The 115064-nt window shown below is 71.7% G+C and carries 99 protein-coding genes, 1 rRNA gene, 1 pseudogene and 1 riboswitch; of the genes and pseudogenes, 66 read left to right on the top strand and 35 right to left on the bottom strand.

Annotated features, from left to right (window positions below; translation table 11 throughout):
• Positions 1-34: 34 nt before the first annotated feature.
• The 6 genes and pseudogenes from ABKA17_RS30220 (at position 35) to ABKA17_RS30195 (ending at position 6331) form a co-directional block, all read left to right on the top strand.
• The gene (locus ABKA17_RS30220) at positions 35-358 is read left to right on the top strand and encodes an integration host factor (RefSeq protein ID WP_003977346.1); all 324 of its coding nucleotides are present in this window, start codon (positions 35-37) and stop codon (positions 356-358) included.
• 27 nt (positions 359-385) lie between these two features.
• A pseudogene (gmk, locus tag ABKA17_RS30215) lies at positions 386-976 on the top strand (guanylate kinase); the annotation flags it as partial.
• 65 nt (positions 977-1041) lie between these two features.
• Positions 1042-1314, top strand: a complete 273-nt coding sequence (gene rpoZ / locus ABKA17_RS30210) for a DNA-directed RNA polymerase subunit omega (RefSeq protein WP_003982715.1) — start codon at positions 1042-1044, stop codon at positions 1312-1314.
• A gap of 102 nt (positions 1315-1416) precedes the next feature.
• Complete coding sequence (gene coaBC, locus ABKA17_RS30205; RefSeq protein ID WP_353695462.1) at positions 1417-2619, top strand: bifunctional phosphopantothenoylcysteine decarboxylase/phosphopantothenate--cysteine ligase CoaBC; 1203 nt, start codon at positions 1417-1419, stop codon at positions 2617-2619.
• A gap of 240 nt (positions 2620-2859) precedes the next feature.
• Positions 2860-4068, top strand: coding sequence for a methionine adenosyltransferase (metK, locus tag ABKA17_RS30200; protein WP_353695461.1), 1209 nt, complete (start codon positions 2860-2862; stop codon positions 4066-4068).
• A gap of 109 nt (positions 4069-4177) precedes the next feature.
• Positions 4178-6331, top strand: a complete 2154-nt coding sequence (locus ABKA17_RS30195) for a primosomal protein N' (protein WP_353695460.1) — start codon at positions 4178-4180, stop codon at positions 6329-6331.
• A gap of 282 nt (positions 6332-6613) precedes the next feature.
• On the opposite strand, the gene ABKA17_RS30190 is transcribed toward ABKA17_RS30195, so the two are convergent.
• A complete protein-coding gene (locus tag ABKA17_RS30190) occupies positions 6614-7153 on the bottom strand; it encodes a hypothetical protein (protein ID WP_353695459.1) in 540 nt (179 codons plus the stop codon).
• Between the two features lie 298 nt (positions 7154-7451).
• On the opposite strand from ABKA17_RS30190, the gene fmt reads away from it, so the two are divergent.
• Both fmt and ABKA17_RS30180 read left to right on the top strand, forming a co-directional pair.
• Positions 7452-8384 carry a methionyl-tRNA formyltransferase gene (gene fmt / locus ABKA17_RS30185; protein ID WP_353695458.1) on the top strand — a complete coding sequence of 311 codons (933 nt, stop codon included), beginning with the start codon at positions 7452-7454 and terminating at the stop codon, positions 8382-8384.
• Between the two features lie 140 nt (positions 8385-8524).
• The gene (locus tag ABKA17_RS30180) at positions 8525-9940 is read left to right on the top strand and encodes an RsmB/NOP family class I SAM-dependent RNA methyltransferase (RefSeq protein WP_353695457.1); all 1416 of its coding nucleotides are present in this window, start codon (positions 8525-8527) and stop codon (positions 9938-9940) included.
• Between the two features lie 88 nt (positions 9941-10028).
• On the opposite strand, the gene ABKA17_RS30175 is transcribed toward ABKA17_RS30180, so the two are convergent.
• Positions 10029-12170, bottom strand: coding sequence for an MMPL family transporter (locus ABKA17_RS30175; protein ID WP_353695456.1), 2142 nt, complete (start codon positions 12168-12170; stop codon positions 10029-10031).
• Between the two features lie 133 nt (positions 12171-12303).
• Here ABKA17_RS30175 and rpe point away from each other — a divergent pair, with 133 nt between their 5' ends.
• The 8 genes from rpe (at position 12304) to ABKA17_RS30135 (ending at position 19094) form a co-directional block, all read left to right on the top strand.
• Entirely contained in the window at positions 12304-12990 is a 687-nt protein-coding gene (gene rpe, locus ABKA17_RS30170; protein ID WP_353695455.1) for a ribulose-phosphate 3-epimerase, read from the top strand.
• 78 nt (positions 12991-13068) lie between these two features.
• On the top strand, positions 13069-14112 hold the full coding sequence (locus ABKA17_RS30165) for a sugar-binding transcriptional regulator (RefSeq protein ID WP_353695454.1): 1044 nt from the start codon (positions 13069-13071) through the stop codon (positions 14110-14112).
• 40 nt (positions 14113-14152) lie between these two features.
• Positions 14153-14527 (top strand): guanyl-specific ribonuclease, encoded by a 375-nt coding sequence (locus tag ABKA17_RS30160; protein ID WP_353695453.1) that lies wholly within the window; start codon positions 14153-14155, stop codon positions 14525-14527.
• Positions 14524-14850 carry a barstar family protein gene (locus tag ABKA17_RS30155; RefSeq protein WP_353695452.1) on the top strand — a complete coding sequence of 109 codons (327 nt, stop codon included), beginning with the start codon at positions 14524-14526 and terminating at the stop codon, positions 14848-14850. Before ABKA17_RS30160 ends, ABKA17_RS30155 begins: the two co-directional genes overlap by 4 nt.
• A gap of 107 nt (positions 14851-14957) precedes the next feature.
• A complete protein-coding gene (locus ABKA17_RS30150; RefSeq protein ID WP_353695838.1) occupies positions 14958-16400 on the top strand; it encodes a GuaB1 family IMP dehydrogenase-related protein in 1443 nt (480 codons plus the stop codon).
• 75 nt (positions 16401-16475) lie between these two features.
• Positions 16476-16973 carry a GNAT family N-acetyltransferase gene (locus tag ABKA17_RS30145; protein WP_353695451.1) on the top strand — a complete coding sequence of 166 codons (498 nt, stop codon included), beginning with the start codon at positions 16476-16478 and terminating at the stop codon, positions 16971-16973.
• Positions 16974-17139: 166 nt separating this feature from the next.
• Positions 17140-18624, top strand: coding sequence for an amino acid permease (locus ABKA17_RS30140; RefSeq protein ID WP_353695450.1), 1485 nt, complete (start codon positions 17140-17142; stop codon positions 18622-18624).
• 17 nt (positions 18625-18641) lie between these two features.
• A complete protein-coding gene (locus ABKA17_RS30135; RefSeq protein WP_353695449.1) occupies positions 18642-19094 on the top strand; it encodes an Lrp/AsnC family transcriptional regulator in 453 nt (150 codons plus the stop codon).
• A 2-nt stretch (positions 19095-19096) separates the two neighbouring features.
• Here ABKA17_RS30135 and ABKA17_RS30130 read toward each other — a convergent pair whose 3' ends face one another.
• Both ABKA17_RS30130 and ABKA17_RS30125 read right to left on the bottom strand, forming a co-directional pair.
• On the bottom strand, positions 19097-19549 hold the full coding sequence (locus tag ABKA17_RS30130; RefSeq protein WP_353695448.1) for a GNAT family N-acetyltransferase: 453 nt from the start codon (positions 19547-19549) through the stop codon (positions 19097-19099).
• Positions 19550-19559: 10 nt separating this feature from the next.
• Positions 19560-20300: a GntR family transcriptional regulator gene (locus ABKA17_RS30125; protein WP_353695447.1), complete on the bottom strand. Its 741-nt coding sequence runs from the start codon at positions 20298-20300 to the stop codon at positions 19560-19562.
• A gap of 213 nt (positions 20301-20513) precedes the next feature.
• Between ABKA17_RS30125 and ABKA17_RS30120 the strand changes: the two genes are divergently transcribed.
• From ABKA17_RS30120 to ABKA17_RS30095, 6 genes are all read left to right on the top strand, one after another.
• Positions 20514-21659 (top strand): ABC transporter substrate-binding protein, encoded by a 1146-nt coding sequence (locus ABKA17_RS30120; protein ID WP_353695446.1) that lies wholly within the window; start codon positions 20514-20516, stop codon positions 21657-21659.
• Positions 21656-22543, top strand: coding sequence for an ABC transporter permease (locus tag ABKA17_RS30115; RefSeq protein ID WP_353695445.1), 888 nt, complete (start codon positions 21656-21658; stop codon positions 22541-22543). Before ABKA17_RS30120 ends, ABKA17_RS30115 begins: the two co-directional genes overlap by 4 nt.
• Positions 22531-23343, top strand: coding sequence for an ABC transporter permease (locus tag ABKA17_RS30110; RefSeq protein WP_353695444.1), 813 nt, complete (start codon positions 22531-22533; stop codon positions 23341-23343). Before ABKA17_RS30115 ends, ABKA17_RS30110 begins: the two co-directional genes overlap by 13 nt.
• Before the next feature lie 3 nt (positions 23344-23346).
• A complete protein-coding gene (locus tag ABKA17_RS30105; protein WP_353695443.1) occupies positions 23347-24396 on the top strand; it encodes an ABC transporter ATP-binding protein in 1050 nt (349 codons plus the stop codon).
• 43 nt (positions 24397-24439) lie between these two features.
• Positions 24440-25840, top strand: a complete 1401-nt coding sequence (locus ABKA17_RS30100; protein WP_353695442.1) for an HAD-IA family hydrolase — start codon at positions 24440-24442, stop codon at positions 25838-25840.
• Positions 25841-25945: 105 nt separating this feature from the next.
• Complete coding sequence (locus tag ABKA17_RS30095; RefSeq protein ID WP_353695441.1) at positions 25946-27130, top strand: MFS transporter; 1185 nt, start codon at positions 25946-25948, stop codon at positions 27128-27130.
• A gap of 13 nt (positions 27131-27143) precedes the next feature.
• On the opposite strand, the gene ABKA17_RS30090 is transcribed toward ABKA17_RS30095, so the two are convergent.
• The gene (locus ABKA17_RS30090; protein WP_353695440.1) at positions 27144-27713 is read right to left on the bottom strand and encodes a Repetin; all 570 of its coding nucleotides are present in this window, start codon (positions 27711-27713) and stop codon (positions 27144-27146) included.
• A 287-nt stretch (positions 27714-28000) separates the two neighbouring features.
• On the opposite strand from ABKA17_RS30090, the gene ABKA17_RS30085 reads away from it, so the two are divergent.
• Both ABKA17_RS30085 and ABKA17_RS30080 read left to right on the top strand, forming a co-directional pair.
• Positions 28001-28789, top strand: coding sequence for a carbon-nitrogen hydrolase family protein (locus tag ABKA17_RS30085; protein WP_353695439.1), 789 nt, complete (start codon positions 28001-28003; stop codon positions 28787-28789).
• A gap of 49 nt (positions 28790-28838) precedes the next feature.
• Positions 28839-30539, top strand: coding sequence for a flavin monoamine oxidase family protein (locus ABKA17_RS30080; RefSeq protein ID WP_353695438.1), 1701 nt, complete (start codon positions 28839-28841; stop codon positions 30537-30539).
• Positions 30540-30545: 6 nt separating this feature from the next.
• On the opposite strand, the gene ABKA17_RS30075 is transcribed toward ABKA17_RS30080, so the two are convergent.
• Positions 30546-31487, bottom strand: coding sequence for an alpha/beta hydrolase family protein (locus ABKA17_RS30075; protein ID WP_353695437.1), 942 nt, complete (start codon positions 31485-31487; stop codon positions 30546-30548).
• A 132-nt stretch (positions 31488-31619) separates the two neighbouring features.
• Here ABKA17_RS30075 and ABKA17_RS30070 point away from each other — a divergent pair, with 132 nt between their 5' ends.
• On the top strand, positions 31620-32210 hold the full coding sequence (locus tag ABKA17_RS30070; protein WP_353695436.1) for a TetR/AcrR family transcriptional regulator: 591 nt from the start codon (positions 31620-31622) through the stop codon (positions 32208-32210).
• An 11-nt stretch (positions 32211-32221) separates the two neighbouring features.
• On the opposite strand, the gene ABKA17_RS30065 is transcribed toward ABKA17_RS30070, so the two are convergent.
• The gene (locus tag ABKA17_RS30065; RefSeq protein WP_353695435.1) at positions 32222-32908 is read right to left on the bottom strand and encodes a DUF5995 family protein; all 687 of its coding nucleotides are present in this window, start codon (positions 32906-32908) and stop codon (positions 32222-32224) included.
• Between the two features lie 171 nt (positions 32909-33079).
• On the opposite strand from ABKA17_RS30065, the gene ABKA17_RS30060 reads away from it, so the two are divergent.
• Entirely contained in the window at positions 33080-34204 is a 1125-nt protein-coding gene (locus tag ABKA17_RS30060; protein ID WP_353695837.1) for a glycoside hydrolase family 6 protein, read from the top strand.
• Here ABKA17_RS30060 and ABKA17_RS30055 read toward each other — a convergent pair.
• The gene (locus tag ABKA17_RS30055) at positions 34183-35571 is read right to left on the bottom strand and encodes a uracil-xanthine permease family protein (RefSeq protein WP_353695434.1); all 1389 of its coding nucleotides are present in this window, start codon (positions 35569-35571) and stop codon (positions 34183-34185) included. The two genes, ABKA17_RS30060 and ABKA17_RS30055, sit on opposite strands and share 22 nt — an antisense overlap.
• A gap of 134 nt (positions 35572-35705) precedes the next feature.
• Complete coding sequence (locus tag ABKA17_RS30050; protein WP_353695433.1) at positions 35706-36917, bottom strand: MFS transporter; 1212 nt, start codon at positions 36915-36917, stop codon at positions 35706-35708.
• 130 nt (positions 36918-37047) lie between these two features.
• Between ABKA17_RS30050 and ABKA17_RS30045 the strand changes: the two genes are divergently transcribed.
• The gene (locus ABKA17_RS30045; protein ID WP_353695432.1) at positions 37048-38226 is read left to right on the top strand and encodes an ROK family transcriptional regulator; all 1179 of its coding nucleotides are present in this window, start codon (positions 37048-37050) and stop codon (positions 38224-38226) included.
• A 511-nt stretch (positions 38227-38737) separates the two neighbouring features.
• Here ABKA17_RS30045 and ABKA17_RS30040 read toward each other — a convergent pair.
• Entirely contained in the window at positions 38738-39481 is a 744-nt protein-coding gene (locus ABKA17_RS30040; protein WP_353695431.1) for an SDR family oxidoreductase, read from the bottom strand.
• 91 nt (positions 39482-39572) lie between these two features.
• Positions 39573-40460 (bottom strand): RNA polymerase sigma-70 factor, encoded by an 888-nt coding sequence (locus tag ABKA17_RS30035; RefSeq protein ID WP_353695430.1) that lies wholly within the window; start codon positions 40458-40460, stop codon positions 39573-39575.
• 222 nt (positions 40461-40682) lie between these two features.
• Positions 40683-40813: riboswitch (FMN riboswitch) on the top strand.
• Positions 40814-40959: 146 nt separating this feature from the next.
• On the opposite strand from ABKA17_RS30035, the gene ABKA17_RS30030 reads away from it, so the two are divergent.
• The 9 genes from ABKA17_RS30030 (at position 40960) to ABKA17_RS29990 (ending at position 48243) form a co-directional block, all read left to right on the top strand.
• The gene (locus ABKA17_RS30030) at positions 40960-41565 is read left to right on the top strand and encodes a riboflavin synthase (RefSeq protein ID WP_353695429.1); all 606 of its coding nucleotides are present in this window, start codon (positions 40960-40962) and stop codon (positions 41563-41565) included.
• Complete coding sequence (locus tag ABKA17_RS30025) at positions 41562-42203, top strand: nicotinamide mononucleotide transporter family protein (protein WP_353695428.1); 642 nt, start codon at positions 41562-41564, stop codon at positions 42201-42203. Before ABKA17_RS30030 ends, ABKA17_RS30025 begins: the two co-directional genes overlap by 4 nt.
• The gene (locus tag ABKA17_RS30020) at positions 42200-43489 is read left to right on the top strand and encodes a bifunctional 3,4-dihydroxy-2-butanone-4-phosphate synthase/GTP cyclohydrolase II (protein ID WP_353695427.1); all 1290 of its coding nucleotides are present in this window, start codon (positions 42200-42202) and stop codon (positions 43487-43489) included. Before ABKA17_RS30025 ends, ABKA17_RS30020 begins: the two co-directional genes overlap by 4 nt.
• Before the next feature lie 33 nt (positions 43490-43522).
• On the top strand, positions 43523-44008 hold the full coding sequence (gene ribH / locus ABKA17_RS30015) for a 6,7-dimethyl-8-ribityllumazine synthase (RefSeq protein ID WP_086764975.1): 486 nt from the start codon (positions 43523-43525) through the stop codon (positions 44006-44008).
• A gap of 34 nt (positions 44009-44042) precedes the next feature.
• On the top strand, positions 44043-44315 hold the full coding sequence (locus tag ABKA17_RS30010) for a phosphoribosyl-ATP diphosphatase (RefSeq protein ID WP_055533705.1): 273 nt from the start codon (positions 44043-44045) through the stop codon (positions 44313-44315).
• Positions 44316-44361: 46 nt separating this feature from the next.
• Positions 44362-45219, top strand: a complete 858-nt coding sequence (gene hisG, locus ABKA17_RS30005; protein WP_353695426.1) for an ATP phosphoribosyltransferase — start codon at positions 44362-44364, stop codon at positions 45217-45219.
• Between the two features lie 13 nt (positions 45220-45232).
• Positions 45233-45676, top strand: a complete 444-nt coding sequence (locus ABKA17_RS30000) for a PH domain-containing protein (RefSeq protein WP_353695425.1) — start codon at positions 45233-45235, stop codon at positions 45674-45676.
• Positions 45677-45850: 174 nt separating this feature from the next.
• Complete coding sequence (locus ABKA17_RS29995; protein WP_353695424.1) at positions 45851-47176, top strand: hemolysin family protein; 1326 nt, start codon at positions 45851-45853, stop codon at positions 47174-47176.
• Positions 47173-48243 (top strand): hemolysin family protein, encoded by a 1071-nt coding sequence (locus ABKA17_RS29990; protein ID WP_353695423.1) that lies wholly within the window; start codon positions 47173-47175, stop codon positions 48241-48243. Before ABKA17_RS29995 ends, ABKA17_RS29990 begins: the two co-directional genes overlap by 4 nt.
• Before the next feature lie 104 nt (positions 48244-48347).
• Here the strand turns inward: ABKA17_RS29990 and ABKA17_RS29985 are convergent, their stop codons facing one another.
• Positions 48348-50210 carry an AAA family ATPase gene (locus tag ABKA17_RS29985; RefSeq protein WP_353695422.1) on the bottom strand — a complete coding sequence of 621 codons (1863 nt, stop codon included), beginning with the start codon at positions 50208-50210 and terminating at the stop codon, positions 48348-48350.
• Between the two features lie 433 nt (positions 50211-50643).
• Positions 50644-51264 carry a uridine kinase family protein gene (locus tag ABKA17_RS29980; RefSeq protein ID WP_353695421.1) on the bottom strand — a complete coding sequence of 207 codons (621 nt, stop codon included), beginning with the start codon at positions 51262-51264 and terminating at the stop codon, positions 50644-50646.
• 223 nt (positions 51265-51487) lie between these two features.
• On the opposite strand from ABKA17_RS29980, the gene ABKA17_RS29975 reads away from it, so the two are divergent.
• The 3 genes from ABKA17_RS29975 (at position 51488) to ABKA17_RS29965 (ending at position 53820) form a co-directional block, all read left to right on the top strand.
• Positions 51488-52855, top strand: a complete 1368-nt coding sequence (locus tag ABKA17_RS29975) for a C39 family peptidase (protein ID WP_353695420.1) — start codon at positions 51488-51490, stop codon at positions 52853-52855.
• 99 nt (positions 52856-52954) lie between these two features.
• Entirely contained in the window at positions 52955-53095 is a 141-nt protein-coding gene (locus ABKA17_RS29970; protein WP_353695419.1) for an SCO1431 family membrane protein, read from the top strand.
• Between the two features lie 62 nt (positions 53096-53157).
• Positions 53158-53820 (top strand): TetR/AcrR family transcriptional regulator, encoded by a 663-nt coding sequence (locus ABKA17_RS29965; RefSeq protein WP_353695418.1) that lies wholly within the window; start codon positions 53158-53160, stop codon positions 53818-53820.
• A gap of 64 nt (positions 53821-53884) precedes the next feature.
• On the opposite strand, the gene ABKA17_RS29960 is transcribed toward ABKA17_RS29965, so the two are convergent.
• Complete coding sequence (locus tag ABKA17_RS29960; RefSeq protein WP_353695417.1) at positions 53885-55105, bottom strand: glycoside hydrolase family 18 protein; 1221 nt, start codon at positions 55103-55105, stop codon at positions 53885-53887.
• Between the two features lie 336 nt (positions 55106-55441).
• Between ABKA17_RS29960 and ABKA17_RS29955 the strand changes: the two genes are divergently transcribed.
• From ABKA17_RS29955 to ABKA17_RS29945, 3 genes are all read left to right on the top strand, one after another.
• Complete coding sequence (locus ABKA17_RS29955) at positions 55442-56614, top strand: acyl-CoA dehydrogenase family protein (RefSeq protein WP_353695416.1); 1173 nt, start codon at positions 55442-55444, stop codon at positions 56612-56614.
• Positions 56615-56955: 341 nt separating this feature from the next.
• Complete coding sequence (locus ABKA17_RS29950; protein ID WP_353695415.1) at positions 56956-58056, top strand: Rv3169 family protein; 1101 nt, start codon at positions 56956-56958, stop codon at positions 58054-58056.
• 29 nt (positions 58057-58085) lie between these two features.
• Complete coding sequence (locus ABKA17_RS29945) at positions 58086-59180, top strand: phosphotransferase family protein (protein WP_353695414.1); 1095 nt, start codon at positions 58086-58088, stop codon at positions 59178-59180.
• 22 nt (positions 59181-59202) lie between these two features.
• On the opposite strand, the gene ABKA17_RS29940 is transcribed toward ABKA17_RS29945, so the two are convergent.
• A complete protein-coding gene (locus ABKA17_RS29940; protein ID WP_353695413.1) occupies positions 59203-59637 on the bottom strand; it encodes a hypothetical protein in 435 nt (144 codons plus the stop codon).
• 268 nt (positions 59638-59905) lie between these two features.
• Here ABKA17_RS29940 and ABKA17_RS29935 point away from each other — a divergent pair, with 268 nt between their 5' ends.
• The 4 genes from ABKA17_RS29935 to fxsA all read left to right on the top strand — a co-directional run bounded on the left by ABKA17_RS29935 (position 59906) and on the right by fxsA (position 64177).
• Positions 59906-60346, top strand: coding sequence for an Lrp/AsnC family transcriptional regulator (locus ABKA17_RS29935; RefSeq protein ID WP_039932055.1), 441 nt, complete (start codon positions 59906-59908; stop codon positions 60344-60346).
• A gap of 96 nt (positions 60347-60442) precedes the next feature.
• A complete protein-coding gene (locus ABKA17_RS29930; protein ID WP_353695412.1) occupies positions 60443-62050 on the top strand; it encodes an amidohydrolase in 1608 nt (535 codons plus the stop codon).
• Between the two features lie 534 nt (positions 62051-62584).
• On the top strand, positions 62585-63382 hold the full coding sequence (locus ABKA17_RS29925; protein WP_353695411.1) for a polyprenol monophosphomannose synthase: 798 nt from the start codon (positions 62585-62587) through the stop codon (positions 63380-63382).
• A gap of 240 nt (positions 63383-63622) precedes the next feature.
• The gene (gene fxsA, locus ABKA17_RS29920) at positions 63623-64177 is read left to right on the top strand and encodes an FxsA family membrane protein (RefSeq protein WP_353695410.1); all 555 of its coding nucleotides are present in this window, start codon (positions 63623-63625) and stop codon (positions 64175-64177) included.
• Between the two features lie 106 nt (positions 64178-64283).
• On the opposite strand, the gene ABKA17_RS29915 is transcribed toward fxsA, so the two are convergent.
• The 4 genes from ABKA17_RS29915 to yczE all read right to left on the bottom strand — a co-directional run bounded on the left by ABKA17_RS29915 (position 64284) and on the right by yczE (position 67736).
• A complete protein-coding gene (locus ABKA17_RS29915; protein WP_010046329.1) occupies positions 64284-64658 on the bottom strand; it encodes an RNA polymerase-binding protein RbpA in 375 nt (124 codons plus the stop codon).
• A gap of 255 nt (positions 64659-64913) precedes the next feature.
• Positions 64914-66245, bottom strand: a complete 1332-nt coding sequence (locus ABKA17_RS29910) for an MFS transporter (RefSeq protein WP_353695409.1) — start codon at positions 66243-66245, stop codon at positions 64914-64916.
• Between the two features lie 73 nt (positions 66246-66318).
• On the bottom strand, positions 66319-67086 hold the full coding sequence (locus ABKA17_RS29905) for a glycerophosphodiester phosphodiesterase family protein (protein WP_353695408.1): 768 nt from the start codon (positions 67084-67086) through the stop codon (positions 66319-66321).
• Positions 67083-67736: a membrane protein YczE gene (gene yczE, locus ABKA17_RS29900; RefSeq protein WP_353695407.1), complete on the bottom strand. Its 654-nt coding sequence runs from the start codon at positions 67734-67736 to the stop codon at positions 67083-67085. Before yczE ends, ABKA17_RS29905 begins: the two co-directional genes overlap by 4 nt.
• A 99-nt stretch (positions 67737-67835) precedes the next feature.
• Here yczE and ABKA17_RS29895 point away from each other — a divergent pair, with 99 nt between their 5' ends.
• Entirely contained in the window at positions 67836-69335 is a 1500-nt protein-coding gene (locus tag ABKA17_RS29895; protein ID WP_353695406.1) for an SCO1417 family PLP biosynthesis transcription factor, read from the top strand.
• A 96-nt stretch (positions 69336-69431) separates the two neighbouring features.
• Here ABKA17_RS29895 and ABKA17_RS29890 read toward each other — a convergent pair whose 3' ends face one another.
• Both ABKA17_RS29890 and ABKA17_RS29885 read right to left on the bottom strand, forming a co-directional pair.
• A complete protein-coding gene (locus ABKA17_RS29890; RefSeq protein ID WP_353695405.1) occupies positions 69432-71018 on the bottom strand; it encodes a hypothetical protein in 1587 nt (528 codons plus the stop codon).
• Positions 71019-71058: 40 nt separating this feature from the next.
• A complete protein-coding gene (locus ABKA17_RS29885; RefSeq protein ID WP_353695404.1) occupies positions 71059-71253 on the bottom strand; it encodes a hypothetical protein in 195 nt (64 codons plus the stop codon).
• A 262-nt stretch (positions 71254-71515) separates the two neighbouring features.
• On the opposite strand from ABKA17_RS29885, the gene ABKA17_RS29880 reads away from it, so the two are divergent.
• The 5 genes from ABKA17_RS29880 (at position 71516) to ABKA17_RS29860 (ending at position 76915) form a co-directional block, all read left to right on the top strand.
• Entirely contained in the window at positions 71516-71908 is a 393-nt protein-coding gene (locus ABKA17_RS29880; RefSeq protein ID WP_353695403.1) for an ankyrin repeat domain-containing protein, read from the top strand.
• Positions 71909-72208: 300 nt separating this feature from the next.
• The gene (locus tag ABKA17_RS29875; RefSeq protein WP_353695402.1) at positions 72209-73630 is read left to right on the top strand and encodes a HEAT repeat domain-containing protein; all 1422 of its coding nucleotides are present in this window, start codon (positions 72209-72211) and stop codon (positions 73628-73630) included.
• A gap of 158 nt (positions 73631-73788) precedes the next feature.
• Positions 73789-74922 (top strand): glycosyltransferase family 4 protein, encoded by a 1134-nt coding sequence (locus ABKA17_RS29870; RefSeq protein ID WP_353695401.1) that lies wholly within the window; start codon positions 73789-73791, stop codon positions 74920-74922.
• A complete protein-coding gene (locus ABKA17_RS29865) occupies positions 74919-76082 on the top strand; it encodes a glycosyltransferase (RefSeq protein WP_353695400.1) in 1164 nt (387 codons plus the stop codon). Before ABKA17_RS29870 ends, ABKA17_RS29865 begins: the two co-directional genes overlap by 4 nt.
• Entirely contained in the window at positions 76079-76915 is an 837-nt protein-coding gene (locus ABKA17_RS29860; RefSeq protein ID WP_353695399.1) for an SGNH/GDSL hydrolase family protein, read from the top strand. The genes ABKA17_RS29865 and ABKA17_RS29860 overlap by 4 nt, the downstream gene beginning before the upstream one ends.
• 208 nt (positions 76916-77123) lie before the next feature.
• On the opposite strand, the gene ABKA17_RS29855 is transcribed toward ABKA17_RS29860, so the two are convergent.
• Genes ABKA17_RS29855 through ABKA17_RS29835 form a run of 5 tightly spaced genes read right to left on the bottom strand, consistent with a single transcriptional unit; the run spans position 77124 to position 81505 of the window.
• Positions 77124-77993 carry a 5-oxoprolinase subunit C family protein gene (locus ABKA17_RS29855; protein ID WP_353695398.1) on the bottom strand — a complete coding sequence of 290 codons (870 nt, stop codon included), beginning with the start codon at positions 77991-77993 and terminating at the stop codon, positions 77124-77126.
• The gene (locus ABKA17_RS29850) at positions 77990-78604 is read right to left on the bottom strand and encodes a 5-oxoprolinase subunit B family protein (protein ID WP_353695397.1); all 615 of its coding nucleotides are present in this window, start codon (positions 78602-78604) and stop codon (positions 77990-77992) included. Before ABKA17_RS29850 ends, ABKA17_RS29855 begins: the two co-directional genes overlap by 4 nt.
• Positions 78601-79359, bottom strand: coding sequence for a LamB/YcsF family protein (locus ABKA17_RS29845; protein WP_353695396.1), 759 nt, complete (start codon positions 79357-79359; stop codon positions 78601-78603). The genes ABKA17_RS29850 and ABKA17_RS29845 overlap by 4 nt, the downstream gene beginning before the upstream one ends.
• 32 nt (positions 79360-79391) lie before the next feature.
• Positions 79392-80213: a putative hydro-lyase gene (locus tag ABKA17_RS29840; protein ID WP_353695395.1), complete on the bottom strand. Its 822-nt coding sequence runs from the start codon at positions 80211-80213 to the stop codon at positions 79392-79394.
• On the bottom strand, positions 80210-81505 hold the full coding sequence (locus tag ABKA17_RS29835; protein WP_353695394.1) for an MFS transporter: 1296 nt from the start codon (positions 81503-81505) through the stop codon (positions 80210-80212). The genes ABKA17_RS29840 and ABKA17_RS29835 overlap by 4 nt, the downstream gene beginning before the upstream one ends.
• Before the next feature lie 130 nt (positions 81506-81635).
• Here ABKA17_RS29835 and ABKA17_RS29830 point away from each other — a divergent pair, with 130 nt between their 5' ends.
• The 4 genes from ABKA17_RS29830 (at position 81636) to ABKA17_RS29815 (ending at position 89521) form a co-directional block, all read left to right on the top strand.
• The gene (locus ABKA17_RS29830) at positions 81636-82331 is read left to right on the top strand and encodes a GntR family transcriptional regulator (protein ID WP_353695393.1); all 696 of its coding nucleotides are present in this window, start codon (positions 81636-81638) and stop codon (positions 82329-82331) included.
• Between the two features lie 105 nt (positions 82332-82436).
• The gene (locus ABKA17_RS29825; protein ID WP_353695392.1) at positions 82437-83963 is read left to right on the top strand and encodes a hypothetical protein; all 1527 of its coding nucleotides are present in this window, start codon (positions 82437-82439) and stop codon (positions 83961-83963) included.
• A 31-nt stretch (positions 83964-83994) separates the two neighbouring features.
• The gene (locus tag ABKA17_RS29820; protein ID WP_353695391.1) at positions 83995-84867 is read left to right on the top strand and encodes a hypothetical protein; all 873 of its coding nucleotides are present in this window, start codon (positions 83995-83997) and stop codon (positions 84865-84867) included.
• 37 nt (positions 84868-84904) lie between these two features.
• The gene (locus ABKA17_RS29815) at positions 84905-89521 is read left to right on the top strand and encodes a hypothetical protein (RefSeq protein WP_353695390.1); all 4617 of its coding nucleotides are present in this window, start codon (positions 84905-84907) and stop codon (positions 89519-89521) included.
• 98 nt (positions 89522-89619) lie between these two features.
• On the opposite strand, the gene ABKA17_RS29810 is transcribed toward ABKA17_RS29815, so the two are convergent.
• Positions 89620-90168, bottom strand: a complete 549-nt coding sequence (locus tag ABKA17_RS29810) for a hypothetical protein (protein ID WP_353695389.1) — start codon at positions 90166-90168, stop codon at positions 89620-89622.
• 418 nt (positions 90169-90586) lie between these two features.
• On the opposite strand from ABKA17_RS29810, the gene ABKA17_RS29805 reads away from it, so the two are divergent.
• The 5 genes from ABKA17_RS29805 to ABKA17_RS29785 all read left to right on the top strand — a co-directional run bounded on the left by ABKA17_RS29805 (position 90587) and on the right by ABKA17_RS29785 (position 98773).
• Positions 90587-93511, top strand: a complete 2925-nt coding sequence (locus ABKA17_RS29805; protein WP_353695388.1) for a nitrate- and nitrite sensing domain-containing protein — start codon at positions 90587-90589, stop codon at positions 93509-93511.
• Positions 93508-93942: a roadblock/LC7 domain-containing protein gene (locus tag ABKA17_RS29800; protein WP_353695387.1), complete on the top strand. Its 435-nt coding sequence runs from the start codon at positions 93508-93510 to the stop codon at positions 93940-93942. The genes ABKA17_RS29805 and ABKA17_RS29800 overlap by 4 nt, the downstream gene beginning before the upstream one ends.
• 9 nt (positions 93943-93951) lie before the next feature.
• Positions 93952-94347, top strand: coding sequence for a DUF742 domain-containing protein (locus tag ABKA17_RS29795; RefSeq protein WP_353695386.1), 396 nt, complete (start codon positions 93952-93954; stop codon positions 94345-94347).
• 219 nt (positions 94348-94566) lie between these two features.
• Positions 94567-98184 carry a hydantoinase B/oxoprolinase family protein gene (locus ABKA17_RS29790; protein ID WP_353695385.1) on the top strand — a complete coding sequence of 1206 codons (3618 nt, stop codon included), beginning with the start codon at positions 94567-94569 and terminating at the stop codon, positions 98182-98184.
• Positions 98165-98773: a GTP-binding protein gene (locus tag ABKA17_RS29785; protein ID WP_353695384.1), complete on the top strand. Its 609-nt coding sequence runs from the start codon at positions 98165-98167 to the stop codon at positions 98771-98773. Before ABKA17_RS29790 ends, ABKA17_RS29785 begins: the two co-directional genes overlap by 20 nt.
• A gap of 100 nt (positions 98774-98873) precedes the next feature.
• On the opposite strand, the gene glpK is transcribed toward ABKA17_RS29785, so the two are convergent.
• From glpK to ABKA17_RS29760, 5 genes are all read right to left on the bottom strand, one after another.
• On the bottom strand, positions 98874-100385 hold the full coding sequence (gene glpK / locus ABKA17_RS29780) for a glycerol kinase GlpK (protein WP_353695383.1): 1512 nt from the start codon (positions 100383-100385) through the stop codon (positions 98874-98876).
• Between the two features lie 22 nt (positions 100386-100407).
• Positions 100408-101133 (bottom strand): MIP/aquaporin family protein, encoded by a 726-nt coding sequence (locus tag ABKA17_RS29775; protein WP_353695382.1) that lies wholly within the window; start codon positions 101131-101133, stop codon positions 100408-100410.
• Between the two features lie 313 nt (positions 101134-101446).
• Entirely contained in the window at positions 101447-103099 is a 1653-nt protein-coding gene (locus ABKA17_RS29770; protein WP_353695381.1) for an EAL domain-containing protein, read from the bottom strand.
• A 176-nt stretch (positions 103100-103275) separates the two neighbouring features.
• Positions 103276-104466, bottom strand: a complete 1191-nt coding sequence (locus ABKA17_RS29765) for a lipid-transfer protein (RefSeq protein WP_353695836.1) — start codon at positions 104464-104466, stop codon at positions 103276-103278.
• On the bottom strand, positions 104463-104891 hold the full coding sequence (locus ABKA17_RS29760) for a Zn-ribbon domain-containing OB-fold protein (protein WP_353695835.1): 429 nt from the start codon (positions 104889-104891) through the stop codon (positions 104463-104465). The genes ABKA17_RS29765 and ABKA17_RS29760 overlap by 4 nt, the downstream gene beginning before the upstream one ends.
• A 98-nt stretch (positions 104892-104989) precedes the next feature.
• On the opposite strand from ABKA17_RS29760, the gene ABKA17_RS29755 reads away from it, so the two are divergent.
• Both ABKA17_RS29755 and ABKA17_RS29750 read left to right on the top strand, forming a co-directional pair.
• Positions 104990-105799, top strand: coding sequence for a M15 family metallopeptidase (locus tag ABKA17_RS29755; protein WP_353695380.1), 810 nt, complete (start codon positions 104990-104992; stop codon positions 105797-105799).
• 47 nt (positions 105800-105846) lie between these two features.
• Positions 105847-106383, top strand: coding sequence for an NUDIX domain-containing protein (locus ABKA17_RS29750; protein ID WP_353695379.1), 537 nt, complete (start codon positions 105847-105849; stop codon positions 106381-106383).
• A gap of 1 nt (position 106384) precedes the next feature.
• On the opposite strand, the gene ABKA17_RS29745 is transcribed toward ABKA17_RS29750, so the two are convergent.
• Positions 106385-108751, bottom strand: coding sequence for a glycoside hydrolase family 31 protein (locus tag ABKA17_RS29745; RefSeq protein WP_353695378.1), 2367 nt, complete (start codon positions 108749-108751; stop codon positions 106385-106387).
• Positions 108752-109139: 388 nt separating this feature from the next.
• Between ABKA17_RS29745 and ABKA17_RS29740 the strand changes: the two genes are divergently transcribed.
• Entirely contained in the window at positions 109140-111107 is a 1968-nt protein-coding gene (locus ABKA17_RS29740; RefSeq protein WP_353695377.1) for an acetoacetate--CoA ligase, read from the top strand.
• Between the two features lie 132 nt (positions 111108-111239).
• Complete coding sequence (locus tag ABKA17_RS29735) at positions 111240-112133, top strand: DUF8829 domain-containing protein (protein WP_353695376.1); 894 nt, start codon at positions 111240-111242, stop codon at positions 112131-112133.
• A 67-nt stretch (positions 112134-112200) separates the two neighbouring features.
• On the opposite strand, the gene ptsP is transcribed toward ABKA17_RS29735, so the two are convergent.
• Positions 112201-113871, bottom strand: a complete 1671-nt coding sequence (gene ptsP / locus ABKA17_RS29730; protein WP_353695375.1) for a phosphoenolpyruvate--protein phosphotransferase — start codon at positions 113869-113871, stop codon at positions 112201-112203.
• Positions 113872-113950: 79 nt separating this feature from the next.
• Positions 113951-114400, bottom strand: coding sequence for a PTS sugar transporter subunit IIA (locus ABKA17_RS29725; RefSeq protein ID WP_353695374.1), 450 nt, complete (start codon positions 114398-114400; stop codon positions 113951-113953).
• Between the two features lie 560 nt (positions 114401-114960).
• Between ABKA17_RS29725 and ABKA17_RS29720 the strand changes: the two genes are divergently transcribed.
• Positions 114961-115064, top strand: a 16S ribosomal RNA gene (locus ABKA17_RS29720); the annotation flags it as partial.

Raw genomic sequence — 115064 nt, 5'->3', positions numbered from 1 at the left:
TATCCGACAGTTCAACATCCGAGGTGACGTAGGCGTGGCTCTTCCGCCCCTTACCCCTGAACAGCGCGCAGCCGCGCTCGAAAAGGCCGCCGCGGCTCGCCGGGAGCGGGCCGAGGTCAAGAATCGACTCAAGCACTCCGGCGCCTCTCTCCACGAGGTCATCAAGCAGGGCCAGGAGAACGACGTCATCGGCAAGATGAAGGTCTCCGCCCTGCTCGAGTCGCTCCCGGGCGTGGGCAAGGTCCGCGCCAAGCAGATCATGGAGCGTCTGGGCATCTCCGAGAGCCGCCGTGTGCGTGGTCTCGGCTCGAACCAGATCGCTTCTCTGGAGCGTGAGTTCGGCAGCACCGGTTCCTGAGTCCGGCACAGTCCGGACCGGGAGTCCCGGGCACTCCGGGATTGCTGGAATAATCGCTGCATGAGTGAACGTCCGCGGCTGACCGTGCTCTCCGGCCCCTCAGGGGTCGGCAAGAGCACGGTCGTCGCCCATATGCGCAAGGAACACCCCGAGGTCTGGCTCTCGGTGTCGGCGACGACCCGCAAGCCCCGCCCGGGCGAGAAGCACGGTGTCCACTACTTCTTCGTCACCGACGAGGAGATGGACAAGCTGATCGCCAACGGTGAGCTGCTGGAGTGGGCCGAGTTCGCCGGCAACCGCTACGGCACGCCGCGGAACGCGGTGCTGGAGCGGCTGGAGGCGGGTGAGCCGGTCCTGCTGGAGATCGACCTCCAGGGTGCCCGGCAGGTCCGCGAGTCCATGCCGGACGCCCAGCTGGTGTTCCTGGCTCCGCCCTCCTGGGAGGAGCTCGTGCGCAGGCTCACGGGACGTGGCACCGAGCCGCCGGAAGTGATCGAGCGCCGTCTGGAAGCGGCGAAGGTCGAGCTGGCGGCCGAGCCCGAGTTCGATGTGACCTTGGTCAACACCTCCGTCGAGGACGTGGCGCGTGAGCTGCTAGCCTTGATGGACGTTGTGTGATCGATGCTGTTCGGTCAGCGTTGATCATTCAGACTGATTCTTTCCCACCCATCGGAAGGCAGAGCGTGTCCTCTTCCATCACCGCGCCCGAGGGCATCATCAACCCTCCGATCGACGAGCTTCTCGAGGCCACCGACTCGAAGTACAGCCTCGTGATCTACGCGGCCAAGCGTGCCCGTCAGATCAACGCGTACTACTCGCAGCTCGGCGAGGGCCTCCTCGAGTACGTCGGTCCGCTCGTCGACACCCACGTGCACGAGAAGCCGCTCTCGATCGCGCTCCGCGAGATCAACGCGGGTCTGCTGACGTCCGAGGCCGTCGAGGGCCCCGCGCAGTAGTACTTTCACATTGCAGTTGGCTTTTCCACAGGCCCGACAGCGCGACTGTCGGGCCTGTGGTGTGTCATGGGGTTGTACGTTTCCTAGGTCCGGGGAGAGACGGTGGACAAGCCGAAGGTCGTTCTGGGGGTCAGTGGTGGCATCGCCGCGTACAAGGCCTGTGAGCTGCTGCGCAGGCTGACGGAGTCCGGGCACGATGTGCGTGTCGTCCCCACCGCCTCCGCGCTGCACTTCGTCGGCGCCGCCACCTGGTCCGCCCTGTCCGGCAACCCCGTCTCGACCGAGGTGTGGGACGACGTCCACGAGGTGCCGCACGTCCGCATCGGGCAGCACGCGGACCTGGTGATCGTCGCCCCGGCCACCGCGGACATGCTCGCGAAGGCGGCCCACGGCCTCGCGGACGACCTGCTCACCAACACGCTCCTGACCGCGCGCTGTCCGGTCGTCTTCGCACCCGCGATGCATACGGAGATGTGGGAGCACCCCGCCACCCAGGAGAACGTGGCGACCCTGCGCCGCCGCGGCGCCGTCGTCATCGAGCCGGCCGTCGGGCGCCTCACCGGCGTCGACACCGGCAAGGGCCGGCTGCCCGACCCGGCCGAGATCTTCGAGGTCTGCCGCCGCGTCCTGGCCCGGGGCGTCACCGAGCCCGACCTGGTCGGCCGGCACGTGGTCGTCAGCGCCGGTGGCACCCGTGAGCCCCTCGACCCGGTCCGCTTCCTCGGCAACCGCTCCTCCGGCAAGCAGGGCTACGCCCTCGCCCGCACCGCCGCCGCGCGCGGCGCCCGGGTCACGCTCATCGCCGCCAACAGCGCGCTGCCGGACCCGGCGGGCGTGGACGTCGTCCCGGTCGGCACGGCCGTACAGCTTCGGGAAGCCGTCCTGAAGGCCGCCGAGGACGCCGACGCGGTGGTCATGGCCGCCGCGGTCGCGGACTTCCGTCCGGAGACATACGCGTCCGGGAAGATCAAGAAGAAGGACGGCCAGGATCCGGAACCCATCGTCCTGGTGCGGAATCCGGACATCCTCGCGGAGATCTCCGCCGACCGCGCCCACCCCGGACAGGTGGTCGTCGGATTCGCCGCCGAGACCGACGACGTGCTGGCCAACGGCCGTACGAAGCTCGCCCGCAAGGGCTGCGACCTCCTCGTCGTCAACGAGGTGGGGGAGCGCAAGACCTTCGGGGCGGAGGAGAACGAGGCGGTGGTGCTGGGCGCCGACGGCACCGAGACGCCGGTCCCGCACGGCCCGAAGGAAGCATTGGCCGAAATCGTGTGGGACCTGGTGGTCCGGCGCCTGAGCTGAATGTTTCATTCGCTTCACCGCGCTCTCACACCTCGGTAATTGAGGCGTGGCGGGCCTGGCCAAGCCCGCTCGGGATTGGGCAGAATGCCCGTGCCGCAGGTCACAGCGCTTCCGAGAGGCGAGACAGGGAGTCCGATGGCCGAGCGCGACCGATAAACTGTTCTCGGACGGTGCCGGGCGCAGCCCCCGAGCCCGTCCGCCCATGATCAGCCAGCAGCCGCTGCAACCCCAGGGAGCGTTGTGTCCCGTCGTCTGTTCACCTCGGAGTCCGTGACCGAGGGTCACCCCGACAAGATCGCTGACCAGATCAGCGACACCATTCTCGACGCGCTCCTGCGCGAGGACCCGACCTCCCGGGTCGCGGTCGAGACCCTGATCACGACCGGCCTGGTGCACGTGGCCGGTGAGGTCACCACCAAGGCGTACGCCCCGATTCCCCAGCTGGTGCGGGACAAGATCCTCGCGATCGGCTACGACTCCTCGAAGAAGGGCTTCGACGGCGCCTCCTGCGGCGTGTCGGTGTCCATCGGCTCGCAGTCCCCGGACATCGCACAGGGTGTCGACACGGCCTACGAGTCCCGCGTCGAGGGCGACGAGGACGAGCTGGACAAGCAGGGCGCCGGCGACCAGGGCCTGATGTTCGGCTACGCGACGGACGAGACGCCGACGCTGATGCCGCTCCCGATCTTCCTGGCGCACCGTCTGTCGAGCCGTCTGTCCGAGGTCCGCAAGAACGGCACGATCCCCTACCTGCGCCCCGACGGCAAGACGCAGGTCACCATCGAGTACGACGGCGACAAGGCCGTCCGCCTCGACACGGTCGTGGTCTCCTCGCAGCACGCCTCCGACATCGACCTCGAGTCCCTGCTGGCGCCCGACATCCGCGAGTTCGTCGTCGAGCCGGAGCTGAAGGCCCTGCTGGACGAGGGCATCAAGCTCGAGACCGAGGGCTACCGCCTCCTGGTCAACCCGACCGGTCGCTTCGAGATCGGCGGCCCGATGGGCGACGCCGGCCTCACCGGCCGCAAGATCATCATCGACACGTACGGCGGCATGGCCCGCCACGGCGGCGGTGCCTTCTCCGGCAAGGACCCGTCCAAGGTGGACCGTTCGGCCGCGTACGCGATGCGCTGGGTCGCCAAGAACGTCGTCGCCGCGGGTCTCGCCTCCCGCTGCGAGGTCCAGGTCGCCTACGCGATCGGCAAGGCCGAGCCCGTCGGCCTCTTCGTCGAGACCTTCGGCACCGCCAAGATCGACGCCGAGAAGATCGAGAAGGCCATCGACGAGGTCTTCGACCTCCGCCCGGCCGCGATCATCCGCGACCTCGACCTGCTCCGCCCGATCTACGCCCAGACCGCCGCCTACGGCCACTTCGGCCGTGAGCTCCCCGACTTCACCTGGGAGAAGACGGACCGCGTCGACGCGCTGCGCAAGGCGGCGGGGCTGTAAGGCCCGGCTGCACGGTTTTTCACGAGGCCCGGCGTCCCTTGGGGGATGCCGGGCCTCGGCGCGTTCGGGCGGCGTCCGGTTGTCAGTCGGGTTTGGTAAGAATGCAAGGGTGAGCAGCGAGGATGAGCGGGTTGGTGGTGGGGGCGAGGGGGCGCCGCCTGAGCAGCTTGCGTTCATTCGGGAGAGTGTGCGGAAGGCCAAGGTGCCGCGGGCCAAGCCGCGGACGTGGCGGGGGGCCGCGCTGGCCAAGGAGTTGCCTGTCGCGCGGGTGCTCGTGGACAAGGGCGTGCTGCATCTCGATCGGTACTTCGACTACGCCGTGCCGGAGGAGCTCGACGCCGTGGCGCAGCCCGGGGTGCGGGTGCGGGTACGGTTCGGGGCCGGGCGCGGTCGGGTGCGGGACGGGCGGCGTGAGGGTGGCGGGCTGATCGACGGGTTCCTCGTCGAGCGGGTCGCCGAGTCGGACTACGCCGGGCCGCTGGCCGCGCTCGCCCAGGTCGTGTCGCCCGAGCCCGTGCTCGGTGAGGAGCTGTTGGGGCTGGCCCGGGCCGTCGCCGACCGGTACGCCGGGAGTCTCGCCGATGTGCTCCAGCTGGCCGTGCCGCCGCGCAGCGCACGCGCCGAGCAACGGGCCTCTGCCGAGCCGTTGCCACCGCCGGCGGTGCCTGAGGCCGGGTCCTGGAGGCGGTACGAGCAGGGGGCCGGGTTCCTGGAGGCACTCGCCTCCGGCGGGGCGCCGCGGGCCGTCTGGAACGCGTTGCCCGGACCCGAGTGGAGCGAGGAGTTGGCGCGGGCCGTCGCCGCGACGCTGGCCTCCGGGCGCGGGGCGCTGGTCGTGGTGCCCGACGGGCGGGCCGTCGCGCGGGTCGATACCGCGCTGACCGCGTTGCTCGGGGACGGACGGCATGCCGTGCTCACCGCCGATGCCGGGCCCGAGAAGCGGTACCGGGAGTGGCTCGCGGTGCGGCGGGGGACCGTACGGGCCGTGGTCGGGACCCGGGCCGCCATGTTCGCCCCCGTGCGGGATCTCGGGCTCGTCGCCATCTGGGACGACGGGGACGACAGCCACAGCGAGCCGCACGCGCCGCAGCCGCACGCGCGCGAGGTGCTGCTGCTGCGGGCCGCGCAGGACAAGTGCGGGTTCCTGTTGGGCAGCTGGAGCTGCACCGTGGAGGCGGCCCAACTCGTCGAGAGCGGGTGGGCGCGGCCGCTCGTCGCCGCGCGCGAGCAGGTGCGGGGCGCCGCACCGCTCGTACGGACCGTCGGGGACCAGGACCTCGCGCGGGACGAGGCCGCTCGGGCCGCCCGGCTGCCGACGCTCGCCTGGCAGGCCGTCAGGGGCGGGCTGCGGCTGGGGCCGGTCCTGGTGCAGGTGCCGCGGCGCGGGTACGTGCCGCGGATGGCGTGCGCCAACTGCCGGGCACCGGCGCGGTGTCGGCACTGCGCCGGACCCCTGGAGGGGCAGGAGGGGGCGGGCGCCCTGCGGTGCGGGTGGTGCGGGCGGGAGGAAGGCGGCTGGCATTGTCCTGAGTGCGGTGGGTTCCGGCTGCGGGCTCAGGTCGTGGGCGCTCGGCGCACCGCGGAGGAGTTGGGGCGGGCTTTTCCCGCCGTGCCCGTGCGGACGTCGGGGCGGGAGCATGTGCTGGACACCGTGCCGGGGGCGCCCGCGCTGGTGGTGAGTACGCCGGGGGCCGAGCCCGTGGCCGAGGGTGGGTACGCGGCGGCGCTGTTGCTGGACGGCTGGGCCATGCTGGGGCGGCCGGATCTGCGGGCCGGTGAGGACGCGCTCCGGCGGTGGATCGCCGCGGCCGCGTTGGTGCGACCGCAGGAGGCCGGGGGCACCGTGGTGGTCGTCGCCGAGCCCACGCTGCGGCCCGTGCAGGCGTTGGTGCGGTGGGATCCCGTCGGGCATGCGGTGCGGGAGCTGTCCGAGCGGGCCGAGTTGGGGTTTCCGCCGGTGTCCCGGATGGCGGCGGTGTCGGGGGAGGTGGAGGCGGTGGCGGCGTTTCTCGGCGCTGTCGAACTGCCGGGGGAGGCGGAGGTGTTGGGGCCGGTGCCGATGGCGGTGACGTCGGTGAGCGGGCCGCGGCGGGTGGGGGGTGCGCCGCCCGGGGTGCAGTGGGAGCGGGCGTTGATTCGGGTGCCGCCGGGGAAGGGGGCGGTGTTGGCGGCCGCGCTCAAGGCTGCGCAGGCTGCGCGGATGGCTCGGGGGAGTGGGGAGGCGGTGGTTCGGGTGCGGGTTGATCCGCCTGATATCGGGTGACGGGGTTTGTGGGGTGGTCGGTCTCGGTGCGTTGTGGGGCACCGCCCGGCCTGCGGCCGGGTTTGGGTTCCCACCCGCACCGCCCGTGCTGCTTTCGTCGTCGGGTGCGGGTGGCCCCTGTGGGGGTTCAGCGCCGTCGGCGGCTTGCGGCCCGGCGGGGCGGCGGGCTGGCGGCCGCCAGCCGAGCGGCTCGTGGGCCGGGATGTCCTGTGTTGGCTTGCCGGCTCCGGACATGCGGCTGCCCTCCCAGGACGTACCCAGGAGGGCAGGAGGGTGTGGGTGTCAGCCGTTGCGGGGGCCGGGGAAGGCTGTGGGCCTTGCCTCTTCGCGCAGGGAGGAGCTGCCTGCCGTCGGCTGGGTCGGCATGGAGCGGGCGGCGGGGACCGTGGGCACCGAGGGGATGCCGGTGTTGACGACCGTCCGGGTGGCCGACGTCTCGGTGGTGCGCTCGGCGTCGGCGGCCGCCTGGGTCGCGGCGCGGCGCGCGCCGTAACGGCGGTGGACCGCCTGCTTGGTGACCCCGAGCGCGGAGCCCACCGCGTCCCATGAGAAGCCGAGCGAGCGGTCGAAGTCGACCGCGGCCGTCACGAGGGTCTCGACGCTGTCCCGCAGCTCCTGCGCGAGACGGACCGTCGGCGCGGGGGCGCGTCCGTAGACGACGAAGCCCGTGGAGGGGCCGGAGCGGCGCGGGCGGTAGACGTTCCCCAACTGGGCGGTGAGGGTGCGCAGTGCGTCCACCTGCCGGCGGACCCGCTCGATGTCCCGCACCAGCAAGTGCAGGCTGGCCCGAGCCTGGGCGTCGTGGGTTGCATGGTCGGCCATGAACAAGCCTCTCGAACCGGCGTGAAAAGGATCGGGCCGCTCCAGCGGCCCGTTGTGGTCAACTCTTTCTTGACCAACGCGTGGACGCTCCGCTGGTCACGCAGTGGGGGCGTAGCGGCATATGCGTGCGCCCCGGGAGGGGGGTTCGCGCCGACGGGCCTGCGCGACTCTCGACTTCGGCGGCCGCGATCCGTGCCTTCGGCGGTCGTGATCCTCGCCGTCGGCGGTATGTCGTTCCGTGGTCATAGACTTGTGTGTTGCCCCTATCAACCCCCGCCCGAGAGGCCCGAACCCACCCATGAAGCTCGTCTTCGCCGGTACCCCCGAGGTCGCCGTTCCCGCACTGGACGCTCTGATCGCCTCCGGGCGGCACGAGGTGGCCGCCGTCGTCACGCGGCCCGACGCGCCGGCCGGCCGGGGGCGCAGGCTCGTCGCGAGTCCGGTGGCCGAGCGGGCCGAGGAGGCGGGCATCGAGGTGCTGAAGCCCGTGAAGCCGAGGGACCCCGAGTTTCTGGAGCGGCTGCGGCAGATCGCGCCGGACTGCTGTCCCGTCGTCGCCTACGGGGCGCTGCTGCCCCGGGTCGCCCTCGACATCCCGGCCCACGGCTGGGTCAACCTGCACTTCTCGTTGCTGCCCTCCTGGCGCGGGGCCGCGCCCGTGCAGCACGCCATCATGGCGGGCGACGAGATCACCGGGGCCTCCACCTTCCTGATCGAGGAAGGGCTCGACTCCGGCCCGGTCTACGGCACCGTCACCGAGGAGATCCGGCACACCGACACCAGCGGCGACCTGCTGACCCGGCTCGCCTTCGCCGGCTCCGGGCTGCTCGCGGCGACCATGGACGGGATCGAGGACGGCACCCTGAAGGCCGTACCGCAGCCCGCCGAGGGCATCACCCTCGCCCCGAAGATCACCGTCGAGGACGCACAGGTCGACTGGGGCGCCCCGGCTCTGCGGGTCGACCGGGTCGTGCGCGGGTGCACGCCCGCCCCCGGGGCCTGGACCGTGTTCCGCGGTGAGCGGCTCAAGCTCATCCAGGTGCAGCCCGCCCTCGACCGCACCGACCTCGCCCCCGGTCAGATGGCTGTCGGCAAGAACAGCGTCCACGTCGGCACCGGCTCGTACGGTGTCGAGCTGCTGTGGGTGCAGGCCCAGGGGAAGAAGCCGATGCGGGCCGCCGACTGGGCGCGCGGGGTGCGGATCGCCGAGGGCGAGACCCTGGGCGCCTGACGCTCTCCGAGGCTCGGGGCGTCCGGTGCCTCCGTGGCGCTCCGACGGCCCCTTCCCGAGGCCCCTCGGCGGGGCACGCGCGCGTGGGTGGGACGTACGCTTGACGCGTATCCCGTCAACACATCCGGAGCACCTTTTTCGTGAGCGACCAGTCCCGGCCCCGCCCGTCCGGCAAGCCCTACCGCCGGCCCAAGAAGGACCCCGTCCGCTTCCTCGCCTTCGAGGCCCTGCGGGCCGTGGACGAGCGGGACGCGTACGCCAACCTCGTCCTGCCGCCACTGCTGCGCAAGGCGCGGGAGAAAGGCGACTTCGACGGGCGGGACGCGGCGCTGGCCACCGAGCTCGTCTACGGGACGCTGCGGCGGCAGGGGACGTACGACGCCGTCATCTCGGCGTGTGTCGACCGGCCGCTCCGGGAGGTCGACCCGCCGGTCCTCGACGTGCTGAGCCTCGGTGTCCATCAGCTGCTGGGGACGCGGATTCCCACGCACGCCGCCGTGTCCGCCTCCGTGGAGCTCGCGCGGGTCGTGCTCGGTGACGGGCGGGCCAAGTTCGTCAACGCCGTGCTGCGCAAGGTCGCGCAGGACGATCTGGAGGGGTGGATCGCCAAGGTCGCGCCTCCCTACGACGACGATCCCGAGGACCACCTCGCCGTCGTGCACTCCCACCCCCGCTGGGTCGTCTCCGCGCTGTGGGACTCGCTCGGCGGCGGGCGGGCCGGGATCGAGAAGCTCCTCGCGGCCGACAACGAGCGGCCCGAGGTGACCCTGGTGGCCCGCCCCGGGCGGGCGAGCACCGACGAGCTGCTGCGGGAGGAGGCCGCCGTCGCCGGACAGTGGTCGCCCTACGCCGTGCGGCTCGCCGAGGGCGGCGAACCCGGGGCCATCGAGGCCGTACGGGAAGGCCGTGCGGGTGTGCAGGACGAGGGCAGCCAGCTGGTGGCTCTGGCGCTCGCCAACGCGCCCCTGGAGGGGGCGGACGGGAAGTGGCTCGACGGGTGCGCGGGGCCGGGTGGCAAGGCCGCGTTGCTCGCCGCGCTGGCCTCGGAGCGGGGGGCTGTGCTCCTCGCCTCCGAGAAGCAGCCGCATCGGGCCGGGCTGGTCGCCAAGGCGCTGGCCGGGAACCCTGGGCCGTATCAGGTCATCGCCGCGGACGGGATCAAGCCGCCGTGGCGCCCCGGCAGCTTCGACCGGGTGCTGATGGATGTGCCGTGCACCGGGCTCGGGGCGTTGCGGCGGCGGCCCGAGGCGCGATGGCGTCGGCGGCCGGAGGATCTTGAGGGGTTCGCGCCGTTGCAGCGGGGGTTGTTGAAGACCGCGCTGGAGTCCGTGCGGGTGGGTGGGGTCGTGGGGTACGCGACCTGTTCGCCGCACCTTGCCGAGACGCGGGCCGTCGTGGAGGACGTGCTCAAGCAGTGGCCGGACGCCGAGTTGATCGACGCGCGGCCGTTGCTTCCGGGGGTGCCGGAGCTGGGGGAGGGGCCTGATGTGCAGTTGTGGCCGCATGTGCATGGGACCGATGCGATGTATTTGGCGTTGATTCGTCGGACGGGGTGAGTTCGCCTGTTCGCCGTAGGGGTGCGGATCCGATTGCGACTGACGGCCGTGTGGGGCTTGTCGCGCAGTTCCCCGCGCCCCTAAAGACCTAAGGGCGTTGTCCCGCCGCCGATTTCTCAGCCACCTGCGTTGTCTTGGCCTCCTCTTGCGCCAGTTTGTGCGGCCACCACACCTTCGGGCCCACGTCCAGGAACAGGGACGTCACCAGGACCGAGCGGACGATGAACGTGTCCAGGAGGACGCCGAGCGCGACGGCGAAGCCGATTTCCGCGAAGGCGACCATGGGGAGCGTGCCGAGGGCGGCGAAGGTGCCGGCGAGGACCAGGCCCGCGGATGTGATGACCGCGCCTGTCGCCGCCAGGCCCGTGACCACGCCTGGGCGGGTGCCCTGGCGGGCCGCCTCCTCGCGGATGCGGGTGGTCAGGAAGATGTTGTAGTCGATGCCGAGGGCGACCAGGAAGACGAAGACGAAGAGCGGGAAGTCCGTCGTCTCGCCCGCGTAGTCGAACAGGTACCTGAAGGCGAGCGCGCTGAGGCCCAGCGCCGCCGCGAAGGACAGGATCACCGTCCCGATCAGCAGCAGCGGTGCGATCAGGGCGCGCAGCAGTGCGCACAGGATCAGCAGGACGACCGCGAGCACCAGCGGGATGATCAGGATGTTGTCGTGCGTGGTCGCCTCGTCCATGTCGAGCAGGGAGGCCGTACCGCCGCCCACCTGGGCGTCGGCGTCCGGCACCGCGTGGACCGCGTCGCGGACCCGTTCGACGGTCCGCTTGGCCGCCTCGCTGTCGGCCGGGTCGGTCATCGTCGCCTCGAAGAGGACCTTGCCGTCGAAGGACGGTTTCGTGCCCGGTGGCAGGCCCAGCGACTCGGGGACGACACCGTCGGTGGCGGCGACCGCCTCGCCGACCTGTTGGGCCTGTGCCTGGTTGCTGACGACGACCAGCGGGTCGCCGGCGCCCGCCGGGAAGTAGCGTGCGGAGACCTCCTGGCCGACGATCGAGTCGGGCTTGCCGGTGAACGCGTCCGCGTTGCTGATGCCCTCGGCGCGCAGCTGGATCAGGCCCAGCGAGCAGACGGCGAGGATGAGCGCGGTGGCGGCCCAGACCATGCGCGGGCGGCGGGCGATACGGCGGCCCATCCGGGCCCAGATGCCCCGCTCGATGCGGTCGGGGTCGCCGAAGTGCGGGGTGACGGGCCAGAAGATCCAGCGGCCGAAGATCACCAGCAGGGCGGGGAAGAGGGTCATCATGGCGAGCAGGGCGACGGCCACGCCGATCGCGGCCACCGGGCCGAGACCGCTCGTGGAGTTCATCTCCGCCACCACCAGCACCAGCATGCTCAGCACGACGGTCGCGCCGGACGCGATCACCGCCGGGCCCGCGCGGTGCAGGGCCAGGGCCATCGCCTCGTGCCGGTCCTCGTGGCGGTGCAGCTCCTCGCGGTAGCGGGCGACCAGGAGCAGGGCATAGTCCGTCCCCGCGCCGAAGACGAGGACCGTGAGGATGCCAGCGCTCTGCCCGTTGACCGTCAGACCCGCGTGCTCGGCGAGCAGGTAGATCAACGCCTGTGCCGTGAAGAGGGCGGCGATCACCGAGAGCAGCGGGACGATGAGGAGGGTGGGGCTGCGGTAGGTGATGAGCAGCATGACGATGACGACGCCCATCGCGGAGAGCAGCAACGTGGAGTCGATGCCCTCGAACGCCTCGGAGAAGTCCGCCGAGGTGCCGCCCGGGCCCGTGATGTGCACGGCCAGTCCCGCGCCGCCCTCGCCCACCTTGTCCCGGATGGTGTCGACCGCGGGGGCGATCTCCTCCCAGCCCTTCTCGTCCATCGTGATCGGTACGAGGATCTGGGCCGCGCGCGGATCCGTCTTACGGTCGTAGACCGGGCCGCGGGTCTCCGAGCCCCGGATGCCGTGGTCCCGGAGCTCCTTGATCTGCTGTGCGTCCTCCGCGATCCGCGCCCGGTCCTGGGCGGTCAGACCGTCCGCGCGGGCGTAGACGACGACCGCGGGGATCTGCTCGGGCCTGAAGTCCTCGGAGATTTTGAGGACTTGGGTGGACTCGGCCGAGCCGGGCAGCCAGGAGGCGGCGTCGTTGTCCTGGGCGTCGGTGAGTTTCTGGGCGAAGGGCGCCGTCAGGAACAGTGCCACCAGCCACAGTGCCAGGACGACCCATTTGGCACGCCGTCCGCACACCAGATGCCCGACGCCTCGCTTGTCAGTCATGGCGACCCCCGCAACCCGATGCCTCACGGTCGGCCGCCCAATATGGCACGCACCGTCCCGGAACAACATCCGATGAACGGCTTAGGTCTGGACCGGCGCGAACATTCGTGCCCGGACATGGGAGGCTTGGGCCATGGCCGCGCAGATCAACCCCAGCATCCTGTCCGCTGACTTCGCCCGCCTCGCGGACGAGGCGAAGGCGGTGGAGGGAGCCGACTGGCTCCACGTCGACGTCATGGACAACCATTTCGTCCCGAACCTCACGCTCGGTGTGCCGGTCGTAGAGTCTCTGGCCCGTGCGACGGACACTCCGCTGGACTGTCATCTGATGATCGAGGCCCCCGATCGGTGGGCGCCCCAGTACGTCGAGGCGGGGGCCGGTTCCGTCACCTTCCACGTCGAGGCGGCCGCCGCGCCGGTCCGGCTCGCCCGGGAGATCCGGGCCAAGGGCGCCCGCGCCTCCATGGCGCTCAGGCCCGCGACGCCCATCGAGCCGTACGAGGATCTGCTCCCCGAGCTCGACATGCTGCTGATCATGACGGTGGAGCCGGGCTTCGGGGGACAGGCGTTTCTCGACATCATGCTCCCCAAGATTCGCCGGACCCGCGAGTTGATCAGCAAGCACGGCCTCGACCTCTGGCTCCAGGTCGACGGCGGAGTCTCGGCCTCCACCATCGAGCAGTGCGCCGACGCCGGTGCCGACGTCTTCGTCGCGGGCTCGGCCGTCTACAACGCGTCCGACCCGGCCGAGGCGGTACGTGCACTACGCAACCAGGCGGACTCGGTCACCGCCAAGGCCTCCTGGGCGTGCGGCCACTGAGCCACGGGAACGTGAACGGCTCTCTTCAGGGCCTGATCAAGTCCGCCGAATCTGCAAGGATGAAGGCGAATCCAGAGTGTGAACAGCAGTGAGGAGATGGCCGTGTCGGGTATGTCGGCGGGCCGGTCAGCCATGCGGATGGGACCCGCTGAGCTGGTGCAGGCGGCGGCGATGGCCCGCCGCTTCTACCTCGAGGGCAAGTCGAAGATCCAGATCGCCGAGGAGTTCGGCGTGAGCCGCTTCAAGGTGGCCCGGGTTCTGGAGACGGCCCTCGAGCGGGATCTCGTGCGCATCGAGATCCGGGTGCCGGCCGAGCTGGATGCCGAGCGCTCGGACGCGCTGCGCGCCCGGTACGGCCTCAGGCATGCCGTCGTGGTGGAGTCACCGGCCGAGGCGGAGGACTCGCCCGACCCCGAGAACCTCGGGGAGACGGCCGCCGACCTGCTCGGCGAGCTCGTCAACGAGGGCGATGTGCTCGGTCTGGCCTGGGGCCGGTCCACCATCCACATGGCCGCTGCCCTGGACCGGCTGCCGCCGTGCACGGTGGTGCAGCTGACGGGTGTGTACGACGCCGGTACCGCCGAGCGCGGCTCCGTGGAGGCGGTACGGCGGGCCGCGCAGGTCTCGGGCGGTGACGCCCACCCGATCTACGCGCCGATGCTGCTGCCGGACGCGGCCACCGCGGCCGCGCTGCGCAACCAGACCGGGATCGCCCGGGCCTTCGAGTACTTCGACAAGGTCACGGTCGCCTGTGTCTCCATCGGCTCCTGGGGGCCGGGCGTCTCGACGGTGTACGACATGCTCAGCGACGAGGAGCGGGCGCACTACTCGTCCCTCGGGGTCGCCGCGGAGACCTCCGCGCACCTCTTCGACGCCGAGGGGCGCCGGGTGGGCCGGGACCTGGGCGAGCGGTGCATCACCGTCAAGGCCGACCAGCTCCGTCGTATCCCCGAGGTCGTCGCGATCGCCGGCGGGGCGCGCAAGGCGATGGCGATCGACGCGGTGCTGCGGTCCGGGCTGGTCACCAGCCTGGTCACGGACACCCAGGCGGCGGACGTGCTGATGGCGGCGGGATCGACGCCGAAGCCGGCGCTGAACAGGGCCGACCCGGACGGACCCTGACGGAAGGTCATGAGGGGACGGTCGTGGCAGCGTGGTCCGTATGCTGCTGCGGCTCGTCTCCCGGACGCTTCTGTGTGTGCTGGTGCTCGCGGGGTGCTCGGCCGACCCCGGTGACGCCGCCCCCTCCTGGGCCGACGGCATGGCCACCGTCCAGGAGGCCCGCCTTCCCGCCCAGGCCCGCGAGACGCTCGGCCTCATCGACGCGGGCGGCCCGTTCCCGTACGACAGGGACGGCAGCGTCTTCGGGAACTTCGAGCGGCGGCTGCCCGCGCACAAGCGCGGTTACTACCACGAATTCACCGTCCGCACGCCGGGCTCGCGCGATCGCGGGGCCCGGCGCATTGTCACCGGGCGGAGCGGCGAGATCTACTACACCGATGATCACTACGACTCGTTCAGGGCGGTGCTGAGATGACGGAGACCGTGGTCGCGGTGGATCTCGAGGGGGTCGTGGACAAGGCGGGGCTGATGGACCGCTGCGCCCGGGACCTGCGGCTGCCGGACTGGTTCGGGCGGAACTGGGACGCGCTGGCCGACGTCCTCTCCGATCCCGGTCTGTGGCCCCGGGACGCCGTGGACCGGGAGCCGCTGGTCGTCGTACGGAACTGGCGGTCGTACGCCGCGCTGCGTCCCGACGAGTGGGCCGTAGCGTGCGAGGTGTTCGCCGGGGCGGCTGTGCTCACTGTGGCGCTCGCTCTCGGAGGATCCTCCGAAGCCCCCTCTGACCTGCCTGGATGATCTGCCCGGGCATGGCATTCCGGTCGACATGGGACAATGAAGTACGTGCTCTTCCCCCTGGCTGACCTGTCCGGGGGCCACCTCTGAACGACTGGGATGTGCAGCACGTGCGTTTCCTCAACGACATCCAGCCCCCGTACGACCTGACGTACGACGACGTCTTCATGGTCCCGAGCCGCAGTGCGGTCGGTTCGCGTCAGGGTGTGGACCTCAGTTCCCCGGACGGCACGGGCACCACGATCCCGCTGGTCGTCGCCAACATGACCGCCATCGCCGGGCGCCGGATGGCCGAGACGATGGCCCGGCGCGGTGGCCTGGTGGTCATCCCGCAGGACATCCCGATCGAGGTCGTCACCGAGGTCGTCTCCTGGGTGAAGAGCCGCCACCACGTCCTGGACACCCCGATCGTGCTGGCCCCGCACCAGACGGTCGCCGACGCCCTCGCCCTGCTGCCCAAGCGGGCGCACAACGCCGGTGTGGTCGTCGACGAGGACGGCCGGCCCGTCGGTGTCGTCACCGACCAGGACCTGACCGGCGTCGACCGCTTCACGCAGCTGGAGGTCGTCATGTCGCGCGACCTGCTGCTCCTGGACGCCGACATCGACCCGCGCGAGGCGTTCAACCGGCTCGACGGGGCCAACCGCCGTTACGCGCCCGCCGTCGACAAGGACGGCAAGCTCGCCGGCATCCTCACCCGCAAGGGCGCCCTGCGCGCCACGCTGTACACGCCGGCCGTGGACGCCAACGGCAAGCTGCGGATCGCCGCCGCCGTCGGTATCAACGGCGATGTGGCGGGCAAGGCCAAGCAGCTGCTCGACGCGGGCGTCGACACGCTCGTCATCGACACGGCGCACGGTCACCAGGAGTCGATGATCAGCGCGATCAAGGTGGTCCGCGCGCTCGACCCGCAGGTGCCGATCGTGGCCGGCAACATCGTGGCCGCCGAGGGTGTGCGGGATCTGATCGAGGCCGGTGCCGACATCATCAAGGTCGGCGTGGGCCCCGGCGCCATGTGCACCACCCGCATGATGACCGGCGTGGGCCGGCCGCAGTTCTCGGCCGTCCTCGAGTGCGCCGCCGAGGCGAAGAAGTACGGCAAGCACGTCTGGGCCGACGGCGGTGTCCGGCACCCGCGTGACGTCGCCATGGCGCTCGCGGCCGGCGCCTCCAACGTGATGGTCGGGTCCTGGTTCGCGGGCACGTTCGAGTCGCCCGGCGACCTTCAGCAGGACTCCAGCGGCCGGTTCTACAAGGAGTCGTTCGGCATGGCGTCCGCGCGTGCCGTGGCCAACCGGACGTCCGAGGAGTCGTCGTACGACCGGGCCCGCAAGGCGCTGTTCGAGGAGGGCATCTCCACCTCCCGGATGTTCCTCGACCCGGCCCGCCCGGGCGTCGAGGACCTGATCGACTCGATCATCGCGGGCGTCCGCTCCTCCTGCACCTACGCGGGCGCGGGCTCCCTGGAGGAGTTCGCCGAGAAGGCGGTCGTCGGCATCCAGAGCGCGGCCGGCTACGCGGAGGGCAAGCCGCTGCACGCCAGCTGGAGCTGATGCGGCAACTTCCCTGTGTGCGGCCCCCGTTGAAATTCGGGGGCCGTTCGCATGCCCGAGGGCTACCGTCGGCACATGAAGATCACCGTCTGTGGACCGGACGACGTGGCGCTGCTCGACGAGTACATCGCTTCGCCGGGAGCCCTCTCCTTCCACGCCCGCCGGTTCGCGCGTCAGGAGCAGGGCGAGAGCACGTATCTCGTCGCCTGGCTGGCGGAACGGCCCGTCGGGCACACGGAGTTGCGCTGGGGCGGCTGCGACGCCGCCGCGGTGCGGGCCGCGCGGCCCGGATGCCCGGAGATCAACGGACTCGGCGTATGGCCCGAGGAGCTCCGCTCGCGGGGCATCGGCACGTCCCTCATCCACGCGGCCGAGGAGCTGGCCCGGGAACGGGGGATCACGGTCGTCGGCCTCGGCGTCGCGAAGGACAACCCGCGCGCGGCGGAACTCTATGCACGGCTCGGCTACACACCCCTGATCGACTACTACGACCGCTGGTCGTACGAGGACGCCGACGGCGTGCTGCGCGAGTGCGTCGAGGAGTGTGCCTTTCTGGTCAAAAACCTGCTCTGAACAGGACGTACGCAACACTCCGAAGCCCCCGCGCAACGAACACCCGCCACCTTCCGATGAACGCAAGGATCTTGCGGATACGCGCAAGGTTGCTGCATTACGACCGCGATGTCTGACTCATAGGCTCCTGCGCTGTACTCGAATGCCATGACGAAGGAGTCAGCGCGTGCTCGACCAAGGCGCACCCCCGCGACAGCGCACCCGGACCGGATCGGCGTCCCCGGGGCTCGGTGCGCGACTCATGCGGCGCAAGCCTGTGGAACGCCTGGTCGCCGAGGGGGGACAGGGTGAGGGCGGGTCCCTGCGCCGCTCCCTGGGGCTCTGGCAGCTGACCATGATCAGCATCGGTGCCACGCTCGGCACCGGCATCTTCGTCGTCCTCGGCGAGGCCGTGCCCAAGGCAGGGCCGGCCGTCACGCTGTCCTTCGTGATCGCCGGACTCACGGCGCTCTTCTCGGCCCTGTCCTACGCCGAACTCGCGGGCACGATCCCGGTCTCCGGGTCCTCGTACTCGTACGCGTACGCGACGATGGGCGAGCTGGTGGCCTGGGTCTGCGGCTGGTGTCTGCTCCTGGAGTACGGCGTCTCGGTCGCGGCCGTCGCCGTCGGCTGGGGCGAGTACCTCAACGACCTGCTGGACGGGACCATCGGCGTCACCATCCCGGACGCGCTGTCCGCGCCGCCCGGCGACGGCGGGATCTTCAACCTGCCGGCGCTGATCGTCGTCCTGCTCGCCATGGCCTTCCTGCTCGGCGGGGCGAAGGAGTCCGCGCGGGCCAACACCGTGATGGTCGTCGTGAAGATCGGCGCGCTGGTGCTGTTCTGCGCCATCGGCATCCAGGGCTTCCGCTCCGGCAACTACGAGCACTTCATGCCGCTCGGCATGGCGGGCGTGAGCGCGGCCGGGGCCACGCTGTTCTTCTCCTACATCGGCTTCGACGCCGCCTCCACCGCCGGCGAGGAGGCCAGGAACGCCCAGCGCGACCTGCCGCGCGCGATCATGCTGTCGCTGGTCATCGTGACGGCTCTGTACGTCCTCGTCGCGGCCGTCGCCGTCGGCGCCAAGCCCTGGCAGCGGTTCGGGGACTCCGAGGCCGCGCTCGCGCAGATCATGCGCGAGGTGACCGGACAGACCTTCTGGGGCACCCTGCTGGCCGCCTGCGCGGTCATCGCCATCGCCAGCGTCGTCCTGACCGTGCTCTACGGCCAGACCCGCATCCTCTTCGCCATGGCCCGCGACGGACTCGTGCCGAAGGTGTTCGCCCGGGTGCACCCGAAGACCGGCACGCCCCGCGTCAACACGGTCATCGTCTCCCTGTTCTGCGGGATCCTGGCCGCCGCGATCCCGCTCGGGCAGCTCGCCGACGCCACCAGCATCGGCACGCTCTTCGCCTTCGGGCTGGTCAACATCGCCGTCGTGGTGCTGCGCCGGACCCGTCCGGACATGCCCCGCACCTTCCGGGTGCCGCTGTCGCCGCTGCTGCCCGCGCTGGGGCTCGGGTTCTGCCTCTGGATGATGGGCAGCCTGTCCGCCGTCACCTGGGTGGTCTTCGGGGTCTGGATGGCGGCCGGGCTCGTGTTCTACTTCGTATACGGCTACCGCCGCTCCCGTCTCGCGACGACCGAGGCGCTCCCGTCCCGCACCACCTGAGAGCTGATCCACCCACCGTGCTCAACGATCTCGACGAACGTATCGTCCACGCCCTCGCCGAGGACGCCCGCCGCTCCTACGCGGACATCGGGCAGATCGTCGGCCTCTCCGCGCCCGCCGTGAAACGGCGCGTGGACCGGCTGCGCGCCACCGGAGCCATCACCGGCTTCACCGTGCGGGTCGACCCGACGGCCCTCGGCTGGGAGACCGAGGGGTTCGTCGAGATCTACTGCCGGCACAACACCTCGCCGGACACCATCCGGCGGGGCCTGGAGCGGTACCAGGAGGTCGTGGCCGCGTCCACCGTCACCGGGGACGCGGACGCGGTCGTCCAGGTCTTCGCCTCCGACATGCGGCACTTCGAACGGGTCCTGGAGCGGATCGCGGGGGAGCCGTTCGTGGAGCGCACCAAGTCGGTGCTGGTGCTGTCGCCGCTGCTGCGGAGGTTCTCCTCGGGCGCGCCGACGTAGGGTCACCGGGGGAGGGTGAACCGCAGATCGGGGCGCTCCCAGGTGACCTTCGGCGGCGACGGGGCGAGGGTGCCCACGCGCTCCGCGCCGAGGCGGCGGTAGAACTCCTCGGCCGGGGGATGCGACACCACCCGCACCTCGGTCAGGCCCGCCTCCCGGGCCTCACCGAGCATGTGCTCCACGAGCCGCCGTCCGAGGCCCGTCCCCTGGGCGTCGTCCGCGACGAACGCCAGGTCCAGCTCGGGCGGTCGCAGCACCAGCGCGTAGAAGCCGAGGAGGCTTCCGGCCTCGTCGGACGCCACGAACACCGTGTGCCGGGTGATGTAGTCCGCCGTGACGCGGTAGCCGTCGAGGATCGAGGCGTAGTGCCCCCGATAGGCGGCGGACGCCTGCATCAGGGCGGTCAGGGGGTCGGCGTCCTCGGCGGTCGCCCGCCTGATCGTCGCAGCCTGCATGCGTGGCACCCTAGTCGGCCGTCTTCCTCGCCAGAGCGTTGTTGTCCATCGAGTTGTGCACGCTGAAGCTCACCGCGTCCGAGCGGTAGCGGTCGTCCGACCACTCCACCGGGCGGCCTTCGCGGGTCGTCGTCACCCGGCGGACGCGCAGCAGGGGACTGGTACGGCGGACGAGCAGCAGCTCGGCGTCCTGGGCGCCGGCCGCGACCGCGTCGATGACGTGCTCGCCGTACGCGAAGACCAACCCCGTGTCGTCGTACAGGCGTTGGGTCACCGACGGGCAGTCCGGCTCGATCGGCTCGACGGCGGGGGCGATCCAGTCGGCGTACACCGTTCGCTCCAGGAGCACCGGTTCGCCGTCCAGACCGCGCACCCGCAGGACGTGCAACACCGGGGTCCGCTCGCGCAGTTGGAGACGTACGGCGTCCTCGGCGGTCGCCGGGCGGTGCTCCTGCGCGACCACCCGCCCGGTCGCCTCGCGGCCCATCGCGCGCGCCCACTGGGCGAAGCTGCGCAGTTCCGCGAAGCTCTGGCTGCGGCGGCTGGCCAGCACCACCCGGCGGGCGCCCTGGCGGGAACCGATGAGCCCCTCGGCGGTGAGCGCGGCGACGGCCTGGCGGACCGTGCCGCGCGAGACGCCGTAGTGGGCCGCGAGGTCCGTCTCGGCGGGCAGCCGGCTGCCGACCGTGTACTCCTCGCGGTCGATCGCCCGGCGCAGTGCGTCGGCGATCTCCTCGTGTCGCGCCGCCATTCTTCCCCTTCGATCTAGTTGCTGTGCACAGCTACACCAGCCTAGTCGACCCTCGGCGGCGCTGGTCGAGAGCTCGGATTGTGTGCGAAATCAGGGATCAGGGTTTCGCCAGAGTTTACCGAGGGGACATCAGCGGCGTGCGTACTGAGGCCAACTTGTTCAGACAAGTTCGTCTCATCTCCTGAACTCTCGCGCGTCCCCCTGGGAGAAGCCGTGACCCTGTCCCTGCCGAGAACAGCCGCCCTGGGCGTCCTCGCCGCCCTGACCCTGAGCGCCTGCGGCGCCGCCCCCGAGACCTCCTCGACCACCGCCGACGGCAAGAGCGCCGCCACGGCCACCTCCGCCGCCGACTTCGGGGGCCTCGCCAAGCTGGTCGCCGCGGCCAAGAAGGAGGGCACCCTCAACGCCATCGCGCTGCCCCGCGACTGGGCCAACTACGGCGCCCTCATCGACGGCTTCGAGAAGAAGTACGGCATCAAGATCGAGGTCGAGAACCCGGACGGCGCCAGCCAGGACGAGATCAACGCCGTCACCTCGCGCAAGGGCCAGGACCGGGCGCCGGACGTCCTCGACCTCGGCAGCTCCTTCGCCCTGAGCGCCGCCGAGCAAGGGCTGCTCGCGCCCTACAAGGTCGCCGCGTTCGCCGACATACCCACGGAGCAGAAGGACGCGAAGGGCCTCTGGTACAACGACTACGGCGGCTACATCTCCATCGGCTGCGACGCCAAGCGGGTCAAGACCTGCCCGACCACCTTCGCCGATCTCCTCAAGCCGCGGTACAAGGGCCAGGTCGCCCTCAACGGCAACCCCACCAAGTCCGGTTCGGCCTTCGGCGGCGTCTGGGCGGCCTCGCTCGCGAGCGGCGGTTCCTTCGACGACATCCAGCCCGGCCTCGACTTCTTCGCCAAGCTGAAGAAGAACGGCAACTACACGCCCGTCGAGTCGACCCCGGCCACCGTCGAGAAGGGCGAGACGCCGATCAGCATCGACTGGGACTACCTCAACGCCGGGTACGCCGACGAGTTCAAGTCCAAGGGCGTCGACTGGAAGGTCGCCGTGCCGAGCGACGGCCAGTTCTCGCAGTACTACTCCCAGGCGATCAACAAGGACGCCCCGCACCCCGCGACCGCCCGCCTGTGGCAGGAGTACCTCTACAGCGCCGAGGGCCAGAACCTGTGGCTCAAGGGATACGCCCGCCCGGCCCTGATGACCGCCATGGAGAAGGCCGGCACCCTCGACAAGACCGCCGCGGCCAAGCTGCCCGAGGTCTCCGGAACGCCCGAGTTCCCGACCGAGGACCAGCAGAACAAGGCCAAGACGGTGCTCGGCCAGGGCTGGGCGAAGGCCGTCTCCGGATGACGGCCACCGCCGTACGGGTCGACGACACGGCGACCGCCGCTCCGGTGAAGCGGCGGCGCCGGTCGCTCGGCTGGCTCGCCGTCGTCCCGCTGCTCGTCTTCACCGGGCTCGCCTTCGGGCTGCCCGCCTGGGCGATCCTGGACGGCGCCTTCACCGCCAAGGAGACGGGCGCCTACAGCACGGCCAACCTCAGCGCCTCCCTCCAAGGCGCCTACCTGACCGCGCTGTTCGGCAGCATCAAGCTGTCCGCCGTGTCGGCGGGACTGGCCACCGTCCTCGGACTCCCGCTAGCCCAGGCCGTGGTGACCTCCCGGCACCGCGCGCTGCGCGAGGCCGTGCTCACCGCGTCCGGCGTACTGGCCAACTTCGGCGGAGTCCCGCTGGCCTTCGCCTTCGTCGCAACCCTCGGCAACGCGGGTGTCCTGACACGGCACTTCGGGCTCATGGACAAGGGCTGGGACCTGTACAGCTTCTGGGGACTCGTCCTCGTCTACCTGTACTTCCTGATCCCGCTGATGGTCCTCACCATCACCCCGGCACTGGAGGGCCTGCGCGTCCAGTGGCGCGAGGCCGCCCATAACAACGGGGCGACACCCGCGCAGTACTGGCGGTTCGTCGCCCTGCCGGTCCTGCTGCCCACACTCCTCGGCGGGTTCGTGCTGCTCTTCGGCAGCGCCTTCGCCGCCTACGCCACCGCGGCGGCCATGGTGGGCAGTTCGATCCCGCTGATCACCCTCCAGATCGCCGACGCCCTCTCCGGCAACGTGCTCGTGGGCCAGGAGAACGTGGCGCTCGCCCTCAGCCTCGACATGGTCCTCGTCGCGGGCCTGGTCATGGCCGTGTACCTGCCCCTGCAACGACGGAGCGCGCGATGGCTCGCCTGAACCTGTGGCGGTGGGGCGTGTTCGGCCTCGCCGGGCTGTACTTCCTGGTGCCGCTGGCCGCGTCGGTCGTCTTCACGGTCGATGTGCCGGGGGAGGGGCTCACCTTCGACGCCTACTCCCAGATCCTGTCCACCGACGGCTTCACCGACAGCCTGCTCCTCTCCCTGGAACTCGCCGTCGCCACCATCGCGGTCGTCCTGCTGCTGATGGTCCCCGCCATGGTGGCCCTGCGGCTCGGAGCGCCCCGGCTGCGGCCGGTCGTCGAGGTGGTGTGCTCACTGCCGCTGGTCGTGCCACCGATCGCGTTCGTGGCCGGCATCGTCACCGTCCTCAAGTGGGGTCCCGAACACCTCTCGCGCACCCCGCTGTTCCAGACCTTCGTGGCCCTCCAGAACCCCGACTTCCCGCTGGTGCTCGTCCTGGCCTACGTCGTGATGGCGCTGCCGTTCGTGTACCGGGCGCTGGACGCCGGCCTGCGCGCCGTCGACGTACGCACCCTCGTCGAGGCCGCCCGCAGCTGCGGGGCCAACTGGCCGCAGGCGCTCGTCCAGGCCGTCCTGCCCAATCTGCGCGGCGCGCTCCTCAACTCCTCCTTCCTCACGCTGGCCCTGGTGCTCGGCGAGTTCACCGTGGCGCAGCTGCTGGGCTTCAGGCCCTTCGCCGTGTGGATCGTCAACGTCAGCGGCTCGCAGGCCCAGCTCTCCGTCGCCGTGTCCGTGCTCAGCCTGCTCCTGACCTGGGCGCTGCTCCTCGTCCTGGCCGGCTTCGGCGGCCGTACCCGTACTACCTCCCGGGGATGACCCATGTCTGAAACAGCGGCAACCGTCGAATTCCGGGGACTCAGGCGGGAGTTCGGTCCCACCGTCGCCCTCGACGGCCTCGACCTCACCGTCCGGCCGGGGGAACTGCTCGCCCTGCTCGGCCCGTCCGGCTGCGGCAAGACCACCGCGCTGCGCATGCTCGCCGGGTTCGAACACCCCGACTCCGGTGAGGTGCTGGTCGACGGCGAGGACGTCACCCGGGTGCCGGCGCACCGCCGGGACGCCGGGATGGTGTTCCAGTCGTACAGCCTCTTCCCGCATCTCGACGCGGTCGACAACGTGGCCTTCGGACTGCGGATGCGCAAGGTCCGTACCGCTGAACGGCGGGCCCGGGCGGCCGAGTTGCTGGAGCTCGTCGGCCTCGCCGACAAGGGCGGACAGTTCCCGCACCAGCTCTCCGGCGGCCAGCAGCAGCGTGTCGCCCTGGCCCGGGCGCTCGCCCTGCGACCCCGGGTCCTGCTCCTGGACGAGCCGCTGTCGGCGCTCGACGCCAAGGTCCGGCTCACCCTGCGCGAGGAGATCCGGCGCCTCCAGCAGGAACTCGGCATCACCGCGCTCTTCGTGACCCACGACCAGGAGGAGGCCCTGTCCATGGCGGACCGGGTCGCCGTGATGCACGCCGGCCGGCTCGAACAGTGCGCGGCCCCGGCCGAGTTGTACGGGCGCCCCGCCACCGCCTTCGTCGCCGAGTTCGTCGGCACGATGAGCCGGATCCCGGGACGGGTGACCGACGGCGTGGTGGACGTGCTCGGGCAGCGGCTGCCCGTGGACGGGCCGGCGCCCACGGCGGCCGAGGTGGACGTACTCGTGCGGCCGGAGGCCGTCCGGGTCACCGCCGAGGACGACGGCAAGGCACGCGTGGTCGCCACGTCCTTCCTGGGCGCCGCCGTCCGGGTCACCGTCCGGCTCGCCGACGGCACCGACGTGAAGGCCGACCTGCCCGCGCACGACGCGGCCGGGCTCGGGGCGGGGGCCGCGGTGACCGTGGCGCTGCCCGAGCGGCCGGTACTGGTCGCCGAACGTGGCCGCTGACGGACCCGCGAACCACCGATCCCCCCACAGGAAAGAGACCGTCGTGACCCGACTCCCCCTCCAGGCCGTCCTGTTCGACATGGACGGCACGCTCGTCGACACCGAGCGGCTGTGGTGGGAGGCGGTGGAACAGGTGGCCGGCCGGACACTGACCGAGGCGGACCAACCCGAGGTGCTCGGCCGCGCGGTCGAGGACACCGCCGCCTGGCTGTCCGCGGCCACGGGCACCCCGTCCGGCGAGCTGGCCGACGCGCTCCACCGGGAGTTCGCCGACCGCGTCCGCACCGGCATCGTGCCCCGCCCCGGCGCGCTCGACCTGCTGCGCGCCCTCGCCCGCGAGGGGGTGCCCACCGCCCTGGTCACCGCCTCCCCGAGGGCGGTCGCCGACACGGTCCTCGAAGCGCTCGGCGCCGGTCACTTCGCCGTCTCCGTGACCGCCGACGACACCCCCCGCACCAAGCCGGCCCCCGACCCCTACCTCGCCGCCTGCCGGGCCCTGGGCGCCGACCCGGACGCCTGCGTGGCCGTCGAGGACACGGAGACCGGGGTCGCCTCCGCCGAGGCCGCCGGGTGCGCGGTGCTCGCCGTTCCCTCCCTCGCACCGATCGCGGCCGCGCCGGGCCGGACCGTGCTGACCGGCCTGGAGGGGGTCACCGTCGACCGGCTCCGCGCCCTGCTGCCGTACCGCCTCCGGGTGATGACCTGGAACCTCTGGTACGGCGGCACCAAGGTCCACGACCACCGGGCCAAGCAGCTCAAGGCCATCGCGGAGAGCGAGGTGGACGTGGTCGGGCTGCAGGAGACGTACGGCACCGCGGCCGGGGAACTCGCCGACGCGCTCGGCTGGTACCACCACCGGGCCGGGGAGAACCTCGGCGTCATCAGCCGCCACCCGATCACGGCCGCGCTCGGCGACCCGGACGTCGGGTTCTACGGGGCGGCCGGCGCCCGGATCGCCGTAGGGGATCAGGAGGTCGAGGTCTGGACGGCGCACCTCGACTGCGAGCGGTACGGGCCCTACGAGTCCGAGCCGTACGAGGACGTCCGGCTCGGGCAGATGCGGGACGCGCTCGGCCGGATCGGGGACGCCGCGCCCGTCGTCCTGGTCGGGGACTTCAACACCCCGTCCCACCTGGACCGGCCGGACGCCGAGTGGCCGGTCACCAGGGCGGCCGAGGAGGTGGGGTTCGCGGACTCCTTCCGGCAGGCCCACCCCGACGCCGTGGAGGAGCCGGGCCACACCTGGTCACCCGTGCTCGGGCCGCCCGAGCCGCAGGACCGGATCGACTTCGTCCTCCACCGTGGCCTGCGCGTCCTCGACTCCCGGACGTACGTCAGCGGCATCCCGCGGGCCATGCCGGACGTGGAGGACAACGAGTGGCCGTCCGACCACGCGGCGGTGATCACCACATTTTCGCTGGGCAGCGGCGCCGGGACTGTCTAGCATCGGTGTCATGACCTGGCGACATTGATCCACCAGCCGTGCCTCCCGAGGGCCGCCTCGGACGCCGTTCCGACGACGTCCGAACCGCCCATCCGGGAAGGCCTCATGACACTCACACCCGCACGTGTGCCCGCGACCGGCGTCCGCCGGCTGACGGCCACGCTGTACGGCTACGCGTTCCTCGACGACTTCGTCCTGCTCTACCCCGTGTACGCGCTGCTGTTCGCGGACACCGGCCTGTCGCTCTGGCAGATCTCCTCCCTCTTCGCCCTGTGGTCGATCACGGCCGTGGTGCTGGAGGTCCCCTCCGGCGCCCTGGCCGACGCGGTCTCCCGACGGCTGCTGCTGTGGGTCGGCCCGCTGTTCAACGCCGTCGGCTTCACCCTCTGGGTGCTCGTCCCGTCGTACTGGGCCTTCGCGCTCGGCTTCGTCCTGTGGGGCGTCGGAGGCGCGCTCTGCTCCGGCTCCCTGGAGGCGCTGGCCTACGACGAGCTGGACCGGTGCGGTGCCGCCGACCGGTACGCGCGCGTGATGGGACGGGTGCGCGCGGCCCGGCTGGCGGCCACCATGGCGGCGATCGGCCTCGCGGGGCCGGTGTTCGCCCTCGGCGGCTATCCGGCGGTGGGCGCGGGCAGCGTGCTGGCCTGTCTGCTGGCCGCCGCGGTGGCGGCCCGCCTCCCCGAGCACCGGAAGCGGCCGGAGAGCGGGGGCGACGGCTGGGCGGCGACCCTGCGCGCCGGGCTCGCCGAAGCCCACGGGAACCGTTCCGTACGCGGCGCCCTCCTGCTGATCCCGGCCGTCGCCGCGGTGTGGGGCGCGCTCGACGAGTACACGCCCCTGCTGGTCCGTGACACCGGCGTGGCGGAGGCCACGGTGCCCTATCTGATCCTCCTCGTCTGGACTCTCGTCACGGTCGCGACCCTGCTGACCGGACCGGCCGAACGGCTCGGCACGACCGGTATGGCCTGGCTGCTCGCGGGGTCGGCGGTGGCCATGGCGGTGGGCGCCTGGACCCGGACACCCGCCGGGATCGCGCTCGTCGGCCTCGCCTTCGGCGGGTTCCAGCTGGCCGAGGTGCTCGCCGACGTCCGTCTCCAGCACCGCATCGACGACACGCGCCGGGCCACCCTCACCTCCGTGGCGAGCCTGGGCACCGAGCTGGTCACGGTCGCCACCTTCGGCGCGTACGCGCTGCTGGGGGCGGGCGCGGCGCACAGCACGGTCTTCGTGGTGCTCTCGGTGCCCTACCTGGTGACGGCGCTGGTGCTGGCCGGAAGCCGGACCCGCTGAGGGCCGCCGCCGGTCAGAAGTCGGGCTGCCACGGCACGACCGTGAAGTCGCCCGTCCCCTTCTTCACCTTCTCGAAAGGAGCCGAACTCACGCACTTCGGCAGGTCCTTGGGGCCCAGGTCCTCCGTCGTCGCCCAGCTGTAGCCGAGCCGGTCGTGGCGGCCGAGGTCGTGCACTGTGACGCCGACCCGGGTGCCCTTGGCGCCCGGCAGGTCGGAGTCGGTGACGATGCCGGACACCACGGCCACCTTGCCGCCGGTGACCAGACAGTCCACCTTCGCCTTCGCCCAGGCGCCGTCGCCGTCGAGGTAGTGGCTCCACTCGAAGGTGCCGGTCGCCTTCATCGGGTCGGCCTTGTCGGCGGCGGCGAGGTGCGCGTCGAAGGAGAAGGTGATGTCGTCGCCGGCGACGCGGTGGAGCTTGGCGGTGCCGGTCAGGGCGGCGCCCTCGCGCGGTTTCGGCTCGGCCGCGGCGCGCGGGGCGGCCGTCCGCCGCTCCCCGTCGGAGGCGGTCGCGGAGGGGGCGGCCGCGGTGGAGAGGAGCAGCGCGGCACCGAGCACGGTGATCTTCGTACGGCGGTTCATGACGGTCCTTTCCGTGGCTGAACGGGACGCTCACCACTGTCCCGGGGCCGTGCGCGGCGGGCGTCGCGCCACGGTCGGCACTCCGCCTACGCCTCGGGTCTGGCGCACCCCGGCCGGCTACGCCCGGAGGACGACAGCGACGTACGCAACGAATCGCCGCCCCGCCCGGCACCGACGCAACAAACCGCTCACCAGCGCGCAACGGCTCCTTCTTGTCCGCCCAGGTCAGCCGCCCGTACCGTCTACGTGGCCCCCACATCCACCCTTTCGCCCCGGTGAGGACACGCATGCGTACCGCCCTGCTCCAGAGCTCCGGCCGCCCCGGCTCGGTCGAGGGGAACCTCAAGGTCCTCGACGAGGCCGCGGGCCGGGCCGCCGCCGCGGGTGCCGGACTGCTGGCCGCGCCGGAGATGTTCCTGACCGGGTACGCCATCGGTGACGACATCGCCCGTCTCGCCGAGCCGGCCGACGGGGAGAGCGCGGACGCGGTCGCGGAGATCGCCGCACGACACGGCATCGCCCTCGTGTACGGCTACCCGGAGCGGTCCGGCGACACGGTCTTCAACTCGGCCCAGCTGATCTCGGCCACCGGCGACCGCCTCGCCAACTACCGCAAGACCCACCTCTTCGGCTGCTTCGAGCGCGACCACTTCACCCCGGGCGAGCAGCCGGTCGTCCAGGCGGAGCTGAACGGCGTCCGCGTGGGCCTCATGATCTGCTACGACGTCGAGTTCCCGGAGAACGTCCGCGCCCACGCCCTCGCCGGCAGCGACCTCCTGGTCGTCCCGACCGCGCAGATGCACCCCTTCCAGTTCGTCGCCGAGTCGATGATCCCGGTGCGCGCCTTCGAGAACCAGATGTATGTCGCGTACGTCAACCGGGTCGGCCAGGAAGGGGAGTTCGAGTTCGTCGGCCTCTCCACGCTGGCCGGCCCCGACGGGGTCGCCCGCACCCGCGCCGGACGCGGTGAGGAGCTGGTGTTCGCGGACGCCGACCCCGCCTTCGTCGCGGCCTCCCGCGAGGCCAACCCCTATCTCATGGACCGCCGCCCCGAGCTCTACGGGTCCCTGGTCTGAGCAGCCCCCTCCGCCTTTTGAAGCAGCAGTCGCAAGGAGTCCGTACCCCATGACGTCCACGGTGCCCAACGCCGTCCAGCACGCCGACGAGCAGCAGCCGCCGATCACCATGTTCGGCCCGGACTTCCCGTACGCGTACGACGACTTCCTCGCCCACCCGGCGGGCCTCGGCCAGATACCGGCGACCGAGCACGGCACCGAGGTCGCGGTCATCGGCGGCGGCCTGTCCGGGATCGTGGCCGCGTACGAGCTGATGAAGATGGGGCTCAAGCCGGTCGTCTACGAGGCCGATCGGATCGGCGGGCGGCTGCGGACCGTCGACTTCGACGGGCCGGGCACCGACGGTCTGACCGCCGAGATGGGCGCGATGCGCTTCCCGCCGTCCTCCACGGCCCTCCAGCACTACATCGACCTGGTGGGCCTTCAGACCCGGCCCTTCCCCAACCCCCTTGCCGAGGCGACCCCTTCGACGGTCGTCGACCTCAAGGGCGAGTCGCACTACGCCGAGACGATCGAGGACCTGCCGCAGGTCTACCGTGACGTCGCCGCCGCCTGGAACAAGTGCCTCGAGGACGGCGCCGACTTCTCCGACATGAACCAGGCCATGTGCGAACGGGACGTCCCGCGCATCCGCGAGATCTGGGCCGCGCTCGTCGAGAAGCTCGACAACCAGACCTTCTACGGCTTCCTCTGCGACTCCGAGGCGTTCCGGTCCTTCCGGCAGCGCGAGATCTTCGGCCAGGTCGGCTTCGGCACCGGCGGCTGGGACACCGACTTCCCGAACTCCATCCTGGAGATCCTGCGGGTCGTCTACACCGAGGCCGACGACCACCACCGCGGCATCGTCGGCGGCTCCCAGCAGCTGCCGCTCAGGCTGTGGGAGCGTACGCCGGAGAAGATCGTCCACTGGCCCTACGACACCTCGCTGGCCGAGCTGCACGTGAACGGCGAGCCCCGCCCGGCCGTCACCCGGCTGCACCGTACGGCCGGCAACCGGATCACGGTCACCGACGCGGACGGCGACATCCGCACCTACCGGGCGGCGATCTTCACCGCCCAGTCCTGGATGCTGCTGTCGAAGATCGCCTGCGACGACTCGCTCTTCCCGATCGACCACTGGACGGCCATCGAGCGCACCCACTACATGGAGTCCAGCAAGCTCTTCGTGCCCGTGGACCGGCCCTTCTGGCTGGACAAGGACGAGGAGACGGGCCGGGACGTCATGTCGATGACCCTCACCGACCGTATGACCCGCGGGACCTACCTCCTCGACGACGGCCCCGACAAGCCGGCCGTCATCTGCCTCTCGTACACCTGGTGCGACGACAGTCTGAAGTGGCTGCCGCTGTCCGCGAACGAGCGGATGGAGGTCATGCTGAAGTCGCTCGGCGAGATCTACCCGAAGGTCGACATCCGCAGCCACATCATCGGCAACCCGGTGACCGTCTCCTGGGAGAACGAGCCCTACTTCATGGGCGCGTTCAAGGCCAACCTGCCCGGGCACTACCGCTACCAGCGGCGCCTGTTCACCCACTTCATGCAGGAGCGGCTGCCCGAGGACAAGAGGGGCATCTTCCTGGCCGGCGACGACATCTCCTGGACGGCCGGCTGGGCGGAGGGCGCGATCCAGACCGCGCTCAACGCGGTGTGGGGCGTCATGCACCACTTCGGCGGGGCGACGGACGCGACCAACCCGGGCCCGGGTGATGTGTACGACGAGATCGCGCCGGTGGAACTCCCCGAGGACTAGGACGCGTCACGCCTCCTTGGACTCGACCCGGCCGAGCGGGTCGGGGTCGGCCGCGAGCGCCTCGCACGCCGTCCGCCAGGCGGGGTCCCCGGCGTACAGCGCGCTGCGGAGGTAGGCGGTGGTGAGCCGCTGGACCAGGGCGACCCGGTCCGGGTTCTCGTCGGTGGTCTCGGCGACGTCGTACCCGGAGATCCCGCCGAGTCCGTGCTCCGCGTCGAACAGGGTGAGCAGGGACTTGGGGCCGGGGGAGTGGACGTACGGGTCGGTGAACCACTCCGGGCCCCGGACGGTCAGATGCGTGGCGGCGTCCTTGTCGCCGACGACCACGAGGGTCGGTGTCCGCATCCCGGAGAAGTCCGGGCCCGCCATGAACGAGTAGTTCTCGGCCACGAAGTCGGTGACGGAGTCACCGCCCCCGCCGGGCGCCGCGAGGAGCACGCCCGCCTTGATCCGGGGCTCGGTCAGGTCCACCACCGTGCCGTCGAGCGGGTCCGTGACCCGGGTGCCGAGCAGCATGCTCGCGGTGTGCCCGCCCATCGAGTGTCCGGCCACCGCGACCCTGCCGGGGTCCAGGCGCCCGCGGAGCTGCGGGACGGCGGCCTCGATCGCGTCGAGCCCGTCGAGTACGCGGGACATGTCCTCGGCGCGTGATCGCCAGAACATCGGCGCCCCGGGGGTGGCGGGGTCCAGGTTGAGCGACCGCGAGCTCAGGTGGGTCGGCTGGATCACCGCGAAGCCCTGAGCCGCCCAGTGGTGGGCGAGGGGTGCGTAGCCGTTCAGGGAGGAGAGGTGGTTCGAGTGGCCCTGGCCGTGCGAGAGGAGGAGGACCGGCAGGTCATCTCCGGTCAGGGGCGCGGAGACGCGTATCCGGAGGTCTACGGCCCGCCCCGGGGCGGACAGCACGACCGGGCTGACGGAGAGAACGGCAGGGTTCGTCGGAGCGTTCACGAGGCGTGATTCCCTTCGGCCTCAGCCGGAGCTGAAAACGGAACGATGTTCCGCTTAACTTACGGAACAGTGTTCCGTTTAGTCAACGGCTAAGGTCACGACTGTCGTCAACGCCGTCGGAAGGACAGCACGGTGGCCACTGGAGACCGCCCGGGCGCGGTGTCGCCCCGGAGCAAGCGGGCCGACGCGCAGCGCAACCAGCAGACGCTGCTCGCCGCCGCGGCCGAGGTGTTCGTGACCTCCGGCGTCGACGCGCCGATCCGGGAGCTCGCGGGCAGGGCGGGCGTCGGACTGGGGACGATCTACCGGCACTTCCCGACCCGGGCGGACCTCGTCGTCGCCGTCTACCGCCACCAGGTCGAGGCCTGCGCCGAGGCGGGGCCCCGGCTGCTCGCCGAGACGGGATCGCCGTTGGAGGCGCTGGGCCGGTGGGTCGACCTCTTCGTCGACTTCCTGGTCACCAAACACGGCCTCGCCAACGCGATGCAGTCGGACAGCAGCGGCTTCGACGCGCTGCACGCCTACTTCCTCGACCGACTGGTGCCCGTGTGCGCGCAGTTGCTGGACGCGGCGGTCGAACGCGGCGAGATCGAGCCAGGGACGCAGGCCTACGAACTGATGCGCGGCATCGGCAACCTCTGCATCGGACGGGACGACGACCCGCGCTACGACCCGCGCCGACTGGTCGCCCTCCTCCTTCGGGGACTGCGCCGGTCGGCCTGACGCCGGGCCGATCAGTCCGGCAGCGGCGTCAGCAGCATGCGGCCCGCGAAGCCGACCGCCGTGTCCAGGCGCTCGGTGAACTCCTGCGCCACATCGGGCAGTCCCCGCAGCGCCCACAGGGCCCGGGCGGCCGTCCAGGTGGCGTCCCGAGCGCGCTCCAGGCTCCACGCGCCGAGCAGATGGGTGAGCGGATCGGCGATCTGGAGGAGGTCGGGACCCGGCATCAGATCTTCGCGGATGCGCTCCTCCAGCGACACGAGGAGATCGCCCACGCGGTCGAACTCGTCCTCCACGTCGACGGGTTCGCAGTCGAGCGTACGACAGGTGTCCACGACGGCCAGCGCGAGATCGTGCCCGATGTGCGCGTTGATGCCCGCGAGCGCGAACTGCAACGGTCGTACACCGGGATGCCGCCGGTACTGGAACAGGGGCCGCCAGCAGGCGGGCGGGCGGCGCTCGACGGCCACCGACTCCACCGCCCGCAGGTACCGCTCGGCGAACCGCACGTCCAGCGTGATCGCGGCCCGCGCGTCATCGAACCGGCCGGCGTCGATACCCCGGTCGACCGCCTCGGTGACGGCGAGGTAGACGCGGTTGAAGACCGCGATCCCGTCGCGTTCCGGAAGCTCCTCGTCCAGGGCGCGCATCCGGGAGACGACGGTGTCGACGGGAGTGACGAACTGTTCCAACTGCGACATGCAGGCAGGGTCCCAGGCCTAGGCTGGCCGGAGTACCGGCGGGCCCGACGCTTCCCCAGAACGAGGGAACGCGCCCGCCGAAGGGGGAGGGGTTCAGTGGTGGCGGGCTCACGTGCGCACCGCCTGGCCGAACGCAGGTCCGAGCGCAGGCGGGCCGCCCGGCGCGGCGGCATGGTCGCGGCGGCCTCCGTCGTGGTCGCCGTGGGCAGCGCGACCGGGATGATGTCGGCGCTCGACGACGGGCGGGGGTCGGACGAGGCGCGCCCGGAGGTGACGGATTCCCCGACGCTCGACCTCCGGCCGCCCGCGCCCTCGCCGTCCCCCTCGGCCACCGGGTCGGCCTCGCCGTCCGCCTCCCCGAAGAAGAAGTCCGCGAGCCCCTCGCCCTCGCCGAAGAGGACCAGGACGAAGCAGGAGACCGCCGCAGTCTCCACCCGGCTCTACCGGCACCCCGCGTCCCAGGTTCTCGACTGGGTCCGCGCCAACCCCGGTGACCCGCGCCAGGACGTCATCGAGTCCCGCATCGCCGACCAGCCGGCCGCCGTCTGGTTCGCCGACTACACGCCGTCCACCATCACGGCACGCGTGCGTGCCGTCACCTCCGGGGGCGCGGCGCAGGGCCGGGTGCCGGTGGTCGTGGCGTACGCGATCCCGGACCGCGACTGCGGCGGGGCCTCCCAGGGCGGAGCGCCCGACCTGGACGCCTACGACGCCTGGATCGGGAAGTTCGCCGCCGGGCTCGGCTCCGGCGAGGTCGTCGTGATCCTGGAGCCCGACTCGATCGCCCAGTCCGACTGTCTCTCCGCCGGCCGACGCGCCGACCGCTTCGCCTCGCTGGCCCGCGCCGGGCGCGTGCTGAAGGACGCCAATCCCAAGGCCCGGGTCTACTTCGACGCCGGCCACTCCGGCTGGCACCCGGCCGCCAAACAGGCCGACCTGCTACGGCAGGCGGGTGCCGGCTCGGCGGCCTCCTCCGACGGCGTCTTCAGCAACGTCTCCAACTTCCACCGCACCGCCGACGAGATCGCCTACGACCGACAGGTCCTCGCCGCCCTCCGCGGCCCGGCGAGCCTCGGCGCCGTCATCGACACCAGCCGCAACGGCAACGGCGCCCCGCAGGACGGCGAGTGGTGCGACCCGGACGGCCGCAAGCTGGGCCGCACCCCGAGTCTGAACACCGGCGAGGCGCGCATAGACGGCTATCTGTGGGTGAAGCTGCCGGGGGAGTCGGACGGCTGCAAGGGCTCGCCGGGGACGTTCACCCCGTCGTACGCCTACGACTTGGCCTCGTCGTAGTCGTCGTAGGTGGACGTGCCCTCGTCCAGCAGCGGCTGCTGCGTCTTGAGGTGGGCCGGGGCGAAGGCCCGCAGCGCGTGGTAGCCGGTGATCACGACCACTGTGCCCAGCGCGATACCGCTCAGCGAGAACGTGTCGGTGAACTTCATGGTCACGTTCCCGACGCCGATGATGATGCCCGCCGCGGCCGGCACCAGGTTGAGCGGATTGCGCAGGTCCACCCCGGCGTTGATCCAGATCTGCGCGCCGAGCAGGCCGATCATGCCGTACAGGATCACGGTGATGCCGCCGAGGACACCGCCGGGGATCGCGGCGACGACCGCGCCGAACTTCGGGCACAGGCCGAACAGGAGCGCGAAACCGGCGGCGGCCCAGTAGGCGGCCGTCGAGTAGACCCGGGTCGCCGCCATCACGCCGATGTTCTCGGAGTAGGTGGTGTTGGGCGGGCCGCCGACCGCGGTGGAGAGCATCGAGCCGATGCCGTCGGCGGAGATGGCCGTGCCGAGCTTGTCGTCCAGCGAGTCACCGGTCATCTCGCCGACCGCCTTGACGTGCCCGGCGTTCTCGGCGACCAGGGCGATGACGACGGGGAGGGCGACGAGGATCGCCGACCACTCGAAGGACGGGCCGTGGAAGGCGGGGAGCCCGATCCAGTCGGCCTTGCCGACGGCGGAGAGGTCGAGGCGCCAGTGGTCGGTGAGCTTGCCGCTCGCGTCGACCGAGTGGATCCGGCCGAAGATCCGATCGAAGGCCCAGGAGATGCCGTATCCGAAGACCAGCCCGAGGAAGATCGCGATCCGGGACCAGAAACCCCGCAGACAGACGACCGCCAGACCGGTGAACAGCATCACCAGCAGGGCCGTCCACTGGTCCTGCGGCCAGTACGTGGCGGCCGTCACCGGGGCCAGGTTGAAGCCGATCAGCATGACCACCGCGCCGGTGACGATCGGCGGCATCGCGGCATGGATGATCCGCGCCCCGAACCGCTGCACGGCGACGCCCACCAGGAACAGCGCGATGCCGACCACGAAGACCGCGCCGGTCACCGTGGCGCTCGTACCGCCCTGGGCCCGGATGACCGCGGCGACGCCCACGAAGGACAGCGAGCAGCCGAGGTAGCTGGGCACCCGGCCGCGGGTCGCGAGCAGGAAGATCACGGTCGCGACGCCGGACATCATGATCGCGAGGTTGGGGTCCAGGCCCATCAGGACCGGCGCCACGAAGGACGCCCCGAACATCGCCACCACGTGCTGGGCACCGAGCCCGACCGTGCGCGGCCAGGACAGCCGCTCGTCGGGGCGGACCACCGCTCCGGGCGCCGGGGTGCGTCCGTCGCCGTGCAGTTTCCAGCCGACGCCAAGATCCATGGTGCGGGTTCGCTTTCGTCGTACGTGCGGATGTCCGGACCATTGTCAGGGAGATCCGCGCAGGTCACCGCCCCGGGTCCGACATCCGGCCGAGCGCCCGCCCGACCGGCGCCGCACGTCTCGGACCGACCGGTTCAGGACTGCCGGTCGGGGACCGCCGCGGTCGGCTGAGCGATCTTGGGGCGGTCGCGGTCGGCGGTGCGCAGGACACCGGCGAAGGCCACGAGCCCGCTCGCCAGCACGGTCACCAGGACGAACGACACCAGCAGGCTGGTCGCCTGGGCGATGGTGCCGATCGCGCTCGGGGCGACCAGACCCGAGGTGTACGTGATCGTGGCGACGCCCGCGATCGCCAGACTGGGATTGGAGCCGCTGCGCCCCGCGGCGGCGAAGCACAGCGGGACCACCACCGCGATCCCGAGGCCCATCAGCGCGAACCCGGACATCGCCACCGCCGGCTGCTCCGCCAGGACGATGAGCAGCCCGCCGACCACGGCGAGGACCCCGCCGGCCCGGACCGTGCGCACCGAACCGAAGCGGTCCACGATCCGGTCGCCGGCGATCCGGGCGATGGCCATGGTGAGCGTGAAGCCCGTCGTACACGCGGCCGCGAGCCCCGCCGAGGCCTCCAACTGGTCCCGCAGATAGACGGCCGACCAGTCCAGGCTCGCGCCCTCCGCGAACACCGCGCAGAAGCCGACGGCACCGATGAGCAGCGCGGACTTCGGCGGCAGCGCGAACCGCGGCGGCGGCTCCTCGTCCTCGGTGGGCTGAAGGTCCAGCACCCAGCGGCAGGCCAGCAGACCGAGGAAGGTCAGGACGGCCGCGGCCAGCGCGTGATGCAGCCGGGCGTCCGAACCGAGGTGGGCGGCGAGCGTGCCGGCCGCCGAGCCGACCAGGGCGCCCGCGCTCCACATGCCGTGCAGCCCGGACATGATCGACCGGCCGAGGCGGTTCTCGATCTCGACGCCGAGCGCGTTCATCGCCACGTCCGCCATGCCGGCGGTCGCGCCGTAGACGAACAGCGCCAGGCAGAGGGTCCACAGGTTCGGGGCGAGGGCCGGCAGGACCAGGGCCAGGGTCCACAGGGTGATGAGGCCGCGCAGGGCGTTCCGCGCGCCGAAGCGGTGGCTGACACTGCCCGCCAGCGGCATGGCCACGGAGGCGCCGAGTGCGGGGAAGGCCAGGGCGAGGCCCAGCTGGCCCGCGCTGACCGAGGCGTGGTCCTGGATCCACGGCACGCGGGTGGCGAACGAACCGGTGACGGCGCCGTGCACGGCGAAGACGGCGGCCACGGCGTACCGGGCGCGCCTCACCTGCCCCTGGTCGTACTGCACTTCACTCATTCTCCCGCCCCTTCGCGGTCTCGCGTCCCCACCGCCGACGTAAACTATCAGGGTCCCTACCTGATAGATAGTCGATGGAAGGCCGCCCTCGCACCGACCGGGTGCCCGGCCGATCTGGAAGGATCCCGGCATGCCCGCATCCCCCAGCACCGCCCGGGCCATCAACGACCGGCTCGCCCTGCGCCTGCTCCAGCAGGACGGCCCGTTGACGGCGGGGCAGCTGAAACAGCTGACCGGACTGTCCCGCCCCACCGTCGCCGACCTCGTCGAACGCCTCATCGCCGCCGACCTGATCGAGGTGGTCGGGGAGTCGGGCGAACAGCGCCGCGGCCCCAACGCGAAGCTCTACGGCATCGTCGCGGACCTCGCTCACCTGGCCGCGCTCGACGTCCGCACCGAGGGCGTCTCGGTCGTCGTCTCCGACCTGCTGGGGCGGGTGCTGGCGGAGGCGTCGGTGCCGATCGGCGACGACACGGGGACGGGGCCCGCGGTGGAGCAGGCGGTGGCGCTGGTCGAGCGCACGGCGAAGGAGGCCGGCGTGGACCGCCTCCACACGGTCGGCATCGGCGCCCCCGGACTGATCGACCCGGCCACCGGCGAGCTCCGCGACTCGACCGGCCTCCCCGAATGGCACCGCCGACTGGTCGCCGCCCTCCAGGAACGCCTCCCGGAGGCACGGGTCCACGTCGAGAACGAGACCAACCTCGCCGCACTGGCCGAGCAGCGGGACGGGGCCGCCGGGGACCGGGACACCTTCGTGCTGCTGTGGCTGGGGCACGGCACCGGGGCGGCGGTGGTCCTCGACGGCGCGCTGCGGCGCGGGGCCTCCGGGGGGACGGGGGAGATCGGGTTCCTGCCGGTGCCGGGGACGAGCGGCCTGCCTTCGGCGACCGCGTGCGACGGGGGGTTCCACTCGCTGGCCGGGTCTGCGGCCATCGCGGAACTCGCGGGGGAGTACGGGGTGACGGGCGCCGCGTCCGGGGCCGAGCCGGTGTCCGCGGTCCTGGTGGGGAAGGCGGTGACCGAGGGCGCCGACGGCTTCCTGGACGCCCTGGCCGACCGGCTCGCCGTGGGAGTCTCCTCCGTCGTGGCCGTCCTGGACCCCGGATGCGTGGTCCTCGGCGGCGAGGCCGGCCAGGCGGGCGGCGCGGACCTCGCCGCGCGCGTCGAGCGACGGGTCCGCCGCATGTCACCCCTGCCGACCGAGGTACGCCCGAGCGCCCTCGGCGGCGGAGCGGTCCTGCGCGGCGCCCTGCTGACAGCCCGCGAACGGGCCCAGGACGAGCTGTTCGCACCGCCTGAGCGCTGATATGGGAGGGAGCGGGGCGGGTGGCTCGGCCGCCCCGGACCGGTGTGACGTGGCGGGCGAGGGCGTGTGTCGAGCGTGGGTACCCCGCGGGGCGTGACGTGGCCGGTCCCCTGCGGCTCGCGGCGGTCGCTCAATCGCCCGCACCCCATGTCGATCGCCCCCGCCGGACGGGCGGGGCTTGTGTCGGCCGACCCGCGGCGGCGGCGTGGGCGTGACCGCCGCCGGCCGGGCCGGCCTCGCCGCACGGCGTTCAGCGGCGCGCTGTGATGGCGAGGGGTGCGGCGGGCACGTACGGCCTGGCCCCAGAGCCGGTACGTCCGGCCGCGCCCGCGGCGTGGGCGCCACCGGGCTCCCAGCGGCCGCGCGGGCATGTACGGCCTAGCCGCAGAGAGACCCGTTCCGGTCGCCTCGGCCTGGTCGGCTCCTGTCGGCCCGCCTGTGCCGCAGGGTGCGCGGGAAGCAGCCTCACCGGTCCACAGTCCTCGAACCGCCCCGCGCCGCCCTCGGTGTGTCAGCCCTCGAACCGTCGCGCCAAGTGCTCCTCGAACGTCCCCTTGCCCACGGCCCGTTCCGGTGTCAGGTGGCCGCCCGTTCGGAAGGCGCGGTAGGCCTTGCCCCACAACGGCACGCCCACGACGGCCCGGCGGCGTCCCGTGGCCTTCAGGTAGGCCCGGGCCAGGGAGTCGAACGTCCGGACCTCGGGTCCGCCCATCTCGTCCACCCGTCCGGCGGGCGGGCCGGCGGCCAACTCGGCCAGCCGGTCGGCGACTTCGGCCACCTCGATCGGCTGGTCGGGCACACCCGCGGGCAGCGGCACGACCGGCGACCTGGACAGGCCCTGGAACAGCCTGACGAGCAGGTCGTGGAACTGGGTCGCCCGCAGGATCGTCCACCCGAGCCCGGAGCCCTCGACCTGCCGCTCCACGGCGAGCTTGGCCCGGTAGTACGGGAACGGCACGTCCTCGACGCCGACGATCGAGATGTAGACCAGGTGCCCCACCCCGGCCCGCCGCGCCGCCTCGATCAGCCGCGCGGCCGCCTTCTCGTCCCCGCCGGTCTGTGTCGTCGCGCAGTGCACGACCGTGTCCACACCCTCGACGGCGGCATCCAGCGCGGCACCGCCCTCACGCAGATCGACCGCGTACGGCTGGGTGTGCCGACTGAGTACCCGTACCTCGTGCCCGTCCGCCCGCAGCCGCTCGGCGACGAGCCGGCCGAGTGTGCCGGTTCCGCCGGTCACCAGGATCGTGGTCATGCTGTTCAGTCCCTTCGGGCGTCGGACGCTCCCGGGTGGAGCGCCCCTCACCGGCTGAGACCGCGTAGCCCCGGCGAAATGTGACAGGTCCCTACGGGTGGGCGAGCTGACCGCGTACGAATTCCAGCTTGTCCGGGTTCAGCACGGCCCGCATGTCGCCGATCAGCCCGTCCCGCACGTCGAAGGTGACCAGGGCGGCGAGTGCCTCGCCCGCCCACATGGCGACCCCGGTCCCGCCGTTGACCTCGGCCGTCGTGAACCGCAGGGCCCGGCCCCACTTCTCGAACGCGCCCAGCAGGAAGCGGATGACCTTCTCGCGCCCTTCGACCGGCCGCAGGGCCGCGGACACCTTGCCGCCGCCGTCACTCCACCAGGTCGCGTCGGCCGCGAGCAGTTTCTCCAGTCCCGAGAGATCGCCCTCCCGGGCCGCGGCGACGAACGAGGCGACCAGCTCCGCACGCTGCTCGGGCGCGGCCTCGAACCGCGACTGCGGCTCACCCACCCGCTGTACCGCCCTGCGGTGCAGCTGACGGCAGTTGGCCTCGGTCAGATCGAGTACGTCGGCGATCGCCCGGTATCCGTAGGCGAACGCCTCCCGCAGCACGTACACCGCCCGCTCGGTCGGTGTGAGCCGCTCCAGCAGGACCAGTACCGCCATCGACACCGCGTCGCGCTGCTCGGCCGACTCCAGCGGGCCGAGCGTGCCGTCGGAGGTGACGACGGGCTCCGGCAGCCAGCTGCCGACGTAACTCTCGCGGCGGGCCCGCGCCGAGGTCAGCCGGGTGAGGCAGAGGTTGGTGACGACCTTGGCGAGCCAGCCGCCGAGGTGCTCGATGGTGGCCCGGTCGGTGCCGCTGAAGCGCAGATAGGCGTCCTGGACGGTGTCCTCGGCCTCTTCGGCGGAGCCCAGCATGCGATAGGCCAGGCCGAACAGCCGCGGGCGGTGGCTCTCGAACTCGTCGGCGATCGCGCTCGTCATGCTCGTCACCCTGCCATGCCCGGGTGGTGAGGGGCCCGGCGGCGGGCAAGGGCCGTCGTCACCGCCGCCGGGCCGGTCTGCGGAGATCCAAAAAGGACTAGACCAAAGAGTCCACCAGGTGGGGCGGCTTGAGAAGTCCAGTGACGTCACCTGTGAGCCACTCCACATCACTCACCCGTATGGACGTCGATCAGGCGTGGCACACTGGCTCTGTATTAGAAGCAGCGCACTCCGGGGTCGGTGAAAGTCCGAACCGGCGGTTACAGTCCGCGACCCGACCGCTTCCAGTGGCCGGTTGACCAGGTGAAATTCCTGGACCGACGGTTAAAGTCCGGATGGGAGGCAGTGCGCGGCGGGCGGGCATTCGTGCGCGCCGCCGTATCTACCCGTCCTGGTGGACGGGTCCGTCCGGCGACGCCCCCAGTGCTCCTGCTCGTACATTCTGTCGTCATCGACAGCCCCGGAGTCCGTGCCCCGATGTGGCAGGAGGACCCGGGAAGTGTTCACCGGAATCGTCGAAGAGCTGGGCGAGATCACGGCCGTCGAGAACCTCGGCGATGCCTGTCGCTTCCGTCTGCGGGGCCCCGTCGTCACCGAGGGCGCGAAGCACGGAGACTCCATCGCGGTCAACGGCGTGTGCCTCACCGTCGTCGAGCACGAGGGCGACGAGTTCACCGCCGACGTCATGGCCGAGACCCTCGACCGCTCGAGCCTCGGCGCCCTCGCCGTCGGCTCCCGCGTCAACCTGGAGCGCCCCACCGCCGTGGGCGCCCGCCTCGGCGGCCACATCGTGCAGGGCCATGTCGACGGCACCGGGCAGGTCCTGGAGCGCAAGCCCTCCGAGAACTGGGAGATCGTCAAGGTCTCCCTCCCCGCTGACCTCTCGCGCTACGTCGTGGAGAAGGGCTCCATCACCGTCGACGGCATCAGCCTCACCGTCGTCGAGGCCGGCCCCGACTACTTCACCGTCAGCCTCATCCCGACCACCCTCGACCTGACCACGCTCGGCCACAAGCAGCCCGGCGACCCGGTCAACCTCGAGGTCGACGTCGTCGCCAAGTACGTGGAGCGGCTCCTCGCGAGCACTCAGGGGGCGGCGCAGTGAACTGGCTGAACTCCGAGGCGTTCACCGCCTTCGACCAGCACATCCTCTGGTCGGACATGATCGGCAACATCACCGGCCTGGTCGCCCTCGCCCTCGGCTGGCGGCGCTCCATCTGGAGCTGGCCCGTGCAGTTCCTGGCCGGCCTGATCCTCTTCGGCGCGTTCTACGGCCATCTGACCGGCAGCGCCGGCAAGCAGGCCATCGTCATGGTCGTGGCGCTGTACGGCTGGTGGCAGTGGAACCGCAAGAAGGGCGAGACCGGCGACGGCCACATCGCCCCGCGGTTCGCCACCTGGACCGAGCGCGCGGCCATGGTCGGCGCGGCCGCCGCCGGCACCGTCGCGGTCGCCCTGCTGTTCAAGGCGTATCCGAGCCTGTCCTGGGACCCTTGGCCGGACGCCTACATCTTCGTCGGCACCATCGTCGCCATGTACGCCCAGGCGCGCGGCATGGTCGAGTTCTGGTTCGCCTGGCTCCTCGTCGACCTGGTCGGCGTCCCCCTCAACTTCGCCAACGGCTACGCCTTCTCCGGCTTCGTCTACGTCATCTACGGCGCGCTCGTCCTGTGGGGCATGCGCGACTGGTGGCTGCGCTCCCGCCAGGGCACGCGGCCCGCTCTGGAAGGAGCGCCGGCATGAGCACGGCACCGATCCTGTACAGCACCGACGGCTCGGAAGACCTCACGCTCGACCCGATCGAGCAGGCCATCGCCGACATCGCGGCCGGCCGCCCGATCGTCGTCGTGGACGACGAGGACCGGGAGAACGAGGGCGACCTCGTCGTGGCCGCCGAGAAGGCGACCCCCGAGATCGTGGCCTTCATGATGAGCGAGTGCCGCGGCCTGATCTGCGCTCCGATGGAGAGCGAGGAGCTGGAGCGACTCGAACTGCCGCAGATGGTCGCGGACAACACCGAGTCCATGAAGACCGCGTTCACGGTCTCCGTCGACGCCTCCGCCGCCCACGGCGTGAGCACCGGTATCTCCGCCGCCGACCGCGCCACCACGCTCCGGCTGCTGGCGAGCGGCGACGCCGAACCGACCGACTTCGTCCGTCCCGGCCACATCTTCCCGCTCCGCGCCAAGGCCGGCGGGGTGCTCACCCGCAACGGCCACACCGAGGCCGCCGTCGACCTCGCCCGTCTCGCCGGACTCCGTCCGGCCGGCGCGATCGTCGAGATCGCCGGCGAGGACGGCCGCATGCTACGGCTGCCCGAGCTGATCCCGTTCGCCCGCAAGCACGGCCTGACGATCATCTCCATCGAGGACCTGATCGCCTACCGCCGCAGCGCCGAACCCACCGTCCGCCGCGAGGCCGAGGTCCAGCTGCCCACCTCCCACGGCGAGTTCACGGCCTACGGCTACCGCTCGACCGTCGACGGCGTCGAGCACGTCGCCCTCGTCCACGGCGAGATCGGCGACGGCGAGGACGTCCTGGTCCGGATCCACTCCGAGTGCCTCACCGGCGACATCTTCGGCTCCGCCCGCTGCGACTGCGGACCCCAGCTGGACGCCTCCCTGGACCGCATACAGGGCGAGGGCAGGGGAGTGGTGGTCTATCTGCGCGGCCACGAGGGCCGCGGCATCGGCCTGGTCTCCAAGCTGCGCGCCTACGAGCTCCAGGAGCGCGGCCGCGACACCCTCGACGCCAACCTGGAGCTCGGCCTGCCCGCCGACGCCCGGGACTACGGCGCCGGCGCCCAGATCCTCGAGGACCTCGGGGTGCGCAGCGTGCGCCTGATGACCAACAACCCCGACAAGTCCGACGCCCTGCTGCGCCACGGCCTCAAGGTCACCGGCCGGGAGCCGATGCCCGTACAGGTGGGCGAGCACAACCTCCGCTACCTGCGCACCAAGCGGGACCGGATGGGCCACGACCTGCCCTGGCTGGACGCCGCACCGGTGTCCACCTGCAAGAACCAGTAACCGCACCTCAGCACCTCTAGGAGACGAGAGAACGTGAGCGGCAAGGGCGCACCGGAGCTGTCCGTACGCAATGTGGGTGACCTGCGGGTCGCCGTCATCGCGGCGCAGTGGCACGAGAAGGTGATGGACGGTCTGGTGGACGGCGCCCTGCGCGCCCTGCACGACCTGGGGATCGACGAGCCGACCCTGCTGAGGGTCCCCGGCAGCTGGGAGCTCCCGGTCGTCGCCAAGGTCCTCGCGGGCAGGGGCTACGACGCGATCGTCGCCCTCGGCGTCGTGATCCGCGGCGGCACCCCCCACTTCGAGTACGTGTGCCAGGGCGTCACCCAGGGCCTCACCCAGGTCTCCGTCGACACCGGCGTCCCCATCGGCATGGGCGTGCTGACCTGCGACACCGAGGAGCAGGCCCTGGACCGGGCCGGCATCGAGGGCTCCAACGAGGACAAGGGACACGAGGCGGTGACCGCGGCGGTGGCCACCGCGGCCACCCTCCGCTCAGTATCTGAACCGTGGCGCTGACGGATCCCGGGTGTGGCATAGGCTGAGCGTCACCATGTCCAATAAGACGTTCGAGGAGCTCTTCGCCGAGCTCCAGCACAAGGCCGCCACCGGCGACCCCGCCACTTCCCGCACCGCAGAACTGGTCGGCAAGGGCGTCCACGCCATCGGCAAGAAGGTCGTCGAGGAAGCCGCCGAAGTCTGGATGGCCGCCGAGTACGAGGGCAAGGAAGCGGCCGCCGAGGAGATCTCGCAGCTGCTGTACCACGTCCAGGTGATGATGGTCGCCCGCGGCATCTCCCTGGACGACGTGTACGCCCACCTCTGAGCCAGCCACTCCCACCCACACCTCTCACGCAAAGGAAGCCGACCTCATGCTGCGCATCGCCGTCCCCAACAAGGGTTCCCTGTCAGGCCCTGCGGCGGAGATGCTGCATGAGGCCGGCTACCAGCAGCGCCGGGAGTCCAAGGAGCTGCGGATCGTCGACCCGGAGAACGAGGTCGAGTTCTTCTATCTCCGCCCCCGCGACATCGCGATCTACGTCTCCTCCGGCCGCCTCGACATCGGCATCACCGGCCGCGACCTGCTGATCGACTCCGGCGCCAAGGCCGAGGAGATCCTCCCGCTCGGCTTCGCCCGCTCCACCTTCCGCTTCGCCGCCAAGCCGGGCACGGCGAACGGCGTCGCGGACCTCAAGGGCAAGACGGTCGCCACCTCCTACGAGGGCATCGTCGAGGGCCACCTCGCCGACAACGGCATCGACGCCTCCGTCGTCCACCTCGACGGCGCCGTCGAGACCGCCATCGAACTCGGCGTCGCCGAGGTCATCGCGGACGTCGTCGAGACCGGCACCTCGCTGCGCAACGCGGGCCTGGAGGTCTTCGGCGAGCCGATCATGAAGTCCGAGGCCGTCGTGATCCGCCGCGTGGACGCCGACACCTCCTCGGAGAACGAACCCAAGGTGCAGCAGTTCCTGCGCCGCCTCCAGGGCGTCCTGGTGGCCCGGACCTACGTGATGATGGACTACGACTGCCGGGTCGAGCAGCTCGAGAAGGCCGTCGCCCTCACGCCGGGCCTGGAGTCCCCGACCGTCTCCCCGCTGCACAACGAGGGCTGGGTCGCCGTCCGCGCGATGGTCCCCGCCAAGGAGGCACAGCGGATCATGGACGACCTCTACGACATCGGCGCCCGGGCCATCCTGACCACGGCCATCCACGCCTGCCGTCTCTGAGGACCGTCACGTCATGTCCGAACTTCCCGCCCTCCCCGTCACCTTCCGGCCGGGCCGTACCCGGGCCGTCCTGCTCTCCGCCGCCGTCGCGCTCTTCGTGGTCATCACGGTGATCGCGCTGCTGCTGGAGAAGCTCGGCCCCGGTGAGCGCCTCAGCTTCGTCTTCACGGCCGCGCTCCTGGCCGGAGTACTGGCGCTGCTGGCCCGCGTGAAGGTCGTCGCCGACGAGTCCGGCGTCACCGTCGTGAACATCGCCAGCCGGCGGCGCCTCGACTGGGCCGAGATCGTCCAGGTCAATCTCCGGCCGGGCGACCCCTGGGTGTTTCTCAACCTCACCGACGGCACCAGCCTGCCCGCCCTTGGCATCCAGCCCGGTATCGCCAAGCAACAGGCCATCGCCGACGCCCGCGCACTGCGCTCACTCGTCGAGTCCCACAGCCCGAGGGATCTGCCGTAGAGGGCCATGTCTTGATTAATCTGTTGGCGGAGGCGTTTTCACGACGCCTCCGCCGCTGATGTTCCCCCCGGTCTTCAGAGGCCCACTGCTATCCGAGGAGTGATTCCCTCCAGCGATGGACGGATCGTCCTGTAGTACCTGCGCCGCCCCCTCCCGACATACCGAGGCGGCGGCATGACCATCCCCCTGCTGCTCCTGGCAGCTGCCTTCCTGCTGATTCTCGCCAACGGCTTCTTCGTGGCCGCCGAGTTCGGCCTCGTCACGGTCGAGCGACCGGACGCCGAGAAGGCCGCGGCCGAGGGCGACAAGCGAGCCCGTACGGTCGTGGAGTCGCTCAAGGAGCTCTCCTTCCAGCTCTCCGGCACCCAGCTCGGCATCACCATCACCTCCCTCGTCGTCGGCATGCTCGCCGAGCCGGCACTCGCGGAGCTGCTGCACGGCCCCTTCACCGCGATCGGCGTCCCCGAGGGCGCCGTCTCCGGTGTCGCCGTTGTCGTCGGCATGCTGCTGGCCTCGGCCGTGCAGATGGTGATCGGCGAACTCGTGCCCAAGAACTGGGCGGTGTCCAAGCCGCTCCAGGTCGCGCGGTTCGTCGCCGGCCCGCAGCACGCCTTCGCACGCCTGTTCCGCCCGGTCATCGCCGCGCTGAACGCCGTCGCCAACCGCCTCGTCCGCGCCCTGGGCGTCGAGCCCACCGAGGAGCTGGCCTCCGCCCGCACCCCCGGCGAACTGGTCTCCCTGGCCCGGCACTCGGCCCAGGCCGGCGCCCTGGAACAGGACACGGCCGATCTGTTCGTACGGACCCTGTCGCTCGCCGAGCTGACCGCGCAGCACGTCATGACCCCGCGCGTGAAGGTCAGCTCGCTCCAGGCGTCCGCGACCGCCGAGGACGTGGTCAACCTGACCCGCGCCACCGGGCTGTCCCGGTTCCCCGTCTACCGCGAGAAGATCGACGAGATCGTCGGCATGGTCCACCTCAAGGACGCCCTGGCCGTCCCGACCCACGACCGGCTGCGCACCCCGGCCGCCCGGATCGCCCGCCCCGCCCTGCTGGTCCCGGAGACCCTCCCGGTCCAGCCGCTCCTCGCCCGGCTGCGCAGCGAGCAGCCCATCGCCGTCGTCGTCGACGAGTACGGCGGCACGGCCGGGGTGGTCACCCTGGAGGACATCGTCGAGGAGATCGTCGGCGAGGTCCGCGACGAGCACGACGGCCTGGACGTCCCCGAACTCGCGGCCGTCCCGCCGGAGGACGGCAAGCCCGCCTGGGACGCCGACGGCAGCTGCCGGGTCGACATCCTCCAGCGCATAGGCCTGGACGTGCCCGAGGGACCGTACGAGACGGTCGCCGGCCTCGTCGCCGACCTGCTCGGCCGCATCCCGGCCGTGGGCGACCGGGCCGAACTCCCCGGCTGGCGGCTCTCGGTGCGCCAGGTCGGGCACTACCGGGCCGAGCGGGTACGCCTGGTCCGTACGGCCGCCGTCATGGAGGCCGCCCGATGAGCGTGCTCCAACTCCTGTTCGCCGCGCTGCTCGTGCTCGCCAACGGCTTCTTCGTCGGCGCCGAGTTCGCGCTGGTCTCCGTCCGCCGCAGCCAGATCGAGCCGCTCGGCACCGCCCGGGCCCGACAGGTGCTCTACGGCCTGGAGCGGCTGCCGCAGATGATGGCCGCGGCCCAGTTCGGCATCACCGTCTGCTCGTTGACGCTCGGCGCGGTCGCCGAACCGACCGTCGCCAAGTTGCTGGAGCCGGTCTTCGAGTGGATCCACCTGCCGCACGGCATGATCCACCCGCTGGGCTATGTGATCGCGCTGGCGGCGGTGGTCTTCTTCCATCTCGTCATCGGCGAGATGGTCCCGAAGAACCTGGCGATGGCCGCCCCGGAGAAGGCCGCGCTGTGGCTGAGCCCGGGCCTGGTCGTCTTCGCCCGCTTCTGCAAGCCGATCACCATCGCGCTCGGAGCCTGTGCCCAGGGCATCCTGCGCCTGTTCCGGGTCGAGCCCAAGGACGAGGTCGAGGCGGTCTTCAACAGCGAGCAGCTCAACCGGCTCGTGGAGGACGCAGGCCAGGCGGGACTCCTCGACCCCGAGGAGCAGGAACGCCTGGAGGACGCCCTGGAACTGGGCTCCCGCCCGGTCACGGACGTCCTGCTCAAGCGCGAGTCACTGGTGACGGTGGGCCCCTCGGTCACCCCCGGCCAGGTGGTCGAGCTGACCGCCCGCACCGGCTACTCCCGCTTCCCGGTAGTGGCCGACAACGGCGCCTTCATGGGCTACCTGCACGTCAAGGACGTACTGGACCTGGAGGAGTCCGAGCGGGCGGTACCCCAGCAGCTGTGGCGCCCGATGACGACCCTGAGGTCCGAGCTCCCTCTGGACGACGCCCTGACGGTCATGCGCCGAGCGGCGACCCACCTGGCCCAGGTGGCCGACGGCTCGGGCAAGGTCCTGGGCCTGGCGGCCCTGGAGGACGTACTGGAACTCCTGGTGGGCGAGGTGACCGACCCGGCACACCGAGAGACACCCCCGCAGCCGAGAATGGCGGAACCGAAGGAAACGGTAGCGAGCTGACGCGGGTTCCCCGCACCCACCCAGGGGCGCGGGGGACTGCGCGACAAGCCACGACGGGCCCGCGGTCGCATGAAGTCAGAAGTCACCGAGCTCTTGGGCGCAGCTCACATCGCCGACGGATCCTGCGGCCCCCGCCCCGACAACACTTCCCCGTACGCCTGCATAAGATCCGGCAGCCGCAGTGTCGACAAGTCGTCCCGCGTCAGCATCCCCGGATACGTCGACAACCGCAGATCCCGATACGCGCAGCTCTTCTCGTACAGCGTCCGCAGGAACCGCCCGTTCCCCAACTCGTCGATCCACCCCTGATCCACCACGTGCCCGGCGATCGACCGCAGCTCGTCGAGGGCCTCCTCGTCCCACACGTCACCGTTCTCCGCGGCCAGCACCTCGCCGATGGAGGTGAGTTCGAGGGGCCGGTAGGAGGGGAAGTCCACCCGGGTCGTGAAGCGCGAGGACAGTCCGGGGTTGGCGGCCAGCAGCCGGTCCATGCCCTCGGGATAGCCGGCCAGGATGACGACCAGGTGGTCCCGGTTGTCCTCGGCCCGCTTCAGCAGCACCTGCAAGGCCTCGTCGCCGTACGCGTCGCCCTTGCCGTAACCGGAGTTGGAGAGCGAGTACGCCTCGTCGACGAAGAGCACTCCGCCGATCGCGGAGTCGATGAGCTCGTTGGCCTTCACGGCGGTCTGGCCGAGGTACTCGCCGACGAGGTCGGCGCGCTGGGCCTCCACGAGGTGGTCGCCGCCGAGCAGTCCGAGGGCGTAGAAGACGCGGCCCAGGATGCGGGCGACCGTGGTCTTGCCGGTGCCCGAGGGGCCGGAGAAGACGAAGTGACGCTTGGGCGGCTGCACCGGCAGGCCCTGCCCGGTCCGCAGCCGGGCCATGTTCAACTGCGCCGACAACGCCTTGACCTGGCGTTTCACGGGCTCCAGGCCCACCATGCGCTCGAGTTCGGTGAGTGCTTCCTCGAGTAAGACGGGGTCGGTGGGGCCGGCGGGCAGCGACTGCACGGGGACGGTCCGCTCGCGCACCGAGGGGTCCGTCGCCGACGGCAGGGGGCCGGCCGGCGGCAGGTCGGGATCGGAGAACTTCAGGTCACGGCCGTCGGCGCCGCCGAAGAGCGGGTCGAGGCCGTCCGGCCCTTCCAGGACGTCCTGGACACCCGAGAGCGCGATCGAGGCGAGGTCCGCGGCGTCGTCGTACCCGTCGCCCTCGGCGATCGCCGCCAGCCGGGCCGAGGTGTCCATGAACGCCGGGTCGACCCGGTGCACGGCACGGTAGAGGGGGAGGGCGGCGGCGGAGCGGCCGGTGCCCTCGTGCGCCCGGGCGAGCCAGTAGCGCAGCTCCTTGCGCTGGGGCTGTTCGCTGCGACAGCGCATGAGGGCCGCCGACAGAAGCGGTTCGGCCTGGCCGTACATCTCCAGGCGGACCCGGGCCATGCCGCCGAACAGGCCCGCCTCGATGCCCAGCAGGGAGTCGTCGATCAGCGGGTCGGTGTGCCGGACGAGCTGGTCCCAGTCCTTGACGAGGTAGGCGCGGCAGGCGTGCAGAAAGCGCACCTGGGCGTCGGTGTCCACGGGCGGCAGGCCCGCGAGGGCCCGGTCCAGCTCCGGGACATGGCGTCCGTCCAGCCAGTGCGAGGCGTGCGCGAGCAGCAGATCGCGGGGGCTCTCCAGAACGGGCTGCACCCACCAGCCGAGCCAGTACCAGGAGTTGAGCGTGCGGCGGTGCCGGGCGCGCTGTTCGCCGAAGCGCTCGCGGTGCCGGTACATCCTCAGCAGCGCGGTCGTCGTGTCGACGCGCAGCGCGTGCAGCCCGAGCCAGCCGTCGGCCATCCCCGGATCCATCCGCACCGCGGCGCGGAACTCCTCCTCCGCCTGCGGATAGGCGCCCATCGTGTAGGCATCCACACCCCGCAGCCAGGCGAGGTCGGCCGGGGCCTGCGGGCCCTGCGTGCCGAAGTCCATCACGTCCCCCACAAACCGTGCCCCCGTTGGTTGGTCGCCGAGCCGTCGCCCGCCGACCGCCTTGATCGAACCGCCTTGCTGCGGACCGGAGTTGCAACGGTGCGCAGAGCTGCCGTCCGTAGGTCGCACCGAGGGCATCGTACCCGCGGGGGTGCGGCCCGCCGAAGGGTGCCGCACAGGCCGTTTGACGAGGTGGGAGCAGATGGGGCGCACACGGGATGGTGACCGAGGGTGAGCGAATCGCGGCTCGGAGCGCCCGAAAAGGGAGTTGAGGGCAGAACGAAGCCCCCGATCACGGGGGAACAACCGGGGGCTTCGCGTCTCAGGGGCGGCCGCGAAAGGCCGCACATTCAGAACGTAAGTCCTGTACGGCCCCTCGGTCAAGCGGAGTTGAAGCACTCCGAGAAGTTCGGATGCGGGGGTCTTCACAAGTTCAGCACATTGCGGATGGTCCGTCACCCAGAGTGATTTCCTGGTCCGATCCAACGGTCCCGGCAGGCCCCGGAAGCAACTCGTACCCCTGCTCTCCCTGCCGAACCAGAAGGTCGGCGTGGGGGCGGGAAGGGTCCTCCGTGAAGTGGGCGGCTTCCGCTCTGACCCACCCGGCCCAGAACTCCCGCTGCTCCTCGCCGTCCCGTGCCCTACCGCGCGACCAGGACTCCTCGCGGGGCAACTCCATCCACAGCAGCCGCGCCAGATGCGGGCGCAGCGCGCGACGGCCCGCGCCGACGCCCTCGACCAGGACCACGGGTGCCGTCGGCAGGGCGCGGGGCGGGCCGAAGCGGCGGGTGTGCCAGTCGTAGGGGGCGTAGTGCGCGGTCTCGCCGCGGGAGAACGGCTCGATCACCTGGGTCAGCAGTCGGCCGGTCCAGCCGAACAGCTCGTCGTGGCTCGCGATGTCGTCGAGGCGCAGCACCGGCGCACCGCCCAGGGTGGCGGCCAACTCCCCGGCGAACGTGGACTTTCCGGAGCCCGCGTGACCGTCGACGCCGATCAGGCGGACCGGGCCGCAGGAGGGCGGGAGGCGGCGGAGATGGTCGGCGAGGGCGTGCATGGCCGTGTTTTTCGGGGCTTTCGCGAGTCCGACAGGGATCGATCAGCACTCTAGGGCTTCTCCGGCGGGTGCCGTCGCAGGTCATGCCAGTGGTCGAGGCCAATATTCGTGGGCGTGGCATGGTCCGAAGTGCTGGCAGGCGCCTGCGACTACGGCCATAGTTGGCGCACACCATTGCAATGGACCTGCCCAGACTCGGACAAACTTGGGGGTCATTCCGCCCATGAGCAGAGCCGAACAGCCGTCCCGCAGAACCGTCCTGGCCGCCGCGGTCGCCGCCGCGGTGGCCGGCAGCGCGGGCCCGGCGACCGCAGCCGACGGCCCACCCGCCGCCGCGGCCACCGGCCGGGCCGCCCCGGTCGGCCTTGTCGACAACCGCTTCTGGACGACGTACGCCGACTGGCGCGGCGGCAGCGCGAAGGGCGCCCGTGCCGTCGCCGGTGCCCGGCCGGGCGTGGTGATCGGTGCCCCCGCGGGCACCGTCGACTACACGGACCCGCACACCGGGAAGACGGCCGCCTGGGAGTACGCGACCTGGACATCGCCCGTCCACAAGCTCGCCGTCCCGTCCACCGAGGCCATCGCGTCCTGGAACGCGCACACCCCACAGGGCACCTGGCTCCAGGTCGAGCTGAAGGGCACGTACTCCGACGGCACGGACACCCCCTGGTACGTGATGGGCCGCTGGGCGGCCGGTGACCAGGACATCCGGCGGACCTCGGTCGACGACCAGACCGACGACAAGAGCAGCGTCTGGACGGACACCTTCGCCGTCGACGACCCCGCCACGGGCCTGCGCCTCACCTCGTACCGGCTGCGTCTGACCCTCTACCGCAAGCCGGGTACGAAGAAGACGCCCACCGTGTGGCGGCTCGGTGCGATGGGCTCCGACGTCCCGGACCGCTTCACCGTCCCGGCCTCCACGCCCGGGCTCGCCCAGGAGCTGATCGTCCCGCGGTACTCGCAGGAGATCCACGCCGGCCAGTACCCGGAGTACGACAACGGCGGCGAGGCCTGGTGCAGCCCCACCTCCTCGCAGATGATCATCGAGTACTGGGGCGGCCGGCTCACCCCGGAGCAGCTGGCCTGGGTCGATCCGGCCTTCGCCGACCCGCAGGTGTGCCACGCGGCCCGGTACACGTTCGACTACCAGTACGCGGGCTGCGGGAACTGGCCGTTCAATGCGGCCTACGCGGCCACCTTCAAGGACCTCCAGGGGGTGGTCACCCGGCTCGGCTCGCTCACCGACCTGGAGACCCTGATCGCGGCCGGCATCCCGGCCATAACGTCCCAGTCCTTCCTGAAGGAGGAGCTGACGGGAGCGGGGTACGGAACGTCCGGCCATCTGATGACCGTGATCGGCTTCACCGCCGACGGCGACGTGATCGCCAACGACCCGGCCTCGCCGAGCAACGCGGAGGTGCGGCGGGTCTACAAGCGGCGCGAGTGGGAGAACATCTGGCTCCGCACCAAGCGGTACAACGCCAGTGGCAAGGTCGTCTCCGGCACCGGCGGCGTCTGCTACCTCTACTTCCCGGCGAAGCCGACCGCACGGCAGTGCAAGGCGCTCGCGGCGGTGGGTGTGCGCTGAGCCACACACCAGGCGGATCGAGGCCCCGGGAAACCGGGGCCTTTCCGCTGTGACCGACGTCTCTGCCGCAAAAGCCCTGGTCGGTGGCAAGGTGGACACATGACTGCGAACTCAGCCACCGCCACGCGCGTGCGCACCGGCGGCCCCAAGGAAGACGGCCCGAAGGTCCTCGAGCACGTCATGGGCTGGACCCTCGTCGTGGTGCTCGCGATGCTCGTGGCCCAGCTCGGCCTGCTGTGACCTGACCCATAGTTGACCTGACATACTGCGGGAGTCCCGCCCCGTTGAGACCAGGGTCGAAATTGAGCATCAGCCAACAGCGCGACGGCGCCCGTCCCAAGGCGCGTGGCACGGATCGTTCGGTGGCGCGCCGCGCCGAACTCATCGCGATCGGGCGGAGGTTGTTCGCCGACACGTCCTACGACGCGCTCTCGATGGACGACATCGCCCGCCAGGCGCATGTCGCCAAGGGGCTGATCTACTACTACTTCCAGTCCAAGCGCGGCTACTACCTGGCCATCATCCAGGACTCCGTCGCCGACCTGGTCACCTTCGCGGCGAGCGGCATCCAGCTGCCCCAGGTGGACCGGGTCCAGCGCACGATCGACAGCTATCTGCGCTTCGCCGAGCACAACCAGGCCGCGTACCGCACCGTCGTCAGCGGCGGAGTCGGCTTCGACGCCGAGGTGCACGCCATCCGGGACAGCGTGCGCGAGGCCATCGTCGCGACCATCGCCGACGGGGCGTACGGCCGCACCGACATCTCGGCGCTGGCCCGGATGGGCCTGTTCGCCTGGGTGTGCAGCGTCGAGGGCGCCACGCTCGACTGGATCGACCGCCCGGCCCAGCTGACCCGCGACACCATGTGCGAACTGCTGGTGAAGACGCTCGGCGCCACCATGCGCGCGATCGAGGAGCTCGACCCCGCCTTCCCGGCCCCCGCCCCGGCCCGCCGGGACGGCTGACACCGGGCGACGAGGATGGGGCGGAGGCTCGTGGTCCCCCGCCCCAAGTACCGCTCGGGCCCTTCTAGTTGATCGCCTTGATCAGCTCACCGCCCGCGGTGTCCCCGCTCAGCTCCCAGAAGAACGTGCCGCCCAGCCCCTGCTGGTTCTTGTAGGCCATCTTCGTGCCGATGGTCGCCGGGGTGTCGTAACTCCACCAGTTGTTCCCGCACTTGGCATACGCCGTGCCGCCCACCGTGCCGGTCGCCGGGCACTTCGACTTGAGGACCTTGTAGTCCTCGAAGCCCGCCTCGTACGTCCCCGCCGCCGGGCCGGTCGCGGTGCCGCCGGGCGCCGACTGGGTGACGCCGGTCCAGCCGCGCCCGTAGAAGCCGAGGCCGAGGAGCAGCTTCGAGGCCGGGATGCCGAGGCCCTTGAGCTTGGCGATGGTCGCCGAGGTGTAGTAACCGGCCTGCGGGATGCCGCTGTAGGAGTTGAGCGCCGAGTGCGGGGCCGTCGGTCCGGTCGCCGCCCAGGCGCCGAAGTAGTCGTACGTCATCGGGTTGTACCAGTTGACGTACTGCGCCGCGCCCGCGTAGTCCGCCGCGTCGATCTTGCCGCCCGGGGTGGCGTCGGCCGTGATCGCCGCGGTGACCAGGTTGCCGGTGCCGAACTTGGCCCGCAGCGCCGACATCAGGTTCTTGAAGGCCGCCCGGCCGCTGGTGTCGCAGGTGTTGCCGCAGGCGTTGGGGTACTCCCAGTCGATGTCGATCCCGTCGAAGACGTCGGCCCACTTGGAGTTCTCGACCAGGTCGTAGCAGGACTGCGCGAACGCGGCCGGGTTCTTCGCGGCCTCGCCGAAGCCGCTCGACCAGGTCCAGCCGCCGAAGGACCAGATGACCTTCAGCCCCGGGTGCTTCTTCTTCAGCTCGCGCAGCTGGTTGAAGTTGCCCCGCAGGGGCTGGTCCCAGGTGTCGGCGACGCCGTCCACGGACTCGGCCGCGGTGTAGGTGCGCTCGGTCGCCGCGTAGGAGTCGCCCATCGCGCACTTGCCGCCGGTGACGTTGCCGAAGGCGTAGTTGATGTGGGTGAGCCTCGCCGCGGAGCCGGAGGTCTCGATGTTCTTGACGTAGTACTTCCGGTCGTAGGTGCCCCATTCGGTGAAGTAGCCGACGACCTTGGAGCCGGCCTTCACCGCGGGCTTCGCCGCGGGTTCGGCGGTGGCGGTGCCCGCGCCGGCGAGCAGCCCGGCACCGAGGACCGCGCAACACGCGGCCGAGATGAGGGAGCGGACGGAGAACTGCATCCGGGTGTCTCCTCGTGGGGGTGAGGGAAACGGGTGCCGATTGGCATGAACGCGGTAAAGCGTTGGTTCGGAACAGTAGGAGGACTAGACCAGTCCGTCAATGGTTCGGACCAATCTCGAGCCTCGGCGGACCGGCGCCGGGTTACCTGAAGTAAGCGTTCGTTAACAAGTGACTTGCTCCGGTCGATCGGGCATACTCACAGCGCAGAGCCGCTGGTCAACAGCTTCGAGACCCGAAAGTGCGACCGTCGGCCGAGCCCTCAGCAAGACCCGGCGGAGCCGCCCCCAACCCAAAGGCGCACGCCGATGTGCCCTATCAGGGAGGAGAGCGTCGCCATGCCCGACCACGCCCCGCAGCAGGTGGACCGTCAACTGCCCACGGACGAGGCCCGGGAGCTGATCTCCCTCGTCCGCGACATCGCGCAGCGCGAGATCGCCCCGCGGGCGGCCGAGGAGGAGGACGCCGGACACTTCCCGCGCGAGGTGTTCACCCTGCTCTCCCGCTCCGGACTGCTCGGACTTCCCTACGACTCCGCGTACGGCGGCGGCGACCAGCCCTACGAGGTCTACCTCCAGGTCCTCGAGGAGCTCGCCGCGGCCCGCCTCACCGTCGGACTCGGCGTCAGCGTGCACACCCTCGCCTCGTACGCCCTCGCGGCCTACGGCAGCAAGGAGCAGCAGGTCGAGCACCTCCCCGCGATGCTCGGCGGCGGACTGCTCGGCGCGTACTGCCTCTCCGAGCCCTCGTCCGGGTCGGACGCCGCGTCCCTGCGCACCCGGGCCGTCCGGGACGGCGACGACTGGGTGATCACCGGGACCAAGGCCTGGATCACCCACGGCGGCATCGCCGACTTCTACACCGTGATGGCCCGCACCGGCGAGGAGGGCCCGCGCGGGATCACCGCCTTCCTGGTGCCCGGCGACGCGGCGGGTCTGAGCGGGGCGGTGCCGGAGAAGAAGATGGGCATGAAGGGCTCGCCCACCGCCCAGGTCCACCTCGACGGCGTCCGCGTCCCGGACGACCGGCGCCTGGGAGAGGAGGGGCAGGGCTTCGCGATCGCCCTGTCCGCGCTGGACTCCGGGCGCCTCGGAATCGCGGCCTGCGCGATCGGCGTGGCCCAGGCGGCGCTGGGCGCGGCGGTGGGGTACGCGACCGAGCGTCGGCAGTTCGGCAAGGCCATCGCCGACTTCCAGGGGCTGCGTTTCATGCTCGCCGACATGGCGACCCAGATCGAGGCGGGCCGGGCGCTGTACCTGGCGGCGGCCCGGCTGCGGGACGCCGGGCGGCCCTTCGCCAAGCAGGCCGCGATGGCCAAGCTGCACTGCACCGACACGGCGATGAAGGTCACCGTCGACGCCGTCCAGGTCCTCGGCGGATACGGCTACACCGCTGACTTCCCGGTCGAGCGCTATATGCGCGAGGCCAAGGTCCTCCAGATCGTCGAGGGCACCAATCAGATCCAGCGGATGGTCATCGCCCGCCACCTAGCGGGTCCGGAGACGCGCTGAACTGACCCGGTCTGACCTGCGGCGCCACGAGCCGGACCCACTCCGGGTCGTGGCGCCCGGGCAGGGTCCGGCCGCGGTCGGCCCAGGTGCGCAGCAGATCCCGGTAGATGGGCGGGTCCACCGGGGGCGGAACCGATTCTGCGGGCGGGGGGACGAAGATGTGGCGTTGACGCCCGGTCGCCGAATATGTGGGGGTCATACCAGGGCAACGCGGTGACGGTCGGACAGGTCACCCGCCGGTCGAATCGGGCGTGAGTTCGCGGACCGCGTCCGGCACCGCGTCTGGCCACCTGTGGCTGTCTGACGTACCGTCAGCGCAGCCGTCTCCAGGGAGGTTTGCCGTGCCCGACGACCGCCCCGTACCGCTCGACGAGTACCCGGTGCACCAGGTGCCGCTCTCCATGAGGCATGTGGCGACGAGCGACCGGAACGCCTACGACCGGTGCATCTTCCACGTCCTCGACCACGAGGGACGGGCGCTGCTGATCCTGGGGCTCGGGGTGTACCCGAACCTGGGGGTGATCGACGCCTACGCGACACTGCGGGTCGGGGACACCCTGCACGCGGTACGGGCCTCCGACGCACTGGGCGAGGACCGGATGCGGCTCGCGGTGGGCCCGCTGACGATCGAGGTCCAGGAGCCCCTGCGGCGGCTGCGCCTCGTCTGCGACGACGACCTGCTGTCGTACGACCTGACCTGGAGCGCCGAGTTCCCGGCCCTGTGGGAACCCCATCATGTGCAGCGGCGCGGCGACCGGCTCACCCTGGAGGGCCGGCGCTTCGTGCAGGCGGGCGGTGTGGCGGGGGTGATCCGGGCCGGCGGGGAGGAGTTCCGCGTCACGCGGACCGACTGGACCGGCACCCGGGACCGCAGCTGGGGCGTCCGGCCCGTACCCGGCGAGGAGGGCGGCCGGCTCGCTGAGGAGCACCCCACCGAGGGCTTCCACTGGCTGTGGTGCCCCGTCCGCTTCGAGGACCGCTTCCTGATGGTGATCGTCCAGGAGGACGCTGACGGCTACCGCACCCTCAACGACGCCACCCTCGTCCGCCCCGGCCGGTCCGACCGCCAACTCGGCTGGCCCCAGCCCGAGATCACCTACCGCTCGGGCACCCGCCATCCCGAAAGCGCCCTCGTCCACCTCGGCGACGTCCGCAAACCGCAGCAGCTGGAGGTGGAGATCCTCACCTCCTCCCCGCTGGCCATCGGCGCCGGCTACCCGCCCGCCGACGACTGGCAGCACGGCACCTGGCGCGGCCGCGGCTGGACCGACCGCCGCACCTACGACCTCACGCAGCCGCACGCCCTGGCCGCGTACGGCGTCACCGACCACGCCGCCCGCTTCCGCCTCGACGGCCGGACCGGACACGGCATCTTCGAGCACGGCTCCATCGGACGGCACGACCCGAGCGGGTTCACCGGCTTCGACTCGGTCGCACCGTAAGCCGGGTGCGTCACAAGGGGGTTGACCACATGACGACCGCGCCTCGCCCGCGTACCAGCACCCGCGACCCGGAGGACATCGCCCGCCGCCTCACGACCTGGCTCGGCACCCGCCTGCCCGGCGCGAAGGCGGTCGGCGTCACCGTCCCCGCGTCCAACGGCATGTCCAGCGAGACCCTGCTCTTCGACATCGAGCACCCCGAACCCCCGCTGCGCGCCTGCGCGTTGAGGCTCGCGGCGGACCCGGCGGCGTACACGGTCTTCCCGGTGTACGACATGGTCCGCCAGTACCGCACGATGCGCCTCGTGGGGGAGTGCTCGGACCTGCCCGTGCCGAAGGTGCTCTGGCTGGAGGAGGACCCGGGCCCGCTCGGCGCGCCCTTCTTCGTCATGGAGCGCGTCGAGGGACGGGTGCCGCCGGACGTCATGCCCTACACCTACGAGGGCAACTGGCTGCACGCGGCCACCGACGACGAGCGGGAACACCTGGAGGCGGCCTCGGTGGGCCTGTTGGCCAGGCTGCACGACCAAGTGTCCCTGGAACAGGCCGACTTCCTCGCGCTGCCCGGCGAAGGAGACGCGCTGCACCGCCATGTCGCCGCCCAACGGGCCTACTACGACTGGGTCGTCGACGGCGTCGCCCGCTCACCGCTCATCGAGGACGCCTTCGACCGGCTGGCCGACCTCTGGCCCGCCGATCCGGGCACACCGGTCCTCAACTGGGGCGACGCGCGCATCGGGAACGTCGTCTACGACGGCTTCGAGCCCGCCGCCGTGCTCGACTGGGAGATGGCGGCACTCGCCCCGCGCGAGGTGGACCTCGGCTGGACGATCTACCTGCACCGCTTCTTCCAGGACCTGACGGTCGGCTTCGGACAGCGCGGACTGCCCGACTTCTTCCGCCGCGACCGGGTGGAGACGCGCTACGCCCGCCTCACCGGCCACCCACCTCGGGACATGGACTTCCACACGCTGTACGCCGCCCTGCGGCACGCCGTCGTCATGCTGCGTGTCGCCTATCGGCAGGTGCACTTCGGTGAAGCCGTCGTCCCCGCGGACCCGGACACACTGATCCTGCACCACGGCAGCCTGCGAGCCATGGTGCAGGGCAGCTACTGGGATTGAGCGGTGTCCGCCGGGCGGACGCTCAGGCGGCGTGGCGCCGCATGACGGGGACCCTGATGGGGCGCGAGCCCGGTCCGCCGACGTGCGAGAACGGCTGGGTCCGCCAGTCGAGCCCCTGAGGGAGCGTCAACAGCAGGGCCGTGTCCTGTTCCTGGGGCTCCAGGTCCTCGTCCGCGGGACGCGCGTCGGAGGCGCGGCGGCCGGTGCCGGCGCAGACCGTGAGACCGAACGGATTCCAGGGCGAGACGCACAGCGCGTGCTCCGGCAGGATCTCCTCGTCCGCCAGCAGCGCGATGGGCTGCGCGCAGTCCGGGCACACGACCCGGAACATCTCGAAGGTGTCGTACGCGTCGAGTTCGTCGTCGAGGGCGTCGGGTTCGACGCCCTCCGGCTCGGGCTCGGCGACCGCCTGGAGTCGCTTGGGTGCGGTACGACCAGGGCGCTTAAGACTCTGCATTGGGTTCTCCCCCTCGGGCTGGGCCGTGAAGGCACTGCGGCCTCGACCACAGCAAGCACTTCCCGCCCCGTCTCGGCGGTAATCACGAGAGCATCACGGAGACTGTTCGGGGGCTGTGGCGTTCGTCACATGCCACTCGCAGGTGCCCGTGGCGGCCGCTTTGTCCCTCGGACGGCTCACAGCCGATGCTCGGCCACATCACGAACAGGGCATGACCTGCGTCGCTCAGGTATCCGAGGAGATCAAGCGCACTGTAGGTTCTTGCGCCATGGAGGAGCTGGACCGTCAGATCGTGCAGCTGCTCGTCAAGGACGGGCGGATGAGCTACACAGACCTCGGCAAGGCCACGGGCCTGTCCACGTCGGCCGTGCACCAACGGGTGCGCCGGCTGGAGCAGCGTGGCGTCATCCGCGGGTACGCCGCCGTGGTCGACCCCGAGGCCGTCGGGCTGCCCATGACCGCCTTCATCTCGGTGAAGCCGTTCGACCCCAGCGCGCCGGACGACATCGCCGAGCGGCTCGCCGGGGTGCCCGAGATCGAGGCCTGCCACAGCGTCGCGGGCGACGAGAACTACATCCTCAAGGTGCGGGTGGCCACGCCGCACGAGCTGGAGGAGCTGCTGGCGCGGGTGCGGTCGCTGGCGGGGGTGTCGACGCGGACGACCGTGGTGTTGTCGACTCCCTATGAGGCGCGGCCGCCGAGGATCTGAGCGCCGTTTCGCCGCAGGTGGTTCGTCGGCGGGTGCGGGTCGCTTGTGGCTGCCCGGTGTTCAGAGCTGTCCGCGTGAGGCGCGAGACTGTTCCCCATGAGTGAGTCCAGCGCCGCACCCAAGACCGTTCTCCTTCGCCGAGGCGAGGTCCACAGCCCCGCCGACCCCTTCGCCACCGCGATGGTCGTGGAGCGCGGTCAGGTGGCCTGGGTCGGCTCCGAAGGCGCCGCCGACGCCTTCGCGGACGGCGTCGACGAGGTGGTCGACCTGGACGGCGCCCTGGTCACCCCGGCGTTCACCGACGCACATGTGCACACGACGTCCACCGGCCTCGCCCTCACCGGCCTCGACCTGTCGGACGCGCCCTCCCTGGAGGCGGCCCTCGCCCGCGTACGGGACTTCGCCGCCGCCCGCCCCGCCGACCGCGTCCTGCTCGGCCACGGCTGGGACGCCGCCCGCTGGCCCGGCGGCCGGCCGCCGACGCGCGCGGAACTGGACGAGGCCACCGGTGGCCGCCCGCTGTACCTGTCCCGCATCGACGTCCACGCGGCGGTCGTGACCACGGCCCTGCTCGACATGACGTCCCTGGGGCGCCCGGACGGCCCGCTCACCGCCGACACCCACCACGCCGTACGCGCCACCGCGCTCGCCGCCGTCACCCCGGCCCAGCGCGCGGAGGCCCAGCGCACGGCCCTCGCCCACGCGGCCTCCCTCGGTATCGGCTCCGTGCACGAGTGCGCCGGCCCCGAGATCTCCTCCGAGGACGACTTCACCGGCCTGCTGCGGCTCGCGGCCGAGGAGGCCGGGCCGCGGGTCGTGGGCTACTGGGCCGAGCAGGGCGAAGAGGGCGTCGCGAAGGCGCGTGAACTGGGCGCCCTGGGCGCGGCCGGAGACCTGTTCGTCGACGGCGCCCTCGGCTCCCACACCGCCTGCCTGCATGAGGCGTACTCCGACGCCGAGCACACCGGCACCGCCTACCTGGACGCGGCCGCCGTCGCCGGACACGTCGTCGCCTGCACCGAGGCCGGCCTCCAGGCGGGCTTCCACGCGATCGGCGACGCCGCTGTGACCGCCGTGGTCGAGGGCGTGCGCGCCGCCGCCGAGAAGGTCGGCCTCGCCCGGGTGCGCGCTGCCCGGCACCGCGTCGAACACGCGGAGATGCTCACCCCCGAGACCATCGCCGCCTTCGCGGACCTGGGCCTGACCGCTTCCGTACAGCCCGCCTTCGACGCGCTGTGGGGCGGCGAGGACGGCATGTACGCCCAGCGTCTGGGCGCCGAGCGGGCCCGCGTCCTGAACCCCTTCGCGGCACTCCTGAAGGCCGGTGTGCCGCTCGCCTTCGGTTCCGACAGCCCGGTCACCCCGCTCGACCCGTGGGGCACCGTCCGCGCCGCCGCCTTCCACCGCACGCCGGAGCACCGGGTCTCGGTGCGCGCCGCGTTCACGGCCCATACGCGGGGCGGCTGGCGGGCGATCGGCCGGGACGACGCGGGCGTCCTGGTGCCGGGCGCGCCCGCCGACTACGCGGTGTGGCGCACGGACGAGCTGGTCGTCCAGGCCCCCGACGACCGGGTCGCCCGCTGGTCCACCGACCCCCGCTCCGGCACCCCCGGCCTGCCCGACCTCTCCCCGGGCGCCGACCTGCCGGTCTGTCTGCGCACGGTGGTGGGAGGGCGGACCGTGTTCGTGCGGCCGAGCGAGTGATCTCCCGGGGTGGCGCGGCTCCGATCGGCCGCCGCCGCCCCGTCTCGCGACCTGCGCATCCTCCGCGCTGACCAGGGCATTGAACGAAGACCCGCAGGTCAAACGGCTGTTGACAGCCGACGGCAGCGGGCCGGTAGGTTCGGCCCAGTCCACCACCGGACGCCCGACCGGGGAACGTCCGCCGACTCGTCGCCGCGCCGCTGGGTCAGGGACGGTGTGCCGCACCGGGCACCGCCACTGGGAGCCAGGCTCAGCGCCCGCGCCGCAGCGAGGGAACGTTCCGGCCGGTCGGGGAGGTGTGACCCGGATGGGGCCCGGGCGCTCAGTAGACAACGGCTTTCGGTCGACCCGCAGCCAGCGGGTCCCAGGTCGGCCCGAAGGGCGCCGGGCCCCCATCCGCAGGACAAACAGCTGCCGAAACCGGCAGTCTTACCCCGATCTTGTTAAAACGACACCACCATACGAACGTCTTGTCGCGTCGGCCCAGGCCGCGCCCACTATGGTGGACGTCTGCGGACGAATGAAGGGGCAGCAGTGAACGACGGCGACGGGACCCTCGCGGCACAGGGCCAAGGGAGGCAGTTCGGCCCGCTCGGCACGGCCTTGGTGATCATTCCGACCTACAACGAGGCGGAGAACATCAAGTCCATCGTCGACCGGGTGCGGGTGGCCGTCCCCGAGGCGCACGTCCTCGTCGCCGACGACAACAGCCCCGACGGCACCGGCAAGCTCGCCGACGAACTCGCCGCCGGCGACGACCACGTCCAGGTCCTGCACCGCGCGGGCAAGGAAGGCCTCGGCGCCGCCTACCTCGCGGGCTTCGCCTGGGGTCTGGAGCACGGCTACGGCGTCCTGATCGAGATGGACGCCGACGGCTCCCACCAGCCCGAGGAACTGCCCCGGCTGCTGACCGCCCTCAAGGGCGCCGACCTGGTCCTCGGCTCGCGCTGGGTGCCCGGCGGCCGGGTCGTGAACTGGCCCAAGTCCCGCGAGTTCATCTCCCGCGGCGGCAGCCTCTACTCGCGCGTCCTGCTGGACGTACCGATCCGGGACGTCACCGGCGGCTACCGTGCCTTCCGCCGCGAGACCCTGGAGGGCCTCGGCCTCGACGAGGTCGCCTCGCAGGGCTACTGCTTCCAGGTCGACCTGGCCCGCCGCGCGATCAAGGCCGGCTACCACGTGGTCGAGGTCCCCATCACCTTCGTCGAGCGCGAGCACGGCGACTCCAAGATGAGCCGCGACATCCTCGTGGAGGCGCTGTGGCGGGTCACCACGTGGGGCGTGGGCGAGCGGGTCGGCAAGGTCATGGGCAGCCGAGACAAGAAGGCCTGACAGGCGCGAGAGCCGCCGCGCGGAGAGGGCTGGCGCGCGGAGGGTCGCCGCGCGGCGAAGGCTGACGCACGGAGAGGGCTGGCGCAGGGAGAAGGCTGAGGCGCCGAGAAGGCCTGACGGCGGTCGTACGGCCTCGCAGGCCCCCACCCCGTGGCCGTCGCCGGTCCCGCGTCCGCCCGCACCCGTCCCCCTGATCGTTCCCTTATCCCGCGCTGAGCCGTGCCCAGGCACACTGGACGCATGACGACTGGCTCTCCGACCCCGACGTACCCCGCCCGGCCCCCGCGCTCCCGGCTGCGCACCTTCCTGCCGCTGGGGATCGCGGCGTGGCTGGTGCTGGAGATCTGGCTGCTGACCGTGGTGGCCGGCGCCGCGAGCGGATTCGCGGTGTTCCTGCTGCTGCTCGCCGGCCTCGTGCTCGGCGCGGTGGTCATCAAGCGGGCCGGACGGCGGGCCTTCCAGAACCTGAACGAGGCGCTCCAGCGCGGCACGGCCCCCACCAGCGGCGGCGGCAACGGCCTGATGATGCTGGGCGGTCTGCTCCTCATGCTGCCCGGCCTGCTCTCCGACGCGCTGGGCCTGGTCCTGCTGATCCCGCCGGTCCAGAAGGCCGTCGCCCGCCGCGCGGAGCGCACCTTCGAGCGCAAGCTGCGCGAGGCCGGCCCCGGCACCCTCGGCGACGCCTTCCAGCAGGCCCGTATGCACCGCCCCGACGGCAAGGTCGTCCAGGGCGAGGTCATCAGGGACGAGCCGCGCGATACGCCTCAGGGCCCGCGTCCCCCGCTGATGGGCTGAGCCCGGTACGGCAGACGCCGAAAAAGACAGACCGCGGGCGCCGTACATGAAGTACGGCGCCCGCGGTCTGTTGCTTGCGTTGTGTTCCGCCCAAACCGTGGCGGGACTACGCGGACTTGCGGCTGTCCCTGGGGTGAATCGCGATGTTCATCGCCCCCGAACGCAGAACGGCCAGGCGCTCCTCGAGAACCTCTTCGAGTTCCTCGCGGGTGCGCCGCTCCATCAGCATGTCCCAATGCGTACGCGCGGGCTTGGCCTTCTTTTCCTCAGGGCCGTCGCCGTCAACGAGGAGTGCCTGGGCCCCGCAGACCTTGCACTCCCACTCCGGCGGAATCTCCGCCTCGACCGAGAAGGGCATCTCAAAGCGATGTCCCTTCTCGCATGCGTACTCCACGGCCTGGCGCGGGGCCAGGTCGATGCCGCGGTCCGTCTCGTAGCTGGTCACCACGAGGCGCGTGCCGCGAAGAGCTCGCTCACTCATGAATCGTGCCTCCCGGGCTTGTCGCCCACAGGACAGGTGTCGCTGTCGTCGTCATCCGGTCAACGTCCGGTCGGCGGTAAAGATTCCCGTTCCGGGTCATGCGTCGCCGTCGTAGCCGCCCCTTGTTGTACCCACCCGCGCCCGGTTTGTCACATCTGCTAGCAGATGTCACCCAGCGTTTCGGCATCTTTGACGCGCAGTAACGGTACGCCTGGCAGGCCAAACGCGTACACTACCGCCCTTTCGCGCTGAACGCTAAATCTTCTCCGGAACGGGATTCCCCGCGTCGCGGATCGCCTGGCGCACCGGAACCCGTGCGAGCAGGGCGAACCCGAGGATGAAGAAGGCCACCAGGGAGATGATCGCGTCCCGATAACTTCCGGTCAGCTGGTAGGTGATCCCGAACAGAAGCGGGCCCAGCCAGCTCATACCGCGGTCGCTCATCTCGTACGCCGAGAAATACTCGGCCTCCTTGCCGGGCGGGACGAGATGGGAGAACAGGGAGCGGGACAGGGCCTGGCTGCCGCCGAGGACCAGGCCGATCCCGGCGGCCAGCACGAAGAACCACACGGGCGCCCCGGCCGGCAGGAAGTAGCCGGCCGCCAGGGTGAGCGTCCACGCCACCAGCGAACCGAGGATCGTGCGCTTCGCGCCGTAGGTGCGGGCCAGTCGGCCCATGCCCAGGGCGCCCGCCACCGCCAGCACCTGGACCAGCAGGACGGCGCCGATGAGCGTCGACTGGCCGAGGCCGAGTTCCTCGGAGCCGTAGACGGAGGCCTGGGAGATCACCGTCTGGATGCCGTCGTTGTAGACGAGGTACGCCAGCAGGAACGCCAGAGTGAGCGGGTGGCGGCGCATGCTGCGGATCGTCGCCGCCAGCTGGCGGAATCCGGGTGCGCTCGCCTCCCGCACCTCGGTGCGGCGGTCGCGCAGACGGCGCAGCGGGACGAGTGTGAAGGCGCCCCACCACAGGCCCGCCGACGCGAGGCAGACCCGGACCGCCATGCCTTCCGAGAGGCCGAAGGAGTCGTGGGCCGTGTAGAGGACCAGATTCACGACCAGGACCAGCGAGCCCGCCGCGTAGCCGAACGCCCACCCCCGGGAGGAGACCGCGTCGCGTTCCTCGGGCGGGGCGATCTGCGGGAGGTAGGAGTTGTAGAGCATCGTCCCGACCGCACTCGCCGCGTTCGCGACGATCAGCAGGAAGCCGCCGAGCAGATAGCGGTCGCCGCCCAGCAGGAACATCGCCGTCGTGGCCGCGGCGCCGGTGTAGGCGGCCGCCGCCAGGAGCGGCTTCTTGCGGCCGGTGCGGTCGGCCGCCGCGCCCACCAGGGGCATCACCAGTACGGCGACGATCACCGACAGGGACACCGAGTACGCGAAGAAGGACCCGGCGCGCACCGGGATCCCCAGCGGATGCACGTAGCCGTCCGCGTCGGCGGCCTCCTCGGCGACCGAGGTGAGATAGGGGCCGAGGAACACGGTGAGCACGCTCGTCGAGTAGACGGAGCACGCCCAGTCGTAGAAGTACCAGCCGCGCTGCTCGCGGCGCCGGTCGGCGGCCTCGTCGGCGCCTGTCGCAGGCATGGCGTCGGTGCCCAACCCGGCCCCCTCACTGGTCCCGCGCTTCAGTCCCCGCGGTCCCCGGGGGGCGAGGGCTTCAGACCCAGACGCCCCGGTCCTCCATGACCTTGCGCAACGTGTCGATGTGATCGGTCATGATGCCATCCACTCCCAGGTCCAGGAGCCGGTGCATGGCATCGGGATCGTTGATGGTCCACACGTGCACCTGGAGCCCGCGCGCGTGGGCGGCGCGGACGAAGCGGTGGTCGACGACCTGGATGCCGTTCTGGGCCTCGGGCACCTGGGCGGCGACCGCGGAGCTGCGCAGTGCGGCCGGCACACCCCAGGAGCGCAGCCGCAGGTTGAGGACGCCGCGGGTGCCGTAGGAGGTCGCCAGGCGCGGGCCGGCCAGCAGTTGGGCGCGCACGACCCGGGCCTCGGAGAAGGAGCCGACGCAGATCCGGTCCCAGGTGCCGGTCCGCTCGATCAGCTCCAGGAGCGGATGGAGCGCCGACTCCGCCTTGAGGTCCACGTTCCAGCGGGCCTCGGGGAAGGTCTCCAGGAGCTCCTCGAAGAGCGGCACCGGCTCCTTGCCGGCCACGCGCGCGTGGCGTACGTCCGACCAGGGCTGGTCCGCGATCCGGCCCGCCCCGTCGGTCAACCGGTCCAGGGTCGCGTCGTGGAAGGCGACGAGTTTGCCGTCCGCCGTGGCGTGGACGTCGGTCTCCAGGTACCGGTAGCCGGTCTCGATCGCCCGCCGGAACTGGAGCAGGGTGTTCTCCAGGCCGTCGGCCGCCCCGCCCCGGTGGGCGAAGGGGATCGGGCCGGGATGGTCGAGGTAGGGGTGGCGTATCCGGGTGCTCACGGACGCAGTATGGCCCGCCGGGGTTGCCCGGTGGCAACGACCGCGCTGCCGTCCGATGCCGAGGGGACGTCGAACACCCGTAGGAAGAGCTGGGCGAGCGGGCCGATGGACACCGCGTACAGCAGCGTGCCGATGCCGATGGTGCCGCCCAGGGCGAAGCCGGTCACGACGACCGCGATCTCGACGGCCGTCCGCATCAGGCGGATGGAGCGGCCGGTACGCCGGTGCAGGCCGGTCATCAGGCCGTCCCGGGGGCCGGGCCCGTAGCGGGCGGCGATGTAGAGGCCGGTGGCCACGCCGTTGAGCACGATGCCCGCCAGGAGAAGAGGGATCCGCACCGCCAGGGTGTGGGCCGCGGGCAGTGCGGCGAGGGTGCCGTCCATGGCGACGCCGACCACGAAGACGTTGGAGACGGTGCCGAGGCCCGGGCGCTGGCGCAACGGGATCCACAGCAGCAGCACCGCGGCGCCCACGATGATCGACACGACACCGATCGTCAGGCCCGTCAGCTCGGCGAGGCCCTGGTGCAGCACGTTCCAGGGCTCCAGGCCCAGGCCCGCCTCGACGAGCAGCGCGGAACTCGCTCCGTAGAGGGCGAGACCGACGTACAGCTGGGTCAGCCGGCGCCCGCGTCGGCTCTGTGTGGACAAGTGGGGCCCCCTGTGGTCGTCGTGGCCTGGTTCATGACACCCTGTGGCTTGAGTGGAAGCATCATCCATGGCCAATTCGGGGAAGGTGGACTGATTTCCATGGCGCAGTGGACCTCGGCGGTGGGAGCGGCGCAGCTCGCCCGGCTGCTCAACTCCCAGCAGGACCGCCCCGCGGGCCCCGGCACCCGCCGTCCGCCCGCCTACCGGGCGCTCGCCGACGGCATCCGGCTGCTGGTCCTCGAGGGCCGCGTCCCGGTCGCCGCCCGGCTGCCCGCCGAACGCGAACTGGCCCTGTCCCTGTCCGTCAGCCGTACGACGGTGGCCGCGGCGTACGAGGCCCTGCGCGCGGAGGGCTTCCTGGAGTCCCGGCGCGGAGCCGGGAGCTGGACCGCCGTCCCGGCCGGCAACCCCCTCCCGGCCCGTGGCCTGGAGCCCCTGCCGCCCGAGGCGCTCGGCTCGATGATCGACCTCGGCTGCGCGGCCCTGCCCGCGCCCGAGCCGTGGCTGACCCGCGCCGTTCAGGGCGCCCTGGAGGAACTGCCGCCCTACGCCCACACCCACGGCGACTATCCGGCCGGCCTGCCCGCGCTGCGCTCGATGATCGCCGAGCGGTACACCGCGCGCGGGATCCCCACCATGCCCGAGCAGATCATGGTGACCACCGGCGCGATGGGCGCCATCGACGCGATCTGCCATCTCTTCGGGGGCCGCGGTGAGCGCATCGCCGTCGAGTCGCCCTCGTACGCCAACATCCTTCAGCTGATGCGTGAGGCGGGCGCCCGGCTGGTGCCCGTCGCGATGGCCGAGGGGCTGGCCGGCTGGGACATGGACCGCTGGCGGCAGGTGCTGCGGGACGCGGCGCCGCGGATCGCGTACATCGTCGCCGACTTCCACAACCCGACCGGCGCGCTCGCCGACGACGACCAGCGGCGGCAGCTGGTGGACGCGGCGCGCTCGGCCGGGACCGTGCTGGTCGCGGACGAGACGATGAGCGAGCTGTGGCTGGACGAGGGGGTCGAGATGCCGCGGCCGGTGTGCGGGTTCGACCCCGCGGGGTCGACGGTGATCACGGTGGGTTCCGCGAGCAAGGCCTTCTGGGCGGGGATGCGCATCGGATGGGTGCGGGCGGCGCCGGATGTGATCCGCAGCCTGGTCGCCGCGCGGGCCTACGCCGACCTGGGCACCCCTGTCGTGGAGCAGCTGGCCGTGAACTGGCTGTTCAGCACGGGCGGCTGGGCCCAGGCCGTGGACGTGCGGCGCGAGCAGGCCCGGGAGAACCGGGACGCCCTGGTTGCGGCGGTGCGTCGGGAGCTGCCGACCTGGGAGTTCGAGGTGCCGCGGGGCGGGCTGACCCTGTGGGTGCGGGCCGGAGGACTGTCGGGGTCGCGGCTCGCCGAGGTGGGGGAGCGGGTCGGGGTACGGGTGCCGTCCGGGCCTCGGTTCGGGGTCGACGGGGCCTTCGAGGGGTATGTGCGGCTGCCGTTCACCGTGGGGGGCGCGGTGGCCGAGGAGGCGGCGGCCCGGTTGGCCATGGCGGCGAAGCTGGTGGAGAACGGTGCGTCAGGGGGCGGGGAGGCGCCGCGCACGTTCGTGGCGTGAACGGCTGCTGAAGCCGCCCGGGGCTCGGGGGCTGCGCCTTCGGCCCCCGGGGTCGGCAGCCGCCCGGCGGCCCCCGACCCTCCACGGTGCCTCTTCCTACGGCGCTTCGACGCCCACTGCTTCCGTCACCGTTTCCGTCACCGCTTCCGCGGGCAACGTCTCGGCGTCCGCCGGGGTCGTCCGCGGCGGGAGCAGGGCGAGGACCGCCTGCCGGTCCGCGTCGCTGGTCGCCTCGTCGTACGGGTCCGGCGTCGAGGGGACCTGGAGGCGGAGTACCGGGCCGGTGCCCAGGCGGGCGTACCCGCGTCCCGGCGGTACGTCGGGGACCGGCGTGGTGTGCGGCGGGGCGCCCAGAACCGCCTCCAGTTGCCCGGCCGTGGCGGGGCCCAGCACGACACGCGCGCGCGTGTGCTGTCGTACGGCGTCACTGAGCGCGTCCGCGCTGTCGAACTGGTCTGCCACGACGACCGTGACGTTCGCCGCTCGGCCGTGTCGGAGGGGGACCTGGAGCAGGGACTGCGGGTCGCGGTGGCCGTCGGCGGCGGCCAGGTGGGTGAACGTGCTCGGGCGGTCGAGGAGGATCCACAGCGGGCGCTTGGTGTCCTCGGGCGGTTGCAGTCCCGCCTGCCGGGCCCGGTTCATCGAGATCAGGCGCCGCTCCGTCTCGGTGGCGGCCCACTCCAGGCTCGCCAGTGCCCCGGTCAGCCCGCACTCGACGGCCAGGACGCCGTCCCGGCCGGTGAGACAGGCGTACTCGCCGGTGCCGCCGCCCTCGACGATCACCACGTCGCCGTGCAGCAGCGCCTGGAGCGCGACGGAGCGCAGCAGGGTCGAGGTGCCGCTGCCCGGCTGGCCCATGACCAGCAGATGCGGCTCGGTGGAGCGGATGCCGGTGCGCCAGACGACCGGCGGGACGTCGCGCTGCTCCTCGCCGTAGGTGAGCGGGAGCGTGCGCTGGACCTCGGAGGGATCGGTGAAGCCGAGCACCGTCTCGCCGGGGGACGTGACGAAACGCTGGGCGGCGATGTCGGTGGGCAGGGGCGGCAGGACGGTGACGGAGAGCTGGTTGCCCTCCTCGTCCCACGCGAAGCGGTACTCGCGGCCGCGGCCCGACTTGGCGTGCAGCAACTGCTCGATCCGCGCGCGGGAGTCCGCCTCCCCGTCCGTGAAGTAGGCGGGGTAGCGGATCTCCAGTCGTGTGATGCGGTTGGTCTCGTCGAACTCGTAGGCCGGGAAGGCCTTGTCCCACTCGCCGCCGTGGGCGTAGAGGGGGGCCGGGTCCTCGGCTGTGGAGAAGTACGGGACCAGGGCCTCGTACAGAGATCGCAGGCGCTCGGTCTGTGACTCGTCGGGGCCCTCCGGGGCCGGTGGGGTGCGGTCCCGGCCCTGCCAGGCCGCTGCCGCCATCAGGGTGATGACGGCCAGCAGCGGACCGTACGGCACCAGTGCCACGACCAGGACCACCGACGCCACCAGGAACAGCAGCGGTCCGCGCTTGTCCTTGGGGGTGTCGGCCCATCTGCGCCGACCGGCCGAGGCCAGTCGGCGCAGACCGCGGGTGATCGTGATCAGCGGATGGAGGACGTCGGTGGCGCTGTCGGCCGCCGTCCGGGCCAGCTCCCGGCTCCGGGCGATCTGCGCGCTGCCTGTGCTCAGGATGCGGGGGAGGGGGCGCCGAGCCACTGCTGTCTCCTGAAGGTGCGTACGGACGGGAGGGGCGACGTCAGAACTTGATGCCGCCGAGGAGGCCCGCGAGGCTCTCGCCGCCCGCCTTGATGCTGGGGGCGATGGCCGTGCTTGCCAGGTAGAAGCCGAACAGGGCGGCGACCAGGGCGTGGGACGCCTTGAGGCCGTCCTTGCGGAAGAAGATGAAGACGACGATGCCGAGCAGTACGACGCCCGAGATGGAGAAGATCATGTGAGTGCTCCTGGTTCAGGTGGGGACAGTCACCATGAGTACTTCCAGGATCACAGGATGTATCCATACGATAAAAGGTGCAACTGGGTGAATTCCGGTTGATTTCACTCGGGCGGCGGGGTCGACTTCGGCCGGATGAGCAGGGGACTTGCGTCCGACCGGGTCAGTGGTGATCTTTACCTCCGGCACATCGGGTCATGTGCCGCGCGAGCCAGTACCCTGGCGATTCACCTGAACGGTTGTATGAGAGGCGGACCGGCCGATGACTGAAGCCCCCGACCCGGAGGTCGTGGAGCTGGCGACCAAGATCTTCGATCTGGCCCGCAAGGGGCAGACCGAGGCGCTCGTGGCGTACGTCGACGCGGGAGTTCCGGCCAACCTCACCAACGACCGCGGTGACTCCCTCCTGATGCTCGCCGCCTACCACGGCCACGCCGACGCGGTGCGCGCGCTGCTCGCCCGCGGCGCGGAGGCGGACCGGATCAACGACCGGGGCCAGACCCCGCTCGCGGGGGCGGTCTTCAAGGGGGAGACGGACGTCATCAAGGCACTTCTGGAGAGCGGTGCCGATCCGGCCGCGGGGACCCCGTCGGCCCTCGACACCGCTCGGATGTTCGGCAAGACAGAACTGCTCGAGTTGTTCGGCGCACACTGATCCGAATGTTCTGACCAGCGAAAACACAGAAAACGGGGGAGGCGGTACAGGGCCGCCGAAATTTCGGTCGCGGCAGATGTAAGTGCCGAGTCATCATGACGTCGTGATTCACGGACGCGATGGCTGGGCAGGTGTTGCCGCACCGCGCGGGCCGTGACGCGGCCCGTATGGGCCACCGACGAGAGGCAGAGGAAGATGGTCTACAGCAAGCAGGAAACGGCGGGCGCCCCGACGTGTTGTCACGCGGCCAGGTAAAGCAAGATCCCGGTTGCGTCGACGCTTGATGTGAGGCTGTTTCCCATGTTCGAACCGGTCATAGCGCCCAGCGGTACGCTGCTCGGCCTCCTCCAGAGGGGCCGCGGCGACGGCACACTGCACGCGCTCACCGCACCGCGCGCCGAGGCGCTCGCGGCTCTGAACCACTGTGTGCTGCGGGATCCCCGCCACGACTGGCAGGTGGAGAACCGCTCCCTTTACTACGCCCGTCTCTACCTCGACCTGAACGGCGAGCTGGACGAGATCGAGGCCCACCTCTTCGACGTCGAGGACCACTTCGACGACGAGGAGTCCCGCACGGGGCTCGCCCTGGCGGTCCTCGGGCACCTCGCCTCCTACGGCAGGCGGGACGCGCTCGAACTGCTGCGCAGGTACGCCGCCACCGGCTCCAACTGGGCCTGGGCCCTGGACGAGCTGGCCCTAAGGGACGACGACGCGGGGCTGCGCGCCCTGGCCGCCCCCGTGCTGGCCCGTTTCGGCACCGACGCCGAGGGCGAGGCCGAACTGGCCGCCACCGTGCGCGACGCCTTCGAACCACGGCCCTGGCGGCTGTGGGCCGAGGATCCGCGCGAATCCATCGCCGCACGCGTGCGTGCCGCTCAGGAGGCCGGCTGTTTCGACCGCTGGCAACGCCAGATGCGACCTACTGGGCCCCGTCCGGGGTGGAGCGTGCAGGCGGTCTTCGAGTGGGCCGAGCAGGGCGTCGACCGCGGCGCCGCGCTCCATGTGCCCGCCGCCCGCTGCCTGATGGCCGTCGCCGGGCCCGAGGACCGGGCCGAGATCGTCGCCGCCGCCAAGGACGGCACCGAGGGCGCCCGCTGCACCGCGCTGCGCTACCTCGCCGACGGCAATGACCCGGACGCCCTCGACCTGATCGAGGCCGCCGTGGTCACCGGATCGGCGCCGGTCGTGGAGGCCGCCGTCGACGCCTTCGAACGGATGCGCAGTGTCGCCGCCGTGGACCGGGCCCGCGGCTGGGCCCACCGGCCCGACCCGCTGGGCGCCGCCGCCGGACGCATGCTCGCCTGCCGCGGCGGCATACAGGACACGGACCTGGTGCTCGCGGCCCTGCGAGAGGCCGTACGAGGCGAAGGGCCGGACGCACCGACCCTGTGGACCCTCGTCGACGGCACCGGACGGCTCGGCATCGCCTGCGCAGCCCCCGTGCTCCGCCACATCTACCGCGAGACCGCCTCCTCCCAGCTGCGCTGCCGGGCCGCCCGGGCCCTCGCCGCCACCGACCCCTCCTACCCCACCGGCTTCGCCGTCGAGTGCCTCTGGGACTGCGAGGAGACCACCCGCGAGATCGCCGCCCGGCACGCCGAGACCGGTGACGCCCGGGTTGTGGAGCAGCTCCGCCGCCTCGCCGCCGATCCGGCCGAGGAAGCAGAGGTCCAGACAGCGGTCCGCAGCCGGATCGGACCCTCGGACACGGCCGCCATGTGACGCCATGCCCTCAGGGTGAACTCGGGGTGACCGCCGGGTCAGGTGGGCATGGACACGGCCTGACCTGCGCGGGTGCGCATCACAACGCTCACGGGACGTTCCTCGTTCGGAAAGATCCACGTTGACGCGTCCACGTCCGGTGCGGCGACAACACCGTTATGCGTGTCGTCATCGTGACCGAATCCTTTCCCCCCGATGTGAACGGCGTGGCCCACTGCGCGCTCCAGACCGCCCGGCACCTCGTAGATCGCGGTCACTCTCCGCTCGTCGTCGCACCGGCCACCGCGGCCGGCAGCGGGCCCGGCGCCGATACCTCGGCGCCCTGCCCCGTCGTCCGTGTCCCCTCCCTCCCTCTCCCCGGCTACCCCCAGGTCCGCGTCGCCCTCCCCAGCCGACGCGTCGCCGCGGCGATCACCGAGCACCGCGCCGACCTGGTCCACCTCGCCAGCCCCTTCGTCCTCGGCGTCCGCGGCATGGCAGCTGCCGCCCGGCTCGGCATCCCCGCCGTGGCCGTCTACCAGACCGACCTCGCCGGCTACGCCCGCACCTATGTGCACGCGGGCGAGGCGGCGGCCTGGCGGCGCATCCGCTCCGTCCACGCCGCCGCGAACCTCACCCTCGCCCCGTCCAGCGCCGCCCTGCGCGACCTCGAGGCGCACGGCGTGCCCCGGGTACGGCTGTGGCCGCGCGGCGTGGACACCGCCCGCTTCCGGCCCTCGCTGCGCGACGAGGCGCTGCGCCGTGAACTCGCCCCGAACGGCGAGCTGATCGTCGGCTATGTCGGCCGGCTCGCTCCTGAGAAGCAGGTCGAACTGCTGGCCGGCGCCTGCGGCCTGGAGGGCGTGCGGGTCGTGGTGGTGGGCGACGGGCCCAGCGCGCCCGGGCTGGCGGAGTCGCTGCCCGGCGCGGTCTTCCTGGGCCGTGGTACCGGCGACGAACTCGCCCGGATCTTCGCCTCGCTGGACGTCTTCGTGCACACCGGCCCCTTCGAGACCTTCTGCCAGACCGTGCAGGAGGCCATGGCCAGCGGGGTGCCCGTCGTCGCGCCCGCCGCGGGCGGCCCGCTGGACCTGGTCGCCCACGGCCGCACCGGCCTGCTGGTCCCGCCGCGCGACGCGGCCGCCGTACGGGACGCCGTGTGGGCCCTGGCCGCCGATCCCGGGCTGCGGGCGGCGTACGGCGGCGCCGCGCGCGCCATGGTCGAGGGGCGCACCTGGGCGGCCGTCGGCGACCAACTCCTCGGCCACTATGCGAGCGTGCTCGCGCCCCGGCGGACGGCGGTGGCGGCATGAGCACGCGATCAGGGGCCGCCCGGGGCTCGTTGCGGATCGTCCGTCTCGCCAACTTCGTCGCGCCCGCGTCGGGTGGGCTGCGCACCGCGCTGCGCGAGCTGGGCAAGGGGTACGAAGCCGCCGGCCACGAGTCCGTGCTCGTCGTGCCCGGCGAGCGGGTGAGCGACGTCGCCACCGAGCAGGGACGGGTGATCACCCTGCCCGGTCCGCTGCTGCCCGGCACCGGCGGCTACCGCGTGCTCGCCGACCGGCGGCGGGTGGCCCGGCTGCTGGAGGACCTGGCCCCCGACCGGCTGGAGGTCTCCGACCGTACGACCCTCAGGTGGACCGGCAGGTGGGCGCGCCGGGCCCGGGTGCCCGCCGTGATGGTCTCCCACGAGACCGCCGACGGCGTCCTGCGCACCTGGGGCGTCCCGGAAGGCGCCGCCCGGCGGGCCGCGGACGCCCTGAACGTCCGTACGGCCCACACGTACGCGCGCGTGGTGTGCACCACCGAGTACGCCGAGCGGGAGTTCGTGCGGATCGGTGCGCGCAACGTCGTACGGGCGCCCCTGGGGGTGGACCTGGTGGAGCGGCATCCCGCCCTGTGCGATCCGGGGGTGCGTGCCCGGTACGCGCGCGTGGCCGAGACGCTGCTCGTGACGTGCACCCGGCTGTCCGTGGAGAAACGGCCCGGCACGGCGGTGGACGCCCTGGAGGCGCTGCTGCGGCGCGGGCGGCGGGCGGTGCTGGTGGTGGCCGGGGACGGTCCGCTGCGGGCGCGGCTCGAACAGCGGGCTCGCGGGCTGCCGGTCGTCTTCCTCGGCCATGTCTCCGACCCGCAACTGCTCGGGGCGCTCCAGGCCTCCGCCGACGTGTGCCTGGCACCCGGTCCGGCCGAGACCTTCGGGCTCGCCGCACTGGAGGCGATGGCGTGCGGGACGCCGGTCGTGGCGAGCGCGTCCTCGGCGTTGCCCGAGGTGATCGGTTCCGCGGGAGCCGTCGCGGCGGACCACGGGGAGGCCTTCGCGGACGCCGTGGAGACGCTGCTGTCTCGTCCAGCCGCCGAGCGCCGGGAAGCGGCACGCGTGCGTGCGGAGTGCTTCGGGTGGCGTACGGCGGTGGAGGCGTTCCTCGCCGCGCACGACGCGCCGGTCTCGGTGCCCGGGGGCGTTCGATGACACCGGTCCGCTTCGTCGCCCTCGGCGACTCGCTGACCGAGGGCGTGGGCGATCCCGTCGGCCAGGGGTGGCGCGGCTGGGCGGCGCTGCTCTCCGACGGGCTCGGTGACTCGGTGGAGTTCACCAACCTCGCGGTGAGCGGGGCGCAGACGCGGGACGTGCTGGAAGGACAGCTGCCGGCCGGGCTCGCGCTGCGCCCCGACGTCGTGTCCGTCGTGGTCGGCGTCAACGACACCCTGCGCTGCACCTTCGACATCCGTGCGGTGGCCTCGCGGCTCGACGCCGTGTACGCGGCCTTCGCCGCGCAGGGAGCGGTGGTGCTCACGGCCTGTCTGCCCGACCCCGGGGCCATGCTGGGGCTGCCGGGGGCGCTGGCCAGTCCGCTGGCCCGGCGGCAGCGGGCGGTCAACTCCGTGGTGCACGCGCTGTCCGAGCGGTACGGGGCGGTCCATCTGCACGCCTGTGAGGGCGCGTGGCTCATGGACCGGGCGATGTGGAGCGCGGACCGGCTCCACCCGGGCGAGCGGGGGCACCGGCAACTGGCGGTGCGGTTCCACGCGCTGCTGGCGGAGGCGGGGCTCGCGACCGGCCTCGCGCCGTCCGCCGAACCCGAGTTCCCCGTGCCCACCAGATCGGCCGGGTTGTGGTGGCTGGCCACGGCGGGGACGGGGTGGGTGGCCCGGCGGTGCACTGATCTGTTGCCGCAGTTGCTGCGCCTTGCCGCGGACGAGCTGCGGCATCGGGCCCGGGGCACGAGCGCGCGGCTCGATCTGCGGGCGTCGGCGGCCGTCTCGGTGGCGTTGGCTTCGCTGTCGGTACCGGAGACGGCGTGAGGGCCGGCGCTGGCGGGCCGCGTGAGTTGGTGGAGACGGCGTGAGGGCCGGCGAGGGCGGGCTACGTGAGTCGGTGGAGACGGCGTGAGCGCTGGCACTGCCGGGCCGCGTGAGTCGGTGGGGTGCCGTGGGGTGTGGCCGTGGCGGTTGATCGTGCCCGAGTGGCGGTGGCCGCAAGTCCACACAGCCCCGCGTCCCTGGTGGGCGCTCAGCCGCGGCGTACTGCCAGGAAGCGCATCGGCGTTCCCGGGACCGCCTGGGCGGCTGCCGCCAGGTCCTCGGTGCGGACCACCGCGATCACCGGGTAGCCCCCGGTGGTCGGGTGGTCGGCCAGGAAGACCACCGGGCGGCCGTCCGGCGGGACCTGGACCGCGCCCAGCACCATGCCCTCGCTGGGGAGTTCGCCCGGGACGGCACGCTCCAGTGCCGGGCCCTCCGTGCGCAGGCCGATGCGGTTGCTCGCGGAGGACACCCGGTAGGTGCGGGACGTGAAAGTGCCCTGCGCCTCCCGAGTGAACCAGTCGTCGCGCGGGCCGAGCGTCACGCGCAGGATCAGTTCCGTGGGGGGCGCCGGCTGCGGGGCCACGTCCACGCGCGCGTGGGGCACTGTCGGGGCGCCCAGGGGCAGCACCGCGCCGTCCGTGAGGGGCGGGGGGCCGAGACCGGACAGCAGGTCCGTGGAGCGGCTGCCGAGGACCGGGTCGACGGTGATGCCACCGGAGACGGCCACATAGCTGCGCAGTCCGGAGACGGCCGTGCCGACCTCCAGGAGGGCGCCCGCGGGGACCGGCACCGGGGCGCCCCACGCGACCGGACGGCCGTCCACCGCGACCGGGCAGGGGGCGCCGCCCACGGCGACGACGACCGAAGAACGGGGGCGTACGGCACAGCCGTTGAGTGTGGTCTCCAGGACGGCCGCGTCCGCGGTGTTGCCGACCAGGCGGTTGACGAGCGCCGCGGCGGGGCCGTCCAGCGCCCCCGAGCGGGGCACGCCGAGGTGGGCGTGGCCAGGACGGCCGAGGTCCTGCACGGTGGTCAGCGCCCCGGACCGTACGACGGCGAGTGCGCGGTCCGTCATGCCGCACCCACCGGTACGAACCGCACGCGCGTGCCCGGCGAGAGCAGCGCCGCCGGCACGCGTGCGTGGTCCCACAGCACCGTGTCCGTCGTGCCGATCAGCTGCCAGCCGCCCGGCGACGAACGCGGGTACACGCCCGTGTACGGGCCCGCGAGAGCCACCGAGCCGGGCGGGACAGCCGTGCGCGGGGTCGCCCGGCGCGGGACGTCATAGCGCTCCGGAAGGCCGGTGAGGTAGCCGAAGCCGGGGGCGAACCCGCAGAAGGCGACAGTGAATTCGGTGGCCGCGTGGATCCGGGCCACCTCGTGCGGCGGGACGCCCCAGTGCGCGGCCACGTCGGCCAGGTCCGGGCCGTCGTAGCGCACGGGCAGCTCGACGACGTCACGCGCGCGTGGGGGAGCGGGCGGCGCGGCGGAGGCGGTCAGTTCGGAGGCCAGCCGGGCGGGGTCGGCGAGGCCGTCGAGAAGGACCGTACGGGCCGCGGGGACGATCTCGGCCACCAGCGAGCCCTCCGCGCGGCGGCGCAGCAGCTCCGCGTGCAGGGCCCGGGCCTCCTCGCCCGAGGAGACCTCGACGAGCAGCGCGCCGTCCCCGACGGGCAGCGCCCTCATACGAAGGCCTCCACACGGACCCCCGCCTCCGTCAGCCGCGCGCGGACCCGGCGGGCCAGCTCCACCGCGCCCGGCGTGTCCCCGTGCAGGCACAGCGAGCGCGCCCGGACCTCGATACGCGCGCCGGAGTGCGAGGTGACCGCGCCGTCCCGGGCCAGCCCCACCGAGCGCGCCACGACGCTCTCTGGATCGGTGACCACCGCGCCCGCCTCGCCGCGCGGCACCAGGGTGCCCCGCTCGGTGTACGCGCGGTCCGCGAACGCCTCCGTGACCGCCGGGAGGCCCGCCTTGCCGGCCAGGTCCAGCAGACGCGATCCGGGCAGCCCGAGCACGGGCAGCGTGGCGTCCGCGAGGAGCACGCCGTCGACGACCGCGCCGGCCTGCTCCTCGTCGTGCACGACCCGGTTGTAGAGCGCGCCGTGCGGCTTGACGTACGACACGCGCGTGCCCGCCGCGCGTGCGAAGACCTCCAGGGCGCCGATCTGGTAGGCCACCTCGGCCGCCAGCTCGGTGGGCGGCACGTCCATCGCGCGCCGCCCGAACCCGGCCAGGTCCCGGTAGGAGACCTGGGCGCCGATGCGTACGCCGCGCGCGGCGGCCTGCTCGCACACCCGCCGCATGGTGGCCGCGTCCCCGGCGTGGAAGCCGCAGGCCACGTTGGCGCTGGTGACCACGGACAGCAGCTGTTCGTCGTCGGTCAGTCGCCAGCGGCCGAAGCCCTCGCCGAGGTCGGCGTTGAGATCGATCGTGGTCATGGAAGTTCCGAGTCTCCTTGTCGGGCCGCTTCTCAGGCCACTCGGTACTGCTGGTCGCGGGCGTCGGTGAGGAACATCTGGCCGGGCGCGTGCGTGATGGCGAACGGCGGGCGCGAGGCCGTCACCGCGGCCTGCGGGGTCACTCCGCAGGCCCAGAACACCGGGATGTCGTCCGGCGCGACGTCCACCGGGTCCCCGAAGTCGGGGCGATCGAGGTCATCGATGCCGAGGGTCGACGGGTCGCCGCAGTGTACGGGGCCGCCGTGCACCGCCGGGAGCAGGCTGCTCTCCCGGATCGCCGCCGACAGGTGCTCGGGCGGCACCGGACGCATCGACACCACCATCGGGCCGTGCAGCCGTCCCGCCGGCCGGCACTGCCAGCTGGTCTCGTACATCGGGACGTTGCGCCCCTGCTCCAGGTGCCGGATCGGGACGCCCGCCTCGGCCAGCGCCCACTCGAACGTGAAGCTGCACCCGATCAGGAACGACACCAGATCCTCGCGCCAGTGCGCGCGGACATCGGTCGGCTCGTCCACCAGCTCGCCGTCCTGCCACACGCGGTAGCGCGGCAGGTCGGTGCGCAGGTCGGCGCCGTCGGCCAGGACGGTCGTCACGGAACCGGCGTCCGTGACGTCCAGCACCGGGCAGGGCTTCGGGTTGCGCTGGCAGAACAGCAGCATGTCGTACGCCCAGTCGGCGGGCACCGAGATCAGGTTGACCTGGGTGTGGCCGGCCGCGACCCCGGCGGTGGGGCCGGTCAGACCCGCGCGGAAGCGGGTCCGGGCGTCCTGTGGGCTCCACGCGTGCGCGTGCTCGTCGACAAGGGTCAGGGGGCGGTCCTCGGTCCGGTTCACACCAGCTCCTTGCCACGGGTCTCCGGCAGGCCGAGCAGGGCCAGCGCGGCGATGCCGTATCCGATCGCGCCGAAGACCAGCGCACCGCCCACGCCCCAGCTGTCGGCCAGGAAGCCGACCGTGGTCGGGAAGACGGCGCCCACGGCGCGTCCGGCGTTGTACGTGAAGCCCTGTCCGGTGCCGCGTACCGCCGTCGGGTACAGCTCGGCCAGGAAGGAGCCGAAGCCGCTGAAGATCGCCGACATGCAGAACCCGAGCGGGAAGCCGAGCACGAGGAGCAGGGTGTTGGAGCCCTCCGGGATGTTGCCGTACGCCAGGATGCAGAGGGCCGACAGGAGCGCGAAGAGCCAGATGTTGCGGCGGCGGCCGAGGCGGTCGGTGAGATAGCCGCCGGTCAGGTAGCCGAGGAAGGCGCCGGAGATCAGGAACGTCAGATAGCCGCCGGTGCCGACGACCGACAGGCCGCGATCGCTCTTCAGATACGTCGGCACCCAGGTGGCGAGGGTGTAGTAGCCGCCCTGGACGCCCGTGGAGAGCAGGCCCGCGAAGATCGTCGTACGCAGCAGACCGGGCTTGAAGATCGCCGTGAACGAGGTCTGTCCCGCGCTCTTCTCGCGGACCGCGATGGCCTCGGGCGCGTCCTGCACCCGGCGGCGCATCCAGACGACGAGCAGCGCGGGGAGCGCGCCCGTCCAGAACATCACGCGCCAGGCCGTGCCGTCGTCGAAGACCGAGAAGACCAGCGTGTACACGATGACGGCCAGGCCCCAGCCCACGGCCCAGGAGCTCTGGATCGCCCCGAGCGTGCGGCCCCGGTGCTTCGCGCTCGCGTACTCGGCGACCAGGATCGCGCCGACCGCCCACTCGCCGCCGAAGCCGATCCCCTGGAGGGCGCGGAAGACCAGCAGCGACTCGAAGTTCGGCGCGAAGCCGCAGGCCACCGTGAAGACCGCGTAGGTGATCACCGTGATCATCAGGGCCCGGACCCGGCCGACCCGGTCGGCCAGCACGCCGGCGAGGGCGCCGCCGAGCCCGGAGGCCAGCAGCGTGACGGTGGTGAAGAGGCCGGTCTGGCCGCTGTCGAGGCCGAAGTAGGCGGCCAGCGCGACCATGCTCAGAGGCAGCGTGAAGTAGTCGTACGAATCGAGGGCGTAGCCGCCGAACGCGCCGGCGAAGGCGCGGCGGCCGCGCGGACCGAGAGCGCGGAACCAGCCCAACGCCCCGTCTTCGGCGGGGCGTTCGGTCGTCGCGGGGTGAGCGGTCGCGGCTTGTGTCGGGGGAGTCGTGCTCATGTGCACCTCGCAGTGGGAGGACGGAGGGTGCGGGACTGAGCCGTGCGGTGAGAAGCAAGGTAGAGGATCGTTGAACGATCCTTCAATAGGCGTGTTGTTTCGTTCTCGTGTCTGCGGTTGAATTCCGGGCATGGCAGAGCAGCTGACCGGCCTGGCCGACGATCGTGCCCTCCTGGGCCGCACCAGCACGGCGGAACGCGTCTCGGACATCCTCAGAAGCCGTATCGCCGAGGGCTACTTCCCACCCGGCACCCGGCTGTCGGAGGACAGCATCGGAGGCGCGCTCGGGGTGTCCCGCAACACCCTGCGGGAGGCGTTCCGCCTGCTCACCCATGAACGTCTGCTCGTCCACGAGCTCAACCGGGGCGTCTTCGTCCGGGTCCTGACGGTGGAGGACGTCGAGGACATCTACCGCACCCGCCGCCTCGTCGAGTGCGCCGTCGTGCGCGGGCTGGGCGAGCCGCCCTACGACGGGGAGGGGCTCGCCGAGGCCGTCGCCGCCGGGCAGCGGGCGGTGCGCGAAGGTGACTGGAAAGCGCTGGGCACCGCCAACATCCACTTCCACCGGGAACTGGTCGCGCTCTCGGGGAGCGAGCGCACGGACGAGCTGATGCGCAGCGTCTTCGCCGAGCTCCGCCTCGCCTTCCATGTCGTGGACGACCCCCGCCGGCTCCACGAGCCCTACCTCGCGCGCAACCAGCAGATCCTCCAGGCACTTCAGGCGGGCGACAGGGCCGAGGCCGAGAAGCTGCTCGCGACCTACCTCGACGACTCCCTCGAACGCGTGGTCGAGGTGTATCGGCGAAGGGTCGGCGAGGACGGCTAGCGTGCCGACCGCCCCGGTGTAGTGGAAGGCGCGTGGAATCGGCGACGAGGGGTCGCTTCTGCGGCGTTTCGGCCGTTGTCAGACCGAGGGCCTAGTCTGTGCACCGTGACTTCGCCTGCAACGACGGACAGTGTTCCGCCCCAGCTCAGCGCGGGGCCGCGCCCCGCACCGGGCCCGGCCGCCGACGAGGGGCTGGCGCGTCGGCTGCGCGCGCTCGCGTGCACCGCGCCGCTGCACGATCTCGACGCCCGCAAGGCCAACCTCGCCGGCGAGTACTCGGTGTACGGCATGGCGGAGGTCGCCCTCTCCGCCATCGACCTGGTCACACTGAACATGGACTTCGACACCGGCGCAGACCACGACCAGATAGTCGCCCGCCTCATCCCGCGCATCGCGGCCCAGGCCCCGCAGCGGCCCGTCGCCGAGCACGAGCGGGTGGCCCGCTGGGTCCTGGAGAACCTGATCAACGTCGGCAGCGTGGACCGCGGCTTCCGGGCCGTGTACGGCACGTTCGCGACGGACGGGACGTACGTCCGGCGGGACTACGACTTCAAGCTGATCGAGGAGGTGCCCGGCCCCGGCGGGTCCGTGTACCTCCGTACGACGGACGAGGCGGTCAATGTCCTCGTCGGCGCCCTCGACACCGACGTCACCAGCGCCCAGATCGCCGCCGAGGTCAAGCTGGAGGTGCTGATCAGCCGCGGCCGCCTCGCCGACGCCCAACTCGCCGCCGAGCAGGCCCGCTACCGGACCGTGCAGTACTCGGAGACGCTGCGCCGCGCCCTGGACGCCACCCGGCGCAACGTCCGGGCGGTGGACTGGCTCAACGCCGTCCCCGACATGATCACCGAAGCGCTCGACCACGTCGCCGACCGCTACCGCCACGAGAACGCGATCCTCACCAACATCCGCAAGGCGCGGGACGAGTCCGAGGACCCCGAGCAGAAGCGCCGGGCCGCCGAACTCGTCGACATCGTCAAGGACTGCATCCGCCGGCACACCCAGTTGCAGTCCCGGCTGCTGGAGGCGGGACCTCTGTTCCGCGCCGAACAGGACCGGCAGGCCTTCGCCACACCCATGACGACGTCGGGGATAGACCTCTACGGGCACCTGGTCGCGCCCGCCCTGCCGCTCCCCCTGGAGCAGGCGGTCCGGGTCACCGACGCCTTCTTCGCGCGCGGCACCGGACTGCGCACACCGGTGTCGGTGCGGGTCGGCGACCTGGTCGACATACTGCTGACGCCGCCGGTGGAGCGTGAGCACCTGGGCGCGGAGATGCCCGACCCGGACCTCATCGCCACGCCGGACGACAGCCGGTTCAGCGAGGAGCAGTTGGCGGCCGCGATGGTCCTGCTCGACCTGCCCGCGGACGCGCCGCGGCGACTGTCGGGGCTGCTCACGGACGCTCGCCGACAGGATCCCGAGCTGCCGTATCTGGTGGCGCTGCTGGCGGTGCACGCGGCCAGCCCGGCGGTGGGGACCGCCTATCGGCAGGGCGAGGAGAAGCTGTTGTTCGCCGTGGACGACGGGACCGAGCTGGACGATCCCGAGTTCGGCGGTGCCGACCTGATCGTGGGCACGGCGCTGCTGGACGCGGCCGGGATGGCGGCGGACAGGACGGAGGCGGCATGAGCCGAGCGACAGCGCAGCAGGGAGAACGACCGTGACCGAGCACGTCGAGTGGAGCGAGCCGGAAGCCGGACCCGCGCCGGTCTCCGCCGCCGTCACGCCCGCCGACGCCGCCGACGCGGCGCGGCTCGTCGCCTTCGGACTGCAGCCCAAGCTCCAGCCCGCGCGCGACCAGGAGTACACCGAACTGCTCCGCCGCTACCGGGAGGACCCGCCGTTCGCCCGGCTCGCCGACGCCGTGGCCGCCGGGCTCGGGCTGGTCGTGCTGGAGGTCTCCCCCCGCGCGGGCATGGCCGTGACCGCCGCCGAGGACTCGGTGTTCGCCGTCCGGATGGGCGACTACGCACGCCGGACGTCCGCCGACGGCGGGGACCGCTTCCTGCACGGACTGGCCCATCTCGCCGTCGCCGCCATGGCGTTCCCGCGCCCCGAGGACCTCGCCGACGACGGCTACATCGGACGCGTGAGCGTCAACGGCGTCGACGCCTTCGTTCGCCAGGCCTGCCGGCGGCTGGAGGAGCGGGCCGACGAACTGGGTGAGAACACCGACCCCGCCACCGACGCGCCCGGGCTCGAGGCCGCCTGGCGGATCTGGGTGCGGCGCAGCGCGACCGGGGCGACCAAGGACGCGCGCAGACTCGCGGGCTCCACGACCGGCATCATCGGCAAGGCCGTGGCCTTCCTCACCGACTCCGGCTTCCTCCAGCGCACCGGCGACGACAACGGCGGCACGTACCGGACGACGGCCCGCTACCAGCTCCAGGTGCGGGACATGGCCGGCAGCGCCGCCATGGCCGAACTCCTCGAACTGGGCGTCGTCCCGGTCACCGACGGCACGCCGACGCTGCTGCCCGCCGAGGACACCGAGGAGCTGGTGGCCGAAGCCGGGCTGCCGTTCCACTCCTGAACTCCCCCCACCTGCCGAAGACTTACGAGAGTCCGCCATGTACGAGCTGTCCCGGGTCCGCCTCTACTCCATCGGTCCCGCCGGTGCGCGCTACGCCGACACCGTGCTTGACCTGCGCGGCGTCGGCGCGGAAGTGCCCGACCCCGCACCCACCCAGGCGGAGTTCTTCGCTGCGGAGCCGGTCGGTCCGCCGCGCCGCCCGGCGCCCGCCGGCGTGCTCTTCCTGGAGAACGGCGGCGGCAAGTCCGTACTGCTGAAGCTGATCTTCTCCGTCATGCTGCCGGGCCATCGCAACACCCTCGGCGGCGCCAGCTCCGGTGTGCTGCGGAAGTTCCTGCTCGCCGACGACTGCGGGCATGTCGCACTGGAGTGGCAGCACACGCTGACCGGCGAGTGCGTCGTCGTCGGCAAGGTCAGCGAGTGGCGGGGCCGGCAGGTCTCCAACGACCCGCGGAAGTTCGCCGAGGCCTGGTACTCCTTCCGGCCCGGGCCCGGACTGTCCCTGGACAACCTGCCCGTCGCCGAGTCCACCGCCGTACGACCGGTCGTCGAGGGGGCGTCCGGGGCGCAGGGGCGCCGGCGCACCATGAAGGGCTTCCGGGACGCCATCACCGAGGCGGGCAAGGCGTATCCGCACCTGGAGGTGCACTGGGAGGAGATCCACGACCGGTGGATCGAGCACCTCGGCGACCTGGGCCTGGACCCCGAACTCTTCCGCTATCAGCGGGAGATGAACGCGGACGAGGGCGAGGCCGCCGGTCTCTTCGCGGTCAAGAAGGACTCCGACTTCACCGACCTGCTGCTGCGCGCCGTGACCGACACCCGGGACACCGACGGACTCGCCGACCTGGTGAGCGGCTTCGGCAACAAGCTGGGGCGGCGCGCCGAACTGATCGCCGAGCGGGACTTCACGGCCGGCTCGGTCGACCTGCTCGGCCGGATCGTCGAGGCCGCCGAGGCACGCGCGCGTGCACGTGACATCCACGCCGGCGCCGAACGCCGCACCCGGACCCTGGCCCGCCGACTCTCCGCGCGCGGCGCCGTGGAGCGGGTACGGGCCGCGGACCTCGCCCAGCGGGTCACCGCCGCCGCGTACGCGGTCACGCACGCCGAGGGCGCCCGGGAGCGCAGTGCGCTGATCGCCGCCGAACTCGCCTTCCGGCACGCCTCGTTGGCGCTCGCCGCCGCCGAGAAGTCCGCCGCCGCGCAGAAACGCGAGCTCGCCGACGCCCGTACGCTGCACTCGGCCTGGCAGGCCGCGGAAGCCGTACTGCGGCACCGCGCCGCCACCGACCGCGTCACGCGCGTGTCCGCCGCGATCCAGGAGGCCGAGCGGGACGCCGCCCCCGCGCTGGCCGCCCGCGCCAGGGCCGCCGTCGATCTCGTACGGGCCCTGCACGCGGCCGCGGAGAGCGCCGAGACCCTCGCCAACGAGGAGGAGGAGCGGTCCGCAGCCCTCCAGGAGACCGGCGAGGCCGCGTACCGGGACTCCACCGCCGCGGCGACCGAGGCGCAGCGTGCCCGCAGCGAGGTCGGGCATCTGCGCCAGCGGCTCACCGAGGTCGAGCAGGAGACCGCCGAGGCCGTGCGGGCCGGCTGGCTCGACGACAGCGCGCCCGACGCCGACCCGGCGCGAGCCGCGCTGGCCGCCAGCGACGCCGAGAAGACCGCCGTCGCCGCCTGGGACACCGCACGGGAGGCCTCACGCCGCGCCGCCGAGCACGCGCGCGAGGCGGGCTCCGCGGAGTCCCGCGCCGAGCTCACGGCGGCGCGCGCCGCGGACGCGGCCACGGCGGCCGAGCGGTCCTACGAGGCGGAGAAGCGGCTCGCCGAGGGGCTGGCGGCGGAGCCGCGGCTGGCCGAGGTGCTGAGCCTGACCGGCAACGACACCCGCCAGGTGGTCCCGCAGCCCCGCCACGACACGGACGACAGCGGCCCCGCAGGGCTCACCCCCGAGGAACTCGACCGGTTCGCCGACGAGTTGCGCGAGCTGCTCGACGACGCCGTCTCGTCCGCCGAACGCCACCTCTTCGAGCTGCGCACCGCCGCCGCCGACGACTCCCGCATCCTCGGCGCCCTGGGCGACGGCGGACTGCTGCCGCCCGGCCCGGACGTGCTGGCCACCGTGGAGTTCCTCGGCGAGCACGGCATCCCGGCGCTCCCCGGTTGGCGCTATCTCGCCCAGGCCGTCGACCCCGCCGACCACGCGCGCGTGCTGGCCGCCCGGCCCGAGCTGGTCGACGGCGTGATCATCACCGACCCCGACACCCATGCCCGGGCCCGCGCGGCGCTCAACGAGGCGGCGCTGCTGCCGCGGTCCGCCGTGGCCGTCGGCACGGCCGCCGCCCTGCTCGCCCCGACTCCGGCCACCGACGCCGGCAGCGAGGCCGTCTTCCTCGTACCGCCGAACCCGGCCATGCACGACGAGCACGCCGCCGACGAGGAACGGCAGGCGCTGCGGGCCCGGGCGACCGAGCGCGACGAGGAGATCCGGTCGCTCGCGGCCCGGCTCGGCAAGGACCGCGAACTGGCCGCCCGGCTCGCCTCCTGGCGCACCGGCTGTCCGGCCGGGCGGCTGGTGGAGCTCGCGCAGAGCGCCCACGACACACGCGCGTTCGCCGAGGAGTCGGAGGCCGAGCTGGCCGAGGCGCGCACCGTGCGGGCCGAGGCCGACGAGGCCGCCGCCGAGGCCGCGCAGGTACGCGACGAGCGGCAGGAGGCCGCACAGAAGGCGCGGCGCGCCGCCGACGCCCTCGCCGGGCTCGCCTTCCGGCTGCGGGAGCGGGCCGGCTGGCAGGTCAAGCTGCGTGAACTCGCCGACGAGGCCACCGAGTCGGAGGCCCGCGCCCAGACCTGTCTGGAGCGCGCCCGCGCCGCCGACGAGGACCGGCGTGCCGCCCAGCGCGCCGCCGACGACGCCCGCCGCACCGCGCGTGCGCTGCGAGCCGAGCGCTCCGAGATCGCGGGCGCCCCCGACGACGTACCGGAGAGCGACACCGACGACCCCAGGGCGTCACTGCCCGCCCTGCGGGAGGCCTACCGGGCCGCTTCCCAGCTGTACGAGAAGGTCGGTGTCGGCGCCGACCTGCGGGCCGAACAGGCTCGGGCGGAGAGCGAGTCCAGTGCGGCCCTGGCCGAGCTGGACCGGCTGAGCAACAAGGTCCGCACGCGCGCGGAGCAGCTGCTCCAGTCGCCCGACGGCTCCGACGGACCGTCCCGGCAGGCCGCCGCGGCCCGCGCGGAGGAGCTGGTGCAGCTCCTGGAGACACGGATGTCCAGCGCGAGCGAGCAGCTCGGCCGGCTGCGCGGCGAGGCCGAGCGGCACGCGCCCGAGGACGGTGCGGCACACACCGAGCTGACCGAGGAGCTGGAGCCCCGCGACGCCGAGCACGCGCAGGCGCTGCTGCGCACGGCGAGCGCCGAACTCGCCTCCCGCACCGAGGCGTTGACACAGGCCAGGGAGGCGCATGCCGAGCTCCTGGAGGCCCACCGCGCCGCCGAGGACGCGGCCGGGGGCTTCGACGAGATCGCCGCGATGCTCCGCGACCTGCTGCGCGAGCACGCCCCGGACGAGGAGCAGGAGGAGTCGGAGCCGTACCCGGGCAGCCCGGAGGAGGCCCGGCAGTCCGCCGCCGAGGCCCGCCGGTCGCTGCGCGGCTGCGCCGCCGACCTGTCCGCCGCCGAGAGCGCCGTGCGCGAGGCGAGCGATGTCCTCGTACGCCATGCCAACTCCACGCGCTACGAGCAGGTCCGCACCCCCGCGCGCCAGCAGATCCGCGAGCTGCCGGCGTCCGCGCTGCCGGAGCACGCCCAGAAGTGGGCGGACGCCTTCGCGCCCCGACTGCGGGTCCTGACCGACGAGTTGGCGCAGCTGGAGCGGAACCGGGACTCGATCGTGGACCGGTTGCGTGGGCTCGTGGAGTCGGCGCTGGCCACCCTGCGGTCCGCTCAGCGGCTGTCCCGGCTGCCGGAGGGCCTCGGCGAGTGGTCCGGGCAGGAGTTCCTGCGGATCCGCTTCGAGGAGCCCGACCAGGCGACGCTGACCGAGCGGCTCGGCGAGGTCATCGACGAGGCGACCCGGGCGGCGGTGAAGAAGAACTCCGACCTCCGGCGGGACGGCATGTCCCTGCTGCTGCGTGGAGTCGGGGCGGCCTTGCAGCCCAAGGGCATCGCGGTCGAGATCCTCAAGCCGGACGCCGTGCTGCGGGCCGAGCGGGTGCCGGTCGGGCAGATGGGTGACGTGTTCTCCGGTGGTCAGCTGCTCACGGCCGCCATCGCGCTGTACTGCACCATGGCCGCGCTGCGCTCGAACGACCGGGGCCGCGACAAGCACCGGCACGCGGGCACGCTGTTCCTGGACAACCCCATCGGACGTGCCAACGCGACGTACCTGCTGGAGCTCCAGCGCGCGGTGTCGGATGCCCTGGGCGTGCAACTCCTGTACACCACCGGCCTGTTCGACACGACCGCGCTCGCCGAGTTCCCGCTGGTCATCAGGTTGCGCAACGACGCCGACCTCAGGGCGGGCCTGAAGTACATCAGCGTGGAGGAGCACCTGCGCCCGGGACTGCCCCAGCAGGCCCAGTCCGAGGAATCGGGGCACAGCGAGATCACGGCGACCCGGATGTTCAAGCGCCCGACGCCCGCTTCCTGACGGGGGCTTGCAGGCCTGAGACCGGCCTGAGAAGACCACCGGCCTGAAAAGGACCGGGGCCTGAGAGGGGAGTGCCTGCCCGCCCCTCTCAGGGCCCGTCAGGAGTGCGACAGCCGTCCCGCGCGACCCTGTCGACGTATCCGCCCCTGGGTCCGCTCCAGGGCCCGCGCCTGACGTCGGGCCTTGCGCCGCTCGCGCCGCAGGGCCCGGGCGGTGCTGCTCGGGGCCGACACGACGCCGTTGCGCTGGTTCCACACCTGACGGGTGACCCAGATGTCCAGGGCGCCCCAGGTCGCCAGCACGGTGCTCGCCACGCTGCTGAGGACCATCGGGAACGCCAGCCAGGATCCGGCCAACGTGCACAGGAACGCCACCATCGCCTGGACCAGCGTCACGGCGATGATCAGCACCGCCCGCACCGCCGATCTGCGCACCGGATCGGGCATCCGGCGCCGCGGCGCGGCCTCCTCGATCCACAACTGCCGGTAGTACGGCTCCTCTTCCGGCGTGGCCTGCTCAGCGGTCCCGGACTCCTTCCCGCTTCCGTGCTCTGGAATGTCGCGATCCAGTGCCTCGGGACCCTGCCGCGCCGTCAGGTGCGCCGCAGCGCCGTCCGCGGGCGCCTCGCTCCGCTCCGCCGTGCCCATCAACGTGTCACTCCCCACCGCCGGCTGACCGCTCGCCCCGTGCCCGAAGACACGGCTCCCCAGTGGCTGCCCGGCTTGCGCTGTTTTACGCCGCCCGGTTGCGGGATGCGGCACGTGTGGCCGATTCCGCCCCCATTTCCCGAAGAGTAGGACGAACAAGACGCTTCGAAGATTCCCAAGAAACGAAAAATTCTGGCCAACTGGCCGGTCGAACCAGCCGGATCCGCAAGAGCCGTAGTGGCGTGTTCGGGGAGGCAATCTCCCGCAATGCCCGGACAACTCCCCATCTCGCTCCGCCGGTGCGGAAGTTCGGCCTCCGGACGGGTCTTCGAGTTAACTGTGCGACGGTAGTAGGCTCGCGCCGTTTGTTGACGTACATGTGTACCCCCGGACGGCGGGGGTCGAGCTGGGGGAGGCCATGCGCTTTCGCGGGAAGTCGATCCGCCGGAAGATCGTGGCGCTGCTTCTCGTGCCGCTGGTTTCCCTCGCAGCGATCTGGGGCTTCGCCACGGTACTCACGGGACGGGCGGTCGCCCAGCTGTTCCATGTGTCGACGGTCGTCGAGGACCTCGGCTATCCGACCGAGGACACGGTCCGTGTCCTCCAGCAGGAACGCCGTCAGACCCTCGTCTACCTCGCCGACCCGCGGGCCTCGGACGCGCTCGCCGCGCTCCGCGAGACCCGCACCGGCACCGACGACGCCATCGCCAAGGTCCGTGACAACGCCAAGGACCCCGACGTCCGCGACGGGATGGACCAGGACGACGAGGAACGCCTGACGGCCGTCCTGGACGCCTTCGACGGCGTGGACTCACTGCGCCGCAGCGTCGAGGAAGGCGCCGTGAACCGGTCCCAGGCCCTCGAGCGCTACAACCGCCTCGTGGACCCCTGCTACGCCCTGCTGGCCTCCCTCGACGGGGTGGACAGCGTGGAGATGGACAAGCAGGCCCGGGCCCTGGTGAACATCACCCGCGCCCGCGAACTGCTCTCCCGCGAGGACGCCCTGCTCGGCTCCGCCCTCGTCGTCGGCAAGCTCACCCATGACGAGATCCGCGAGGTCTCCGACCTGATCGCCCAGCGCACCGTGCTGTACGACGTCAGCCTGCCGGTGCTGCCCGCGGCGGAGCGCGAGCGCTACGACCGGTTCTGGAAGAACGCCTCCACCGCGTCCCTGCGCTCCGCCGAGAAGATCGTGGTCAACTCCGATCCCGGCGCGCCCCGTTTCATCAACGCCAAGAGCTGGGACGCCACCGCGGCCAGCGTGCTCGACGAACTCGCCGAACTCAACGACCAAGCGGGCGACCGCTATCAGGACCGGGTCCAGCCGGTCGCGATCGACGTCATCGTCAGGGCGGCCGTCGCGGGTGTCCTCGGTCTGCTCGCCCTGCTCTTCTCGATCTTCCTCTCCGTGCGCGTGGGCCGCGGGCTCATCCGCGACCTGCGGCAGCTGCGCCTGGAGGCCCACGAGGCGTCCGGCGTACGACTCCCCAGCGTCATGCGCCGGCTGTCCGCAGGTGAACAGGTCGACGTCGAGACCGAGGTCCCGCGCCTGGAGTACGACAGGAACGAGATGGGTGAGGTCGGCCAGGCCCTCAACACCCTCCAGCGCGCCGCCGTCGAGGCCGCCGTCAAACAGGCCGAACTGCGCGCCGGCGTCTCCGAGGTCTTCGTCAACCTCGCCCGCCGCAGCCAGGTTCTGCTGCACAAGCAGCTCACCCTGCTCGACACCATGGAGCGCCGGACCGAGGACACCGACGAACTCGCCGACCTGTTCCGCCTCGACCACCTGACCACCCGTATGCGCCGGCACGCCGAGGGCCTGGTGATCCTCTCCGGCGCCGCCCCCTCCCGGCAGTGGCGCAAGCCCGTCCAGCTCATGGACGTCGTGCGCGCCGCCGTCGCCGAGGTCGAGGACTACGAGCGCATCGAGGTCCGTCGCCTGCCCCGGGTCGCCGTCACCGGCCCGGCCGTGGCGGACCTCACCCACCTCGTGGCCGAACTCCTGGAGAACGCCACGGTGTTCTCGCCCCCGCACACCGCCGTCCAGGTGCTCGGCGAGCGCGTCGCCAACGGCTTCACCCTGGAGATCCACGACCGCGGTCTCGGCATGGCGGCCGACGCCCTTCTGGACGCCAACCTCCGGCTCGCCGAGACACCGGAGTTCGAGCTGTCCGACACCGACCGGCTGGGCCTGTTCGTGGTCAGCCGGCTGGCCCAGCGGCAGAACGTCCGCGTCTCGCTCCAGCCGTCGCCGTACGGCGGTACGACAGCCGTGGTGTTCATCCCGAACACCCTGCTGACGGACGACATCCCGGACACCAACGGCATCGGCTTCCGCCTGGACCGCCCCCAGCCCTCCAAGGAGGCCGAGCTGGAGGAGGCCCGCCGGGCCCAGCTGGCCCACGTGCCGGTGCAGCTGCCCGGTCTGCCCGGGGGACTCCTGGACGGTCCGGTGGAGCTTGAGGCGCCCGTCGACCTGGACGCCATCGACGACTTCCCCGGCGCGCTCGACGACGAGGACGGCGAACGCGGCGGACTGTTCCGCCCGCGCCGCTCCCTGGTCCGCGCGGACGAGACACCGGGCGAGGAAGCTCGCGCGGGCGACGAGAGCGACCTGAACGCCCCGGTCCCGCTGGCCCGCCGCCACGCCCCGAAGCTCGTCAGCTCGCACGGCCGCCCGGTGACCGGACATCGGGAGGAGGCCGACGAGGAGACCCCGGCGGGTCCCGGCCGGTCGCTCTCCCAAGGCCCGCCTCCGCTGCCGGCCCGCAGGCGCGCGACCGGTCCACAGCGCCGCGCCACCGGTGTCGCCGACCGTCTGGACGAGCGGCACGCCGAGGCCCCGACGACCGCGGCCCCTGAACTCGGCGGGCCGACGCCCGGCGCCCCCGCCCTGCCCCGGCGCACCCGGCGTGCCGAGATCGCGTCGAGCGGCGCGGGTGAGCCCTCCCGGACGAGTCCTGGCGGCCTCGAGCCCCAGCCGAGCGGCTCCGGCACCTCGGTGGAGCGCGTGGGCGCCCGGCACGTGTCTCCGGAGGCCGACGCCGACCTCACGCCCCAGCGGACCGGACGCGGCGCCGCCGTGCCGGGCACCGGCTCCGGCAGCGCCCCGCTGCCCCGGCGCGTGCGCCAGGCCAACCTGGCCCCGCAACTGAAGCAGAGCCCCGCCGAGCGCCGCAGCGACGAGACCACGGGGGTCGAGGAGCGGGACGCCGACCAGGTACGCAGCCGTATGGCATCGCTCCAGCGAGGCTGGCAGCGCGGTCGTGCCGAGAACGACGCCGCGGGCGAAGACACCCAGAGCGGCACAGCACCACGAGGAACTAAGGGGGACGGTCGATGACCGCACCGAAGGCGACCGGCCACACCACGAACAACTCCGGCGAGCTCAACTGGCTCCTGGACGACCTGGTCGACCGCGTCGCAAGCATCCGCAAGGCCGTCGTGCTGTCCGGCGACGGGCTGGCGACAGGGGTGTCCAAGGACCTGACCCGCGAGGACGGCGAGCACCTGGCCGCCGTCGCCTCCGGCTTCCACAGCCTCGCCAAGGGCGTGGGCCGCCACTTCGAGGCGGGCAACGTCCGGCAGACGGTCGTCGAGCTCGACGACGCCTTCCTGTTCGTGACGGCCGCCGGCGACGGCAGCTGCCTGGCGGTCCTCTCGGACGCGGACTCCGATGTCGGCCTGGTCGCGTACGAGATGACGCTCCTCGTGAAGCGGGTCGGTGCACATCTGGCCTCCGCTCCACGCACCGATCTGCCTCAGGGCGGGTAGTGGGATGACATGAGCACAGACGGTCAGGGAAGAAGCCACTGGTTCGACGACGAGGCCGGACCGGTCGTCCGTCCGTACGCCATGACGCGTGGCCGCACCACCAGTGCGGCCCAGCACCGGCTCGACCTCATCGCGGTGGTCGTCGCGGAGGTCCAGGCGGACGACGCGGAAGGCGACCACACGCTCTCCCCGGAGCACGTGGACATCGTCGACCTGTGCCGTGAGGGCCCGCAGTCGGTCGCCGAGCTGTCCTCCGAACTCGACCTGCCCATCGGTGTGGTGCGCGTCCTCGTGGGCGACCTCGTGGACGCGGAGTTCGTCCATGTGAACCGGCCTGTGCCGCCGGCCGAGCTGCCGGACGAGAGCATCCTGCGTGATGTGATCAACGGCCTCCGCGCGCTCTGACCCGGTGCTCCACCCATCGACGCGGCCGTTCCCACGGCGCCGTGAGCCGCTCACGGACGGCCCCGGGGGACGCGGTCGGGCGCCCGGCTCCCGGCCGAGCGGACCGGGCGTCGCACCGGCACTCCCGATATGATCTGACTGATCGTCGACGACCATCCGCAGACGGTCGGTCGCCACTCTGCGGATACGGTGCCGAACAGCGCGATCGGGGAGACGGACGTGACGACAGGCTGGCAGTTCTGGGTCGACCGGGGCGGCACCTTCACGGACATCGTCGCGCGCCGCCCGGACGGCCGACTGCTCACGCACAAACTGCTCTCCGAGAACCCCCGCTACGCCGACGCGGCCGTCACCGGTGTCCGTGAACTGCTGGACGGCTCCCGCGACCCCGTCGAGGCCGTCCGTATGGGCACCACCGTCGCCACCAACGCCCTCCTGGAACGCAAGGGCGAGCGCACCCTCCTGATCGTCACCCGTGGCTTCCGCGACGCCCTGCGCATCGCCTACCAGAACCGCCCCCACATCTTCGCCCGCCGCATCGAGCTCCCCGAGCTGCTGTACGAGCGGGTCGTGGAGGTCGACGAGCGCCTCGCCGCTGACGGCACTGTCCTGCGCGCCCCCGACCTGGACGCCCTCACCGGCGCGCTCCAGGAGGCGTACGACGACGGGATCCGTGCCGTCTCCGTCGTCTGCATGCACAGCCACCTCCACCCCGCCCACGAACAGGCCGTCGGGCGACTGGCCGCCCGGATCGGCTTTCCGCAGGTCTCGCTGTCCAGTGAGGTCAGCCCCCTGATGAAGCTCGTCCCGCGCGGGGACACCGCCGTCGTCGACGCCTACCTCTCGCCCGTGCTGCGCCGCTACGTCCGGCACGTGGCCGACGAACTCCACGGTGTGCGGCTGATGTTCATGCAGTCCAACGGCGGTCTCGCCGAGGCCGGGCAGTTCCGCGGCAAGGACGCCGTCCTGTCCGGGCCGGCCGGCGGCATCGTCGGCATGGCCCGCATGTCGCAGCTGGCAGGCTTCGACCGCGTCATCGGCTTCGACATGGGCGGCACCTCGACCGACGTCTCCCACTTCGCCGGCGAGTACGAACGCGTCTTCACCACTCAGATCGCCGGCGTCCGGTTGCGTGCCCCCATGCTCGACATCCACACCGTGGCGGCCGGTGGCGGCTCGGTCCTGCACTTCGACGGCTCCCGCTACCGTGTAGGGCCGGACTCGGCGGGCGCGGATCCGGGTCCCGCCTGCTACCGCGGCGGCGGCCCGCTGGCCGTCACCGACGCCAACGTCATGCTCGGCCGCATCCAACCCGCTCATTTCCCGGCGGTGTTCGGTCCCGTAGGCGACCAGCCCCTCGACGCCGACCTCGTCCGCGACCGCTTCGCAGCCCTCACGCGTGAGATCCGCGAGCGGACCGGCGACGACCGCACCCCCGAACAGGTCGCCGAGGGCTACCTCCAGATCGCGGTCGCCAACATCGCCAACGCCGTGAAGCGGATCTCCGTCCAGAAGGGCCACGACGTCACCCGCTACGCCCTCACCACCTTCGGCGGTGCGGGTGGGCAGCACGCGTGCATGGTCGCCGACTCGCTCGGCATCCGCACCGTCCTCGTACCGCCCATGGCCGGAGTCCTGTCCGCCCTCGGCATCGGCCTCGCCGACACCACCGCCATGCGCGAACAGTCCGTCGAAGCGCCCCTGGAGACCGCCGCGATGGCGGGCGTCCGCAAGACCGCCGACGACCTGGAGAGCGCCGCCCGCGCCGAACTCCTCGCCGAGGACGTCCCCGAGGACCGCATCCGGACCACCCGCCGCGCCCAACTCCGCTACGACGGCACCGACACCACCCTCACCGTCGAACTGAGCGAGCCCGACGAGATGCGGCGCGTCTTCGAGACACGTCATCGCGCCACGTACTCCTTCACCCTCGACCGCCCGATCGTCGTCGAGGCCCTCTCCGTCGAAGCCACCGGCATCACACAACCCCCCGATCTCTCGGCCCTGACCCCGTACCAAGGCCGCTCCGCCACCCCCGGAACCGTCCGCCTCCACACCGGCGGCGCCTGGCGCGACGTACCCCTCCACCGCCGCGAGGACCTGCCCCCCGGCGAGACCGTCACCGGCCCCGCGATCGTCACCGAGGCCAGTGCGACGACCGTCGTCGACGACGGCTGGCAGGCCGTGGCGCGGGACGACGGGCATCTGGTCATGGAACGCACGGCGATTACAGAGAGTTCCGATCTCGACACAAAAGCCGATCCGGTTCTGCTCGAGGTCTTCAACAACCTCTTCATGTCCATCGCCGAACAGATGGGCGCCCGCCTGGAGTCCACGGCCCAGTCCGTCAACATCAAGGAACGCCTGGACTTCTCCTGCGCCCTCTTCGACCCGGACGGAAACCTGGTGGCCAACGCCCCGCACATCCCCGTCCACCTGGGCTCGATGGGCACCAGCGTCAAGGAGGTCATCCGGCGGCGCGGCACCGGCATGCGGCCGGGGGACACCTACGCCGTCAACGACCCGTACCACGGCGGCACCCACCTGCCCGACGTCACGGTGATCACCCCGGTCTTCAACACGGAGGGTGACGAGATCCTCTTCCACGTCGCCTCCCGCGGCCACCACGCGGAGATCGGCGGCATCGCCCCCGGCTCCATGCCCGCGAACAGCCGCACCATCGACGAGGAGGGCATCCTCTTCGACAACTGGCTGCTCGCCGAGAACGGCCGCTTCCGCGAAGAAGAGACCTTCCGGCTGCTCACCGAGGCCCCTCACCCGTCCCGCAACCCCGGCACCAACCTCGCCGACCTGCGCGCCCAGATCGCCGCCAACCAGAAGGGCGTCGACGAGGTCGCCCGCATGATCGAGAACTTCGGCCTCGACGTCGTCCAGGCGTACATGAAGCACGTCCAGGACAACGCCGAGGAAGCGGTACGCCGGGTCATCGACACCCTCGACGAGGGCGAGTACGCCTACGAGACCGACTCCGGTGCCGTCATCCGGGTACGCGTGCGCGTGGACCGCGAGAGCCGCTCCGCGACCATCGACTTCACCGGTACCTCGGGCCAGCTGGACAGCAACTTCAACGCCCCGTTCGCGGTGGTCAACGCGGCGGTCCTGTACGTCTTCCGGACCCTCGTCGCCGACGACATCCCCCTCAACGACGGCTGTCTGCGCCCTCTGAGGATCGTCGTGCCGCCGGGCTCGATGCTGGCGCCGGAACCGCCGGCCGCCGTCGTCGCCGGGAACGTCGAGACCTCGCAGGCCATCACCGGCGCCCTCTACGCCGCGCTCGGCGTCCAGGCCGAGGGCTCCGGGACCATGAACAACGTCACCTTCGGCAACGCCCGCCACCAGTACTACGAGACCGTCGCCTCCGGGTCCGGCGCCGGTGACGGCTTCCCCGGCGCGCCCGTCGTCCAGACCCATATGACCAACTCGCGGCTCACCGACCCCGAGATCCTGGAGTGGCGACTGCCGGTCCGCCTCGACGAGTTCGCCGTACGGCACGACAGCGGCGGCGCAGGACAATGGCGGGGCGGGGACGGTGCGGTGCGCCGCATCCGGTTCCTGGAGCCCATGACCGTCTCCACGCTCTCCCAGCACCGCCGGGTCCCGCCGTACGGCATGGCGGGCGGCGCACCCGGTGCGCCGGGCGCCAACCGCGTGGAGCGCGCGGACGGCACGGTCACCGAACTCGGCGGCAGCGACGCGGCCGACGTCGGCCCCGACGACGTACTCGTCATCGAAACCCCCGGCGGCGGAGGCTACGGCCCACCGTCGCCCCACCCCCACCCAGCAGGAGAAGAGACCGATGATCTTCGGGCGTTCTGAGCGCGGCAAGCCCCCGGTCGAGCCTGTCACGTTCAAGATCCTCGTGGCCGGCGGCTTCGGCGTGGGCAAGACCACGCTCGTGGGCGCGGTCAGCGAGATCAGGCCACTGCGTACCGAGGAACTGCTCACCGAGGCAGGGCGCCCGGTCGACGACCTACGGGGCGTGGAGGGCAAGAGCACCACCACCGTGGCCATGGACTTCGGCCGCATCACGCTCCGCGAGGACCTCGTGCTGTACCTCTTCGGCACGCCCGGCCAGGAGCGGTTCTGGTTCATGTGGGACGAGCTGTCCGAGGGCGCGCTCGGCGCCGTCGTGCTCGCCGACACCCGCCGTCTGGAGGACTGCTTCGCCGCCGTGGACTACTTCGAGCGGCGCTCCATCCCGTTCGTCGTGGGCGTCAACTGCTTCGAGGGATCGGCCCGTTACCCCGTCGAGGACGTCCGCCAGGCGCTCGACCTGGACGAGGACGTGCCGCTCCTGCTGTGCGACGCCCGAGAGCGCGAGTCGGTCAAGGACGTCCTCGTCGGCGTGGTCCGGCACGCGATGGACTACGCGGCACAGCGCCGCCGGGCCGTCGTCAAGAGCTGACGCGAGGGCACGGCCCGTACCCCCGCCGACCGGGGTACGGGCCGCGTCTCATGAGCGCCACGCGCGCGTGCGGCTGCTCGGAGCACACACGCGCGTGCCGCTAGTTCTCCTCGTCCTCCTGCCAGCCGAAGCTCTTCTCCACGGCCTTGCGCCAGTTGTGGTACTCGCGGTCACGCACCGAGGACTCCATGCCCGGCGTCCACTCGACATCCTTCTGCCAGTGCGACTTCAGCTCGTCCAGGTCGTTCCACACACCCGTGGCGAGCCCCGCCGCATAGGCGGCGCCCAGGCAGGTCGTCTCGGAGACCTTCGGCCGGACCACCGGCACGTCGAGCACATCCGCCTGGTGCTGCATCAGCAGGTTGTTCTTGGTCATGCCGCCGTCGACCTTCAAGGTCGTGATGTGCACCCCGGAGGCCTGGAACATCGCGTCCACGACCTCCCGCGTCTGCCAGCTCGTCGCCTCCAGCACCGCCCGAGCGAGGTGCGCCTTGGTGACGTACCGGGTGAGCCCGGTGACGACCCCGCGCGCGTCGGAGCGCCAGTAGGGCGCGAACAGACCGGAGAACGCGGGCACGATGTACGCGCCGCCGTTGTCCTCGACACTGGCCGCGAGGGGCTCGATCTCGTCGGCGGTACGGATGATGCCGAGCTGGTCCCGGAACCACTGCACGAGCGCACCCGTTATGGCGATAGACCCCTCCAGGCAGTAGACCGGCGCCTCACTGCCGATCTTGTAGCCCATCGTCGTCAACAGCCCGCTCTTCGAGGGCACCGGCCGGTTGCCCGTGTTGAGCAGAAGGAAGCTGCCCGTGCCGTACGTGTTCTTCGCCGTGCCCACGTCGTAGCATGCCTGCCCGAACACGGCCGCCTGCTGGTCGCCGAGAGCCGACGCCACCGGCACACCGGCGAGCTGGCCGACCGCCGTGCCGTACACCTCGGCCGAGGACCTGATCTCGGGGAGGACGGCCTCGGGGATGTTCATCGCGGCGAGGATGGACTGGTCCCACTGGAGGGTCTCGAGGTTCATCAGCATGGTGCGGCCGGCGTTCGTCACGTCCGTGACGTGCTGCCCGCCGTCCGTACCGCCGGTGAGGTTCCAGATCAGCCAGGAGTCGATGGTGCCGAACGCGATCTCCCCGTTCTCGGCACGCGCCCGCAGCCCGGGCACGTTGTCGAGCAGCCAGGTCGCCTTCGGTCCGGAGAAGTAGGTGGCGAGAGGCAGCCCGGTCTGCTCGCGGAAGCGGTCCTGCCCGTCGGAGCCGCCGAGTTGGTTGGTCAGCGCCGCGGTGCGGGTGTCCTGCCAGACGATCGCGTTGTGCACCGGCTTGCCCGTGGCGCGGTCCCAAAGAACGGTCGTCTCACGCTGGTTGGTGATGCCGAGCGCGCTCAACTGGTCGGCGCGCAGCCCGGCCTTGGCGATCGCGCCGGCCACCACGGCCTGCACCTTGGACCAGATCTCGGTGGCGTCGTGCTCCACCCAGCCGGGCTTGGGGAAGATCTGCCGGTGCTCGCGCTGGTCGACGGCGACGATGGCGCCGTCCTGGTTGAAGACGATGCAGCGGCTCGAGGTGGTGCCCTGGTCGATCGCGGCGACGAACTTGTCCGTCATGACGTCCCCTTCGTCGGATGCTTCAGAACGCTGCGTTGAAGATGAGCCCGGACAGAGCTCCGCCGATCAGCGGCCCCACCACCGGGATCCACGCGTAACCCCAGTCCGAAGTGCCCTTGTTGGGGATCGGGAGCAAGGCGTGGGTGATGCGCGGGCCCAGGTCACGGGCCGGGTTGATGGCGTATCCCGTGGGTCCGCCCAGCGACAGACCGATGCCGACCACGAGGAACGCGACGATCAGGATGGCGGTGCCCGACGTGCCGAGCCCCTCGGTCAGACCGAACGCGAGGATCGGCAGCACCAGACCGACGGTCGCGATGATCTCCGTGACGAGGTTCGCCACCGGATTGCGGATCGCGGGCGCCGTCGAGAAGATGCCCAGCGTCGGCTGCGCCTTGTCCTCCTCGGCGTTGGCCTGGAACTGCGCGAAGTAGGTCAGCCAGCACAGCACCGCGCCGAGGACGGCGCCGACCATCTGCCCGGCGATGTAGATGTGCACCTGGTCCCAGTCGCCCGTGTCGATGGCGATCCCGAGCGTCACCGCCGGGTTGAGGTGGCCGCCGGACAGCGGCGCGGCAGTGTACGCCCCGGCGAGCACGCCGAAACCCCACCCGAACGCGATGACCACCCAGCCCGCGTCCTTCGCCTTGGAGTAGTTCAGTACGACGGCGGCGACCACTCCGGCGCCGAACAGGATCAGAATCGCCGTACCGATGATCTCCCCGAGAAATACGTCTCCATTGCTCATGGCGGCTCCTAGGCCCTGGCCCGGGGCGATCGACCCCGGTCCACCGTGCAGGGTGCGTTTCCCATGGCGACTTCAGCCGAAGGCAGGGAGATCCCGCGCCCCGCCCGGCGTCCGTGACGAGCGTGCCGTAGCAGCCGAATCGCCCGTGGGGGAACGGGCCTTGGTGCAAGGGAGCCCGCGCGGCGCCGTGCGTGGATACGCCGAGAATGTACGACGATGTCGACTGACATCGGAAGTGTTCACCGGTGTCCAGGGGGCGTCAAGGACGCGGACGGCAACGGTTGGACGGGCGGGACCCTTCAGGGCGGACGACTCAGCCCCGGCCGGCCTCCGTCGCCCCGCACCCCGCCGTCGCGGCGGCCGCTCCCGCACCGCGCCGGATCTCGTGCCCGGGCAGCCCCGCACGCCCCAGCACCCAACTCGCCCCGCGGATCGACTTCGCGGCCTTCTTCAGGGGCGCCAGACAGGCCGCCGCCTGCCGGTGGTCCGTGACGCTGCCCGGCGCGCACACCACCGTGGCCAGGGACAACGACACCGCGCGTCCACCGGCCGACCAGGGCACGTCCAGCACCGAGGCGGCCAACGGACCCAAGCCGTCCGGATCGGCCAGCACCAGGAAGTCGTCCCCGCCGATGTGCCCCACCCGGGTGGCGTCCGACGCCGCGTGCTGCAGCGCCCGCCCCACCGACCGGATCAGCTCGTCGCCCGCCGCGAAACCGGCCCCGTCGTTGACCTGCTTGAAGTGGTCCACGTCCAGCCAGCTCAGCGCGAACGTCCGCCCGTCCGCGATCCGCCGGTCCACCTCACCGGTGATCGCGTCGGAACCGGGCAGCCGCGTCAGCGGATTGAGTCCGGCCGCCTCCTCGACCCGCGTCTCGGCCAGTGCCCGTACGAGATCGGCGAGGCGCACGACACCCACGCACCGCCCGTACCGGTCGACGACGGCCACGTCGTCCGTGGTGCGGTCCCGGTCGCCGGTCGCCACCACGTCCAGCACCTCCCACGCGGTGGCGTCGATGCCCACGGTGCGCGGCGGATCGCCGAGCTTGGCGGCGGGCCGGTCGGCGTAGAGGGCGTGGCCGTAGCGACCCGACATCGACAGCAGGAAGCGGGAGCGGTGCACCGACCGCACCGGGACCCCGTGCACGTCCACGAGCAGTACGCCGGAGACCTCCGGCGACCCGGTCAACAGGGCTCGGACATGGCCCGCAGAGGCGGTGGTGGGCAGCAGCGCGGCGGGCCGTACGAACTCGCGCACCGACGGCCCCGATCGCAGCGGCGCGGAGGCTCCGGGGGAGCGGGGCGGCACGTACACGTCCGCGGCGGGCAGCCTGGCCGGGGGCGCGAACAGATTCCCCTGGGCCAGCTGCGCACCGGCCGACACCGCGGCCGCGCACTGGAGTTCGGTCTCCACGCCCTCGACCGACAGCAGCGCCCCCAACTGGTCGCACAGCGCCCGCATCGCCTGCACCGCCGCGGGCCGGGCCAGCAACGACGCGTCCAGCTTGACCAGGTCGGGCGTCATGTCGGTGAGCAGCCGCAGCGGTACGTCCCCGTCCCCGACACCGTCCGCACCGATCCGGAAACCCTGGCTCCGCAGCAGGCCCACCGCCTCCAGCAGCGCCCGCTGCGGCACATGCGTGAAGGGCGGCCCGATGTCGATCGTCACCTCCCACGGCAGCCTGCCGACCTCGCGTACCGCACTGTGCAGCGGGGTGAGCCCACCGAGGTCGGCGAGAGTGCCGGCGAACACGTTGACGTGCAGCGGCAGCAGCGTCTCCTTGCGGGCCGCCGCCCGGACCGCCGAGACGGCCAGCCCGGCGTCGAGTTCGGGATCGCGGCGAGCCTCGGCCAGGACGTCGCCGGTTTCCGGGCGGGCGAGTATCTCCAGCGCCGCGACCCCTCCGGTCGTCAGGTTGATCACCGGCTGGAAGGCGAAGCGGAGAGTGTCCGTCCAGGAGTGCACGCCAGCATGATGGCCCCACGGGCGCCCACCGAAGCCCAGTTCATGAGACGTTCACGCATGATTCCAAGGCAGTCACAGAGCGTACGGGAAAGCCCTTGCTCAGCCCCAGGATCCGATGCCCCGCACCCCACCGCACCGCGCTCGCCCCACCGACCCACGCCGGCAGCAGACGAGTCTCACCGCACCGCGACCACCGCCGACCCGTGCCCGAACAGCCCTTGGTTCGCCGAGATCCCCACCCGCGCCCCGGTCACCTGCCGGGCCCCGGCCGAGCCCCTCAACTGCCAGGTGAGCTCGCACACCTGGGCGATGGCCTGGGCGGGCACCGCTTCCCCGAAGGACGCCAGTCCACCACTCGCGTTCACCGGTATGCGCCCACCGAGAGCCGTCGCGCCCTCCCGCAGCAGCTTGGCCCCCTCACCCTCGCCGCACAGCCCGAGATCCTCGTACCACTGCAACTCCAGCGCGGTGGACAGGTCGTAGACCTCGGCGAGGGAGAGATCCTCGGGTCCGACACCCGCCTCCTCGTAGGCGGCCCGGGCGATCGACTCCCGGAACGTCTCCTCGGCGGGGTCCACCGAGACGGCAGAGTCCGTGGCGATGTCCGGCAGATCCAGTACGGCGCTGGGATATCGCGGCGTCACCGTCGACACCGCGCGGATCCGCACCGGCTCCGCCGCCCCGTGCCGCCGCGCGAACTCCAAGCTGGACAGCACCAGGGCCGCCCCGCCGTCCGAGGTCGCGCAGATGTCGAGCAGCCGCAGCGGATCGGCGACCACCGCGGAGGCGGCGACCTCCTCGGCGGTGACCCGCTTGCGGTAGCGCGCGTACTCGTTCAGCGCGCCCATCGCCGCGTTCTTCACCTTGACCTGCGCGAAGTCCTCCGGAGTGTCCCCGTGCACGGCCATCCGCCGGCGCGCGTACAGCCCGAAGTACGTCGGATTGGTGGCGCCGAGAACGCGGAACCGGAGCCAGTCCGGATCGTCGGGCCGGTCTCCGCCCGCGGGCCGGAAGAACCCCTTCGGCGCCGCATCGGCACCCACCACCAGCACCACGTCCGCGAGCCCCGAAAGGATCTGCGCCCGCGCGGTGTTGACGGCCTGCGCGCCGGACGCGCACGCCGCGTACACGCTCGTGACGCGGGCGCCCTGCCAGCCCAGCGCCTTCGCGAAGGTCGCTCCGGCCACATATCCCGGATAACCGCCACGCACCGTGTCCGCCCCGACGATCGAGCCGACGTCCCGCCACTCCAGCCCCGCGTCGGCTAGCGCCGCGCGGGCGGCCGCTACCCCGTACTCGACGAAACCGCGCCCCCACTTGCCCCAGGGGTGCATGCCGACGCCCAGCACCGCCACCTCACCCGTCATGCCGTCACCCCCGTCGTCGGCCGCCACTGCCAGGTCGTCCACACCGTCTCCGCGTCCTCATGGAGCACACCGGGCACGACCTCCACCTCCATGCCCACCGTCAGATCGGCGACCGTGAGCCCTGGCACCCCCTGCCCCAGCACCACGATCCGCTCGGCCTCGAGCTCCACAGCGATCAACGCGTACGGCTCCCACGAAAGTTCCGGATCGGTCACATAGGGTGACGGAGGTCGGTACCGGCTGTCCGTGTACGACCACACCCGGCCGCGCCGCGACAGCGGAACCTCCTCCAGCACGCCCCCGGCGCACCCGGGATTGCGGCAGTGGACGTCCTCACGGGGGAAGAAGACCGAGGCGCAGGCCGAACAGCGGGTGCCGAGGAGACGGAAGTCGCCCTCGCCGCCGGCGAACCAACCCGCCACCACGGGCGTACGCGCACGTGACACAGTTCCTCCCGGGCATAGGATCTGACGGAACGTCAGAAGTGTGTCACGGGAGACCGGAGATGGGCAGAGGCAGAGGCATGACACGACTCCACAGCGCGGTACGCGGCCTGGTCACCACCATCGCCGCCCTGCTGACCGTGACCACCGCCGCCGGCACCACCCGGGCGACACCGGAACCCAAGGCGCCGGACGACTTCGTGGCCCTGAGAACCGTGGACCCCACGATCATCCAGGAGATGCGGTACTTCACCCCGCACAACTTCGTGGGCGAACGCATCGACGGCTACCGGCAACCCCTCTGCATCCTCACGAAACCCGCCGCCGAAGCCCTCCACCAGGCCCAGATGAAGCTGCTGCCCCAGGGCTACACACTCAAGGTCTACGACTGCTACCGCCCCCAGCGCGCCGTGGACCACTTCGTCCGCTGGGCCAAGGACCTGGACGACCAGGCCATGAAGCGCGAGTTCTACCCCAACGTAGACAAGACCCGCCTGTTCGCGGACGGTTACATCGCCGAGAAGTCCGGCCACAGTCGCGGCTCGACCATGGATCTCACCCTCGTGAGACTCCCCGCGAAGCCGACGCGGCCCTACCACCCCGGCGAAACCCTCGTCCCCTGTTACGCACCCCGGAACGAGCGCTTCCCCGACAACTCCGTGGACATGGGTACCGGCTTCGACTGCTTCGACACCCTCTCCCACACCCTCGACCCCCGCGTCCAGGGCGTACAGCGCGCCAACCGGCTGCTGCTCAAAACCACCCTGGAAGACCTCGGCTTCGTGAACCTGGCCGAGGAATGGTGGCACTACACGTACAAGCCGGAGCCCTACCCGGACACCTTCTTCGACTTCCCGGTGTCCTGGAAGTCCCTTACGAGCAAACACTGAGCGGCCCCCGGAAGACGCCCTTCCTGTGATCGGATACAGTCCGCCGCGTGTCCGAAACTCAATCCTCCACCCCCAACTCCGCGCCCGACTCCCACTGTTCGAGCTGCGGAGCGCCCTACGGAGAGGGCGTCTCCGGCTGGCCCCGCACCTGTTCCGCGTGCGGCACCGTGGCCTACCGCAACCCGCTGCCCGTCGCGGTGGCACTCCAGCCGGTGTACGACACGAAGGGCACCGCCCTGGTCGTCGTCACCCGAACCATCGCTCCCGCGCGCGGGGGCATCGCACTGCCCGGCGGCTTCATCGACGACCGGGAGGACTGGCGCCAGGCCGTCGTCCGTGAACTCAAGGAGGAGACGGGCATCGACGCGGCGAGCCGCGACGTCCGCCTCGTCGACGCCATGAGCACGCCCGACGGGCACCTGCTGCTCTTCGGGTCCCTCCCGGAACGCCCGGCCGACGGCCTGCCGGCCTCCGCCGCGACGGACGAGACGGAGGGCTGGCACCTCCTGCGCAGACCCGAGGAGCTGGCTTTCCCGCTGCACACACGTGCTGTGCGGGCCTGGTTCGAGGGCCGGTACATCTGACCTAGACCTCCCCGACCCCCCGCACACGCACCGGGTGAGGCGGCGCACTCACGCCGTCCTCACCCTCCCGCTCGACCACCACCCGCCGGCCCCGCCATCGGGCCACGTACCGCTCGATCTCCGGCTCGTCCCACCCGTCACCCGCGTCGGGCACGACCAGCCCGCCGCCGGTCCGCCCCCGGGCCGGAGCCCACACCTCGAGCTCCAGCCCGCCGTCCGCGCCGCGCACCGGAAGAACCGCACCCGCGCGCGCGAGCACCGGAATCCGTGACAGGGGCGCCTCCACAAGGATCTGCCCCGGCCCCTGGTACGCCCGTTCCGTCACCGTGTCGTACCAGCGCCCCCGCGGCAGCTGCACCGCCCGCCGATCCGTCCCCGGGTCGAGCACCGGCGCCACCAAGAGCGAGTCGCCCAACAGGAATGCGTCCTCGACGTCCCGCAGCGCCCGGTCCTCCGGCGCTCCCCACCACAGCGGCCGCACATACGGGGCTCCCGTACGCCGCGCCAGATGCGCCAGCGTCATGAAGTACGGCAGCAGCCGCTGACGCTCCAGCAGCGCCACGCGCGCGTGCTCCAACACCTCGGGACCGAACTCCCACGGCTCCCGCCGCCCCGCGCGCAGACTCGCGTGCGTACGGAACAGCGGAAGATACGCCCCCAGTTGGAACCAGCGCAGATACAACTCAGGGGACGGACTGCCGTCGAAGCCACCGACGTCCGGCCCCGAATAGGGCACCCCGCACAACCCGAGCCCCATCACCAGAGACAGGGACGCCCGTAGCCCGGGCCACCCCGTGGCGACGTCACCGGACCACGTTCCGCCATAGCGCTGCATACCGGCCCACCCGGAGCGCGAGAACACGAAGGGCCGCTCCCGGGGGGCCAGTTCCCGCACCCCTTCGTACGCGGCCCGGGCCATGCAGAGGGCGTAGACGTTGTGCGCTTCCCGATGGTCACCGCCCCGCCCCTCCACATCGTGGCGGGCCGAACGAGGCAGGGTCGACTCCCCGAATGCGGCGAACGACGTGGGCTCGTTCATGTCGTGCCAGAAGCCCGCGAACCCCTGCGCGAGCCGCTCCTCGTAGCGACGGCCCCACCACTCACGCACGCGCGCGTGCGTGAAATCCGGAAAGACAGACTCCCCGGGCCAGGCGACTCCCCGCACCAGCCGCCCCGAAGCATCCCGTACGAACGCGTCCTCGGCGGTGCCACCGTCGAACACGGCGTTGCCCGGCTCCGCCTTGACCGCCGGGTCGACGATCGACACCAGCCGGATCCCGTCCCGCCGCAGTTCCTCGGCGAGCTGGGGCAGCTTGGGGAACCGCTCCTGGTCGACGGTGAACACCTGGTGCTCGTCGTAGTGGTCGATGTCCAGGTGGACGGCGTCCAGCGGCAGACCGCGCTCCTGATAGCCGGCGACGATCCGCCGCACCTCCTGCTCGCTCCCGAACCCCCACCGCGCGTGGTGATGCCCCAACGCCCACGCGGGCGGCAGCGCGGGAGCACCGGTGAGCGAGGCCCAGGCGAGCAGCACGCGCGCGGGGGTGCCCACCATCACCCAGCAGCGCAACGGGCCGCCGGTCATCCGCAGTTCGCACGTCCCGGTCCGGTCGTGCCCGGACCCGGCGCCCTCCTCGCCCTCCCGCAAGGTCACCGTGCCGTCCCACGAGGTGTCGTGGAAGGCCAGATGCGTGGCCGCGTCGGACACCACGAGCTGCACCGGCATGGTGATGTACAGCGGATCGTCGGAGGGGCCGAAGGGCCGACCGGGATCGGTGTTCCACAGCCGGTACGTCCCGTTCCGCAGCCGGGGCCCCGAAGCCCGCCCGCCGAGCCCGAAGAAGCGCGCGTCCGCAGGCACCTCCGAGCGCTGCATCCAGCGCGCCACCCCGCCGTCGACCGGCTCCCACCAGCGCGGCGGCAGATCCCGGCGTACGGTCACCCCGCCCGGAGTACGCACCTCGATCGCACCGTGCCGGGAGACGACGACCGTCGCCCGCTCGGCCACCACCCGCCAGCCACCGTCCTTGTCCGGCTCCAGCACCGCCCGCGGATCCGGCTCGGGGCAACGCCCCGCCAACGCGTACGACGGCTCCGGACCGGCGCCGTCCCAGCCCCAGAAGACAGCCCCGTTCACCGCGACCGTGATCCGCAGTTCGGAACGGCTGAACCGGATGACCCCGCCCCCGGGAGCGGGCTCCACTTCCCCCACCGTCCCGGGAACCCGGGCGCGCTCGGGCCCCCGCGGCGGCAGCCCGGCGGCATCGGCACGCCGCATACGCCATGAGGCCCGTACGGTACGCAACCCCTGGGCCGCCCCCGTCGAACCGACCGTCCTTATCGAACGCACCAGGTCACGACCGTTCATGCTGCTCACCCTGCCACTGACCGCCGCACGCGCGCGTGTCGTTCAACTGCCGTTCACCCATGCCGGGACCACATCTTCACGACACGGACCACGTTGTCGAGAGCGTCATGTACGGTGCGGATGATCTAGGTCAAGCAGCTTAGTCGCCGGGGGGATCACAGGGCGCGACGGCTACCGGCTCTCACCAGGTCGTTCAAGGCGGGCAACGTGATGGACTGAGTGCACGGCGCTGGTGTCTTCGTCCCACATCCTCACGGCAGGGACTATGTGGAGTGCGCCCTGGTGTGGAAGTCGATCACGTGGCATCGTCCGTGTCACCCGCGTCGCGCGCACACCCCAGCCCGTGCGCGGAAGACGCACACGACGCGCACAGTCCGGGAGCCGCCCCATGTCGACCGTGAACCCCCAGCCGCTCTGGCAGCCAGATCAGGAACGCATCGCCCAGGCGCAGGTCACCAGGTTCCAGGCCTGGGCCGCCGAGCACCACGGCGCCCCCGCCGACGGCGGCTACGGCGCCCTGCACCGCTGGTCCGTCGACGAGCTGGACACTTTCTGGCAAGCCGTCACGGAATGGTTCGACGTCCAGTTCGCGACGCCCTACGCGCGCGTGCTGGGCGACCGCTCCATGCCCGGCGCCCAGTGGTTCCCCGGAGCGACCCTCAACTACGCCGAACACGCCCTGCGCGCGGCCGTCACCCGCGCGGACGAACCGGCCCTCCTGCACGTCGACGAGACCCATGAACCGCGCCCCGTCACCTGGTCCGAGCTGAGCCGTCAGGTCGGCTCCCTCGCCAGCGAACTGCGCGCCCTCGGCGTACGCCCCGGGGACCGGGTCAGCGGCTACCTCCCCAACATCCCGCAGGCCGTCGTCGCCCTCCTCGCCACCGCGGCGGTGGGCGGGGTCTGGACGTCATGCGCCCCCGATTTCGGCGCCCGCAGCGTCCTCGACCGCTTCCAGCAGGTCGAACCCGTCGTCCTGTTCACCGTCGACGGCTACCGCTACGGCGGCAAGGAGCACGACCGCCGCGACACCGTCGCCGAACTCCGCCGCGAACTCCCCACCCTGCGCGCCGTCGTCCACATCCCCGTCCTCGGCACCGAGGCCCCGGAAGGCGCCCTGGAGTGGTCGGCATTGACGAGCGCCGACACGGAACCCGTCTTCGAACAGGTGGCCTTCGACCACCCCCTCTGGGTGCTCTACTCCTCCGGCACGACCGGCCTCCCCAAGGCCATCGTCCAGTCCCAGGGCGGCATCCTTGTCGAGCACCTCAAGCAACTCGGCCTGCACTGCGACCTCGGCCCCGAGGACCGCTTCTTCTGGTACACCTCGACCGGCTGGATGATGTGGAACTTCCTCGTCTCCGGCCTCCTCACCGGCACCACGATCGTCCTCTACGACGGCAGCCCCGGCTACCCGGACACCGGCGCCCAATGGCGGATCGCCGAACGCACCAAGGCCACCCTCTACGGCACCTCGGCCGCGTACGTCATGGCCTGCCGCAAAGCCGGCGTGCATCCCGGCCGCGACTTCGACCTCTCCTCGGTGAAATGCGTGGCCACCACCGGCTCGCCGCTGCCCCCCGACGGCTTCCGCTGGCTCCACGACGAGGTCCGCGACGACCTGTGGATCGCCTCCGTCAGCGGCGGCACCGACGTCTGCTCCTGCTTCGCGGGAGCCGTCCCCACCCTCCCCGTCCACATCGGCGAACTTCAGGCCCCCGGCCTCGGCACCGACCTGCAGTCCTGGGACCCCAGCGGCGAACCCCTCGTCGACGAGGTCGGCGAACTCGTGGTCACCAACCCCATGCCCTCGATGCCGATCCACTTCTGGAACGACCCCGACGGCAGCCGCTACCACGACAGCTACTTCGACACCTACCCCGGCGTATGGCGCCACGGCGACTGGATCACCGTCACCTCACGCGGCTCCGTCGTCATCCACGGCCGCTCCGACTCGACGCTCAACCGACAGGGCGTACGCATGGGGTCGGCCGACATCTACGAAGCGGTCGAGCGACTCCCCGAGATCAAGGAGTCCCTCGTCATCGGCATCGAACAGCCCGACGGCGGCTACTGGATGCCCCTCTTCGTGCACCTGGCCCCCGGAGCCCGTCTCGACGAGGCACTGATCGGCCGCATCAAGCAGACCATCCGCGAACAGCTCTCCCCACGCCACATCCCCGACGAGATCATCGAAGTACCCGGCATCCCGCACACCCTCACCGGCAAGCGCATCGAGGTCCCCGTCAAACGCCTCCTCCAGGGCACCCCCCTCGACAAGGCGGTCAACCCGGGCTCCATCGACAACCTCGACCTCCTCCACTTCTACGAGGACCTCGCCCGCAAACGCGCCTGACCGACGCCGCCACCGACGCAGATCGGTCCCTCCCGCACCGCGTCGGAGGCGGCAACCACCTCGCCAGGACCCCGTTGTCAGTGCCGCCGGTTACTGTGAGTGAGCATTGATCGACAGCGCACAGGGGGAAACATGGCGCACACCGACCACCAGACCATGCGACGCGTCCTGCGCCGCGAAATCGCCGGAACCATCGGCCTGCTCACCGACGAGCACGACTTCCGAGCCATGCGGCGCTATCGCAGCTTCACCTTCGACGACCACACCCGCTATCTCCAACAGGTGGAGGCACTCCTCAAATCACGCGCCTCCGAGGGCACCCACACCACGGTCGCCCTCTTCGACCCACAGGAATACGCCGACTACTGCGCCGACACCGGCCTCGAACCCGACGTCCCGTCCAGCCGCACCCGCTTCACCGCCGAACTCGCCGGCACGGGCCCGACCATCCCGTACGACGGACGCCCCTTGGCAGACCTGGTCCCCGCCCTGATCGACGAAGCGGTGCGCCAGGCCACCTGGGAGTACGCCTCCACACTCCTGGCACGCCTCGGAGCCTGCGCCTCCTGCGGTGAGGACATCGGCCGAGCGGCCTTCGTCCGGGCCTCGGACCTCCTCGTCCGCATCCTCGACACGGCCCAGCCGGGCAACCGACACCTTGTCTGCAGTGTCACGGCAACCCCGGAGACACTCGTCTCCGTCCTCCACGCCGACATCGGCACCGACGGCACCACACAGCTCGACGAAGCCGAAGCCCTCGAATTCACCACGGTCCTGGCCCTCGGCCTCGCGACCCAGGTCCCCGGCGGCCTCGTCATGCGGACCAGCGCCCCGGGAATCACCGACCGCATCTACGGCTGGCGACTGCGCGGAGAAGGCCTCGAACCCCTGACCGCGGGCGAGGTCTTCGACGCGTACTGCACCGACATCGAATCCGGAGACCTCATCTCACCGGAATCCGACGTCGACTACTGCGTGCCGCCGGACCTCGGACCGGCCGGCCCGGCACAAGGACACCACCACTGAACACAGGAGGGGGGGGGGCCCCCCCCGGGGGGGGGCCCCTCAAGAAACACCGACCACAACGGCCCGGCTACTCGCCGGACAGCACCGCCTGAGCGGCCGTGCGCGCCTCATCGGCACTGTCCGCCGCGCGAGCGGCCGCCGCGGCACGCTCGCACTGCGCCAGCGTGTACTTCGCCAGAGTCGACCGCACATACGGAATCGACGCCGCACCCATGGAAAGGGAGGTGACACCCAGACCCGTCAGCACGCAAGCCAGCAGCGGGTCGGACGCCGCCTCACCACAGACACCGCAGCTCTTGCCCTCGGCCTTGGCCGCCTCGGCGGACAGCGCGACCAGGTCGAGCAGCGCGGGCTGCCAAGGATCCTGAAGACGGGACACCGCCCCCACCTGACGGTCCGCGGCGAAGGTGTACTGAGCGAGGTCGTTCGTCCCCAACGACAGGAACTCGACCTCCTGAAGAATCGAGCGCGCCCGCAGCGCGGCCGACGGGATCTCCACCATCGCGCCGAACTTCGCCCGGAGCCCCGCCTCACGACAGGCGCCGGCGAATGCCTTGGCGTCCGTACGGTCCGCCACCATCGGGGCCATGACCTCGAGGTAGACCGGCAGTCCCTCCGCGGCCTTCGCCAGGGCGGTCAGCTGCGTCCGCAGAACCTCAGGGTGGTCGAGCAGCGTCCGCAGCCCGCGCACACCCAGCGCCGGGTTCGGCTCGTCGGACGGCGTGAGGAAGTCGAGAGGTTTGTCCGCACCCGCGTCCAACACCCGTACGACGACACGGCCTTCGGGGAAAGCCTCGAGAACCTGACGGTAGGCCTCGATCTGCTTCTCCTCCGACGGAGCGTTCTTGCTGTCGTCGAGGAAGAGGAACTCGGTACGGAAGAGGCCGACACCCTCCGCGCCCGCCTCGACGGCGGCCGGGACATCGGCGGGGCCACCGACGTTCGCCAGCAGCGGCACCTTGTGACCGTCCGCCGTGGCGCCCGGCCCGGTCGACGCCGAGAGCGCGGCCTTGCGCTCGGCCGCCGCGGCCTCCAGCTGAGCCTTCTTCTCCGCGGTCGGATTCACGAAGATGTCGCCGGTGCTGCCGTCCACAGCGATCACGGTGCCCTCGGCGAGCTCACCGGCACCCGGCAGCGCCACCACTGCTGGTACGCCGAGCGCCCGCGCCAGAATCGCGCTGTGGCTGGTCGGCCCGCCCTCCTCGGTCACGAAACCGAGCACCAGAGTGGGGTCCAGCAGAGCCGTGTCGGCGGGCGCGAGGTCACGCGCCACCAGGACATAAGGCTCGTCGCTGTCCGGCACACCCGGCATGGGCACCCCGAGCAGACGAGCGACGATACGGTTCCGCACGTCGTCCAGGTCGGCGACGCGTCCGGCAAGGTACTCACCGGCACCCGCCAGCAGCTCCCGGTACGCGGCGAACGCGTCGTACACGGCACGCTCGGCCGTGCTGCCCACGACGATCCGCCGCTCCACGTCCGCCATCAGCTCGGGGTCTTGGGCCATCATGGCCTGCGCCTCGAGCACGGCCTGGGCCTCGCCCCCCGCCAGATTGCCGCGCGCAATCAGGTCGGCCGCCACAGCCTCCACGGCCTTACGGGCGCGCCCCTGTTCGCGCTCCGCCTCCTCCGCCGGAATCTGCTTGGCCGGCGGTTCGAGCACCGCCGTTCCCATGTGCCGAACCTCGCCGATCGCCACACCATGGCTCACGCCGACGCCTCGCAGCGTTGTCTCCATCTCACCCGTCTCCGATAGTGCGGCGGGTCCCGCCGCCGCGGTGGTTGCCACTACTTGCCGTCATACGACGGAGTCGATGTCACTTCCAGACGAAGAGACTGTCGCCGGCCTTCACATCGCCGTCGTCGCGCAGATCGGAGAGAGCCTCGGCTGTGGCTTCGAGCGCCACGATCGGGCAGACCGGGGACTTGCCGGCCGCTTCGACAGCGGCGGGGTTCCAACGCACGACGGCCTGGCCGCGCGCCACGGTGTCTCCCTTGTTCACAAGCAGCTCGAAACCCTCGCCGTTGAGCTGGACGGTGTCGATACCAAGGTGAGTGAGCACGCCGTGGCCCTGCTCGTCCACTACGACGAAGGCGTGCGGGTGGAGCGAGACGATGACTCCGTCCACGGGCGCGACGGCCTCGGAGGCCTCACGCACGGGGTCGATCGCCGTACCCGGGCCGACCATGGCTCCGGAGAAGACCGGATCGGGCACGGATGCCAATCCGATGGCGCGTCCTGCCAACGGGGAGGTCACGGTGGTCATGGGAAGCCTCCAGGGGTGGAGATCGATACGTGCGCCGTCACTGCCTGTCCCGGACAGCGCACTGTGAGCAGCGTATGTCATATGAACTGACGGTTCCGCATGGAAGATACCGCGTAGTGGTCTAGACCACCAGTCCAATCGATTTGCACGCGCTTCGAGGCCGCGTGTACAGTCGTACTCCTGCTTGAGGCCGAGCGGCGCTAACAAGCGTCCTTGCTCAGCAACACCCAAACTTGTCAGATCCTATCTCGGGGTCACCTTCTGCATGTCTGCGGGAGAGTGGTCAGAGGGCCGGAAAAACACTGATAGAGTTTGGAACAACGAAGGGAAGCGCCCGGAGGAAAGCCCGAGAGGGTGAGTACAAAGGAAGCGTCCGTTCCTTGAGAACTCAACAGCGTGCCAAAAATCAACGCCAGATTAGTTGATACCCCGTCTGAGGCCATCACGGTCGAAGATGAGGTTCCTTTGAAGAAACATACAGCGAGGACGCTGTGAACGGTCGGGCTTATTCCGCCTGACTGTTCCGCTCTCGTGTATGTCGACCCGATTACGGGTAAACATTCACGGAGAGTTTGATCCTGGCTCAGGACGAACGCTGGCGGCGTGCTTAACACATGCAAGTCGAACGATGAACCACTTCGGTGGGGATTAGTGGCGAACGGGT

Source organism: Streptomyces sp. RG80 (assembly GCF_040446465.1).
Classification (GTDB): Bacteria; Actinomycetota; Actinomycetes; order Streptomycetales; family Streptomycetaceae; genus Streptomyces.
The sequence above is the reverse complement of the archived record's forward strand: the minus strand, read 5'-3'. Positions and strand labels throughout refer to the sequence as shown.

Bases quoted from the DNA above. Each gene is read 5' to 3' on its own strand.
- ABKA17_RS29980 (WP_353695421.1), bottom strand. From the start codon at position 51,264: ATGCACGCCCTCGCCGACCATCTCCGCCGCCTCCCGCCCTCCTGCGGC.
- ABKA17_RS30190 (WP_353695459.1), bottom strand. From the start codon at position 7,153: ATGGCCGACCATGCAACCCACGACGCCCAGGCTCGGGCCAGCCTGCAC.
- ABKA17_RS30000 (WP_353695425.1), top strand. From the start codon at position 45,233: ATGTCCGAACTTCCCGCCCTCCCCGTCACCTTCCGGCCGGGCCGTACC.
- ABKA17_RS30040 (WP_353695431.1), bottom strand. From the start codon at position 39,481: ATGACCACGATCCTGGTGACCGGCGGAACCGGCACACTCGGCCGGCTC.
- ABKA17_RS29940 (WP_353695413.1), bottom strand. From the start codon at position 59,637: ATGCAGAGTCTTAAGCGCCCTGGTCGTACCGCACCCAAGCGACTCCAG.
- ABKA17_RS30020 (WP_353695427.1), top strand. From the start codon at position 42,200: ATGAGCACGGCACCGATCCTGTACAGCACCGACGGCTCGGAAGACCTC.
- ABKA17_RS30145 (WP_353695451.1), top strand. From the start codon at position 16,476: ATGAAGATCACCGTCTGTGGACCGGACGACGTGGCGCTGCTCGACGAG.
- ABKA17_RS30010 (WP_055533705.1), top strand. From the start codon at position 44,043: ATGTCCAATAAGACGTTCGAGGAGCTCTTCGCCGAGCTCCAGCACAAG.
- ABKA17_RS30080 (WP_353695438.1), top strand. From the start codon at position 28,839: ATGACGTCCACGGTGCCCAACGCCGTCCAGCACGCCGACGAGCAGCAG.
- ABKA17_RS29915 (WP_010046329.1), bottom strand. From the start codon at position 64,658: ATGAGTGAGCGAGCTCTTCGCGGCACGCGCCTCGTGGTGACCAGCTAC.
- ABKA17_RS29845 (WP_353695396.1), bottom strand. From the start codon at position 79,359: ATGACCACGATCGATCTCAACGCCGACCTCGGCGAGGGCTTCGGCCGC.
- ABKA17_RS30110 (WP_353695444.1), top strand. From the start codon at position 22,531: ATGGCTCGCCTGAACCTGTGGCGGTGGGGCGTGTTCGGCCTCGCCGGG.
- ABKA17_RS30045 (WP_353695432.1), top strand. From the start codon at position 37,048: ATGCCCGCATCCCCCAGCACCGCCCGGGCCATCAACGACCGGCTCGCC.
- ABKA17_RS29985 (WP_353695422.1), bottom strand. From the start codon at position 50,210: ATGGACTTCGGCACGCAGGGCCCGCAGGCCCCGGCCGACCTCGCCTGG.
- ABKA17_RS29815 (WP_353695390.1), top strand. From the start codon at position 84,905: ATGTACGAGCTGTCCCGGGTCCGCCTCTACTCCATCGGTCCCGCCGGT.
- ABKA17_RS29765 (WP_353695836.1), bottom strand. From the start codon at position 104,466: ATGACGGGTGAGGTGGCGGTGCTGGGCGTCGGCATGCACCCCTGGGGC.
- ABKA17_RS29755 (WP_353695380.1), top strand. From the start codon at position 104,990: ATGACACGACTCCACAGCGCGGTACGCGGCCTGGTCACCACCATCGCC.
- ABKA17_RS29860 (WP_353695399.1), top strand. From the start codon at position 76,079: ATGACACCGGTCCGCTTCGTCGCCCTCGGCGACTCGCTGACCGAGGGC.
- ABKA17_RS30060 (WP_353695837.1), top strand. From the start codon at position 33,080: ATGGTCGCGGCGGCCTCCGTCGTGGTCGCCGTGGGCAGCGCGACCGGG.
- ABKA17_RS30105 (WP_353695443.1), top strand. From the start codon at position 23,347: ATGTCTGAAACAGCGGCAACCGTCGAATTCCGGGGACTCAGGCGGGAG.
- ABKA17_RS29910 (WP_353695409.1), bottom strand. From the start codon at position 66,245: ATGCCTGCGACAGGCGCCGACGAGGCCGCCGACCGGCGCCGCGAGCAG.
- ABKA17_RS30050 (WP_353695433.1), bottom strand. From the start codon at position 36,917: ATGAGTGAAGTGCAGTACGACCAGGGGCAGGTGAGGCGCGCCCGGTAC.
- ABKA17_RS29885 (WP_353695404.1), bottom strand. From the start codon at position 71,253: ATGATCTTCTCCATCTCGGGCGTCGTACTGCTCGGCATCGTCGTCTTC.
- ABKA17_RS29855 (WP_353695398.1), bottom strand. From the start codon at position 77,993: ATGACGGACCGCGCACTCGCCGTCGTACGGTCCGGGGCGCTGACCACC.
- fmt (WP_353695458.1), top strand. From the start codon at position 7,452: ATGAAGCTCGTCTTCGCCGGTACCCCCGAGGTCGCCGTTCCCGCACTG.
- ABKA17_RS29970 (WP_353695419.1), top strand. From the start codon at position 52,955: ATGACTGCGAACTCAGCCACCGCCACGCGCGTGCGCACCGGCGGCCCC.
- ABKA17_RS30160 (WP_353695453.1), top strand. From the start codon at position 14,153: ATGCTGCTGCGGCTCGTCTCCCGGACGCTTCTGTGTGTGCTGGTGCTC.
- ABKA17_RS29955 (WP_353695416.1), top strand. From the start codon at position 55,442: ATGCCCGACCACGCCCCGCAGCAGGTGGACCGTCAACTGCCCACGGAC.
- ABKA17_RS30130 (WP_353695448.1), bottom strand. From the start codon at position 19,549: ATGCAGGCTGCGACGATCAGGCGGGCGACCGCCGAGGACGCCGACCCC.
- ABKA17_RS29935 (WP_039932055.1), top strand. From the start codon at position 59,906: ATGGAGGAGCTGGACCGTCAGATCGTGCAGCTGCTCGTCAAGGACGGG.
- ABKA17_RS29990 (WP_353695423.1), top strand. From the start codon at position 47,173: ATGAGCGTGCTCCAACTCCTGTTCGCCGCGCTGCTCGTGCTCGCCAAC.
- ABKA17_RS29880 (WP_353695403.1), top strand. From the start codon at position 71,516: ATGACTGAAGCCCCCGACCCGGAGGTCGTGGAGCTGGCGACCAAGATC.
- ABKA17_RS29995 (WP_353695424.1), top strand. From the start codon at position 45,851: ATGACCATCCCCCTGCTGCTCCTGGCAGCTGCCTTCCTGCTGATTCTC.
- ABKA17_RS29735 (WP_353695376.1), top strand. From the start codon at position 111,240: ATGGCGCACACCGACCACCAGACCATGCGACGCGTCCTGCGCCGCGAA.
- ABKA17_RS29975 (WP_353695420.1), top strand. From the start codon at position 51,488: ATGAGCAGAGCCGAACAGCCGTCCCGCAGAACCGTCCTGGCCGCCGCG.
- ABKA17_RS29945 (WP_353695414.1), top strand. From the start codon at position 58,086: ATGACGACCGCGCCTCGCCCGCGTACCAGCACCCGCGACCCGGAGGAC.
- ABKA17_RS29830 (WP_353695393.1), top strand. From the start codon at position 81,636: ATGGCAGAGCAGCTGACCGGCCTGGCCGACGATCGTGCCCTCCTGGGC.
- ABKA17_RS29795 (WP_353695386.1), top strand. From the start codon at position 93,952: ATGAGCACAGACGGTCAGGGAAGAAGCCACTGGTTCGACGACGAGGCC.
- ABKA17_RS29805 (WP_353695388.1), top strand. From the start codon at position 90,587: ATGCGCTTTCGCGGGAAGTCGATCCGCCGGAAGATCGTGGCGCTGCTT.
- ABKA17_RS29725 (WP_353695374.1), bottom strand. From the start codon at position 114,400: ATGACCACCGTGACCTCCCCGTTGGCAGGACGCGCCATCGGATTGGCA.
- fxsA (WP_353695410.1), top strand. From the start codon at position 63,623: ATGACGACTGGCTCTCCGACCCCGACGTACCCCGCCCGGCCCCCGCGC.
- ABKA17_RS29835 (WP_353695394.1), bottom strand. From the start codon at position 81,505: ATGAGCACGACTCCCCCGACACAAGCCGCGACCGCTCACCCCGCGACG.
- ABKA17_RS30095 (WP_353695441.1), top strand. From the start codon at position 25,946: ATGACACTCACACCCGCACGTGTGCCCGCGACCGGCGTCCGCCGGCTG.
- ABKA17_RS29895 (WP_353695406.1), top strand. From the start codon at position 67,836: ATGGCGCAGTGGACCTCGGCGGTGGGAGCGGCGCAGCTCGCCCGGCTG.
- ABKA17_RS29870 (WP_353695401.1), top strand. From the start codon at position 73,789: ATGCGTGTCGTCATCGTGACCGAATCCTTTCCCCCCGATGTGAACGGC.
- rpe (WP_353695455.1), top strand. From the start codon at position 12,304: ATGGCCGCGCAGATCAACCCCAGCATCCTGTCCGCTGACTTCGCCCGC.
- ABKA17_RS29740 (WP_353695377.1), top strand. From the start codon at position 109,140: ATGTCGACCGTGAACCCCCAGCCGCTCTGGCAGCCAGATCAGGAACGC.
- ABKA17_RS30155 (WP_353695452.1), top strand. From the start codon at position 14,524: ATGACGGAGACCGTGGTCGCGGTGGATCTCGAGGGGGTCGTGGACAAG.
- ABKA17_RS30085 (WP_353695439.1), top strand. From the start codon at position 28,001: ATGCGTACCGCCCTGCTCCAGAGCTCCGGCCGCCCCGGCTCGGTCGAG.
- glpK (WP_353695383.1), bottom strand. From the start codon at position 100,385: ATGACGGACAAGTTCGTCGCCGCGATCGACCAGGGCACCACCTCGAGC.
- ABKA17_RS30090 (WP_353695440.1), bottom strand. From the start codon at position 27,713: ATGAACCGCCGTACGAAGATCACCGTGCTCGGTGCCGCGCTGCTCCTC.
- ABKA17_RS29800 (WP_353695387.1), top strand. From the start codon at position 93,508: ATGACCGCACCGAAGGCGACCGGCCACACCACGAACAACTCCGGCGAG.
- ABKA17_RS29785 (WP_353695384.1), top strand. From the start codon at position 98,165: ATGATCTTCGGGCGTTCTGAGCGCGGCAAGCCCCCGGTCGAGCCTGTC.
- ABKA17_RS30175 (WP_353695456.1), bottom strand. From the start codon at position 12,170: ATGACTGACAAGCGAGGCGTCGGGCATCTGGTGTGCGGACGGCGTGCC.
- ABKA17_RS29850 (WP_353695397.1), bottom strand. From the start codon at position 78,604: ATGAGGGCGCTGCCCGTCGGGGACGGCGCGCTGCTCGTCGAGGTCTCC.
- ABKA17_RS30065 (WP_353695435.1), bottom strand. From the start codon at position 32,908: ATGTCGCAGTTGGAACAGTTCGTCACTCCCGTCGACACCGTCGTCTCC.
- ABKA17_RS30055 (WP_353695434.1), bottom strand. From the start codon at position 35,571: ATGGATCTTGGCGTCGGCTGGAAACTGCACGGCGACGGACGCACCCCG.
- ABKA17_RS30115 (WP_353695445.1), top strand. From the start codon at position 21,656: ATGACGGCCACCGCCGTACGGGTCGACGACACGGCGACCGCCGCTCCG.
- ABKA17_RS29960 (WP_353695417.1), bottom strand. From the start codon at position 55,105: ATGCAGTTCTCCGTCCGCTCCCTCATCTCGGCCGCGTGTTGCGCGGTC.
- ABKA17_RS29865 (WP_353695400.1), top strand. From the start codon at position 74,919: ATGAGCACGCGATCAGGGGCCGCCCGGGGCTCGTTGCGGATCGTCCGT.
- ABKA17_RS30125 (WP_353695447.1), bottom strand. From the start codon at position 20,300: ATGGCGGCGCGACACGAGGAGATCGCCGACGCACTGCGCCGGGCGATC.
- ABKA17_RS29810 (WP_353695389.1), bottom strand. From the start codon at position 90,168: ATGGGCACGGCGGAGCGGAGCGAGGCGCCCGCGGACGGCGCTGCGGCG.
- hisG (WP_353695426.1), top strand. From the start codon at position 44,362: ATGCTGCGCATCGCCGTCCCCAACAAGGGTTCCCTGTCAGGCCCTGCG.
- ptsP (WP_353695375.1), bottom strand. From the start codon at position 113,871: ATGGAGACAACGCTGCGAGGCGTCGGCGTGAGCCATGGTGTGGCGATC.
- ABKA17_RS29745 (WP_353695378.1), bottom strand. From the start codon at position 108,751: ATGAACGGTCGTGACCTGGTGCGTTCGATAAGGACGGTCGGTTCGACG.
- ABKA17_RS29930 (WP_353695412.1), top strand. From the start codon at position 60,443: ATGAGTGAGTCCAGCGCCGCACCCAAGACCGTTCTCCTTCGCCGAGGC.
- ABKA17_RS30035 (WP_353695430.1), bottom strand. From the start codon at position 40,460: ATGACGAGCGCGATCGCCGACGAGTTCGAGAGCCACCGCCCGCGGCTG.
- ABKA17_RS29875 (WP_353695402.1), top strand. From the start codon at position 72,209: ATGTTCGAACCGGTCATAGCGCCCAGCGGTACGCTGCTCGGCCTCCTC.
- ABKA17_RS29775 (WP_353695382.1), bottom strand. From the start codon at position 101,133: ATGAGCAATGGAGACGTATTTCTCGGGGAGATCATCGGTACGGCGATT.